Source organism: Pseudomonas sp. NPDC089996 (assembly GCF_044748405.1).
Classification (GTDB): domain Bacteria; phylum Pseudomonadota; class Gammaproteobacteria; order Pseudomonadales; family Pseudomonadaceae; genus Aquipseudomonas.
On record NZ_JBIVGA010000016.1, the window covers coordinates 1 to 113759 of the forward strand.

At 63.8% G+C, this 113759-nt stretch carries 101 protein-coding genes; 50 read left to right on the plus strand and 51 right to left on the minus strand.

All coding sequences use genetic code 11. The features are described 5' to 3' along the window. Positions 1–150: 150 nt before the first annotated feature. Positions 151–2193: a S9 family peptidase gene (locus tag ACIPW4_RS23020; protein ID WP_400661813.1), complete on the minus strand. Its 2043-nt coding sequence runs from the start codon at positions 2191–2193 to the stop codon at positions 151–153. 91 nt (positions 2194–2284) lie between these two features. Between ACIPW4_RS23020 and ACIPW4_RS23025 the strand changes: the two genes are divergently transcribed. Genes ACIPW4_RS23025 through ACIPW4_RS23035 form a run of 3 tightly spaced genes read left to right on the plus strand, consistent with a single transcriptional unit; the run spans position 2285 to position 4101 of the window. Continuing rightward, positions 2285–2782 carry an MFS transporter gene (locus tag ACIPW4_RS23025; RefSeq protein ID WP_400661816.1) on the plus strand — a complete coding sequence of 166 codons (498 nt, stop codon included), beginning with the start codon at positions 2285–2287 and terminating at the stop codon, positions 2780–2782. Between the two features lie 14 nt (positions 2783–2796). Beyond that, complete coding sequence (locus ACIPW4_RS23030; protein ID WP_400661819.1) at positions 2797–3570, plus strand: class II glutamine amidotransferase; 774 nt, start codon at positions 2797–2799, stop codon at positions 3568–3570. Positions 3571–3579: 9 nt separating this feature from the next. Then, positions 3580–4101 (plus strand): DUF2937 family protein, encoded by a 522-nt coding sequence (locus ACIPW4_RS23035; RefSeq protein ID WP_110637070.1) that lies wholly within the window; start codon positions 3580–3582, stop codon positions 4099–4101. A gap of 132 nt (positions 4102–4233) precedes the next feature. Here ACIPW4_RS23035 and ACIPW4_RS23040 read toward each other — a convergent pair whose 3' ends face one another. Continuing rightward, positions 4234–5145, minus strand: coding sequence for a LysR family transcriptional regulator (locus tag ACIPW4_RS23040; RefSeq protein ID WP_400661822.1), 912 nt, complete (start codon positions 5143–5145; stop codon positions 4234–4236). Between the two features lie 129 nt (positions 5146–5274). Between ACIPW4_RS23040 and ACIPW4_RS23045 the strand changes: the two genes are divergently transcribed. From ACIPW4_RS23045 to ACIPW4_RS23060, 4 genes are read left to right on the plus strand one after another with little or no spacing between them, the layout of a single operon-like run. Further along, positions 5275–6561 (plus strand): MFS transporter, encoded by a 1287-nt coding sequence (locus ACIPW4_RS23045; protein WP_400661825.1) that lies wholly within the window; start codon positions 5275–5277, stop codon positions 6559–6561. A 9-nt stretch (positions 6562–6570) separates the two neighbouring features. Next, on the plus strand, positions 6571–7350 hold the full coding sequence (locus ACIPW4_RS23050; protein WP_400661828.1) for a 5-oxoprolinase subunit PxpA: 780 nt from the start codon (positions 6571–6573) through the stop codon (positions 7348–7350). Continuing rightward, positions 7347–8033 (plus strand): 5-oxoprolinase subunit PxpB, encoded by a 687-nt coding sequence (pxpB, locus tag ACIPW4_RS23055; protein ID WP_400661830.1) that lies wholly within the window; start codon positions 7347–7349, stop codon positions 8031–8033. The genes ACIPW4_RS23050 and pxpB overlap by 4 nt, the downstream gene beginning before the upstream one ends. After that, positions 8030–8947, plus strand: a complete 918-nt coding sequence (locus tag ACIPW4_RS23060; protein ID WP_400661832.1) for a biotin-dependent carboxyltransferase family protein — start codon at positions 8030–8032, stop codon at positions 8945–8947. Before pxpB ends, ACIPW4_RS23060 begins: the two co-directional genes overlap by 4 nt. Before the next feature lie 120 nt (positions 8948–9067). Here ACIPW4_RS23060 and ACIPW4_RS23065 read toward each other — a convergent pair whose 3' ends face one another. The 3 genes from ACIPW4_RS23065 to ACIPW4_RS23075 all read right to left on the minus strand — a co-directional run bounded on the left by ACIPW4_RS23065 (position 9068) and on the right by ACIPW4_RS23075 (position 12399). Next, on the minus strand, positions 9068–10246 hold the full coding sequence (locus tag ACIPW4_RS23065) for a VWA domain-containing protein (protein WP_400661834.1): 1179 nt from the start codon (positions 10244–10246) through the stop codon (positions 9068–9070). A gap of 13 nt (positions 10247–10259) precedes the next feature. Then, positions 10260–11105, minus strand: a complete 846-nt coding sequence (locus ACIPW4_RS23070) for an AAA family ATPase (RefSeq protein WP_400661836.1) — start codon at positions 11103–11105, stop codon at positions 10260–10262. Between the two features lie 220 nt (positions 11106–11325). Further along, entirely contained in the window at positions 11326–12399 is a 1074-nt protein-coding gene (locus ACIPW4_RS23075) for a DUF748 domain-containing protein (RefSeq protein ID WP_400661839.1), read from the minus strand. A 135-nt stretch (positions 12400–12534) separates the two neighbouring features. Between ACIPW4_RS23075 and cysK the strand changes: the two genes are divergently transcribed. The 4 genes from cysK to ACIPW4_RS23095 all read left to right on the plus strand — a co-directional run bounded on the left by cysK (position 12535) and on the right by ACIPW4_RS23095 (position 15952). Then, positions 12535–13509 carry a cysteine synthase A gene (gene cysK / locus ACIPW4_RS23080; protein WP_400661842.1) on the plus strand — a complete coding sequence of 325 codons (975 nt, stop codon included), beginning with the start codon at positions 12535–12537 and terminating at the stop codon, positions 13507–13509. Positions 13510–13680: 171 nt separating this feature from the next. Beyond that, complete coding sequence (locus tag ACIPW4_RS23085) at positions 13681–14616, plus strand: aspartyl/asparaginyl beta-hydroxylase domain-containing protein (RefSeq protein WP_400661844.1); 936 nt, start codon at positions 13681–13683, stop codon at positions 14614–14616. Between the two features lie 176 nt (positions 14617–14792). After that, complete coding sequence (locus tag ACIPW4_RS23090; RefSeq protein WP_400661847.1) at positions 14793–14954, plus strand: hypothetical protein; 162 nt, start codon at positions 14793–14795, stop codon at positions 14952–14954. Positions 14955–15070: 116 nt separating this feature from the next. Beyond that, the gene (locus tag ACIPW4_RS23095) at positions 15071–15952 is read left to right on the plus strand and encodes a DMT family transporter (RefSeq protein ID WP_400661849.1); all 882 of its coding nucleotides are present in this window, start codon (positions 15071–15073) and stop codon (positions 15950–15952) included. Between the two features lie 3 nt (positions 15953–15955). Here ACIPW4_RS23095 and ACIPW4_RS23100 read toward each other — a convergent pair whose 3' ends face one another. The 18 genes from ACIPW4_RS23100 to ACIPW4_RS23185 form a co-directional block, all read right to left on the minus strand. Next, complete coding sequence (locus ACIPW4_RS23100) at positions 15956–16414, minus strand: DUF4265 domain-containing protein (RefSeq protein WP_400661852.1); 459 nt, start codon at positions 16412–16414, stop codon at positions 15956–15958. 176 nt (positions 16415–16590) lie between these two features. Continuing rightward, complete coding sequence (locus ACIPW4_RS23105) at positions 16591–17820, minus strand: hypothetical protein (protein WP_400661855.1); 1230 nt, start codon at positions 17818–17820, stop codon at positions 16591–16593. A 231-nt stretch (positions 17821–18051) separates the two neighbouring features. Further along, the gene (locus tag ACIPW4_RS23110) at positions 18052–19011 is read right to left on the minus strand and encodes a PDR/VanB family oxidoreductase (protein ID WP_400661857.1); all 960 of its coding nucleotides are present in this window, start codon (positions 19009–19011) and stop codon (positions 18052–18054) included. 8 nt (positions 19012–19019) lie between these two features. Next, positions 19020–20054 carry a Rieske 2Fe-2S domain-containing protein gene (locus tag ACIPW4_RS23115; RefSeq protein ID WP_400661859.1) on the minus strand — a complete coding sequence of 345 codons (1035 nt, stop codon included), beginning with the start codon at positions 20052–20054 and terminating at the stop codon, positions 19020–19022. Positions 20055–20074: 20 nt separating this feature from the next. Next, a complete protein-coding gene (locus ACIPW4_RS23120) occupies positions 20075–20302 on the minus strand; it encodes a recombinase-like helix-turn-helix domain-containing protein (protein WP_400661862.1) in 228 nt (75 codons plus the stop codon). Between the two features lie 10 nt (positions 20303–20312). After that, positions 20313–21281 carry a VOC family protein gene (locus ACIPW4_RS23125; RefSeq protein WP_400661864.1) on the minus strand — a complete coding sequence of 323 codons (969 nt, stop codon included), beginning with the start codon at positions 21279–21281 and terminating at the stop codon, positions 20313–20315. Then, positions 21278–22768 carry an aldehyde dehydrogenase gene (locus ACIPW4_RS23130; protein WP_400661866.1) on the minus strand — a complete coding sequence of 497 codons (1491 nt, stop codon included), beginning with the start codon at positions 22766–22768 and terminating at the stop codon, positions 21278–21280. Before ACIPW4_RS23130 ends, ACIPW4_RS23125 begins: the two co-directional genes overlap by 4 nt. A 9-nt stretch (positions 22769–22777) precedes the next feature. Continuing rightward, complete coding sequence (locus tag ACIPW4_RS23135; RefSeq protein WP_400661867.1) at positions 22778–23581, minus strand: aspartate dehydrogenase; 804 nt, start codon at positions 23579–23581, stop codon at positions 22778–22780. A 10-nt stretch (positions 23582–23591) separates the two neighbouring features. Beyond that, positions 23592–25277, minus strand: coding sequence for a thiamine pyrophosphate-binding protein (locus tag ACIPW4_RS23140; protein WP_400661870.1), 1686 nt, complete (start codon positions 25275–25277; stop codon positions 23592–23594). Then, on the minus strand, positions 25270–26067 hold the full coding sequence (locus ACIPW4_RS23145) for an SDR family oxidoreductase (protein WP_400661872.1): 798 nt from the start codon (positions 26065–26067) through the stop codon (positions 25270–25272). The genes ACIPW4_RS23140 and ACIPW4_RS23145 overlap by 8 nt, the downstream gene beginning before the upstream one ends. A gap of 2 nt (positions 26068–26069) precedes the next feature. Further along, the gene (locus tag ACIPW4_RS23150; protein ID WP_400661875.1) at positions 26070–26891 is read right to left on the minus strand and encodes an IclR family transcriptional regulator; all 822 of its coding nucleotides are present in this window, start codon (positions 26889–26891) and stop codon (positions 26070–26072) included. After that, positions 26888–27739 (minus strand): alpha/beta fold hydrolase, encoded by an 852-nt coding sequence (locus ACIPW4_RS23155; RefSeq protein WP_400661878.1) that lies wholly within the window; start codon positions 27737–27739, stop codon positions 26888–26890. The genes ACIPW4_RS23150 and ACIPW4_RS23155 overlap by 4 nt, the downstream gene beginning before the upstream one ends. A 4-nt stretch (positions 27740–27743) precedes the next feature. Further along, the gene (locus tag ACIPW4_RS23160; protein ID WP_400661880.1) at positions 27744–28283 is read right to left on the minus strand and encodes a cupin domain-containing protein; all 540 of its coding nucleotides are present in this window, start codon (positions 28281–28283) and stop codon (positions 27744–27746) included. Positions 28284–28298: 15 nt separating this feature from the next. Next, on the minus strand, positions 28299–29060 hold the full coding sequence (locus tag ACIPW4_RS23165) for an SDR family oxidoreductase (RefSeq protein WP_400661882.1): 762 nt from the start codon (positions 29058–29060) through the stop codon (positions 28299–28301). Then, positions 29060–29836, minus strand: a complete 777-nt coding sequence (locus ACIPW4_RS23170; RefSeq protein ID WP_400661884.1) for an ABC transporter permease — start codon at positions 29834–29836, stop codon at positions 29060–29062. The genes ACIPW4_RS23165 and ACIPW4_RS23170 overlap by 1 nt, the downstream gene beginning before the upstream one ends. Positions 29837–29863: 27 nt before the next feature. Beyond that, positions 29864–30856 (minus strand): ABC transporter substrate-binding protein, encoded by a 993-nt coding sequence (locus ACIPW4_RS23175; protein WP_400661887.1) that lies wholly within the window; start codon positions 30854–30856, stop codon positions 29864–29866. Between the two features lie 28 nt (positions 30857–30884). Next, positions 30885–31721, minus strand: a complete 837-nt coding sequence (locus ACIPW4_RS23180) for an ABC transporter ATP-binding protein (protein ID WP_400662049.1) — start codon at positions 31719–31721, stop codon at positions 30885–30887. A 425-nt stretch (positions 31722–32146) separates the two neighbouring features. Then, positions 32147–33022 carry a DMT family transporter gene (locus ACIPW4_RS23185; RefSeq protein WP_400661890.1) on the minus strand — a complete coding sequence of 292 codons (876 nt, stop codon included), beginning with the start codon at positions 33020–33022 and terminating at the stop codon, positions 32147–32149. 226 nt (positions 33023–33248) lie between these two features. On the opposite strand from ACIPW4_RS23185, the gene aceK reads away from it, so the two are divergent. Further along, positions 33249–34958: a bifunctional isocitrate dehydrogenase kinase/phosphatase gene (aceK, locus tag ACIPW4_RS23190; RefSeq protein ID WP_400661892.1), complete on the plus strand. Its 1710-nt coding sequence runs from the start codon at positions 33249–33251 to the stop codon at positions 34956–34958. Positions 34959–34992: 34 nt separating this feature from the next. On the opposite strand, the gene ACIPW4_RS23195 is transcribed toward aceK, so the two are convergent. Then, positions 34993–35853 carry a DUF6279 family lipoprotein gene (locus ACIPW4_RS23195; protein WP_400661895.1) on the minus strand — a complete coding sequence of 287 codons (861 nt, stop codon included), beginning with the start codon at positions 35851–35853 and terminating at the stop codon, positions 34993–34995. Positions 35854–35983: 130 nt separating this feature from the next. On the opposite strand from ACIPW4_RS23195, the gene ACIPW4_RS23200 reads away from it, so the two are divergent. Beyond that, on the plus strand, positions 35984–36820 hold the full coding sequence (locus ACIPW4_RS23200) for a S1 RNA-binding domain-containing protein (protein ID WP_400661897.1): 837 nt from the start codon (positions 35984–35986) through the stop codon (positions 36818–36820). On the opposite strand, the gene ACIPW4_RS23205 is transcribed toward ACIPW4_RS23200, so the two are convergent. Both ACIPW4_RS23205 and ACIPW4_RS23210 read right to left on the minus strand, forming a co-directional pair. Next, positions 36821–37201: a hypothetical protein gene (locus ACIPW4_RS23205; protein WP_400661900.1), complete on the minus strand. Its 381-nt coding sequence runs from the start codon at positions 37199–37201 to the stop codon at positions 36821–36823. 173 nt (positions 37202–37374) lie between these two features. Beyond that, positions 37375–38844, minus strand: a complete 1470-nt coding sequence (locus ACIPW4_RS23210) for a nitrous oxide reductase family maturation protein NosD (RefSeq protein WP_400661902.1) — start codon at positions 38842–38844, stop codon at positions 37375–37377. A 222-nt stretch (positions 38845–39066) separates the two neighbouring features. On the opposite strand from ACIPW4_RS23210, the gene ACIPW4_RS23215 reads away from it, so the two are divergent. The 3 genes from ACIPW4_RS23215 (at position 39067) to def (ending at position 40884) form a co-directional block, all read left to right on the plus strand. After that, on the plus strand, positions 39067–39246 hold the full coding sequence (locus ACIPW4_RS23215) for a CsbD family protein (RefSeq protein WP_346611622.1): 180 nt from the start codon (positions 39067–39069) through the stop codon (positions 39244–39246). A 151-nt stretch (positions 39247–39397) separates the two neighbouring features. Continuing rightward, positions 39398–40351, plus strand: coding sequence for a YihY/virulence factor BrkB family protein (locus ACIPW4_RS23220; protein ID WP_400661905.1), 954 nt, complete (start codon positions 39398–39400; stop codon positions 40349–40351). Further along, positions 40348–40884 (plus strand): peptide deformylase, encoded by a 537-nt coding sequence (gene def, locus ACIPW4_RS23225; protein ID WP_400661908.1) that lies wholly within the window; start codon positions 40348–40350, stop codon positions 40882–40884. Before ACIPW4_RS23220 ends, def begins: the two co-directional genes overlap by 4 nt. Here the strand turns inward: def and ACIPW4_RS23230 are convergent. Further along, a complete protein-coding gene (locus ACIPW4_RS23230) occupies positions 40839–41288 on the minus strand; it encodes a GNAT family N-acetyltransferase (protein ID WP_400661911.1) in 450 nt (149 codons plus the stop codon). The genes def and ACIPW4_RS23230 overlap by 46 nt on opposite strands. Positions 41289–41564: 276 nt before the next feature. On the opposite strand from ACIPW4_RS23230, the gene ACIPW4_RS23235 reads away from it, so the two are divergent. From ACIPW4_RS23235 to ACIPW4_RS23260, 6 genes are all read left to right on the plus strand, one after another. Continuing rightward, positions 41565–41822, plus strand: coding sequence for a DUF2790 domain-containing protein (locus tag ACIPW4_RS23235; protein WP_051099450.1), 258 nt, complete (start codon positions 41565–41567; stop codon positions 41820–41822). 111 nt (positions 41823–41933) lie between these two features. Continuing rightward, on the plus strand, positions 41934–42899 hold the full coding sequence (locus tag ACIPW4_RS23240; RefSeq protein WP_400661914.1) for a threonine dehydratase: 966 nt from the start codon (positions 41934–41936) through the stop codon (positions 42897–42899). Positions 42900–43140: 241 nt separating this feature from the next. Further along, positions 43141–43566 carry a YybH family protein gene (locus ACIPW4_RS23245; RefSeq protein WP_400661917.1) on the plus strand — a complete coding sequence of 142 codons (426 nt, stop codon included), beginning with the start codon at positions 43141–43143 and terminating at the stop codon, positions 43564–43566. Between the two features lie 43 nt (positions 43567–43609). Beyond that, entirely contained in the window at positions 43610–43954 is a 345-nt protein-coding gene (locus ACIPW4_RS23250) for a YciI family protein (RefSeq protein ID WP_400661919.1), read from the plus strand. Between the two features lie 22 nt (positions 43955–43976). Next, positions 43977–44462 carry an SRPBCC family protein gene (locus tag ACIPW4_RS23255; RefSeq protein WP_400661922.1) on the plus strand — a complete coding sequence of 162 codons (486 nt, stop codon included), beginning with the start codon at positions 43977–43979 and terminating at the stop codon, positions 44460–44462. After that, positions 44462–45700 (plus strand): RNA polymerase sigma factor, encoded by a 1239-nt coding sequence (locus ACIPW4_RS23260; protein ID WP_400661925.1) that lies wholly within the window; start codon positions 44462–44464, stop codon positions 45698–45700. Before ACIPW4_RS23255 ends, ACIPW4_RS23260 begins: the two co-directional genes overlap by 1 nt. A 113-nt stretch (positions 45701–45813) precedes the next feature. Here ACIPW4_RS23260 and ACIPW4_RS23265 read toward each other — a convergent pair whose 3' ends face one another. Beyond that, positions 45814–46284, minus strand: coding sequence for a MaoC family dehydratase (locus tag ACIPW4_RS23265; RefSeq protein WP_400661927.1), 471 nt, complete (start codon positions 46282–46284; stop codon positions 45814–45816). A 34-nt stretch (positions 46285–46318) separates the two neighbouring features. Then, positions 46319–47263 (minus strand): lysophospholipase, encoded by a 945-nt coding sequence (locus tag ACIPW4_RS23270; protein WP_400661930.1) that lies wholly within the window; start codon positions 47261–47263, stop codon positions 46319–46321. Between the two features lie 210 nt (positions 47264–47473). Between ACIPW4_RS23270 and fadD2 the strand changes: the two genes are divergently transcribed. Next, positions 47474–49162 (plus strand): long-chain-fatty-acid--CoA ligase FadD2, encoded by a 1689-nt coding sequence (fadD2, locus tag ACIPW4_RS23275; protein WP_400661932.1) that lies wholly within the window; start codon positions 47474–47476, stop codon positions 49160–49162. Positions 49163–49484: 322 nt separating this feature from the next. Next, on the plus strand, positions 49485–51182 hold the full coding sequence (fadD1, locus tag ACIPW4_RS23280; protein WP_400661935.1) for a long-chain-fatty-acid--CoA ligase FadD1: 1698 nt from the start codon (positions 49485–49487) through the stop codon (positions 51180–51182). A gap of 148 nt (positions 51183–51330) precedes the next feature. Here the strand turns inward: fadD1 and ACIPW4_RS23285 are convergent, their stop codons facing one another. Both ACIPW4_RS23285 and ACIPW4_RS23290 read right to left on the minus strand, forming a co-directional pair. After that, the gene (locus ACIPW4_RS23285; protein WP_400661938.1) at positions 51331–52638 is read right to left on the minus strand and encodes an NAD(P)/FAD-dependent oxidoreductase; all 1308 of its coding nucleotides are present in this window, start codon (positions 52636–52638) and stop codon (positions 51331–51333) included. Positions 52639–52668: 30 nt separating this feature from the next. Continuing rightward, the gene (locus ACIPW4_RS23290) at positions 52669–54033 is read right to left on the minus strand and encodes a glutamine synthetase family protein (RefSeq protein WP_400661940.1); all 1365 of its coding nucleotides are present in this window, start codon (positions 54031–54033) and stop codon (positions 52669–52671) included. Positions 54034–54605: 572 nt separating this feature from the next. Here ACIPW4_RS23290 and hrpA point away from each other — a divergent pair. Both hrpA and ACIPW4_RS23300 read left to right on the plus strand, forming a co-directional pair. Continuing rightward, a complete protein-coding gene (gene hrpA, locus ACIPW4_RS23295; RefSeq protein ID WP_400661942.1) occupies positions 54606–58511 on the plus strand; it encodes an ATP-dependent RNA helicase HrpA in 3906 nt (1301 codons plus the stop codon). A gap of 174 nt (positions 58512–58685) precedes the next feature. Continuing rightward, positions 58686–59807, plus strand: a complete 1122-nt coding sequence (locus tag ACIPW4_RS23300) for a beta-ketoacyl-ACP synthase III (RefSeq protein WP_400661945.1) — start codon at positions 58686–58688, stop codon at positions 59805–59807. 203 nt (positions 59808–60010) lie between these two features. Here the strand turns inward: ACIPW4_RS23300 and ACIPW4_RS23305 are convergent, their stop codons facing one another. Further along, on the minus strand, positions 60011–61255 hold the full coding sequence (locus ACIPW4_RS23305; RefSeq protein WP_400661947.1) for a putative porin: 1245 nt from the start codon (positions 61253–61255) through the stop codon (positions 60011–60013). Positions 61256–61516: 261 nt separating this feature from the next. Between ACIPW4_RS23305 and ACIPW4_RS23310 the strand changes: the two genes are divergently transcribed. Then, entirely contained in the window at positions 61517–62644 is a 1128-nt protein-coding gene (locus ACIPW4_RS23310; RefSeq protein ID WP_400661950.1) for a GNAT family N-acetyltransferase, read from the plus strand. 153 nt (positions 62645–62797) lie between these two features. Here the strand turns inward: ACIPW4_RS23310 and ACIPW4_RS23315 are convergent, their stop codons facing one another. The 4 genes from ACIPW4_RS23315 to ACIPW4_RS23330 form a co-directional block, all read right to left on the minus strand. Then, the gene (locus tag ACIPW4_RS23315; protein ID WP_400661953.1) at positions 62798–64630 is read right to left on the minus strand and encodes an ABC transporter ATP-binding protein; all 1833 of its coding nucleotides are present in this window, start codon (positions 64628–64630) and stop codon (positions 62798–62800) included. Positions 64631–64693: 63 nt separating this feature from the next. Then, positions 64694–65251 carry a peptidylprolyl isomerase gene (locus ACIPW4_RS23320; RefSeq protein ID WP_400661956.1) on the minus strand — a complete coding sequence of 186 codons (558 nt, stop codon included), beginning with the start codon at positions 65249–65251 and terminating at the stop codon, positions 64694–64696. Further along, positions 65245–66057, minus strand: a complete 813-nt coding sequence (locus tag ACIPW4_RS23325; protein ID WP_400661958.1) for an alpha/beta fold hydrolase — start codon at positions 66055–66057, stop codon at positions 65245–65247. The genes ACIPW4_RS23320 and ACIPW4_RS23325 overlap by 7 nt, the downstream gene beginning before the upstream one ends. Positions 66058–66070: 13 nt before the next feature. Continuing rightward, a complete protein-coding gene (locus ACIPW4_RS23330; protein ID WP_400661961.1) occupies positions 66071–66994 on the minus strand; it encodes a LysR family transcriptional regulator in 924 nt (307 codons plus the stop codon). A gap of 48 nt (positions 66995–67042) precedes the next feature. Between ACIPW4_RS23330 and ACIPW4_RS23335 the strand changes: the two genes are divergently transcribed. From ACIPW4_RS23335 to ACIPW4_RS23350, 4 genes are all read left to right on the plus strand, one after another. Next, positions 67043–67357 (plus strand): 3-phosphoglycerate kinase, encoded by a 315-nt coding sequence (locus tag ACIPW4_RS23335; protein WP_400661962.1) that lies wholly within the window; start codon positions 67043–67045, stop codon positions 67355–67357. A gap of 109 nt (positions 67358–67466) precedes the next feature. After that, positions 67467–68066 (plus strand): FMN-dependent NADH-azoreductase, encoded by a 600-nt coding sequence (locus tag ACIPW4_RS23340; RefSeq protein WP_400661965.1) that lies wholly within the window; start codon positions 67467–67469, stop codon positions 68064–68066. A gap of 318 nt (positions 68067–68384) precedes the next feature. Continuing rightward, positions 68385–69260, plus strand: coding sequence for a carboxylate/amino acid/amine transporter (locus ACIPW4_RS23345; protein ID WP_400661968.1), 876 nt, complete (start codon positions 68385–68387; stop codon positions 69258–69260). A gap of 1 nt (position 69261) precedes the next feature. Then, positions 69262–70197, plus strand: a complete 936-nt coding sequence (locus tag ACIPW4_RS23350) for an AEC family transporter (protein ID WP_400661970.1) — start codon at positions 69262–69264, stop codon at positions 70195–70197. Positions 70198–70310: 113 nt separating this feature from the next. On the opposite strand, the gene ACIPW4_RS23355 is transcribed toward ACIPW4_RS23350, so the two are convergent. Beyond that, positions 70311–71609 carry a mechanosensitive ion channel family protein gene (locus tag ACIPW4_RS23355; RefSeq protein ID WP_400661973.1) on the minus strand — a complete coding sequence of 433 codons (1299 nt, stop codon included), beginning with the start codon at positions 71607–71609 and terminating at the stop codon, positions 70311–70313. Positions 71610–71715: 106 nt separating this feature from the next. Here ACIPW4_RS23355 and ACIPW4_RS23360 point away from each other — a divergent pair, with 106 nt between their 5' ends. Continuing rightward, a complete protein-coding gene (locus ACIPW4_RS23360; protein WP_400661975.1) occupies positions 71716–73077 on the plus strand; it encodes a DEAD/DEAH box helicase in 1362 nt (453 codons plus the stop codon). Between the two features lie 171 nt (positions 73078–73248). Here ACIPW4_RS23360 and ACIPW4_RS23365 read toward each other — a convergent pair whose 3' ends face one another. After that, a complete protein-coding gene (locus ACIPW4_RS23365) occupies positions 73249–73521 on the minus strand; it encodes a hypothetical protein (protein ID WP_400661977.1) in 273 nt (90 codons plus the stop codon). A 156-nt stretch (positions 73522–73677) separates the two neighbouring features. Here ACIPW4_RS23365 and ACIPW4_RS23370 point away from each other — a divergent pair, with 156 nt between their 5' ends. From ACIPW4_RS23370 to ACIPW4_RS23395, 6 genes are all read left to right on the plus strand, one after another. Then, positions 73678–74442: an SDR family NAD(P)-dependent oxidoreductase gene (locus ACIPW4_RS23370; RefSeq protein WP_400661979.1), complete on the plus strand. Its 765-nt coding sequence runs from the start codon at positions 73678–73680 to the stop codon at positions 74440–74442. Positions 74443–74540: 98 nt separating this feature from the next. After that, a complete protein-coding gene (eutH, locus tag ACIPW4_RS23375; protein ID WP_400661981.1) occupies positions 74541–75773 on the plus strand; it encodes an ethanolamine utilization protein EutH in 1233 nt (410 codons plus the stop codon). Between the two features lie 86 nt (positions 75774–75859). Beyond that, positions 75860–76660 carry a LuxR C-terminal-related transcriptional regulator gene (locus ACIPW4_RS23380; RefSeq protein ID WP_400661984.1) on the plus strand — a complete coding sequence of 267 codons (801 nt, stop codon included), beginning with the start codon at positions 75860–75862 and terminating at the stop codon, positions 76658–76660. Between the two features lie 157 nt (positions 76661–76817). Further along, positions 76818–77072 carry a BrnA antitoxin family protein gene (locus ACIPW4_RS23385; protein ID WP_400661987.1) on the plus strand — a complete coding sequence of 85 codons (255 nt, stop codon included), beginning with the start codon at positions 76818–76820 and terminating at the stop codon, positions 77070–77072. A 77-nt stretch (positions 77073–77149) separates the two neighbouring features. Beyond that, entirely contained in the window at positions 77150–77545 is a 396-nt protein-coding gene (locus ACIPW4_RS23390; protein ID WP_400661990.1) for a transcriptional regulator, read from the plus strand. 106 nt (positions 77546–77651) lie between these two features. Continuing rightward, positions 77652–78578: a DMT family transporter gene (locus tag ACIPW4_RS23395; protein WP_400661993.1), complete on the plus strand. Its 927-nt coding sequence runs from the start codon at positions 77652–77654 to the stop codon at positions 78576–78578. Between the two features lie 18 nt (positions 78579–78596). Here the strand turns inward: ACIPW4_RS23395 and ACIPW4_RS23400 are convergent, their stop codons facing one another. Then, a complete protein-coding gene (locus ACIPW4_RS23400) occupies positions 78597–79766 on the minus strand; it encodes an MFS transporter (RefSeq protein ID WP_400661996.1) in 1170 nt (389 codons plus the stop codon). Positions 79767–79872: 106 nt separating this feature from the next. On the opposite strand from ACIPW4_RS23400, the gene ACIPW4_RS23405 reads away from it, so the two are divergent. Both ACIPW4_RS23405 and ACIPW4_RS23410 read left to right on the plus strand, forming a co-directional pair. Continuing rightward, positions 79873–80766 carry a LysR substrate-binding domain-containing protein gene (locus ACIPW4_RS23405; protein ID WP_400661999.1) on the plus strand — a complete coding sequence of 298 codons (894 nt, stop codon included), beginning with the start codon at positions 79873–79875 and terminating at the stop codon, positions 80764–80766. 124 nt (positions 80767–80890) lie between these two features. Further along, positions 80891–81019 carry a PA1414 family protein gene (locus ACIPW4_RS23410; RefSeq protein WP_256215799.1) on the plus strand — a complete coding sequence of 43 codons (129 nt, stop codon included), beginning with the start codon at positions 80891–80893 and terminating at the stop codon, positions 81017–81019. Positions 81020–81183: 164 nt separating this feature from the next. Here the strand turns inward: ACIPW4_RS23410 and ACIPW4_RS23415 are convergent, their stop codons facing one another. Together ACIPW4_RS23415 and speB are read right to left on the minus strand one after the other, a co-directional pair. After that, on the minus strand, positions 81184–82563 hold the full coding sequence (locus tag ACIPW4_RS23415; RefSeq protein ID WP_400662002.1) for a sodium:solute symporter: 1380 nt from the start codon (positions 82561–82563) through the stop codon (positions 81184–81186). A gap of 131 nt (positions 82564–82694) precedes the next feature. Then, a complete protein-coding gene (gene speB / locus ACIPW4_RS23420; protein ID WP_008090804.1) occupies positions 82695–83645 on the minus strand; it encodes an agmatinase in 951 nt (316 codons plus the stop codon). 225 nt (positions 83646–83870) lie between these two features. On the opposite strand from speB, the gene ACIPW4_RS23425 reads away from it, so the two are divergent. The 3 genes from ACIPW4_RS23425 (at position 83871) to ACIPW4_RS23435 (ending at position 87225) form a co-directional block, all read left to right on the plus strand. Then, positions 83871–84764: a LysR family transcriptional regulator gene (locus ACIPW4_RS23425; protein ID WP_027918723.1), complete on the plus strand. Its 894-nt coding sequence runs from the start codon at positions 83871–83873 to the stop codon at positions 84762–84764. Positions 84765–84897: 133 nt separating this feature from the next. Next, a complete protein-coding gene (locus ACIPW4_RS23430; RefSeq protein WP_400662005.1) occupies positions 84898–86463 on the plus strand; it encodes a methyl-accepting chemotaxis protein in 1566 nt (521 codons plus the stop codon). 162 nt (positions 86464–86625) lie between these two features. Next, positions 86626–87225: a tRNA-uridine aminocarboxypropyltransferase gene (locus ACIPW4_RS23435; RefSeq protein ID WP_400662007.1), complete on the plus strand. Its 600-nt coding sequence runs from the start codon at positions 86626–86628 to the stop codon at positions 87223–87225. A gap of 124 nt (positions 87226–87349) precedes the next feature. Here the strand turns inward: ACIPW4_RS23435 and ACIPW4_RS23440 are convergent, their stop codons facing one another. From ACIPW4_RS23440 to ACIPW4_RS23450, 3 genes are all read right to left on the minus strand, one after another. After that, positions 87350–88702, minus strand: coding sequence for an HlyD family type I secretion periplasmic adaptor subunit (locus ACIPW4_RS23440; RefSeq protein ID WP_400662010.1), 1353 nt, complete (start codon positions 88700–88702; stop codon positions 87350–87352). A gap of 9 nt (positions 88703–88711) precedes the next feature. Continuing rightward, positions 88712–90847: a type I secretion system permease/ATPase gene (locus ACIPW4_RS23445; protein WP_400662051.1), complete on the minus strand. Its 2136-nt coding sequence runs from the start codon at positions 90845–90847 to the stop codon at positions 88712–88714. A gap of 75 nt (positions 90848–90922) precedes the next feature. Further along, a complete protein-coding gene (locus ACIPW4_RS23450) occupies positions 90923–92296 on the minus strand; it encodes a TolC family outer membrane protein (RefSeq protein ID WP_400662013.1) in 1374 nt (457 codons plus the stop codon). Positions 92297–92763: 467 nt separating this feature from the next. Between ACIPW4_RS23450 and ACIPW4_RS23455 the strand changes: the two genes are divergently transcribed. Then, positions 92764–100629 (plus strand): retention module-containing protein, encoded by a 7866-nt coding sequence (locus tag ACIPW4_RS23455; RefSeq protein ID WP_400662015.1) that lies wholly within the window; start codon positions 92764–92766, stop codon positions 100627–100629. A gap of 77 nt (positions 100630–100706) precedes the next feature. Here ACIPW4_RS23455 and ACIPW4_RS23460 read toward each other — a convergent pair whose 3' ends face one another. Both ACIPW4_RS23460 and ACIPW4_RS23465 read right to left on the minus strand, forming a co-directional pair. Beyond that, entirely contained in the window at positions 100707–101072 is a 366-nt protein-coding gene (locus ACIPW4_RS23460; protein ID WP_400662018.1) for a YbaN family protein, read from the minus strand. A 7-nt stretch (positions 101073–101079) separates the two neighbouring features. Beyond that, entirely contained in the window at positions 101080–101667 is a 588-nt protein-coding gene (locus tag ACIPW4_RS23465; protein WP_400662021.1) for a YecA family protein, read from the minus strand. A 246-nt stretch (positions 101668–101913) separates the two neighbouring features. On the opposite strand from ACIPW4_RS23465, the gene recQ reads away from it, so the two are divergent. Together recQ and ACIPW4_RS23475 are read left to right on the plus strand one after the other, a co-directional pair. Next, on the plus strand, positions 101914–104058 hold the full coding sequence (gene recQ / locus ACIPW4_RS23470; protein WP_400662023.1) for a DNA helicase RecQ: 2145 nt from the start codon (positions 101914–101916) through the stop codon (positions 104056–104058). Between the two features lie 138 nt (positions 104059–104196). Beyond that, on the plus strand, positions 104197–104634 hold the full coding sequence (locus ACIPW4_RS23475; RefSeq protein ID WP_400662025.1) for a MarR family transcriptional regulator: 438 nt from the start codon (positions 104197–104199) through the stop codon (positions 104632–104634). Between the two features lie 32 nt (positions 104635–104666). On the opposite strand, the gene ACIPW4_RS23480 is transcribed toward ACIPW4_RS23475, so the two are convergent. Beyond that, positions 104667–106853 (minus strand): patatin-like phospholipase family protein, encoded by a 2187-nt coding sequence (locus ACIPW4_RS23480; RefSeq protein WP_400662027.1) that lies wholly within the window; start codon positions 106851–106853, stop codon positions 104667–104669. Positions 106854–106920: 67 nt separating this feature from the next. Here ACIPW4_RS23480 and ACIPW4_RS23485 point away from each other — a divergent pair, with 67 nt between their 5' ends. Next, on the plus strand, positions 106921–107202 hold the full coding sequence (locus tag ACIPW4_RS23485; RefSeq protein ID WP_400662030.1) for a SelT/SelW/SelH family protein: 282 nt from the start codon (positions 106921–106923) through the stop codon (positions 107200–107202). On the opposite strand, the gene ACIPW4_RS23490 is transcribed toward ACIPW4_RS23485, so the two are convergent. Next, positions 107203–108093, minus strand: a complete 891-nt coding sequence (locus ACIPW4_RS23490; RefSeq protein ID WP_400662032.1) for a DMT family transporter — start codon at positions 108091–108093, stop codon at positions 107203–107205. Between the two features lie 181 nt (positions 108094–108274). Continuing rightward, positions 108275–109039, minus strand: coding sequence for an AraC family transcriptional regulator (locus tag ACIPW4_RS23495; protein WP_400662034.1), 765 nt, complete (start codon positions 109037–109039; stop codon positions 108275–108277). 126 nt (positions 109040–109165) lie between these two features. On the opposite strand from ACIPW4_RS23495, the gene ACIPW4_RS23500 reads away from it, so the two are divergent. Beyond that, positions 109166–109981 carry a UDP-2,3-diacylglucosamine diphosphatase gene (locus ACIPW4_RS23500; RefSeq protein ID WP_400662037.1) on the plus strand — a complete coding sequence of 272 codons (816 nt, stop codon included), beginning with the start codon at positions 109166–109168 and terminating at the stop codon, positions 109979–109981. 18 nt (positions 109982–109999) lie between these two features. On the opposite strand, the gene ACIPW4_RS23505 is transcribed toward ACIPW4_RS23500, so the two are convergent. Further along, positions 110000–110311 (minus strand): Mpo1-like protein, encoded by a 312-nt coding sequence (locus tag ACIPW4_RS23505; RefSeq protein ID WP_400662040.1) that lies wholly within the window; start codon positions 110309–110311, stop codon positions 110000–110002. Between the two features lie 155 nt (positions 110312–110466). On the opposite strand from ACIPW4_RS23505, the gene ACIPW4_RS23510 reads away from it, so the two are divergent. After that, positions 110467–111528 carry an AraC family transcriptional regulator gene (locus tag ACIPW4_RS23510; protein ID WP_400662042.1) on the plus strand — a complete coding sequence of 354 codons (1062 nt, stop codon included), beginning with the start codon at positions 110467–110469 and terminating at the stop codon, positions 111526–111528. On the opposite strand, the gene ACIPW4_RS23515 is transcribed toward ACIPW4_RS23510, so the two are convergent. After that, positions 111485–112939 (minus strand): TrkH family potassium uptake protein, encoded by a 1455-nt coding sequence (locus ACIPW4_RS23515; protein WP_400662044.1) that lies wholly within the window; start codon positions 112937–112939, stop codon positions 111485–111487. The two genes, ACIPW4_RS23510 and ACIPW4_RS23515, sit on opposite strands and share 44 nt — an antisense overlap. 102 nt (positions 112940–113041) lie before the next feature. Between ACIPW4_RS23515 and ACIPW4_RS23520 the strand changes: the two genes are divergently transcribed. Continuing rightward, positions 113042–113599 carry an NAD(P)H nitroreductase gene (locus ACIPW4_RS23520; RefSeq protein ID WP_400662046.1) on the plus strand — a complete coding sequence of 186 codons (558 nt, stop codon included), beginning with the start codon at positions 113042–113044 and terminating at the stop codon, positions 113597–113599. Positions 113600–113759: the final 160 nt, after the last annotated feature.

A 113759-nucleotide genomic window follows, 5' to 3' on the forward strand; every position in this document is an offset into this window, starting at 1 on the left:
TGACCGCATCAAGCTGAGGCTCAATGGCCTGAGCCCTGTCGAGTACAGGACCCAGGCGGCAGCTTAAAACTGTCCAACTTTTGGGGGGCAGTCCATACCTGTGGGAGCGGCCTTGTGTCGCGAAAGGGGCGCAACGCGCCCCCGGTATTCTCAAGCAATACCCAACTCCCCAAACACAAACGCATACTCAAGCGCCACATCGCGCAGCCCCTGGTACCGCCCGCTCATCCCGCCATGCCCGGCCCCCATCTCGGTCTTGAGCAGCAGCAGGTTGTCGTCGGTCTTGCGCGTGCGCAAACGGGCAACCCACTTGGCCGCCTCCCAGTACTGCACACGGCTGTCGTTGTAGCCGGCCACCACCAGCATGGCCGGATAGGCCTGGGCGCTGACGTTCTCGTAAGGCGCGTAGGCCTTGATGCGCGCGTACACCTCGGGCTCCGCGGGGTTACCCCATTCGTCGTACTCGGTGACGGTCAACGGCAGCTCGGGGTCGAGCATGGTATTGAGCACGTCGACGAACGGTACCTCGGCAATGGCACAGCGGAACAGTTCGGGACGCAGGTTGAGCACCGCGCCCATCAACAGACCGCCGGCGCTGCCGCCGCTGATGGCCAGGCGGTCAGCGGCCGTCACGCCTTTGGCGATCAGGTGTTCGGCGCAGGCGACGAAGTCGCTGAAGGTATTGTGCTTGTGTTCCTGCTTGCCAGCACGGTACCAGGCCTCACCCAGCTCGCCGCCGCCGCGCACATGGGCGATGGCAAAAGCCACGCCGCGCTGCAGCAGGCTCAGGCGGGCGTGGGAGAACCACGGGTCGAGGCTTTCACCGTAGGCGCCGTAGCCATACAGGTAGAGCGGCACGGTCTTGCCTTGGTCTTCGCGGCGGCGCACCAGGCTGATCGGCACCTGGGTACCGTCCGGCGCGGTGGCCCACAGGCGTTCGCTGACGTAATCGTCGGCATCGAACTGGCCCAGTACCGGGGTCTGTTTGAGCACTTGCTGGGCGCCCGTGGCCAGCTTCAGCTGGCGTACCTGGGCCGGGCGGTTGAGCGCTTCATAGCGCAGGCGCACACGGCGGCTGGCGAACTCCAGGCTGTCCTGCACGTACAGGCTGTAGGCCGCATCGGGTAATTCGACCCGGTAGGGAGCCAGCCCCTGCGGGCGCACTTCGATAATCGGCAGGCCACCTTCACGCAGGCTCAGGGTCAGCGCCTCGGCATTCAGGCTCAGGCCCTCGAGCATGACGTCGTCGCGGTGTGGCACCAGCACCTGCCACTGATCGCGGCTGGGTACCGGGGTGGCCGGAGCGTGGTAAAGGGCGAAGTTGATGCCGTCCTGGTTGCTGCGCATGAACCAGCGCCACTGACCGTCGAGCTGGCCGTGGTCAGGGAAGTATTCGTGGCCTTCGACCCGTGGCGCCAGGCAGGTGAACGCGGCCTGCGGTGTTTCGGCGTCCAGCACCCAGGCCTCGCTGGTGGTCTTGCTGTTAAGCAGCAGCACCAGCTGGCGCTCGGAGCTACTGCGGTAGCAGTGCAGGAAGAAGCGGCCGTCGGCCTCTTCGAACACCGTACTCGCATCGGCCTCGCCGAGGGCGTGGCGGCGCAAGCGCCAGGGGCGGTGGGTATCGTCCAGCTCGGCGAAGAACAGCGTCTGGCTGTCGTTGGCCCAAGTCATGCTGCCGTCGCAATCGTCGAAGGGCAGGGCGGTCAGATTGCCGCTGGTCAGGTCCTTGACGTACAGGGTGTAGATCTCGTCGCCACTGGTATCGAGGCTGTAGGCCAGCAGGCGGTGGTCGGGGCTGACGTTGAACGTGCCCAGCGACAGGAAGCCGCCGTTGGCCAGGGCGTTGGGGTCGAGCAGCAGCTGTTCCCGGCTTTCGTCGACCGTGTTGGAATCGTCCGCCGGGCGCGGGCAGCGGTAGTGGCGCGGGTATTCGTCGCCAGCGGTGGTGCGGGTGTAGTACAGGTACGGGCCCCAGGGCGAGGGCAGCGACAGGTCGGTTTCGAGGATGCGGCCCTTTATCTCTTCGAACAACTGCTCACGCAGCGCGGCCTGGTCGGCCAGGCAGGCCTCCTGATAGGTGTTTTCCGCGTGCAGGTAATCGAGCACTTCCTGGGTGTCGCGTTGTTGCAGCCAGGCGTAGGGGTCGGCGGCCTGGTCCTGGCGGGCAATGGGGGGGCGGGGCTTGGTTGGCATCGGAGATCTCTTGACCGGGACAGGGAGACGCTGTCTGCGCCCTGAAAAGTGTTTATCATAGGCATCTATTTGCCTGGCTTGCACGAACACCATGATCGAGAACGACTACACCTTCGCCTGGGGCCTCTACGCGGTCGCCGCCCTGGGTTGTCTGCTGGTGGGCTTCAAACTCACCGGCTGGATGTGGCGCTGGCTGCGTGAACCGCTGCGGGTGATCATCGCCGTGCTGCTGCTGACCCCGACCATCGTCGACCCGGTCAAGGACAGCTTCGCCCCGGCCATTGCCATCACCGCCCTGGACCTGGCCTTCAAGGTCGGCAACAACGCCTGGCGGGCGATTTCCGATATCGCCATGTACGGCATGATCGCTTTCGCCCTTTACATCGTCTTCGTGCTGATCCGCTGGCCGCTGGAAAAGCGCGCCCGCGAGCGGCGCGCGCAAGCCGAAGCAGCCGCCCAGCGACGCGTCGCCGAGGACAACGCCGTCATGACCGATGCGCCCATGGCCGCCGAACGGCGTGACCGTTATCGCAACGATCCACCCCCGGCTGCGCCTGCGGGCGGCGGCCGGGTCGAGCCACGCCTATAGGCGGAGACACGACCATGTGCGAACTGCTGGGCATGAGTGCCAACGTCCCCACCGACATCGTCTTCAGCTTCACCGGCCTGATGCAGCGTGGCGGGCGTACCGGCCCGCACCGCGATGGCTGGGGCATCGGCTTCTACGAAGGGCGCGGCCTGCGCCTGTTCCAGGACCCGGCCGCGAGCAGCGAGTCGGAAGTCGCCAACCTGGTGCAGCGCTACCCGATCAAGAGCGAAGTGGTGATCGGCCATATCCGCCAGGCCAACGTCGGCCGTGTGTGCCTGTCCAATACGCACCCGTTCGTCCGCGAAATGTGGGGCCGCAACTGGTGCTTCGCACACAACGGCCAGCTTGGCGAATTCAAGGGCGAAGCGACCTTCTATCGCCCGGTGGGCGACACCGACAGCGAGGCGGCCTTCTGCGACCTGCTCAACCGCATCCGCGCGGCCTTCCCCGAGCCTGTGGAAGTGGAACAGCTGTTGCCAGTGCTGGTCGAAGCCTGTGCCGAGTATCGCAGCAGAGGCGTGTTCAACTGCCTGCTCAGCGACGGCGACTGGCTGTTCTGCTTCTGCTCGACCAAGCTGGTACACATTACCCGGCGTGCGCCGTTTGGTGCCGCTCGTTTAAAGGATGTCGACCTGATCGTCGATTTTCACACCGAAACCACGCCCAACGACGTGGTAACGGTAATCGCCACCGAGGCCTTGACCGAAAACGAGACCTGGCGGCGCTACGAGCCTGGCCAATGGGGCCTGTGGCGCCACGGAGAGTGCGTTTCGCAAGGCCAGAGCTAAGGACGCTGCATGTTCAGAAGTTACCTGCGGTTGCTGCTGTTCACCTTCGGCCTGTTGGCCGGTATTCAGGTGCCTGGGCTGGTCAAGGACTACAGCCAGCGCGCCGAGGCGCATCTGTTCGAATCGCGCCAGGCGCTGGATGGCTTCAAGCAGACGGCCGAGCGTTTTTTCAATGGTGATCTGCAGGCCTTGGTGCGGCATTACCGGACCAGCGATGACCCGGTATTCCTGAGCGATGCCAACAGCATCGAGAGCCTGCTGATTCGCAATCAGCTGCTGGAAGATGAATGGCAGGCGCTGCAAGGGTCGTGGCTGAGCCGCACCTGGCATGTGCTGGTGCAGCCGGAGCCGCAGCTGCGCGAAGAGACGCTCAAGGGCTACAGCTACCAGATTCTGCTGGTGCCGGAGGCGATCGGCTGGGGCGTGGGGGCCGGGTTTGTGCTGGCGTTCGTGGTCGAGAGCCTGTTGCTGGGGATTGGCTGGGTGATCCTTGGCGGGCGGCGTGGGGCGGTGAAAGAGAGCTGGCGCTGAATTCTCTATTTCCTGTACCGGCCCTTTCGCGGGCAAGCCCGCTCCCACAGAGATATCACCACCTTTGATGCCTGTGCAGTACCTGTGTGCGGGCTTGCCCGCGAAGAGGCCGGTACAGGCAATACAAAGCTGTCAGACCAGCACGATTCTCTGCCCACCCACATCCCGCGCATACCGCTCCAGCACCTGCCGGCACACCCCGACCACCTCATCCACCAAGGCCACCCCCGTCTGCCAGGCCACCACCAGCTCCAGGCTCGGCGGCGGCTGCAAGCCTTCCAGCAACACCAGCTCACCGCGGCTCAACTCGGCATCCACCAACGCCGGTGGCAAGGCGCCAATGCCGAAACCATCACGCAATAACCGGGTAATCGCCGCCACCGAGTTCACACAGTTCAGGCGCGGCGTCTCGGCCCCGGCACCCTGCAACAGGCTGAGCACCTCCTGGTGCGGCCGGGAGTTCTTCGAGAAGGTCACAATCCGCTCGCGGCCCAACTCCGCCAGCGAGGCGAAGTCGCGCTGGTACACCGAGCCTGCCGCCACCACCCAGCCCATCGGGTAGCGTGCCAGGTCCTGGCTGCGGATCGATTGTTCGCGCAACAGGTCAGTCTGCAGGATCACGTCCAGAAAGCCCTTCTGCAGCTGCTCGCGCAGGTTCAGCGCAGTGTCGGCGACCAGTTCGATCTCCACCTGCGGGTAGCGCTCGGTCAACTCCGCGACCAACGCGCTCATCCAGGTGTGGATCACCGTGTCCATCACACCGAGGCGAATGCGCCCGACCTTGGCCCGGTCGCTGTCCAGCGACTGTTTCATGGCCTTGGCGGTGTCGAGCATGCGCTCGGCGTACTCCAGCACCTTGCTGCCTTCCGGCGTCAGGCTGACGCCACGGGAGTCGCGCAGCAGCAGCTTCACGCCAAGGTCAGCCTCCAGCGCGGCAATGCGGCTGGACACCGAAGCCTGGGTGGTGAACAGCTTCTCCGCGGTAAGGCGGAAGCTCTTGAGCCGGGCGACCCAGACGAAGGTTTCGAGGAAACGAAGGTTCATGATCAGTTTTTCTTGTTCCAGACCGGCGGTTTTTCTCGTTGGACGCGGGCGGCACGGCCTCTGAACATGACGCCCAGGCCGCGACGCCCGACGTCGCCCATAAAACAATACCAACAAGCCGAGGCAAGCATGAACCCAAGCGGCGTGCAGCAGCAGGTGCAATCCCCTTCTTCGACCGGGCCGTTCGCCTGGTATCGCGACATCGACCAACAGCAACGGCGCACGTTCTGGAGCTGCAAGATCGGCTATGGCCTGGACGGCATGGACACGCAGATGCTCAGCTTCGTCATCCCGACGCTGATCATGCTGTGGGGTATCACCACCGCCGAAGCGGGGCTGATCCACACCAGCACGCTGATTGCTTCGGCCATCGGTGGCTGGATCGCCGGCATCCTCTCCGACCGCATCGGCCGTGTGCGCACCTTGCAGCTGACGGTACTGTGGTTCGCCTTCTTCACCTTCCTCTGCGGTTTCGCCCAGAACTATGAACAACTGCTGATCGCCCGCACCCTCATGGGCTTCGGTTTCGGCGGCGAGTGGACGGCTGGTGCGGTGCTGATCGGCGAGGTCATCCGTGCCCAGGACCGGGGCAAGGCGGTGGGCATGGTGCAGTCGGGCTGGGCCATCGGCTGGGGTTTGACGGCGATCCTGTATGCGTTGCTGTTCACCTGGCTGCCGCCTGAGCAGGCCTGGCGTGCGTTGTTCCTGCTGGGCCTGGTACCGGCGATCTTCGTGATTTTCGTGCGTCGGCTGGTCAAGGACCCGGAGGTGTATCGCCAGGCCAAGGCCGAGGAAAAGGCCGAGGCGCCGTCGCACTTTTACGAGATCTTCGCCCCGGGCATGCTCTGGACCACCGTGCGCGCCTCGTTGCTGACTACCGGCGCGCTGGGCGGCTACTACGCCATCACCTCCTGGCTGCCGACCTTCCTCAAGAACGAGCGCGGCCTGAGCGTGCTGGGCACCGGCGGTTACCTGGCGATGGTCATCGTCGGTTCCTACATCGGTTATGTGGTCAGCGCTTACCTGTCCGACCTGCTGGGCCGCAAGAAGAACTTCATCCTATTTGCCGTGGGGTCGTTCATCATCGTGCTGCTGTACACACAGCTGCCGGTCAGCGACGGCGTGATGCTGTGGCTGGGTTTCCCGCTGGGCTTCTTCGCTTCGGGCATCTTCAGCGGCATGGGCGCGTTTCTGACCGAGTTGTTCCCTACGCGGGTACGTGGCTCGGGGCAGGGCTTCTGCTACAACATCGGCAAGGTCATCGCCGCGATGTTCCCACTGCTGATCGGTCTGCTGGGCGAGAAGATCCCCTTGGGCCTGGGCATCGGCGTGTTCTCTGCGGTGTCCTATGGCGTGGTGATCGTGGCGGCGCTGAGCCTGCCGGAAACACGCGGCAAACACCTTCAGGCGCGGTAAGGTAGGCCTATGAACATCGACACGGGAGCACGCCAGGTGAAACCCCTGCTACTCAATTGCGACATGGGCGAGAGTTACGGCAACTGGCGCATGGGCCTGGACGCCGAGGTGATGCCCTACATCGACTGCGCCAACATCGCCTGCGGTTATCACGCCGGCGACCCAGGCATCATGCGCCGCACCGTGGCCATGGCGCTGGAGCACGGCGTGACCATCGGCGCGCACCCGGCCTATCCGGACCTGGTCGGCTTCGGCCGCCGCTCGATGGCCTGCAGCCCTGAAGAAATCCGCGACCTGCTGCACTACCAGATCGGTGCCCTGGATGGCATCTGCAAGGTGCTCGGCGGCCGCGTGGCCTACGTGAAGCCCCACGGCGCGCTGTACAACGACATGATGGCCGACCCGCTCAAACTGCGTACGGTGCTGGAAGCCGTGGCGGCCTATGACAGTGGCCTGCCGTTGATGCTCATGGCCACTGCCGACAACAGCGCGGCCCAGGCCCTGGGCGATGAAGTCGGCGTGCCGCTGTGGTTCGAAGCTTTCGCCGACCGCGCCTACACCGCTAGCGGTCATCTGGTTTCGCGGCGCCTGCCGGGCGCAGTGCACCACGATCCGGCCTTGGTGGTCGAACAGGCACTGCACCTGGCCCGCGGCGAAGCACTGGTGGCGAATGATGGCAGCGCGTTGAAGCTGGCAGCCAGCACCCTGTGCGTGCATGGCGACAACGACAGCTCGGTAGCGGCCGTGCGGCAGATCCGCCAGGCCCTCGAAGCGCTGGAGGCGCGATGAAGCTGCGTATCGAAATCGTGGCCATCGACAGCCTGATGGTGCGCCTGTTCGACCGTATCGACGAAGCCAACATGCCGTGGATGCTTGCCGCCAGCCGGCGCCTGAGCGCGGCGTTCGGCGTGCACCTGGTGGACCTGGTGCCGTCCTACACCACGCTGATGCTGCAATCCGACCTGCCACCGGGCGAGGCGAGGGCGCTGATCACCCAGGCGCTGGACGGGTTGCAGCCGGACACCGGTAACGGTGGTCGGCGCCATGAAATCCCGGTGTGGTACGACGCCAGCGTCGGCCCGGAACTGCCCGTGCTCGCAGCACGCAGCGGGCTCAGCGAAGCCGAGGTGATCCGCCTGCACAGCGAGCGCGAATACCCGGTATTTGCCCTGGGTTTCGCCCCCGGTTTCGGCTTCATGGGGCTGGTCGACGAGCGCCTGGCCAGCCCCCGCCTGAGCACCCCGCGCAAGCGCGTGGCGGCCGGCAGCGTGGGTATCGCCGAGCGCCAGACGGCGGCATACCCGGCGGTGTCGCCGGGCGGCTGGAACCTGATCGGGCGCACACCGGTGCGGCTGTTCGACCGCGAACGCGAGGGCTGCAGCCTGCTGCAGCCGGGCGACCGAGTGCGCTTCGTGGCGGTATCGCGTGACGAATTCCTGGCCCTGGACGGCGATGTGGAGGCGCAAGGATGAATCAGTTGAAGATCGAGGCCAGTACCGCGCTATGCCAGTTGCAGGACGACGGGCGCTTTGGCGTGCGGCACCTCGGCGTAACCCAGGGCGGGGCGCTGGACTGGGTGGCGATGCACTGGGCCAACTGGCTGCTGGGCAACCCGCTGGGAGTGCCGGTGGTCGAAGTTGCTCTGGGTGGTTTCAGCGTGGTGGCTGAGCAGGACTGCGTGCTGGCGCTGGCCGGTGCCGACCTGGATGCACGGGTGGATGATCAGCCATTGCTGCCGTGGCGCAGCTTCAGGCTGGCCAAAGGGCAGCGCTTGACCCTGAAGCAGCCCAGACAAGGTGTGCGGGCCTACCTGGCAGCTCCGGGCGGGTTCCTTGGTGAGGATGTGTTGGGCAGCTGTGCGACGGTCGTGCGCGAAGAACTGGGGGGTGTCGATGGGCGAGGATCGGCGCTAGGGAAGGGACAGATGTTGTCTTTTGCCGGTGATTCGCCGGCCTTGCGCGAAGTCCCGGCAGCCGAGTGCCCGCGCTATGCGGTCAAGCCCGTGCTCGATCTGGTGATGGGCGCGCAGATCGGCGATTTCAGCGGGATAAGCCTGTTCGAGGCGTTCAACCGTGAATGGACGCTGGACAGCCGGGCCGACCGCATGGGCATCCGCTTGCTGGGGCCAGAGCTGGTTTACCAGGGCACGCCGATGATTTCCGAAGGCATTCCATTGGGGGCTGTGCAGGTGCCACCGGACGGGCAACCGATCGTGTTGCTCAATGATCGGCAGACCATTGGTGGCTACCCGCGGCTGGGGGCGTTGACGCCGTTGGCGTTGGCGCAACTGGCGCAGTGCATGCCGGGGGCGGTGGTGCGGTTCAGGGCTGTGGTGCAGGACGAGGCGTGGCGGGAGCAGCAGGCTTATGGGCGGCGTTGGCTTTGAGATTTTGGGGCTGCTTTGCAGCCCTTTCGCGACACAAGGCCGCTCCTACAGTAGTGCGCGATTTCCTGTAGGAGCGGCCTTGTGTCGCGAAAGGGCCGCAAAGCGGCCCCTGGGCATTAGCTATTTGGACAGGTATCGCATCCCTTCCTCCAACCCTTGCAAGGTCAGAGGATACATCTTGTCCTCGATCAGATCCCGCATCAGATGGGTCGACGCGGTGTAGTCCCAGGCCTGCTTGGGATACGGGTTGATCCAGATGATTTTCCTGAATTTCTCCATGAAGCGCTGTATCCACACATACCCCGCCTCTTCGTTCCAGTGCTCGACGCTGCCCCCCGGCTGGGTGATCTCGTACGGCGCCATGGCCGCATCGCCGACGAAGATCACCTTGTAGTCATCGCCATACTTGTGCAGCAGGTCGAAGGTGGAAAACCGCTCCGAGGTGCGGCGCAGGTTGTTCTTCCACACCGACTCGTACACGCAGTTGTGGAAGTAGTAATACTCAAGGTGCTTGAACTCGGTCTTGCAGGCCGAGAACAGCTCTTCGCAGACCTTGACGTGGGCGTCCATCGAGCCGCCGATGTCGAACAGCAACAGCAGCTTCACCGTATTGCGCCGCTCCGGGCGCATCTGGATGTTCAGCAGCCCTGCGTCACGCGCGGTGTGGTCGATGGTGCCGTCGATGTCCAGCTCTTCGGCGGCGCCTTCGCGGGCGAACTTGCGCAGCCGGCGCAGGGCCAGCTTGATGTTGCGCGTGCCCAGTTCGACCTGGTCGTCGAGGTTCTTGTACTCGCGCTGGTCCCAGACTTTCACGGCCTTGCCCTGGCGCTTGCCCGCCTCGCCGACGCGGATGCCTTCGGGGTTGAAGCCGCCCGAGCCGAACGGGCTGGTGCCGCCGGTGCCGATCCATTTGTTGCCACCGGCGTGGCGTTCCTTCTGCTCTTCGAGGCGCTTCTTGAATGCCTCTAACAGCTTGTCCAGGCCGCCCAGCGACTGGATCTGCGCACGTTCCTCATCGCTCAGTGAGCGCTCGAACTCTTTGCGCAGCCAGTCTTCCGGGATCAGTGCCTCAATGTGCTGATCGAGGTTTTCCAGCCCCTTGAAGTAGGCGCCGAAGGCCCGGTCGAACTTGTCGAAGTGGCGCTCGTCCTTCACCAGGATGGCGCGAGCCAGGTAGTAGAACGCGTCCATGTCGGCGAACACCACGCCTTTTTGCAGGGCGTGGTGCAGGTCGAGCAGTTCGCGTACCGACACCGGCACGTTCGCCGCGCGCATTTCATTGAACAGGTTGAGCAGCATGGCCCGGCTCCTGTCAGCGGTTGCCGCGCCGGCTCATGAAGGCCAGGCGCTCGAGCAGTTGCACGTCCTGCTCGTTCTTGACCAGGGCACCGGCCAGTGGCGGGATGGCCTTGGTCGGGTCACGTTCGCGCAGCACGGCTTCGCCGATGTGGTCTGCCATCAACAGCTTGAGCCAGTCCACCAGCTCGGAGGTGGAGGGCTTTTTCTTCAGGCCCGGCACCTTGCGTACGTCGAAGAACACGTCCAGGGCCTCGCTCACCAGCGACTGGCTGATGTTCGGGTAGTGCACGTCGACGATCTGCTGCAGGGTGCCGCGGTCAGGGAAGGCGATGTAGTGGAAGAAGCAGCGGCGCAAGAAGGCGTCGGGCAGCTCTTTTTCGTTGTTGGAGGTGATGATGATGATCGGGCGCTGTTTCGCCTTGATGGTCTCGTCGATTTCGTAGACGTAGAACTCCATCTTGTCGAGTTCCTGCAGCAGGTCGTTGGGGAACTCGATGTCGGCCTTGTCGATCTCGTCGATCAGCAAGATCACCCGCTCATCGGCCTCGAAGGCCTCCCACAGCTTGCCCTTCTTCAAGTAGTTGCGCACGTCGTGGACCTTGTCCACGCCCAGCTGCGAGTCGCGCAGGCGGCTGACCGCGTCGTACTCGTAGAGACCCTGGTGGGCCTTGGTGGTGGACTTGATATGCCAGGTGATCAGGCGTGCGCCGAACGAGGCGGCGAGTTGCTCGGCGAGCATGGTCTTGCCGGTGCCGGGTTCGCCCTTGACCAGCAGCGGGCGTTCGAGGGTGATGGCCGCGTTGACCGCCAGTTTCAGGTCGTCTGTGGCGACGTAGTCGCGGGTGCCTTCGAACTTCATGGGTCTGTCCTCTGCCTTAAGCCTGTTCGGGCCTCTTCGTGGGCACGCCCGCTCCCACGGGTACTGCACAAACTTCTGGATTTGTGGGGTACCTGTGGGAGCGGGCATGCCCGCGAAAGGCCCAACACCTGTTTTCGATTTGTTACCGACTATAACGCGGGGTTGCGCAGCTGGAAACGCAGACCGGGCATTCAGTCCCTGAATGGCCCGTCACGCCCGCTCAGTCGGATTTGGGCGGCGGCTGCTCGTAGCGCGCGTTGAAGGCCTGGATGAAACCGTTGCGCAGGATCTGCAAGAACGCCTCGAAGGCGCTGATATTCTGCTTGTGTACGCTGCCGCTGAGTTCCACGCGGGTGGCGAACTGGTTCTTCGGCTGGTTCTTCAGCACGGTTTCGGTGGCACCCACCACGGCTTCCCAGATCGAGCGAAAAAAGCCTTTATCCTTCTCTTGCACATCCTGCTGCCAGTCGAACACATCCACATCGCGCAGCAATGGCTTGATGTAGCCATGCAGCCGGCCATCCTCGGCCTGGGCCTCGATCACCACGTCGCCATGCCCGGCATTGAAGTCGAATTTTCCGTAGGCACTGGCAAAATCGTTGAGCTTGCGCAGTTCGATGCCCGTGGCGCGCAAGCGAAACTCGAAGTCGTCGAAATCACTGAACGGGTCGAAGGTCGCGCGGCTTTCGACCTTGGCATCACCTGCGATCAGCGCGGTAGCGTCGAAGCTCGCGTCGCGCCGGCCCTTTTCGTCGCGCACATTGGTCAGGTTGCGGATGTCGGCATCGAGCCGGGTTGCCTTGAGGTCGACCGGTGGCCTGGAATTGAAGTTGCGAAAGGTCAGGGTGCCGTTTTCGATGTGCACTTCGTTGAGGGTGATCGGCAGCAGTTTTTCCAGCTGCTGGCGCCAGTCGGTGCCCTGGCCGGTCTGTGACGCCTGCTTGCTGCCGCCATCGACAAAGTTGAGTTCGGGGCGCAGGAAGGTCACCTTGGCCACCACGGCCTGGTCGTAGATCAGCGAATGCCAGCTCACCGACAGGTCGATCAGCGGCGCATCCAGCAGCGGCACCGGTACCTTGCCGGTGGTCTTGACGATCTTCAGGCCATTGATCTGGTACGCGCCGCGCCACCACGCCAGGTCGACGTCGGCCACCTGGCCGCGGTATTCGCCCATGTCGGCGAGCTTGTCGTTCAGGTAATCGCGCACCAGGTAGGGCAGGGCCAGCTGCAAGGCCACCAGCAGCACGATCAGGCTGGTCAGGGCAATCAGTGGCCAGCGATAGCGGGCTTTCATCGCGGGGCTCTCCGGGGCGGGATGCACGGTTGACCGCAGCCAAAGCCTGGTAGTTCGAACAGGCTTTACTGGCCACCGGGGCGGGCTTACCCTTTAAGTCTTTCCCTGCCGTTTCTCATGTTCAAGGACCCTGCCATGAGCCGTATCTACGCAGACAACGCCCATTCCATCGGCAACACGCCGCTGGTGCAGATCAACCGCATCGCCCCACGCGGGGTGACCATCCTCGCCAAGATCGAGGGGCGCAACCCGGGCTACTCGGTCAAGTGCCGGATCGGCGCGAACATGGTCTGGGACGCCGAGAGCAACGGCAAGCTCAAACCGGGCATGACCATCGTCGAGCCGACCTCGGGCAACACCGGTATCGGCCTGGCCTTCGTCGCTGCTGCCCGTGGCTACAAGCTGATTCTTACCATGCCGGCCTCCATGAGCCTGGAACGGCGCAAGGTGCTCAAGGCGCTGGGCGCAGAGCTGGTGCTGACCGACCCGGCCAAGGGCATGAAAGGCGCCATCGAGAAGGCCAGCGAAATCGTCGCCAGCGACCCTGCCCAGTATTTCCTGCCGGGCCAGTTCGAAAACCCGGCCAACCCGGCGATCCACGAAAAGACCACCGGGCCGGAGATCTGGAACGACACTGACGGCGCGGTGGACGTGCTGGTGGCTGGCGTGGGTACCGGCGGCACCATTACCGGCGTGTCGCGCTATATCAAGCACACCCAGGGCAAATCGATCCTGTCGGTGGCGGTCGAGCCGGTGGCTTCGCCGCTGATCAGCCAGACCCTTGCCGGCGAAGAGCTCAAGCCAAGCCCGCACAAGATCCAGGGCATCGGTGCCGGCTTCGTGCCGAAAAACCTCGACCTGTCGATCGTCGACCAGGTCGAGACCGTGACCGACGAAGAGTCCAAGGCCATGGCCATTCGCCTGATGCAGGAAGAGGGCATCCTGTGCGGTATTTCCTGTGGAGCGGCCATGGCAGCTGCAGTGCGCCTGGCCGAAAAGCCGGAGATGCAGGGTAAGACCATCGTCGTAATCCTGCCCGACTCGGGCGAGCGTTACCTGTCCAGCATGCTGTTCAGCGACCTCTTCAGCGAGCAGGAAAACCAGCAGTAATCAGCCCTGCCGCTGATCCGGCGCAACATTCGGCGGCCTGGTTCATTGCAAAATCTTCATGACACAGATCCCGCCCGGGTTGTTTTTACCTGGGCGGGATGGGTTTATGATGGCCGGATGATTTTCCGGGAGCAGGCAGCGCTGGCCTGCTCTTTTTCCAAGGAGTGTTGCATGACCTTTTCCTTCCTCGCCAAGGCGGGTGTCCTGCTGGTGTTCTTCGGCAGCGTGCTGTACGTGCACCTGCGCGGAAAGGCGCGCCTGCCGGTACTGCGCCAGTTCGTCAACCATTCGGCGCTGTTCGCTCCTTATAACAGCCTGATGTACCTGTTCTCCGGTGTGCCGTCCAAACCTTACCTGGACCGCCAGCGGTTCCCCGAACTCGACGTGCTCAAGGACAACTGGCAGGTGATCCGCGAAGAGGCCATGCGCCTGTTCGACGAGGGCTACATCCGCGCTGCCGAGAAGGACAACGATGCCGGCTTCGGTTCCTTCTTCAAGAAAGGCTGGAAGCGCTTCTACCTGAAGTGGTACGACAAGCCGCTGCCGTCTGCCGAAGCCCTGTGCCCGAAAACCGTCGAGCTGGTCAGCAGCATTCCCAACGTCAAGGGGGCGATGTTCGCCCTGCTGCCAGGTGGCAGCCACCTGAACCCGCACCGTGACCCGTTCGCCGGTTCGCTGCGTTACCACCTGGGCCTGTCGACCCCCAATTCGGACGCCTGCCGCATCTACGTCGATGGCGAGGAATACGCCTGGCGTGACGGCGAGGACGTGATGTTCGACGAAACCTACGTGCACTGGGTGAAGAACGAAACCGACGTGACCCGGGTGATCCTGTTCTGCGACATCGAGCGCCCGCTGAGCAGCCCGCTGATGACCCGCCTCAACCGCAAGGTCAGCGCCTTCCTCGGCCGTGCCACCGCGCCGCAGAATACCGATGACGAGCGTGTTGGCGGGATCAACCAGGCGTATGCCTGGAGTAAGCGCTTCAGCAACAAGATCAGTACCCGCATGAAGCAGTTCAAGCGCGCCAACCCCAAGGCCTATCGCATCCTGCGGCCGGTGCTGGCGGTGGTGGTGGCTTACGTGCTGTACCGCTGGTTGTTCTGATTGCAGGCCCGGCCCTTTCGCGGGGCAAGCCCGCTCCCACAGGTACATCACAAGCCTCAGGACTGTGTGATCACTGTAGGAGCGGGCTTGCCCGCGAAGAGGCCGGAACAGGCTATTGCCCATCTCAAGATTCACCGCTATATTCCGAAACACTTCTCTTCCCTGAAGACCCGATCATGCCAGCCATCCCTTCCACCACCAGCTTTGCCATCGCGCCAGTCGCGGGCATGGTCGTGCGTGGCAGTCAGCAGCCGGCCATGATCAGTCACTACCCACCACCTGTCAGTGGCGTTGTAGGCGGCGTAGCTCCGCCTCCTTGCGTTGTCGTGCTGGACTGATCGGCTTCTGGCCGCATCCCTTCGCACCTGCAACCTACTGAACACGGTCGGCACCTTCCCTCGCTGAAGTTCACGCCCGCCGTCTGGCTTTTTCGCCTCATATCAGGTGGCAATACATGTCTGTCTTCAACAAAGCATCCGTGGCCTCGGCGGCCACTACCAGCCTGTTCGTCCTGCTCTGGAGCAGCGGCGCAATCGTTTCCAAGCTTGGCCTGGCCCATGCCAGCCCCTTCGCCTTCCTGCTGCTGCGCTCGGCGCTCGCCCTGACCGGCCTGCTGTTGATCGGCCCGATGCTCGGCTTGCGCTGGCCGCGCAGCAGGGGTGCGATCCTGCGTGCCCTGGGCACCGGCTGCGTGCTGCTTGGCGCCTACCAGATCTTCTACCTGCTGGCACTCAACACCCATGTCACCCCCGGCGTGATGGCCACGGTGATGGGCGTGCAACCGATCCTCACCGTGGTGCTGATGGAGCGCCAGCGCTCCTGGAGCCGGCTGTTCGGCCTGGGACTTGGGCTTGGTGGGCTGGTGATGGTGGTGTATCAGGGGATCAACCTGGGCGGTGTATCACTGCTCGGCATGCTGTTCGCCCTGTTGGCGCTGGCCAGCATGACCTTTGGTTCGATCCTGCAGAAGCGCATTACCGACAACCCGATGGGCACCCTGCCGTTGCAGTACATCGCCGGCTTCGCCATGTGCGCGGTGTTCGCGCCGCTGCAGCCGCTGCACGTGGAGTGGGCCGGCGGTTTTGTCGGGGCGCTGCTGTGGATGGGGCTGGTGGTGTCGCTGCTGGCCACCTTGCTGCTGTACCGGCTGATCGCCAAGGGTAACCTGGTCAATGTCACCAGCCTGTTCTATCTGGTGCCAGCGGTGACTGCAGTGATGGATTTCCTGATCTTCGGTAACCGCCTGGCGCCGCTGAGCCTGCTGGGCATGGGGCTGATCGTGGTCGGCTTGCTGTTCGTGTTCCGCAAGCCTGCCGCGCGGCTGGCCGAGGCGTAAGGCCTAGCGGAATTCTTCAGGGATGGCGTGGCGCAATACGCCTTCCTCGAAATCGAGGATGCCGGCTTCGCGCTGGGTCAACAAGTAGTAGAGCAGGGTGTCGAGGGCCCGCTCGGGCGGGACTTCGACGGCCAGCATCCGCACTGCCGGTTCGGCCTGGCAGGGGCAGCCGAACTCTTCGATTGCCGCGTGAACCTGTTCGAGTTCATTCGCCACTTTTACCCGAATGCGAAATACCGAAGTACCGCTGCTCTGTTGCAGGGCGCCGAACCACAACTGCTCGCCGTCCTGGGTAGTGCTGATAAGGTCGCCGGGCGCGATGCCGTAGGCATAGAAGGGGGTGCTGTCGACCACATAGCCGTTGGCGGTACGCTGTGCCCAGAGGCCTTCGACCGATGCAGCCGGGTAACCATGGGCGTCCTGCTCAAGGCGCCAGAGCACGATCTTGTAGTCGCAGTGCATGTTCGGAGTCAGCTACAGGAGGGCGGTCTATGTTAATGCCCTTTGACTGGCCTGTCTGTGGATTTTGGGGCTGCTTTGCAGCCCTTTCGCGACACAAGGCCGCTCCTACAGGCGTTCGCGTTTCCCTGTAGGAGCGGCCTTGTGTCGCGAAAGGGGCGCAAAGCGCCCCCGACAATTCAGAAGTAGTAGCCGATATTGATGTTGGTCCGGTAATACCAGTCATTGCTGCCCACCGAGCTGGTACTGGTCCACCCCGTGCCGTTCTCCGCCCCGCCAAACGGGTTGGCATTGCGCGCCCAGGTCAGGTCGACCCAGGCCATCACCGGCATCGCCAGGAACTGCACACCCACGGTGAACATCTGTGAATCATCCCAGTCGCGCTTGTCTTTCATCATGCGGCTGTAATCGCTGTACAGCTTGACCTTCTTCAGTTGCCTCAGCCCTGGCGTGTACACGTCATAGCCGATGTTGAGCGCGGCGATGGTCGCTTTTGACGCGATCAGGTACGCCGGGGTCAGACCGTTGCCGCCCATCAGCACCGTATCGTCGCTGACACCCGACGGGTTGCGCGGGTCGTACTCATAACGGATAGCTTGGCCGGTAACGGTCCAGTTGCCACGGTTGACCAGCGCATGCACGCCCGCTGCCCAATAGTCGCCGTCGTCATGGGTGGTGGCGTTGTACAGCTGGGCAGTGGCCAGCGAGGCGCCGAGCTCGGTCTTCCAGCCATCGCCGGTGAACGTGCGGGCGACCCGGGCGTTGACCTGGTTGCGCTTTTCGTTGTCCTGGCGCGACTGGGTGAAGGCCACGGCGTTGTCATCCAGGTCGCTGAAGCGGCCGACCTCAGGTGAGTAGCGGATACCCGTTGGCAGCATGCGCGGGAAGTAGCCCAGCTGCAGGTCCCAGTCGCTGTCCTTGTAGCTGTACTTCAGGCCCGTACCGGCGCTGACGCCATAACCCATGAAGAACGGGATGTGGTAGCTCCAGCCGAATTGCGGGTACGGCTCCAGGCCGAACGGCTTGAAGGGCGCGCCCAGCTGCAGGTTGGATTGGGGGTTGATGCGGTAGCCGACGAAGCCATGGTCGATGGCGCGCTTGCCGTCGTCCTGGAACCAGTAGCCGATGTCGCTGAACACCTGACGGTGGCTGGCCTGGACGTCCAGGCGGAAGGTGTCGAAGAGGAACCGGCCGTTGTTCTCGGTGGTGTCCCAGTGTTCGTCGCGGTAGTTCACCCGCAGCGCGCCGCCGATGTCCAGGCTGCTCTGGCCGTCGTCGCTGCGCCAGGCGATGTGCGGGAAGGGCTTGCGCGTACTGGGTGGCTGGTCGGGGGCTGCCGGACCGGGTTCGGAGGCCAGGGTGGTGCCGGTGGTGACGAGCAGACCGAGGGTGATCAGGTATCTGTTCATGCTGTGCCCTGCAAGGTTGGGGCAGTTTTCGCGGGCAGCAGCGGGCCCTCACCCCTTTGCAGGGATGTTTCGAGGGATAGCTGGCTGAAAGCAAAAACTGGGGGGTGGTTTTATTGTTCTAGTTTTTGTTGTGCCTGTGCCGGCCCTTTCGCGGGGCAAGCCCGCTCCTACAAGGGGTGCGCGGTCCCTGTAGGAGCGGGCTTGTCCCGCGACGAGGCCGGCACAGGAAGGTCAGAGGTCCAGCACCAGGCGCCGGCTCTTGCAGCCCGACACACAGACCATCATCGAGCCATTGGCCGCACGCTCGGCCTTGGTCAGCACGCCGTCGCGGTGGTCGATATCGCCTTCCAGCACCCGTGTCTCGCACGAGCCGCACACGCCTTCACGGCAGCTGTGGTCGATGTCGCAACCGGCCTCCAGCAGTACGTCCAGCAGATTCAACCCCGGCTCGACATTCAGCGTCTTGCCGCTTTTGCGCAGCTCGACGCTGTAGCTATCCAGGGCATCCTCGGCTGCGGCCACTTCCACGGCAGTGAAGCGCTCGATGTGCGCGTGGGTATAGCCCAGCTGTTCGCAGGTCGCCTCGAACGCATCGAGCATCGGCGTCGGCCCGCAGCAGTAGAAGTGCGTGTCGGCACTGCGGCCTGCCAGGTATTGGGCGAGGTCCGGCAAACTGCCTTTCTCGTCATTGAAGTGGTACACCACCTTCGCCCCCAGTTCCGCCAACGGCTCTAGCAGCGCCGCCTCGCGCCGCGAGCGGGCGCAGTAGATCAGCTCGGCCGGGCGCCCCAGCGCCAGCAACTGGCGGAACATGCAGTAGATCGGCGTGATGCCGATGCCGCCAGCCACCAGCACGCTGTGGCTGGCGCGGGTGTCCAGGGCGAAATTGTTGCGCGGTTGCGAGATGCTCAGCTGCGTGCCCACGCGCAGCTGTTCGTGCACATAGCGCGAGCCGCCACGGCTGCTGCGGTCGCGCAGGATGCCGACCACATAGCGCCCCTGGTCGCTCGGCGAGTTGAGCAGCGAGTAGCTGCGCACCAGGCCGTTGGGCAGGTGCAGGTCGATGTGCGCGCCGGCCTCGAACGGGGCGAATACGGTGTCGCCCCAAGGCCGCAGCTCGACGCTGATGACGCCGTCGGCTTCATGAGGCAGGGTATGCACCAGCGCGCTGACTACGGATGCGTTGGACATCGCTCACCTCACGGCAGTTGTTTGGCTTCGATCAGGGCCAGCTGTTCCTTGGCCTTGCCTTTCAGGTAGCGGCGCAGGCGCACCACGCCCAGATCATGCTGGTACAGGTTTTCGCGTTGGTTGGCGTCCGGTTCCATGAACTCCAGCAGCACCCGGTCCTGCTCCAGCACCGCCCAGTGGCGTGCTTCCAGGCGGTTCTTGTAGAGGAAGCGCCAGGTGTCGCGCTGCCAGCCGGTCAGCGGCCGCGCGCGCCAGTGGAACACCGCCGCCAGCGCGCGACTGCTCGGGGTGTAGCTGCCGATGATGGTGAAGTTGCCGCCCGGGCCGCCGGTTTTCGGGTAGGGGATTTCCAGGCGCAGCCAGTGGCAGCCGTTGTCGAGGAATTCGGTCCAGTCGAAGTTGACCCCGCGCTGGCCTTCCTTCTCGAAGAAGAAACCCTGCTCGGTGTCGCGGGTGACGAACCTGGCGGTGGCCTCGCCCTCGCTCATCGAGTGCGACATCTTGTGCAGGTAGGTGCCGTGCATCGGGTCCATGACATTGTCGAGCACGTAACGGTAGTCGCCTTTCCACTCGGTGTAGCAAAGGAAGCTGCTCCACTCGGGCGAGGTCAGTTGTTCGGGCAGTACCAGTTCGGGCGGCGTGTCCAGGTGCGGGTCGGTGGCATTGAACAGGAAAATCGCCCCGGCTGCCTCGCGGGTATGGAACATCCGTGTCGGGCGGCTGCCTTCGAGCTTGCAGCCTGGGCTGCCGGGCACCTTGGTGACGGTGCCGTCGCAGCGCACTTCGACGCCGTGGTAAGGGCACTGCAGGCGGTCGCCCAGCACCGGGCCCTGGGAAAGCGGTGCACCGCGATGTGGGCAGTGATCTTCGAGGGCGTGGACACTGCCATCGTTGTCGCGCCACAGGGCGATCTTGTAGCCCAGGCGGCGGATCGACAGCGGCCGCTCGCCAAGCAGCTCCGACGGCAATACCGGGAACCAGAGGTCTTTCAAGCCATTGGCCAGGTGTTGTTCAACAGGGTCGACGGTTACGTGCATGTTCATCTTGTTCTGCCTCCAGCGGGTCACTCGCCCAGCCGTGCCATCAGGGTTTTGAAAGCGTGTTCGGTCCACTGGCCGCTTGTCAGCGGGCAGGGCGGGCCGGCCAGATCGAGGTGGGCGAGCAGTTCGCCCAGTTCGCTCACGCCATTGCCGTAGGCGCGTTCGATCGAATCGCCGAGCAGGTCCTCGAATGGCGTGTTGGGGCGCTTGCGCGCCTGATGGGGTTGCAGGTAAACCTCGGTGCTGCTCATGGGGTGGCCCTCAATTATTCTTCGGTTTGTCGGTGAGGAATTTGCCTTGTGGCGCTTCAGCGTGCTGCTGGCGCCGGGTGTTGCCGTCGATGCCCCCGGCGATCGCCCATTCGGCGAACACTGTTGGCCCGGGTTCGAACTCGCGCGGCTGCCAGTCGCCGGTCAGCTGGTCTTCGTCGGCGTAGTACTCGACCAGTGCGCCGGCCGGGTTCTTGAAGTACCAGAAGAACGCCGACGACACGGGGTGCCGGCCTGGGCCGATCTCGGTGGCCCAGCCGCAGCGCGAGATGTGCATGCCGCCGCCGAACACTTCGTGCAGGTCGCGCACGGTGAACGCCACGTGGTTGAGCCCGGCCCGTGGGGCCGGCAGCTGCAGCATGAACAGGTCGTGGTGGCCGCCTTCCTCTGCGGTGCGCAGGAAGGCGCCGCGGTTCGGGTAACGGTCCGACGCCTGGAAGCCGAAGCGCTCGTGGTAGAACGCTTCGCAGGCGTTGACGTCGGTGACGAAGAACACCACATGGCCGACTTCGATCGGCGTGGCGCGCTCGTACACCGGCGCCGGCTTGTTGATGCGGCCCTTGGTCTGCCAGGTGTTGTGGCCGCTGCATTCGAGCTCCAGCGGGCGCTTGCGGGTCACCTGCAGGCGGATCGCCAGGCCGTTGGGGTCGGTGCAGCCGATGCGGCCGTTGCCTTCGACAAAGCCCGGGTCGTTGGCGATGCGCTGGCTGTAGAGGGCAAGGTCGGCCTGGCTCTCCACGCCCCAGACCACTTCGCGCACGGTCGAGCCCGGCTCGATGGCCGGCGGCAGGCCGGGTTTGTCGATGGCGGCCAGGATCACGCGGCAGCCGTTGAGGGTTTCGAAGACGATTTCATCGTCAGCGGCGCTGACCTGGGTCAGGCCCCAGTCGCTGAAGAACCGTGCGCTGGTGGCCAGGTCCTCCACGCCGTAGGTGACTTCGTCGATGCCCAGTACGCTCATTGCCCTGCCTCCACGCCGGCCCAGGCCAGCGGTTGTTGGTTCATGCCCCAGTAGAGGCTCTTTTGTTCCATGTACTGCAGGATGCCCAGGCGACCCTTCTCGCGGCCCAGGCCGCTGTCGCGCCAGCCGCCGAACGGGGTCGAGATGGAGAACTGCTTGTAGGTGTTGATCCATACCGTGCCGGCCTGCAGCTTGCGGCCCAGTGCCCAGGCGCGCTTGTAGTCACGGCTCCAGATGCCAGCGGCGAGGGCGTACAAGCTGTCGTTGGCCTGCTCGATCAGTTCGGCCTCGCTGTCGAAGGGCATGGCCACCAGCACCGGGCCGAAGATTTCTTCCTGGCACACCTGCTGCTGGTTGCCCAGGCCTTCGAGGATGGTCGGCGGGTAGAAGTAGCCCTGGTCGAACAGGCCGCCGCTCGGACGCTGGCCACCCAGGCGCAGGCGTCCGCCCTCGGCCAGGCCGAGGGCGACGTAGCGCTCCACCGACTCACGGTGGGCGGCGCTGATCAGCGGGCCCATCTGCGTTCCCTCGTCGGCCGGGTCGCCCAGGCGAAGTTGCGCGGCGGCAGCGGTCAGGCGGGCCATGAACGGCTCGTACAGGGGGCGGGCGACGAACAACCGGGAGCCGGCGATGCAGGCCTCGCCGGAGGAACTGAAGATGCCGTACAGCACCCCGGCCACGGCGTGGTCGAGGTCGGCGTCGTCAAGCACGATCGTCGGCGACTTGCCGCCCAGCTCCAGCGACACGGGCATCATCTTGTCGGCGGCGATATGGGCGATGTGCTTGCCCGTTTTCGTGCCGCCCGTGAAGGACACGCGTTTGACCAACGGGTGGCGGGTCAGCGCATCGCCGAGCAGCGAGCCCTTGCCCGGCAGCACGCTGACCAGCCCCTTGGGCAGGCCGGCGTCTTCACAGATGCGTGCCAGTTGCAGGGCCAGCAGCGGGGTGATTTCTGCCGGTTTGATCACCACGGCATTGCCGGCGGCCAGAGCTGGGGCGACTTTCTGTGCCTCGCTGGCAATGGGCGAGTTCCAGGGGGTGATCGCCGCGACTACGCCCATCGGCTCATACACGCTCATGCTGACGAAATCGCCGCGCGACGGGGTGATGGTTTCTTCCAGGGTCTCACAGGCAGCAGCGAAGAACTGGAAGGTGCCGGCGGCGCTGGCCACCAGGGCGCGTGTCTCGTTGATCGGCTTGCCGTTGTCCTGGCGTTGCAGCTGCGCCAGCTCCTCGGCGCGTTCGCGGATCAACCCGGCGATGCGGTAGAGAACGGCAGCGCGTTCATGGGGTTTACGCTGCGCCCAGCCGCTGTGCAGGAAGGCCTGGTGCGCGCCTTGTACGGCGGCTTCGACATCGTCCAGGCTGGCGGCGTTGAGCCAGGCCACCGGTTCGCCGGTGGCCGGGTAGCAGGTGGCGTAGCGCGCACCACCGCCCAGGCGCCAGGTGCCGGCGATGCAAAGGGGTAGAGTCTGTTCCGCAGTCATGGCGTTCCCCTAGATGGAAATGGCATGGGCATGGTTGCCCAGGGCGCGGACCACGCTGTACACGGTCAGCGCGGAGGTTTTCGGGTTGGCCTGCAACGGCTTGCCGTGCAGGCGCATTTCAAAGCCGCCGAAGGTGCCGCGGGCCTTGACCTGGTGCACGTTCTCTTCACTGTGCGGGTCGGCGATCAGGGTCACCCAGGTGCGGTCCAGGCCCAGCCCGGCCAGCGACAGGGTGGCGGCGACGTTGGCATTCTTCGGGTACAGCCGGGCGGCTTCGCGGGCGCTGCCCTGGAAGATCACCGTGGCCTCGCCCAGGCTGTCGAGGGCACAGGCCTGCTCGGCCGGCGTGTCCTTCCAGGCCCGCGCCGGCTTGCGCCCGGTGTACTCCACAGTGTCCAGGCCGCCGACCTTGGCCGCCGACAGTGCATCGATGCCGCCAATGGCGCCGGGCAGCAGCTCGATGCGGGTAGTGCCACGCGCCGCCGCCGCTTCCAGGCGCTCGACCAGCCCCGGTTCGGACAAGGCGCCAACCGAGACCACCAGGCACGGGATGCCGCGCTCGAGCGCTGGCAGCACATGTTCTTCGATGGCGCGGTGGCCGGCGCATTCGAGCAGCAGGTCGGGGCGCGCGTCGGCCGGCAGCGCGGTCAGCACTTGCGGTGGCCGGCGCAGGCGTGACAGGCGCTCGACCACCAGCGCTTCGGAGCCGGGCGAGGCGATGACCGCATCAACCTGCAACTGCGGGTCATGCTCCAGCAGTTCCAGCACGGCCACGCCGATGGCGCCGCAGCCGATCATGGTGATATGCAGCATGGGCAAATCCTCAGGCGGCGGTGGCTTTCTGCGAGCGGGTTTCGCTGTTGGGCGGGCCGGCGAACCGGGTGGCGAACGGGCCGACACTGAGCATGTCGACTTCCAGCAGGAACGGGCCGTCGCTGCCCAGGGCGCCTTCGAGCACCGTGCCGAAGTCCTTGAGGTCGCGCACCAGGCCATGGCGCAGGCCCAGCGATTCGGCAAGCTTGGCGTAGTCCGGAGTGTGCAGCTCGACGTAGGCGTGGCGGGCGCCGTAGATGGCGTCCTGGATGTTGCGGATCACCCCGTAGCGCTGGTCGTTCATCAGCAGGATGACCACGTTGGCTTTCTCCTGCACCAAGGTCGCCAGTTCTCCCAGGTTGAGGATGAAGCCACCGTCACCGGCCAGGGCGAACACCTTGCGCCCGGGTGCGGTTTCGGCGGCGGCGATGGCGGCGCCGATGCCCATGGCCAGGCCTTGGCCGATGCCGCCACCAAGCGCATGCACGCCGGCTTGCGGGTGGTAGAGGTTGAGCAGGCGGTTGCCCCAGATGCTGTTGGACAGGGTCACGTCGCGCACCCAGGTGAAGTTGCGCCCGGTCTGCGCTTGCAACTGCTCGACCATCGCCGAGTAGGGTCCGAGGTCGGCCACCAGCTGTTTGCGCGCCTCGGCGCGCACCGCCTTGAGTTCGCCCATGAAGGCCGGGTCGATGTTCAGGCGGCCTTGCAGGCGATCGGCCAGGCCGTCCAGGGCCAGCGCGGCGTCACCGCATATGAACAGGTCGCTGGGGTAGCTGCGGCCTTCGATGGCCGGGTTGGCGTCGATGCGCAGGGTGGTGCGCGGCAGCTTCAGGGCGTACTTGAAGGTTTCGTTGCTGCGCAGCCGCGAGCCGGCCACCACCAGCGCATCGCAGGTCTGCATGAAGCCTTCGACCAGCTTGTTCTGTGAGAAGGCGCCCAGGCAACGCTCGTCGTCTTCGTTGACCACGCCACGGCCCTGGGTCGAGGTGATCACGCCGACGCCCATGTCCAGCAGGCGCTTGACCTGCGCGCCGGCATGCCGGGCGCCGCCGCCCAGCCAGAGCAACGGGCGGGTGGCGCTGGCCAGGCGCTCGGCGACCAGGTCCAGGGCTTCTGCGGCAGGCGCGGCGACCGGGATCGGCAGCGGCGACAGGTCGCCGGGCATCGGAATAAGCGCCGACTGGATGTCGATCGGGATCTCCACGCTGACCGGGCCGGTGGGCGCGGTGAGGGCGGTCTGCACGGCCAGCTTGAGGGTGCTCAGCGCGGTCTCGACGCTGCGCACGCGGAACGCGGCCTTGGACACCGCCTTGAGCATGGTCAGCTGGTCGCGCGCTTCGTGGATGTAGGCCAGTTCCTGGTCCAGATAGGGGGTTTCGATCTGCCCGGTGATGTGCAGCAGCGGGGTGCCAGCGGTGAGCGCCTCGACCATCGCCCCGGCGGCATTGCCGGCGGCGGTGCCGGTGGAGGTCAGGCACACGCCCAGGCCGCCGACGCTGCGGGCGTAGGCATCGGCCATGTTGGTGGCGCCGGCTTCGCCGCGGGCCATGATGAAGCGGATGTTGCCGCGCACGGCGAAGGCGTCGAGGATCGGCATGTTATGGATCGAGATCACGCCGAACGCGGCCTTGACTTCGCACTGCTCGAGGAACGCGGTGATCACGGCACCGACGGTGACGGTGTTTTCGTTACGCATGGCGGGACAAGCCTCCAGAAACATCGATATGACTGCCAGTGGTGTAGGACGACAGTGGCGAAGCGAGGAACAGGATGGCCTGGGCGGCTTCCTTCGGCAGGCCCAGGCGGCCTAGCGGGATCTGCTTGCGGCGGGCCAGATGGGCGGTCCATTGCGCCCAGTCCAGCGCGCGCTCTTCGCGGGCTTCGAAGCGCCGGCGCCACTGCCCGGACTCGACCAGGCCGATGAGAATGCCGTTGACCCGGATGCCTTGTTCGGCGAACTCGAAGGCCATCGAGCGCACCAGGTTCTTCAAGCCGGCGCGGGCTGCCGAGGTGGCGACCATGTGCGGTTCGGGCTGGCTGGCGAGCAGCGAGTTGACGCAGACGATCGATGCGCCGGGCTGGCCTTGCAGTTGGGGGGTGAAGGCGCGCACCGGGTGGATCACCGAGAAGAACTTGAGCTGCAGCTCTTCGGTCCAGGCAGCGTCGCTGGTGTCGGCGAAGGTCGACACCCGGCCTTGCCCGGCGTTGTTAATCAGCACCTGTGCCGGGCCCAGTGCGGCTTGGCTGGCGGCGGCGAAGGCCTGCACGGCATCAGGGTCGAGCACGTCGCATACCTGGGCCAATAGCTGCGCTTCGGGGAAGCGCTGCCGCAGACTGGTTTCGGCGCTGCGCAGGCGGTCGCCGTCACGGCCGCAGAAGGCCACGCGGGCGCCGGCTTCGAGCAGCAGCTCGACACAGGCCAGGCCGATACCGGACGAGCCGCCGGTGACGATCGCGGTGCTGTCATGCAGTTGGTAGAGGTTCATCTTCAGTCCCTCATCAGCGCGGTGACCTGGCCAGCGCCCGGTCGGTAATTGAGCAGCCTGGACAACTCATCGGCGCTGCCGCGCACCTGGCCCAGCAGGCTGTCGAAGTTGATATGGCCGACCTGCGCGGTGGGGATGGTCAGGCCCAGCGCGGCGGCGACCCGGCCACTGGCATCACGCACCGGCGAGGCCAGGGTGGAGATGGTCGATTCGAAGAAGCCCTCGCCATGCACATAGCCGCGCAGGCGGTCGGCCTGGACCAGGTCGAACAGCTCCAGCACGGTCTTCGGCGTGTTCGGCGAGTGTTGTTCGAGATGCTCTTCGGGGTACAGCTCGCGCAGCTCGGCCAGGCTCAGGTCGGCCAGCAGCACGCGCCCCAGCACCGTGGCGTGGGCCGGCAGGCGGGTACCGACGGTGACCGCGCTGGAGAACACCGAAGGCGGCGAGACCTTGGCTACGTAGACGATCGAGCGGCCGTCGCGCACCACCAGGTTGCTCGGGTAGTTGAGGTGGTCGCATAGCCGCGCCAGCACCGGCTGGCCCAATTCGGTCAGTTCCAGCGAGGCCAGGTATTCGAAGCCCAGGCGCAGTACCGACATGCCCAGGCGGTATTCGTTACCGTTGCGGGTGACGAAGCCCATGCTTTCCAGGGTGCTCAGCAGGCGGAAAATGGTCGAGCGCGGCAGCGCCAGGCGGCGGGCCAGCTCGGGGGCGGTCAGGGTGCGGTTCTGCCGGCTGAATTCGCACAGCAGCAACAGACCGCGCTCAAGTCCAGGGACGGTATAGCGGTCCTGGTTGTCCTTCGTGGCATCCGTATCGTTCATTGCACGCTACCTGTGAAAGAGGCGTCCAGTGCCCGGGCCAGCCGCCCGGTCACCGTTTCGGGTTGTTCGATGGCGCAGGCATGGCCGGCGCCGTGGATCAGTTGGAACGGGGCGCTGAAAGCCTGGGCCAGTGCCCGGCAATCGTCGGCCGTGGTGATGCTGTCGGCGCTGCCGCAGTGCACCTGGCAGGGCACGCTTTGTTGGCGATAGCTCAGCAAGTCGTCGCCGCACAGCAGTTCGATGGCCTGGCGGTAGCCCACCGGCAGCAGCCGCGCCATGTTCCACTGCACCCAAGCCAGGGCATTGTCACTGGCGTTGGTGGACACCAGGTTGGCGCTGCGCATCTGGGCAAGGCGCTCGACCCCTAGCATTGCCAGGTCGTGCAGGCGCTTGTCGCGCACCGCCCGACCTTGCTCGGGCCGAGTGCCGTAACCACGTGCCGGGCTCAGCAACACCAGTTCACTGACCCGCTCGGGGTGGCGCTGGGCGAAGGCGGCGGCAGTCATTGCACCGAGCGAATGGCCGACCAGCACGCAGCGCTCGAGCGCCAGGGCGTCAAGCAGGCTGGCCAGGCGTGCGGCGTAATCGCCGGCCCGCGGGCTGGCCATCGGCAGCGGCGTGGAGTGGCCGTAGCCCGGTGCGTCCCAGGCGATCACTCGGGCCCGCTGGCACAGGCCCAGGGCGACCTGCAGCCAGCTCGCTGCGCCCGAGCCGATGCCATGCAGCAGCACGATCGCCTCGCCGCTGCCGGCTTCGCGGACTGCCTGCTGGCCATCGGCCAACTGCAGCAGGCGTTCGCCGAACTGCCGCTGAAGCTGGCTGACGTAGGTGTCGGTGAGCGCTGGCATCGGCTTAACCGCGCTTGATCGAGGCCAGCGGGTGGGCTGGCGGATAAGTGGGGGTGACCGGCTTCTTGGCGCCGAGCATCACGCACATCAGCGCATCTTCGTCGCCGATGTTGATCTCTTCGCGGTACACCCCCGGCGGCACGGAAATCAGGTCGCGGTCGGTAAGGATGGTTTCGAAGCGCTCGCCATCTTTCTCGATCACCACCTTGAGCTTGCCGCGCAGCACGAAGAACACTTCCTCGACGTCGGTGTGCAGGTGCGGCGGGCCTTCATGGCCGGCCGGAATGACCATGGTCGAGAAGGTGAAGTGTTCTGACGGGATGGTGTTCATGTCGCTGCCCACACCCGTGCCACCGGTGCCCACGTAGCGCATCTGTGCGCGGCGGAACTTGGGGTCGTAGTCGGCCTGGAACTTCAGCGCGTCCCAGTCGTAGCGGCGGGTTTCATAACGGGCGATGCGGGTCTTCATCCAGGCGGCCAGGTCGGAGCCTGCCGGTTGTTCCCAGGTTTTCGGCGTTTGTTGTTGCACGGAAAGATCGTTCATGGCGGTCTCCTTTGCTCAGGGCATGACGAACCCGCCGTTGACCGGCAGGGTTTGTCCAGTGATGAAGCGCGACAGATCGGACAGGGCGAACAGCACGGCGCCGCTGACGTCGTCGGGCAGTTGCGGGCGCTGGATGGCCCGTTGGTCGATGTACAGGCGCTGGCGGGCTTCGGGTACGTAGGCCGTGGCCTCGACCTGCACCAACCCGGGGGCGATGGCGTTGAGGGTGATGTTGTCGCCGCCAAGCTCGCGGGCCAGGCTGCGGGTCATGGCGATCAGCGCGCCCTTGCTGGCGACATACGCCAGCAGGTTCGGCGCGCCCCACAGCGGTGTGTCGGAGGCGAGGTTGACGATCGCTCCGCGTCCGCTGTCGCGCAGCGCCGGCAGGGCGGCGCGGGTCATCAGCCAGGTGCCACGCACGTTGACCTGCATCACCTGGTCCCAGGTTTCGATGTCCAGTTCTTCGCAGGTCTTGCCACCGGAGTTGGTGATCGAGGCGTTGTTGACCAGGCCATCGAGGCCGCCCAGGCGCTCGACGGTGCGCTCCATGCAGCGGGTGATCGAGTCCGGGTCGGCCAGGTCCAGGCTGACCCCGCTGACGTCCAGGCCCTGGGCGCTCAGCTCGCAGGCGGCCTGCTGCACGCGGCCGGCGAGGATGTCGGCGATCACCACTCGGGCACCGGCCTGGGCGATGGCCTGGGCGAATGCGTAGCCCAGGCCGCGGGCACCACCGGTGACCAGCACGCGGCGGCCTTCGAGAAGGTTGTAGTAGCTCATCAGGAAGTACTCAGCATGGCTTTGGGGAGATAATGCAGCACGCGTTTTTCGGCCCAGACCACGGCGCCATAGGCCAGCACGCCGATCAGGGTGAGCATGACGATTGCCACGAACACGCCAGCGGTATTGCCCTGGCCTTCGGCGTCCACCAGCAGGAAGCCCAGGCCCTGGTTGCCGCCGACCAATTCGCCGACGGTGACCCCGATCACCGCCAGGGTCGAGGCGATGCGCAGGCCCGAGAACAGCGCGGCCATGGCCGAGGGGAACTCCACCAGGCGGAAGATCTGCCAGCGGCTGGCGTTCATGGTGCGTACCAGGTTGATCATGTCCGGGTCGACGGTGCGGATGGCCGAGAGCACGTTGATCATCACCGGGAAGAACACGATGAGGATGGCGATCAGGATCTTCGGGTAGATGGTGTAGCCCAGCCACATCACGAACAGCGGGGCGAAGGCCACCTTGGGCGCGATCTGCAGGGCCAGGATGTACGGCGAAAGCATGGCTTCGGCCGACGGTGACAGGCCCAGGGCGACACCGATCGACACGCCGAGCAGGGCACCGAGGGCGAAGCCGACGATGATCTCGAAGGCGGTGATCAGGGTGTGTTCGAGCAGGCTGCTGCCATGCCACATCAGCGCGCTTTCTTCGACCACGCGGCTGAGCGGCGGCATGACGAACTCGGGCATGCCGAGCAGGCGCGGGCCCCATTGCCAGAGCAACAGGAACAACAGCAGCAGGGCAAGGCTGCCGAGCACGGAGGTGTTGAGCTTTTTCATCAGGCGCTTACCTTGGTTGCCGGGGCTTCATTTGGCCGCGGTCTGGGTGTCGATGAACTGGTTGCTGTAGAGCTCGTCGAGCGGCGTTTCACGCGGCACGATGCCTTCGCTGACATAGAACTTGCGAACCGCGTCCAGGCGCGCCGGGTCGATGCGCCCGGGCACCGGCTGGCCGGCGTAGACGTATTCCACGTACAGGCGCAGGGTCTTTTCCAGCGAGGCTTCCTTGCCGGCGTAGGCGGGCACTGCGCGGGCGAAGGTGGCGGCCGCGGCCTTGGGGTCGTCGAGGATGTCCTGCAGGCCGCGCAGGGTGGCCTGGACCACACCACGCACCACCTGCGGGTGATGCTTGATGGCATCGTCCGAGGCGAGGATCGCTTGGGCCATGCTCTCGAATACCTGCTCGCGTGGGATCAGCTGATACTTGAGCCCGGCGTCCTCGGCATTGACCACCCAATCCGGTACCCCGGCCATGGCTTCGGCCTTGTTGGCCGAGAACAACTGCCAGACGCCGGATGGCCCCGCGGCCTGGATGTCGACGTCGTCCTTGTTCAGCCCGGCCTTGCGAAGCGAGGCGAGCAGGGCGTAGTAAGTGGTGTCGGAATACGACATCACGGTCAGGGTCTTGCCTTTGAGGTCCTGGATGCCGTGGATGTTGGCGCTGGCGTTGGTGGCGATCATGGTCACCCCGCCACCGCCGAGCACGGCCACCGTGCGCACCGGAATGCCGTTGGGGCGGACGATGATCGGCGTGTCGCCAATGGCGCCGCCGACCAGCGCGTTGCCGGCGCCGATCTGCTTGGCCACGTCGACGCCACCCTTGGCGGCAATGAAGGTCAGATCGAGGTCCTGGGCCTGGTAGTAGCCCTTTTCCTTGGCGATGATCCACGGCGCGAAGGCCGGCAGGCTGGGCGGTGCTGGCAGCAGGTAGGTGACCTTGGTCGGTTCGGCCTGGGCCTGCAGGGCCAGGGCCAGGCCTAGTGCGGCAAGGGCAAGGCGTTTGAAGGGTGAATTGAACATGCTGACTCCCGGGGGTAGTGAACGACGATCAATGCAATTCGTGGTCGGCGCCGACGTGCAACAGGTCCATCAGGCGCCCGGCCAGCGGGCCGATTTCCGGTAGCTTGCGGCGCTCGAGGGGGTTGTCGCGGTGGGGCAGGTCGATCTCGATTTCTTCGATGATCGTGCCGGGGCGGGGGCTCATGACCAGCAGGCGGTCGGACAGGGCGATGGCTTCGACCAGGTCATGGGTGATGAACAGCGCGGTCTTCTTTTCCTCGAACAGCATGCGCGCCAGGTCTTGCTGGAGGATCATCTTGGTCTGCGCGTCGAGGGCCGAGAACGGCTCGTCGAGGAACAGCACCTGCGGGTCGATGGCCAGGGTTCGGGCCAGGGCGGCGCGCTGGCGCATGCCGCCGGACAGCTGGAACGGGTAGTGGTCGGCAAAGCCTTGCAGGTGGCAACGGCCCAGCAGGTCTTCGGCGATGACCTTGCGATCACGGGCCGGCATGCCCTGGATTTCCAGGCCCAGTTCGACGTTGCGGCGGATGCTGCGCCAAGGCATCAGCAGGTCCTTCTGCAGCATGAAGGCGACCTTGGGTACCGGGCCGTCGACCCGCTCGCCGCTGACCAGCACTTCGCCTTCACTGGGGCGGTACAGGCCCGAGCCCATGTTGAGGAGGGTGCTCTTGCCACAGCCGGACGGGCCGATGATCGACACCACCTCGCCACGACGGATCTGGAAGTTCACACCGCGGATGGCGAATGGGGCTTCGCGTTGGCCTTTGGCCGGGAAGGCCTTGCCGACATTGCGGAATTCGATTTCGGTGGGCGCCTGTGCATCGCAAGGGCGAGGCGTACTCCACTGAGGGGCGATTGCGTACATCTCTTTCACAGCCATGGGATCAACTCGCTGGTCTGTTTTATAGGTGATACGCCGTTTAGTGCATGAACAATGCCAGGTGGATTATTTCCTTCTTATTTATAAAAAGACGCTATTTATTAGTTAGTTACAGGTTGATGCCGAATTTTCGATTGTTTTATATATGAAACAAGGTTTTCTATATGGCACGGAAATGCCCATTTACAGCGCAGTGACGTGGGTCGTGCGAGCGAACAGGGCAATTTCGGGTAACGCAGGCGGGGGGTGGTTTCGCAGGTGAAACAAGTACTTGCAGTTAATGCGATCGCTTGTAGGAGCGGCCTTGTGTCGCGAAAGGGCTGCGCAGCGGCCCCAGCTATACCGGCACTGTTGTCGAAATCCTGGGGCCGCTGCGCAGCCCTTTCGCGACACAAGGCCGCTCCTACAGGTCAGTTACGGGCGGGGCGCAGCACCAGCCACAGCGCCAGGCCAATCAGCAGGCCGCCGTACAGATGCGCCATCGACAGCGGCTCGCCCAGCAACCAGGCGCCCCAGAGCACGCCGAACACGGGAATGAGGAAGGTCACGGTACTGGCCATGACCGGGCCGATTTCGGCCAGCAGGCGGAAGTACAGGATGTAGGCGAAGGCCGTGCACAGCAAACCGAGGCCCAGCAGCGACAGCCATACCTGCCAGCCGCCCCAGCTTGCCGGTGGCTGGGTGAGCGCGCTCCAGGCGAACAGCGGGCTCATCAGCAAGGTCGCACCGAGCATGCTGCCCAGGGCCGACAGGCGGCTGTCCAGGCCGCTGATCCAGCGCCGAGCGAGGAAACCGGCAAAGCCGTAGCAGGTGGTGGCCGCCAGGCACGCCAGGGCGCCTTGCACCAGGGCCATGTCCAGCGCCACCGGGCCGGCGCCGCTGAGGATGCCGACGCCGAACAGGCCGAGGAAGATGCCGGCCAGCTTGGGCAAGGTCATGCGCTCGCGGAAGAACAGTGCGCCTATCAGCACCCCCATCAACGGCGTGGTGGCATTGAAAATGGCCGAGTAACCGGCAGGCAGCACCTGCGCTGCCACCGAATAGAAGGTGGCCGGGATACCTGAGTTGATCATGCCCAGTACCAGGCAGGCGCCGAGTTTGCCGTCGAAGTTCCAGCGCACCCGGGTGGCGGCGAGGATGGCGATCAGGCCCAGGCAGGCAATGGAGACGCGGAAGAACGCGGTGGGGATGGTGCCCAGCTCCGGGGCGATGATGCGCATGAACAGGAAGCTCGCCCCCCAGACAGCGGCAAGGGTCAGCAGGCGGGCAAGGGCGATGGGGCTCACAACGGTCTCCGGGGACAGGGCAGGGCGCGAGTGTACGTCACTGAACTGGGTGATTCTTGTGCTTTCTTGCGCTGTAAACCTACACCGGCCTCTTCGCGGGCACGCCCGCTCCCACAGGTATTGAGCCAGGCTCGAAGCTTGCGCAGAACCTGTGGGAGCGGGCGTGCCCGCGAAGAGGCCAGTGCAGGCTAATCTGTTTAATTCCACCAGCCCCGAGGTGTTGCGCATGACCCAGCATTGGCCCGCCGGCGAGATCGCGCGGATGATCCTCGATGGCTTCGACGACTACCGCGAGCACTTTCGCCGCATCACCCTCGGCGCCCGCGAGCGCTTCGAACAGGCGCGCTGGCAGGACATCCAGCGGGCATCGGCAGTGCGCATCAACCTTTATGAACAGAAAGTCGGCGAGGTCAACGCCTGGCTGCGCGATGGTTTCGACGAAGAGGTGCTGCTGGAGGTGGAGCAGTGGCCGCTGGTGAAAAGCGCCTACATCCGCCTGATCGACCCGCGGCTGGACGACGAACTGGCGGAGACCTGGTACAACTCGCTGTTCTGTAGCCTGTTCAGCCATGACCAGATCAGCGACGGCTGCATGTTCATCCACACCACCCGGCCCTCCATTCGCAGCCACGAACGTGCCGCGCAGACCCGTACCTACACGCCCGAAGGCAGCCTCAAGGGGCTGTTGCGGGCCATTCTCGCTGACTATGCCTTTGCCTATGGCGACCTCGAAGGCGATGTGACACGCCTTGAAGATCAATTGAAGGAATGCCTGCCGGACTGGGTGTGCAAGGACCCGGCCCTGGCCGTGGAGCTGTTCGTGCCGGTGCTGTACCGCAACAAGGGGGCCTACCTGGTTGGCCGCCTGTACAACGCCGACGAGCAGTGGCCGCTGGTGATCGCGCTGCTGCACCGCGAAGGCCATGGCATAGAGGCCGATGCGCTGATCACCGACGAGGCCGAGGTGTCGATCATCTTCTCGTTCACCCGTTCCTACTTCATGGCCGATGTGCCAGTGCCGGCGGAATTCGTCAATTTCCTCAAGCGCATCCTGCCGGGCAAGCACATTGCCGAGCTGTACACCTCGATCGGCTTCTACAAGCAGGGCAAGTCGGAGTTCTACCGCGCCCTGATCAACCACCTGGCCAGCAGCGACGACCGCTTCGTCATGGCCCCCGGGGTGCGCGGCATGGTCATGAGCGTGTTCACCCTGCCGGGTTTCAACACCGTGTTCAAGATCATCAAGGACCGCTTCTCACCGTCCAAGACCGTCGACCGGGCCACGGTGATCGACAAGTACCGGTTGGTGAAAAGCGTCGACCGGGTGGGGCGCATGGCCGATACCCAGGAATTCGCCGACTTCCGCTTCCCGCGTGGCAAGTTCGACCCGGAGTGCCTGGCCGAGTTGCTGGAGGTGGCGCCGTCGACCGTGGCGCTTGAAGGTGACACAGTGCTGGTGCGCCACTGCTGGACCGAGCGGCGCATGACCCCGCTCAACCTGTACCTGGAGCACGCCAGCGAAGGGCAGGTGCTCGAAGCGCTGGAGGACTATGGGTTGGCCATCAAGCAGCTGGCGGCGGCGAACATCTTCCCGGGTGACATGTTGCTGAAGAACTTCGGCGTGACCCGGCATGGGCGGGTGGTGTTCTACGACTATGACGAGATCAGCTTCCTCACCGAGGTGAACTTCAGGCACATCCCGCCGCCGCGCTACCCGGAGGATGAGATGTCAGGCGAGCCGTGGTACTCGATTGGGCCGCACGACGTGTTTCCCGAGGAGTTCCCGCCGTTCCTGTTTGCCGATATCGGCCAGCGCCGGTTGTTCAGCCGCTTGCATGGGGAGTTGTATGACGCGGACTACTGGAAGGGGCTGCAGGCGGCGATCAGGGAAGGCAAGGTGATCGATGTGTTCCCGTATCGGCGCAAGGGCCGTTGATCCTGGGTTTACAGGCCGGGCCTGCTGTCAATATTCAGCTTTTCAGGCACTTCATCTCGCTGAAGTCGGTGCGGACTTTAGCCAGCCGCTCCTGCAGAAACTGCCGCTGCGCCGGGCTGCTCAAGTGCACCAGGTCCACAAGCAAGCTGCGCGCCTGCTGCTCGGTATTCTCGAACGCCGCGCGATATTCCGGCGTCCACAGGCTTTCCTTGCGTTGCAGCAGGGTCGCCAGGCGCGGCCCGAAGCTGGCGTCATTGCGTTGGTTCATGGCCAGCATCAGCTGCTGTTGCCAGTGCTGGCGGTTGGCGATCCACTCGCGGTTCTGATCACCCAGCGCCCGGGACCAGGCCTGCACACGCTGGCGTTGGGCGGCATCGAGTTCACCGAACCAGTTGTTCAGGCGTTTTTCCATGCGCTCGGTGCGGCGGGCAATCTGCTTGTCCAGTGGGGTGTCGACGTATTTTTTCTGCCGTTCACTGATGTCGTCACGAAACGCATCGCGCATCTCGGCGACCTGTTGGTCATTCATCCCGCGCAGCAATTCGGTGGCCGACGGGGTGATTTCCTTGGCCACACGGCCGATCGCCTGGCGCGCTTCCACCGTGCGCTGTTGCAGTGCCTGGTCGGTCACCTGGTCCTCGGCGACCATGTCGCGCACCCGGTCGAGCCAGTCGAGGTAGCCTGGCAGCTGGGTCTTGCAGTGCCAGGCCAGGTGCTGCTTGAGCCGTTCGTCGAGCAATGCTTTCTGCTCACCGTTCATCGCCAGGTAATCGCCCAGCGACCAAGGCACCAGGCGGTCGAGGTTGCGGTACGCCAGGTCGATGCGGCTACAGGCCGCCAGTGCCACGGCGCAGGTGATGGCGATGAGCAGGGCTTTGGACAGGCGTACAGGCATGTGCGGGTCCTTGCTGTGGCTGGCCATTCGGTAGACGCAAGGGCAGCGGGGCGGTTCCGCCGAATCACCGATCGGGCAGCGCAGTGGCTTCAGGTGTAGAATAGCCGCCTTGTCTTGAGGAACATCGGAAATGGCTCTGCTTGGGCGTTACAACAGTTTGCAAATCGTGAAACACGTGGAATTCGGCCTGTACCTGGACGGCGGGTCCGACGGTGAGATCCTGCTGCCAGGGCGTTACATCCCGAAGAACGCCGAAACCGAGGTCGACGACTGGCTGAACGTGTTCCTCTATCTGGACAGCGATGACAAGCTCATTGCCACCACCGAGAAGCCCAAGGTGCAGGTCGGCGAGTTCGCCAGCCTCAAGGTCAAGGACATCAACGGCGCCGGCATCTTCCTGGATTGGGGGCTGCCCAAGGACTTGCTGATGCCGTATTCCGAAGAAACCCGGCAACTGAAGATCGGCGATTACTGCGTGGTGCATGCCTACCTCGACAAACGCACCCGCCGCATCACCGCCACTTCACGCCTGGACCGCTACCTGGACGTTACCCCGGCTCAGTACCAGGTTGGCCAGCCGGTCCAGTTGCTGGTGGCCGGCGAGACGCCGATGGGCTTCAAGGCCATCATCAACAACCGCCACTGGGGCCTGATTCACAAGAACGAGGTGTTCAAGTTCCTGCGTTCGGGCATGCACGTGGATGGCTTCATCAAGGAAGTGCGCCATGACGGCAAGATCGCCCTGAGCCTGCAGCCGGTCGGCCAGACGCTGGGCGATGACCTACAGGCGAACATCATGACGCGCCTGGAAGCCGAAGGCGGGGTGTTGGCGGTGAGCGACAAGAGCGCCCCGGAAGTGATCAGCCAGATGTTCAACGTCAGCAAGGGCAACTTCAAGAAGGCCATTGGCGGGTTGTTCAAGCAAGGCCGCATCGTCATCCATGACGATCGCATCGAAAAGGCCTGATCAGGCCTGCAGGAAGGTCCGGAAGTCCAGTTGCTCGCCACCCGGGCGGGTGTCGCGCAGCAGCGAGTCGCGGTCGGCGCTCAGGGCCAGGCTGATGGTCGAGCGGCGCTTGCCGGGGTTGCGTACTTCCATTTGTTCCTGGTGAGCACGCAGGAAGTTGACCGGCACCTTCAGGTGCTGCAGCTCGTCGCTTTCCGGGCTGTGGAGCAGCAGGTTGACCCAGTCGGGCTGCCCTTTGCGCAGCAGTGCCACCGGCACCTCGAACCACCACAGGTTGCGCTTGCGGTCGAGAATGGCGAACAGGGTGTTGGCGCTGGTCAGCACCGGGTTGGCCAGGGCCTGGTTGCGGCGGGCGATGGCGGCGGGTTTGTCGAGTTTCATGCAGGTTCCTGCGGGTTGACGCTTGATTAGGGCTGCATTGTGAGGGGTGGCACCCGGCGCGGCAAGGTTTGACGGCCCTTTCGCGGGTAAACCCGCTCCACAGGGATTGTGCAATATCTGAAGACAGCACAGTCCCTGTGGGAGCGGGCTTGCCCGCGAAGAGGCCAGAAGCCTCAACGGCTAAACGGCCTGCTCAACTCGGAGGTAGCCCCATCCGCAGTGGTCACCGTCGCCGTAAAGCTCTTCAACTCGCCGACGTTCTCCAGCACCTGGGCAAACCGCGCCTGCCCCTTGTCATCGCTGTTCACCAGCACATCCCCCAGATATTGCTCCGCCTCGGCCCCATCCGTCTGAGCATTGCCAAACACCTCGATGCGCAACAGGCTCGCTGCCGGCCCCTGCACTTCGCCCCGCAGCACATTGCCGTCCAGCGCGATCAGCTGTGGCGGCTGCTGGTTGTGGTTGGGCAGCGGCTGGCACGGTTTGGGCTCGCCCTGGGCATCGCAGATGATCGCCTGGTCCTGCTTCGGCAAATCCCCGCCAACCCCGCGCGAGCCCACGTACAGCGCATGCGCCTGGGCCGGCACGCCAAAGACGATGGCACCGGTTCGCTGGTCGGGCACGCATGAGCCACCGGCTTCACAACGGCGGATATCCTGGCTGTTGCCCCAGATGCGGTTGCCGCTCAGGCGCGTGCTGGTGACATCCGGCTCTGGGCGCAGGGCCACGCCGATGCGGTTGCCGTGGATCAGGTTGCCGTCGAGGATGTTGCCTTCGCCGGTGACACTGACGCCGATCGAGTTGCCGCTGAACGTGTTGGCGCCAAGGTAGTTGCGCTTGCCCCAGTTGATCTGCAGGCCGTCTGAGTAGTTCTCGAAACGGTTGCGCACCACGGTGTTGTCGTTGCCCAGCAGGATCTCGATGCCCTGGGACGGCTCGGGGTTGGCTGCGGTGGAACGGAACAGGTTATCGGCCACCAGGTTGAAGGCCGCGCCGCGAGTCAGCTCGAGGCCATCACCGTTGTCGATCAGCTGGTTGCGCAGCACCTTGTTGTTGATCGTGGTAGTGGCCGTGGGATTGCCGTCACCGTCGTCGCCCGTGAGCATGATGCCGGCGCCGCCTTTGTTGGCGACGATGCGGTTGTCTTCGATGACGTTGCCACTGGCGCGGTTGACCAGGATGCCGATGCAGAAGTTGCGCACCTCCAGGCCACTCAGGTGCACGCCCTGGGTATCACGCAGCACCAGCCCCGGGTGGGTGGTGGTGCGTACGTTGGTGCCGAACTGGCCGGGCAGGGCGCCGGGGCAGGTGCGCACGCCCTGGTCCTTGATGTAGCCCGAGCCGTCGATGGCAATGTACTGGCCGTCACGGGCCCACGGCAGGCCGGTGATTTGCACCGGGCCCTTGATTTCCGGCAGCGCCCGGGTCGGGCGAATCACGTAGGGCGGCTTGCCTACCGCAGCGATGTCGATTTGGTAGTGGCCGGGGTTCTGGTTGCTGGTTTCGATGGCCCAGCGCAGGGTGCCGGGTTGGCCGTCGTCGGCATATCGCTCGACTTTCAGGGTTTCGCTGGCCGGTGCGGCGGCCAGGGTAGGCATGGGCAGCAGCGGCAAAAAAGCCGCAAGCAGGGGCATCAGAAGCATTGGGAAATATCCGGAAACTGTTGTTTTTATACGCAGGTTGGCAGCGATTCTAGGGCAGCCGTCGGGCCTTGAGCAGTCAGGTTGGCCCTATTCGGTGCGGTATTCGCCCGCAGATTCACCGTTCGGCTTGGACCAGCCAAATTGATTGAAACTCTTGTAGAAGCTGCCCAGTCCACAGACTGTCGACACGGTTCACGTGTCTCCATTTGCAGGAGATTTGCCATGAGCGGCACCAAAGACAAAGCGAAAGGCCTGGCCAATGAAGCGGTCGGTAACATCAAGCAGGGTGTTGGCAAGGTGACCGACAACGACAAACTGCGCGCCGAGGGTAAAGCCCAGGAGCTGAAGGGCGAAGCGCAGCAGGTCAAAGGCGATGTCAAAGATGCGGTGAAGAAGCCTTGATCTGATGTGCACTGCACCGGTCTCATCGTTCAACGTATGGAGGAGGCCGGTGCAGGTTTTTCTTCTGGCTTGGCCGGGAGCAGTACATCACCGGCGTGGTCTATTAGACTTGACCGTTGTACTCAAGAATCAAGCGGCGAAAGGAGACGCTATGATTTTCCCCGCTCTGCAGGGCCTGCCTTTGCATCGCGTGCTGATACGCACCGTGAAAGAGTTCGTCGACGACGAGATGTCGACCTATGCATCTGCGCTGGCTTACCAGATGCTCTTTTCGCTATTCCCCTTCCTGCTGTTCCTTATTGCCCTGATCGGTTTCCTGCATCTTCCGGATTTTTTTTCCTGGCTGCGCTTGCAGTCGGAGCTTGTGCTGCCGCCACAGGCGCTTGACCTGGTGAACCCGGTCATCGACCAGTTGCAGCAGTCCAAGGGTGGGCTGTTATCGGTCGGTATCGTGATTGCGCTGTGGACTGCTTCGGCCGGTGTGCGCCTGATGATGAGCGCCATGAATGCGGCCTATGACGTGCCTGAAGGGCGACCAGTCTGGAAGCGCATACCGCTTTCGATCATCTACACCATCGGTATTGCAGGCATGCTGCTGGTGTCGGCGGCATTGATGGTGCTGGGGCCCCAGGTGATGGAGTGGATCGCGGCGCAGGTCGGCATGCAGGAGATGATCGTGGTGGTCTGGACCATCCTGCGTTGGCCCGCGATCATCATCCTGATGATGGTCGCGGTGGCACTGATGTACTACGTGATGCCTGACGTGAAGCAGAAGTTTCGCTTCATCACCCCAGGTTCGGTGCTGGCGGTAGTAGTATGGATCATTGCCTCCCTGGGCTTTGCCTACTACGTCAAGACCTTTGCCGACTACAACGCCATGTACGGCAGCATCGGTGCGATCATCGTGCTGTTGCTGTACTTCTACATTTCTGCCGCCGTGCTGTTGCTGGGCGCTGAAATGAATGCGGTGATCGAGCATATGTCGAGCGAGGGGAAAAACCCGGGCGAGAAGGATTTCGAGGGCGCCAGCCCCAAGGAAACCATCACCGTGCTCGGCCATGAACACCCGGTCGAGCCACAACCGACCGAGCCGAACCCGCGATGATCCGTGACATTCTCAAGATGGGCGACGAGCGCCTGCTGCGCATCGCCCCACCGGTGCCTGAACTCCTGATCGGCAGCAGCGAACTGCAGCAGCTGATCGACGACATGTTCGAAACCATGCACCACGTTGGTGGTGTGGGTCTGGCTGCGCCGCAGGTCGGTATCGACTTGCAGTTGGTGATTTTCGGTTTCGAGCGCAGCGAGCGTTACCCGGACGCCGAGCCGGTGCCACAGACCATCTTGCTCAACCCGGTAATCACACCGCTGACCACGGAGGTCGAGGACGGTTGGGAGGGCTGCCTGTCGGTGCCCGGCCTGCGCGGGGTGGTGCCGCGCTTCAGGCGCATCAGCTACGAAGGTATCGACCCGCTGGGTAATCCGATCAACCGCTTTGCCGATGGTTTCCATGCGCGGGTGGTGCAACACGAGTGCGACCACCTGATCGGCCGCTTGTACCCCTCGCGTATCCAGGACTTTGCCAGGTTCGGCTATACCGATGTGCTGTTTCCCGGGCTGGAAGACAACGACGACTGAGCGCGGACCATGGCCAGCAGGCTTTTGCTGCGCTGGTAACGTTGCAGGCGCGAGGCCAGGGCTTCGGGCAGTTCGGCAGTGATGTGAAAACCGAGGCGTTGGTAGTAGGCCGTGAGATCGGGATGGCAGAACAGCCAGGTCGGGCCGCTGTGCCCGGCCAGCGCTGCCTCGACCAACTGCGCGGCCACGCCACGCTTGCGTTGCTGCGGGGCAACGAACAAGCCAGTGAGCCAGTGGCCGTCGGCGACGGGATTGAGAGAAAGGCCGGCAACGATCCCGTTTTCGCGCGCCACCCATGATTCACCCTCATTGACCGCGCGCATGCGTGAACCCTGGTGCTTGTAGAAGAGTTCGAGCAATCGACGCTCGGGGCCGATAAGTCGGGCGCAGTGCAGGGTGGGCATGGGGATTCCTGGAGCGGTTGGCTCTAGCCCGGGGATTCCAGGCCGTCGAGGCGTTTCGCTTTGTCGCAGATTGTTGCAAATCCTGCAAGGGTGAATGTCCGACTTCAGGGTTCAACTATTCCCGGCCAGGAGTAGAATTTTACCTATTCCCCCTGGCAGTAGACGAAGCGGGATCGGTACTTCGTGTCATCTTCGCAGTTGATGACAACTTCTCCGCGCCATTGACGGCATCAGAAGTCAATCGATCAGCTGGATTGCTTTAAAGGCCAAACCCACATGAAACCATTACTGATTCTTGCACTGGTCGGTATGTCCTCGTTCGCCCTCGCCGATGAGGCCAAGCCGGTCTCCAGCGAGCCTGTGGTACAGCAGTACGACTATTCCATGAACCTCGACATCAAACGGGTGATCAACCTGTCGACCATCCCCAATGTCTGTGAAGTGGTGCCTGCGACCATGACCTATGAAGACCATCAAGGCCAGGTGCATACCATTCAGTACCGGGCGATGGGCGAGGGTTGCCAACAAGGTTGATGCAGGGCTGGCCCTGTCACCGCTCAGCCGGCGGCAGGGCCATGCCGATTTTACCAAACCTACCCAAGGCGATTAGGATCGGTGCCTCACGTACCGATAAGGATGATCGCCATGTTCGACCTCGCCGCCCTGCGCGAAGCCGCCGATTTCGTTCACCAGCACGTTCCTCCGACACCACAGCGCGCCTGGCCCCTGCTGGCCGAACGGGCGGGCTGCAAGCTTTGGGTCAAGCACGAAAACCACGCCCCCACCGGCGCCTTCAAGGTGCGCGGGGGGTTGGTGTATGTGCGTTCGCTGCTGGCCGCCGGCAAGCCCCCACGGGGCCTGGTCACCGCCACCCGTGGCAACCACGGCCAGAGCATGGCGCTGGCTGCCAGCCAGGCTGGTGTGCCGCTGGTGATCGTGGTGCCCGAGGGCAACTCGAAAGAGAAGAACGCTGCCATGCGCGCCCTTGGCGCCAAGTTGGTCGAGTACGGTGTCGACTTCGACGTGGCCCGCGAAGAGGCGGCCCGCCTGGCGGACGAGCTGGGCTATGACATGGTGCCGTCGTTCCACCCCGAGCTGGTACGCGGGGTGGCCACCTATGCCCTGGAGCTGTTCGAAGCCGTGGCTGACCTGGATTGCGTGTACGTGCCGATCGGCATGGGTTCGGGCATCTGCGGGCTGATCCAGGCGCGCAACCTGCTGGGGCTGAAGACCGAGATCGTCGGCGTGGTGTCCAGTGCCGCCGATGCCTACGCGCAGAGTTTCGAGCTGGGGCGCATCGTCACCACCGCCACCGCCGATACCTTTGCCGATGGCATGGCCTGCCGCGTGCCGCACCCGGATGCTTTCGCCCTGGTTCGCGAGCATGCTGCACGCATCGTGCGGGTCACCGACAGCGAAGTGGCAGAAGCCATGCGGATCTACCACGAAACCACCCATAACACTGCCGAGGGCGCCGGTGCTGCGGCGCTGGCGGCGTTACTGCAGGAGCGCGGGCGCCAGGCCGGCAAGCGAGTGGCAGTGGTGCTGAGCGGGGCCAACGTAGATCGCGAGCGTTATGCGCAGGTGCTGGCGGGTACTGAAAAATCCTGAATGATTATCGGCAGGTTGGTGTTGCGGTGATAGGTGCATGCCTTGAGATGTGTAGCGCCGGTGAGATCGAGCGCCGCCCGCGCGGCGCTCGATCTCATAGACGCTGCATAACCTAAGACATGCACCTCTAAAGCAAAATTCTCCTGTGGCCTGTCGATTTCTCCGTCTACCGTTCGACCAAGAGCTGAGGGTACGGACATACCTGTGCCCAAACGCTCATGAACGATCGGAGGATCACCCGATGAACACTGCAGCAGAAAAAGAAATCCAACAGCTTATCGAGCACTGGATGCAGGCCGTGCGCGACCGCGACATCCCCGCCATCGTAGCGCCCTACGCCGATGACATCGTCGCCTTCGATGCCATACAGGCGCTGCAATTCAAGGGCAAGGCCGCCTATCAGGCGCACTGGGAAATGTGCATGAACATGTGCACCGGGCCCATGGTCTTCGAGCTCGCCCAGCTGACCGTGCATGCCGAAGGCGACCTGGCCCTGGCTCACTGGTTGAACCGCTGCGGCCCCGGGGATGACGAGAGCCAGTGCGGCTTCATGCGGGCCACCGTCGGTTACCGCAAGTCCGGCGGCCAGTGGCAGGTGATCCACGAACACTGGTCAGCACCGTTCGACATGGAAACCCAGAAAGCACTGTTCGATCTCAAGCCTTGATCGGCTATCGCCAAATGCACGTTGCCAACGCCTGGAGACGACCATGAAATACCTGTGCCTGGTCTATTGTGACGAAGGGCTGCTGCACTGCCTGCCCGACAGCCCGGAAGATGCCGAGTGCATGGCCTACGCCGAATCGCTGCAGGGCTCCGGGCGCATCATCGCGGCCGAGGCGCTGAAAACCGTGCAGACCGCCACCACCGTGCGCATGCGCGCAGGGCGAATGAGCATCACCGATGGCCCATTCGCCGAAACCAAGGAGCAGCTCGCGGGCTTCTACCTGGTCGATGCCCGTGACCTCAACGAGGCGCTGAACATCGCCAAGGGCATTCCGGCGGCGCGGGTCGGCAGTGTCGAGGTGCGGCCGGTGCGCGAACTGCAACCCTGAACAGCAACGGAGAACAACAAGAATGATCCTTGCCCAACCCGCACCTGCTCAGCACGAACTGTCCATCAGCCGCTTGATCGATGCCCCGCCTGCCAAGGTGTTCCGCGCCTGGACCGAGCCCGAATGGCTGATGCAGTGGTGGGGGCCGCATGGCATGACCACCCCGGAATGTGAAATGCAACTGTGGGTAGGGGGCCTGTTCCGTACAGTCATGCGTGCCCCGGATGGTTCCGAGTACCCGACCCAGGGCGTCTTCCTGGAAATTGCCGCACCGCGTCGGCTGGTGTTCACCGATGCCTTCGGGCCGGGTTGGGTGCCGTCGGACAAGGCTTTCATGACTGCTGTGATCAGCTTTGACGAAGAGCACGGCAAGACCCGTTACACCGCCCGTGCCTGGCACTGGAATGCAGCCGACAGCCGCGCCCATGAAGAAATGGGCTTCCATCAGGGCTGGGGAGAAAGCCTGGACCGCCTGGTAGAAGTGGTGACCCAGCGGATGCCCGACTGATGGCGGACCTGTTGCAGGTGCGCGCCGAAGTCGAAGTGGTGTACCGGCGTGATTCGCGGCGCATCCTGGCGACGCTGATCCGCCTGCTGGGGGATTTCGACCTGGCCGAGGAGGCCCTGCATGATGCCTTCTTCATTGCCGTCGAGCGCTGGCAGCGCGATGGCATCCCCGACAACCCGCGAGCCTGGCTGGTCTCGACCGGGCGCTTCAAAGCCATTGACGCCTTGCGCCGGCGCGCCCGTTTCGACCGCTCCCAGGCCGACCTGATCATGCTGATCGAAGGCCAGGGGCAGGACCCCAGTGAAGAGGAGCTGCTGGCCGATGACCGCCTGCGGCTGATTTTCACCTGCTGCCACCCGGCCCTGGCCGCCGACGCCCAGGTGCCACTGACCCTGCGCGAGGTCTGCGACCTGACCACCGAGCAGATTGCCCGGGCCTTCCTGCAGAGCCCCGCGACCATCGCCCAGCGCATCGTCCGCGCCAAGGCCAAGATTCGTGATGCCGGCATTCCTTACCAGGTCCCGGAGCTGCACGAGCTGCCAGAGCGCCTGGAGAGTGTGTTGCGGGTGATCTACCTGGTGTTCAACGAAGGTTACTCGGCGTCTTCGGGCGAGGCGTTGCTGCAACAGGAACTGAGCGATGAGGCGATCCGCCTTGGGCGCCTGCTGGTTCAGTTGCTGCCGGACGCTGAAGCGGTGGGTTTGCTGGCGCTGATGCTGTTGCAGGCCTCGCGGCAGCGTGCGCGCAGCGATGCGCAGGGCAATCTGATTTTGCTCGAACAGCAAGACCGCAGCCTGTGGGACCAGGAGCAGATTGCCGAAGGGTGCGAACTGGTGCGTTTGGCCTTGCGTAGCCGGGCGTTCGGCGCCTACACCGTGCAGGCAGCGATCGCGGCTGTGCATGCCGAGGCGGTGACGGCTGAAGAAACCGACTGGGCCGAGATTGTCGGGCTCTACGATGTGTTGCAACGGCACTGGCCGTCAGCGGTGGTGGCGCTCAACCGGGCGGTGGCGCTGGCCAAGCGTGACGGGGCGCAGGCGGGATTGGTGGCGGTGGAGGCGATTCTGGCGGCAGGGGAGCTGCGCGACTACCACCTGGCCCATGCGGCGCGAGCGGAGATGCACCAGCAGTTGGGGAATATCAATGAGGCGCGGGCGGCCTGGCGGAAGGCGCTGGAATTGACCCGTCAGGAGCCGGAACGGCGGCATATCGAGCGGCGTCTGCGCGAACTGATGTGATAGCTTTTCCGGCCCATTCACGGGCACGCCCGCTCCCACAGGGTTCAGTGCAGGCCAGGCAGGTAGTGCACCCTGTGGGAGCGGGCGTGCCCGCGAAGATCCAGGCCCTGTTATCAGCTGGCGACGAAGTTCGGCGGCGATACCAGTTCGACGGTCTGCTGCTTGCGCGGCGCCAGGATTTCGGCCACACCCTCGACCACCAACTCATCGTGCTGGTTGTACACATTGGTGGCGATACGCACCTTGAACTTCGGCAGCTTCTCGAGGATTTCCAGGCGCACGGTCAAGGTGTCGCCAATCTTCACCGGCTTCTGGAAGCTCATCTGCTGGCCCAGATAGATGGTGCCAGGGCCAGGCAGGGTGCAGGCCACTGCCGCGCTGATCAGCGCACCGCTGAACATGCCGTGGGCGATGCGTTCCTTGAACATGCTCTTGGCGGCGAATTCGGCGTCCAGGTGCACCGGGTTGTGGTCACCGGACATGGCGGCGAACAGCTGGATGTCACGTTCTTCGACGGATTTCTCGTATGTGGCCTTCTGGCCGACTTCTAGGGCTTCGTAAGGCGTGTTGCTGACCTGGGTCATCGGAGGTTCCTAAAGGGGCGGGCGAGGGCGTCAATCATTCACTGCGGGCAGGGCGGCCAAGGGCCAGCGCTTGCTCGAGCCAGGCGATGATATCAGCGGTGACCTCGTCGCGATTGAGTTCGTTGAGTACTTCGTGCCGCGCCTCAGGATAGACGCGAAGCTGTACATGTCTATTGCCGGTCGCGCGCAGGGCGTCGGCCAGATGGGTGAGACGCTTGCCGGCGCTCACCGGATCACATTCACCGCCAATGACCAGCAGGGGCAGGTTCGGGTCGATCTGCGCGAGGTTGCGCGGCTGGCTGATTTGCGCCAGGCCCTGCAGCAGGTCGAGCCACAGCTGGTTGCTGCAGCGAAAGCCGCACAGTGGATCGTCGACGTACTTGTCCACTTCCGCCGGGTCACGGCTGAGCCAGTCGAACGCCGTGCGGTTGGGCTTGAAGGCTTTGTTGAACGAGCCGAATGACAGCCACTCGATCACCGCGCTCTTGCCCAGTGGCCCCTGGCGCCAGGCCTCCAGGCGCGCAATTAGGCGTGCCGCCCGATACAGCGCAGCGGGCTGGAAATTGGAGCCACTGAGAATCGCCCCCTGCAGGCTGGCACTGTGGTGCATGAGGTAGGCCTGGGCGATGTAGCTGCCCATGCTGTGGCCGAGCAGAAACAGCGGTGTACAGGGGAATTGCTGGCCGATGTGCTGGGCCAGCAGGCCCAGGTCGTCGACCACGGCATTCCAGCCCTGCTGCCGGGCGAACAGGCCGAGGTGGCCCTGTTCGGCGGTGCGCCCATGGCCGCGCAGGTCCGGCGCGAGCAGGGCATAGCCGGCATCGCCGAGGGCCTGGCCCAGGCGCTGGTAGCGCCCGGCATGCTCGGCCATGCCATGCGCCAGCAGCACCACGGCCTTGACCGGTGTGGCCGGCAGCCATTGGTGCACGTACAGCCGACAATGCTCGCTGGCCGGCAGCCAGAAGGCGTCATGGGGCATGGCGAATCCTTTGCGCGAAGGTGACCCGCACAGTGTATGCACAACCGGCTGAATTGCAGGAAGGCCACAAATAAGATTCACAATGTTAATGGCGGCACTTGGCGTATATGCCACCTCGGGCTTACCTGCTAACGTCGGTTTAACGCCTTTTTGCCATCAGGCAAACGGGACAAGGAATCCGTGCGGGCTCAGGCAGAGGAACAACAATAAATGCAAGCCGACTTCTGGAATGACAAACGCCCCGCGGGCGTGCCTTCCACCATCGACATCCACACCTACGCTTCGGTCATCGAGGTGTTCGAGCGCTCCTGCAAGCGCTTCGCCGAGCGCCCGGCGTTCAGCAACCTTGGCGTGACCCTGAGCTACGCCGAGCTCGAGCGCCATTCGGCAGCGTTCGCCGCCTGGCTGCAGCAGCACACCGACCTCAAGCCGGGTGACCGCATCGCGGTGCAGATGCCCAACGTCCTGCAGTACCCCATTGCCGTGTTCGGTGCCCTGCGCGCCGGGTTGATCGTGGTCAACACCAACCCGTTGTACACCGAGCGCGAAATGCGTCACCAGTTCAAGGATGCCGGCGCCCGCGCCCTGGTGTACTTGAACATGTTCGGCAAGCGCGTGCAGGAGGTGCTGCCCGATACCGGTATCGAGTACCTGATCGAGGCGAAGATGGGCGACCTGCTGCCCGCGGCCAAGGGCTGGCTGGTCAACACCGTGGTCGACAAGCTAAAGAAAATGGTCCCGGCCTATCATCTGCCCCAGGCCATCCCGTTCAAGCAGGTAGTGCGCGAAGGCCGCAGCCTGACGCACAAGCCGGTACCGCTCAGCCTCGACGACATCGCCGTGCTGCAGTACACCGGCGGCACTACAGGCCTGGCCAAGGGCGCCATGCTCACCCACGGCAACCTGGTGGCCAACATGCTGCAGGTGCTGGCGTGTTTTTCCCAGCACGGCCCGGATGGCCAGCGGCTGATCAAGGAAGGCCAGGAGGTGATGATCGCGCCACTGCCGCTGTACCACATCTATGCCTTCACCGCGAACTGCATGTGCATGATGGTCACCGGCAACCACAACGTGCTGATCACCAACCCGCGCGACATTGCAGGCTTCATCAAGGAATTGGGCAAGTGGCGTTTCTCGGCGCTGCTGGGGCTGAACACCTTGTTCGTCGCACTGATGGACCACCCGGGTTTCCGTCAGCTGGACTTTTCGGCACTGAAAGTCACCAACTCCGGCGGCACGGCGCTGGTCAAGGCCACTGCCGAGCGTTGGGAGCAACTCACGGGCTGTCGCATCGTCGAGGGCTATGGCCTGACCGAAACCTCGCCGGTGGCCAGCACCAACCCCTACGGTCAGCTGGCGCGCTTGGGTACCGTGGGTATTCCGGTGGCGGGCACGGCATTCAAGGTCATCGACGATGACGGCAACGAACAGCCACTGGGTGAGCGCGGCGAGTTGTGCATCAAGGGCCCGCAAGTGATGAAAGGCTACTGGCAGCAGCCGGAGGCCACGGCCCAGGCACTGGATGCCGAGGGCTGGTTCAAGACGGGCGATATCGCGGTGATCGACCCGGACGGGTTCACGCGCATTGTCGACCGCAAGAAGGACATGATCATCGTCTCCGGTTTCAATGTGTACCCCAACGAAATCGAAGACGTGGTGATGGGCCATCCGCAGGTCGCCAGCTGTGCGGCCATTGGCGTGCCCGACGAGCGCTCCGGGGAGGCGGTGAAGCTGTTTGTGGTGGCGCGCGAGGGTGGGCTGAACGTCGATGAGCTGAAGGCCTATTGCAAGGCCAACTTCACCGGCTACAAGGTGCCCAAGCACATCGTGGTACGTGAATCGTTGCCGATGACGCCAGTGGGCAAGATCTTGCGGCGCGAGTTGCGCGATATAGCCTGACACCGCGCGTGCTTCTTCGCGGGCAAGGCCGCTCCCACAGCGGGAGCGGCCTTGCCCGCGAATGCTTCAAGCGGCTCTGGAAGGCAAGTTACAGCCTGATTTGCGACATTTTGGTCAATTACTCTAAAAATGACTTGTATCGTTCATTGAGTCATTTTTGTGACTTGAGAGCCGGTCTTGGCCCCTAGGCGACCCCAATCAAAGCTGTTACTCTCGGCCCGCTTTCAGATGATACGGTTTGCAACGAACCGCCATCTCATATCAATAATAAACGCATAGACGCGTGAATCGAACTTCGCTGTTGCTGAAGGAGTGGGCTTCCATGATCGAAAATTTTTGGAAGGATAAATACCCAGCCGGGATTACGGCGGAAATCAATCCTGACGAATTCCCCAATATCCAGGCGGTACTCAAGCAATCCTGCCAACGCTTTGCCAATAAACCGGCCTTTAGCAACCTGGGCAAGACCATCACCTACGGCGAGCTCTATGCACTGTCAGGCGCTTTCGCGGCCTGGCTGCAGCAGCACACCGACCTCAAGCCAGGTGATCGCATCGCCGTCCAGCTGCCCAATGTCCTTCAGTACCCGGTAGCCGTATTCGGTGCCATGCGCGCTGGCCTGATCGTGGTCAACACCAACCCGCTGTATACCGTGCGGGAGATGGAGCACCAGTTCAACGACTCGGGCGCCAAGGCCCTGGTGTGCCTGGCCAACATGGCGCACCTGGCCGAGAAGGTGGTGCCCAAGACCCAGGTCAGGCACGTCATCGTCACCGAAGTGGCCGACCTGCTGCCGCCGCTCAAGCGCCTGCTGATCAACAGCGTCATCAAGTACGTGAAGAAGATGGTGCCGGCCTACAACCTGCCGCGCGCCGTACGCTTCAACGATACCCTGGCGCTGGGCAAGGGCCAGCCGGTCACCGAGGCCAACCCGCAAGCCAACGACGTGGCCGTGCTGCAGTACACCGGCGGTACCACCGGCGTGGCCAAGGGCGCGATGCTGACCCACCGCAACCTGGTGGCCAACATGTTGCAGTGCCGGGCCTTGATGGGTGCCAACCTGCAGGAAGGCTGCGAGATCCTCATCACTCCGCTGCCGCTGTATCACATCTATGCCTTTACCTTCCATTGCATGGCGATGATGCTGATCGGCAACCACAACGTGCTGATCAGCAACCCGCGCGACCTCCCGGCAATGGTCAAGGAACTGGGCAAGTGGAAGTTCAGTGGTTTTGTCGGCCTCAACACGCTGTTCGTCGCGCTGTGCAACAACGAGGCCTTCCGCGCCCTGGACTTCTCGGCGCTGAAGATCACCCTGTCCGGTGGCATGGCCCTGCAGCTGAGTGTGGCCGAGCGCTGGAAGAGCGTCACCGGCTGCGCCATCTGCGAAGGCTACGGCATGACCGAAACCAGCCCGGTGGCGGCGGTGAACCCGGCCCAGGCCAACCAGGTGGGGACCATCGGCATCCCGGTGCCATCGACCCTGTGCAAGGTCATCGACGACGCCGGCAACGAACTGCCGCTGGGCGAAACGGGCGAGTTGTGCGTCAAGGGCCCGCAGGTCATGAAAGGCTACTGGCAGCGTGAAGACGCCACCACCGAGATCCTCGACAGCGAGGGCTGGCTGAAGACCGGCGATATCGCCTTGATCCAGCCGGATGGCTATATGCGCATCGTCGACCGCAAGAAGGACATGATCCTGGTCTCGGGCTTCAACGTGTATCCCAACGAGCTGGAAGACGTGCTTGCCGCCTTGCCGGGCGTGCTGCAGTGTGCAGCCATTGGTGTGCCGGACGAGAAGTCGGGTGAAGTGATCAAGGTGTTTATCGTGGTCAAGCCTGGCATGACCGTGACCAAGGAGCAGGTGATGGAGCATATGCGCGCCAACGTCACCGGCTACAAGGTGCCGCGTTACATCGAGTTCCGCGATGCGCTGCCCACCACCAACGTCGGCAAGATCCTGCGCCGTGAACTGCGTGATGAAGAGCTGAAGAAACAGGGTTTGAAGAAGATCGCCTGATCGAAGCTTGCGCTGTCTTTGTAGGAGCGGCCTTGTGTCGCGAAAGGGCCGCAGAGCGGCCCCAGCAATTTCAGCATCACTGCTGAGAACCTGGGGCCGCTTTGCGGCCCTTTCGCGACACGAGGCCGCTCCCACAGAGGCCGCGCAATCAGCGCAGTTTCTCAAGCATCTGGTAGTACCACATCCCCGCTGCCAGCAGCGGGTTGCCCAGCAAATCCCCCATCGGCACCCGCACGTGCTTGCACTGCGCGAAGGTGTCGAACTTCTCCAGCGTTCCGGTCAGTGCCTCGGCCATGATCTCGCCCATGATGTGGCTGGTGGCGATCCCGTGCCCGGAATAACCCTGGCAGTACCACACGTTGTCCGACAGCTTGCCCAGTTGCGGAATGCGGTTGACCACGATGCCCATCGCGCAGCTCCACTGGAACTCGATCGGCACGCCTTTCAGCGCCGGGAAGGTACGCTCGATGCAGGGACGCAGCTCGCCTTCGATATCACGTGAATCCTTGCCCGAATAATTGGCACCGCCGCCGAACAGCAAGCGCTTGTCAGCCGTCAGGCGGTAGTAGTCGAGCACGAAGCGACAGTCGTACACCGCCAGGTCATGCGGGTTGATCTGCTCCGCCAGTTCGCCCAGAGGCGCCGTGGTGACGATACCGCCCATGGCCGGGAAGATCTTGCCCTTGAGCTGGCGCTTTTCCAGCTTGTGATAGACGTCGCCGGCAAGCATCACCTGGCGCGCTTCGACCCGGCCGTGGGCGGTTACCACCGCCGGGCGTGGGCCGTGGACGATGTCCAGCACCTCGGAGTTTTCGAAGATCAGCGCGCCCAGGCCATGAGCGGCGCGGGCTTCGCCCAGGCACAGGTTGAGTGGGTGCAGGTGCAGGTTGCGCAGATTTTTCAGTGCGCCCTGATACAGCGGGCTCTGCAGGTGTTCGGCGACGCCGTTACGGTCGAGCAGCTGCACCTGGTCGCCCATGCCGCGGCGTTCGGCCTCGGCCTGGAAGCTGCGCAGCTCCGCCATGTGCGAAGGTTTCATCGCCGCATGCAGATGGCCGCGCTTGAGGTCGCAGTCGATGCCGTAGCGCGCGACCCGCTGCTCGATGACCTGGTGCCCACGCCAGCGCAGGTGCCAGATGAAATCATCGACCTCGGCACCCAAATGCTTGCGCATCTGTGTGCGCATGGCCTCGTCGCCAGACAGGCTGCCGGTGACCTGCCCGCCGTTACGCCCGCTGGCACCCCAGCCGATACGGTTGGTCTCGACGATCGCCACCTTCAGGCCACGTTCGGCCAGCTCCACCGCAGTGGCCACGCCCGTGAAACCACCGCCGATGATGGCCACGTCGACCTGCACCGTGCCCTTGAGCTGCGGGTATTCGGTGTGGTCGTTCAGCGAGGCGCTGTAATAGGAAGGCGCGCGTTGGGCCGGGCCATTGTTCAATACTGCGTTCATGGGTGTTCCTTGTTCTGAATGGGGTGTGGCTCAGGCCTGGTGCAGGTACCAACGCCAGTCCTGTTCGCTGACTTCGGCCATGAACTGGCGGTACTCGGCACGCTTGACCTTCAGGTAGACGTTGAGGAACGCATCGCCCAATGCTTCGCGCGCCCAGTGCGAGCGCTCCAGCTCATCGAGTGCGGTCAGCCAGTCGGTGGGCAGGTGCTCGGTGGCCTGGGCATAGCCGTTGCCTTCGACCGGCGCACCCGGGTCCAGCTGCTCGCGGATGCCACGATGGCTGGCGGCCAGAATGGCGGCGGCAGCCAGGTACGGGTTGGCATCGGCGCCGCAGATGCGGTGCTCGACATGCCGGCTGTTGGCCGGGCCGCCGGGCACGCGCAGGCTGACGGTGCGGTTGTCGACACCCCAGGTCGGCGCCAGCGGGGCATAGCTGTTGGCCTGGAAGCGGCGGAACGAGTTGGCGTTGGGGCAGAACAGCAGCAGCGAGTCACGCAGGTGGCGGAGCATGCCGGCAACCGCCTGGCGCAGCAGCGGCGTGCCGGCTTTGTCTTCGCTGGCGAACAGGTTATTGCCGGCACTGTCGGCCAGGCTCAGGTGCATGTGCATGCCGGTGCCGGCCAGTTGCGCGAACGGCTTGGCCATGAAGCAGGCCTGCATGCCATGGGCATGGGCCACGCCCTTGACCAGGCGTTTGTAGCGCACGGCCTGGTCCATTGCCTCCAGCGCATCACCATGTTCCAGGGTGATTTCCACCTGACCGGGGGCATATTCGGAGATCGCGGTGCGCGCGGGGATGCCCTGGGCCTTGCAGGCGGCGTAGAGGTCGGCGAGGAACGGCTCGATCTGCTCCAGCTCGCGCAGGCCATAGACCTGGGTGCTGCGTGGGCGCCCACCATCGTTGTCCAGCGCCGGCTGCGGGCGGCCCTGGGCGTCGCGTTTCTGGTCGAGCAGGTAGAACTCCAGCTCGCAGGCCATCACCGGGTGGTAACCGTCAGCCTTGAGCGCTTCGATGGTGCGCAGCAGTACATGGCGGGGGTCGGCGACGCTGGCCGGCAGGCCTTCGCTGGGGTGCATGCTGACCTGTACCGCCGCAGTCGGCACCCGGCGCCAGGGCAGGCGCACCAGGCTACCTTCCAGTGGGTAGGCGCGGCAGTCGATGTCACCGACATCCCAGACCAGGCCGGAGTTTTCCACGTCGTCGCCATTGAGAGTCAGGCCGAGGATGGTGCTCGGTAGCGGGCGACCGCTCTGGAAAACCGCCAGCAGCTCATCGCGGTGCAACAGCTTGCCGCGGGGGACACCGTTGGCGTCGAGGATGAACAGTTCGAACAATTCGATATCGGGGTTTTCTGCCAGAAAACGGCTGGCGTGCTCTACAGGTGCAAAGTGCATGATGGATTCGCTCACGGGCGCACGGGACCGGCGCGCAGGCACGGTCCACTTGAGTCAGACGGCCGGGCCGCGGCCGAGTGGGGTCACAAAGGCGTGAGCGAGGAATCCGGTGGGCGTGCGTGGCGGCAGTGCCACAGGGCCCAGAAGGCGAGGATGACATGGACCAGCGGATTTTCACCGGCGCGGGACCGGGCCTTCGGTAGCGAAGGGCGGGACGACGGCGGGGCGATGGTCTGGACGGGAGTCATGCCTTTGATACTCACATGCGGCGTAATGTTGATTAAAGCAGTGAATGGCAACGTTCACTTTGCCTGCCACTAAACATTCCGCTGTTGCGCGATCACCTGTAGGAGCGGCCTTGTGTCGCGAAAGGGTCGCAAAGCGACCCCTAGGTATCAAAGGCACAGCAGACATTGCCGGGGCTGCTTCGCAGCCCTTTCGCGACACAAGGCCGCTCCTACAAAGCCTGCGCCAGCCTGGACAGCAAAGAAGGACCAAATCTGCGACAATCCCCCAACTTTCCGAATGCCGATCATGAAAAAGCAGGCCCACCTGCATCACTAAAAAGCCCCATGACTGACCAAGCCATCGACAAATTGCTGCACAACCTCGACCACGCCATGATCGCCGAGCGCCACCGCCTGCGTCGGCAACTGCATGAGCTGCGCAAGCGCCCAGACGAGGCGAAGCTTTCGCAGTGGGTGGAAAAGGTCCAGGCATCCTGCGCCCAGGTCACCGCACGCCAGAACAGCGTGCCACAGATCCGCTACGACGACAGCTTGCCGATCGCCGCCAAGCGCGACGAGATCAAGAAAGCCCTGGCCGAGAACCAGGTGCTGGTGATCGCCGGCGAAACCGGTTCGGGCAAGACCACCCAGCTGCCGAAGATCTGCCTGGAGCTGGGCCGCGGCAGCCATGGGCTGATCGCCCATACCCAGCCACGGCGGATCGCCGCGCGCAGTGTCGCCGCCCGGGTTGCCGAAGAGCTGGGCACGCCGCTGGGCGGCCTGGTCGGCTACCAGGTACGTTTCGAAGACCAGAGCGATGCCAACACCCTGGTCAAGCTGATGACCGACGGCATCCTGCTGGCCGAAACCCAGCACGACCGTTTTCTCGAACGCTACGACACGATCATCGTCGACGAAGCCCACGAGCGCAGCCTCAACATCGACTTCCTGCTCGGCTACCTCAAGACCCTGCTGCACCGCCGCCCGGATCTGAAGCTGATCATCACCTCGGCGACCATCGACCTGGAGCGCTTCTCGAAACACTTCGACGATGCGCCGATTATCGAGGTGTCCGGCCGTACCTTCCCGGTGGACACCTGGTACCGACCACTGACCAGCGAACAGGACGAGGAGGGTAACCAGGTCGAGGACGACCTCACCGTCGACCAGGCGATACTGGCCACCCTCGACGAGATCGCCCAGCATGAGCGCAGCGTGGGCAAAGGCCCCGGCGATGTGCTGGTGTTTCTCCCCGGTGAACGGGAGATCCGCGATGCCGCAGAAATCCTGCGCAAGGCGCAGTTGCGCCATACCGAGATCCTGCCGCTCTATGCGCGCCTGTCGCCGGCCGAGCAGCAGCGCATTTTCCAGTCGCACACCGGGCGCCGCGTGGTGCTGGCCACCAACGTTGCGGAAACCTCGCTGACCGTGCCTGGCATTCGTTATGTGATCGACACCGGCACCGCACGCATCAGCCGCTACAGCTACCGCGCCAAGGTCCAGCGCCTGCCGATCGAAGCCGTTTCACAGGCCAGTGCCAACCAGCGCAAGGGCCGTTGCGGCCGGGTCGAGCCGGGTATCTGCATTCGGCTGTACAGCGAAGAAGACTTCAACGCCCGCCCGGCCTTCACCGACCCCGAGATCCTGCGCACCAACCTGGCGGCGGTGATCCTGCAGATGCTGCACCTGCGCCTGGGTGCGATCGACGCCTTCCCGTTCATCGAACCGCCGGATGGCAAGGCCATCAGTGATGGCTTCAACTTGCTGCAGGAGCTGTCGGCGGTCAACCGCGAGAACCAGCTGACGCCGATCGGCCGCCAGCTGGCTCGCCTGCCGATCGACCCGCGGCTGGGCCGCATGCTGCTTGAAGGTGCCCGCCAGGGCAGCCTGCAGGAAGTGCTGATCGTCACCAGTGCGCTGTCGGTTCAAGACCCGCGCGAGCGCCCACCGGAGCGCCAGCAGGCCGCCGATCAGGCCCATGCGCAGTGGAAGGACGCCGATACCGACTTCGCCGCGCTGGTCAACCTGTGGCGAGGTTTCGAAGAGCAGCGCCAGGCGCTGACCGCCAACCCGCTGCGCAACTGGTGCCGCAAGAACTTCCTGAACTACCTTCGCCTGCGCGAGTGGCGTGATGCCCATCGCCAGTTGTCGCTGATCTGCCGTGAGCTGCAGTTGGCAGTCAACAAGGAGCCGTCCGACTACCAGAAGGTGCACAAGGCGATCCTCAGCGGCCTGCTCAGCCAGATCGGCCAAAAGACCGAAGAAGGCGATTACCAGGGGGCCCGCCAGCGGCGATTCTGGGTGCATCCGTCTTCGGGCATCGGCCGCAAGCGCCCGCAGTGGGTGATGGCCGCGGAGCTGGTGGAAACCACCAAGCTGTATGCGCGCATGGTCGCCAAGATCGAGCCTGACTGGATCGAACCGCTGGCGACCCACCTGATCAAGAAAAATCATTTCGAACCGCATTGGGAGAAGAAGCGCGGTCAGGTGGTGGCCTACGAGCAGATCACCCTGTACGGCCTGATCCTGGTGGGCCGCCGGCCGGTGCACTTTGGCCCGATCGATCCGGTCACCTCGCGTGAACTCTTCATTCGTGAGGGCCTGGTCGGCGGAGAAATCCAGTCGCGAGCCAAGTGCCTGGCGGCGAACAAGCGCCTGCTCGAAGAACTCGACGAGCTGGAGGCCAAGGCCCGTCGGCGCGACATTCTTGCCGACGAAGAAACCTTGTACGCCTTTTACGAAGCACGCTTGCCGGCGGAAATCCATCAGACCGCGACCTTCGATGCCTGGTACCGCATGACCAGCCAGAAGGACCCGAACCTGCTGATCATGCGCGAAGAAGACGTGCTGGCCCGTGAGGCCAGCGAAGTCACTGCAGCGCAGTACCCGGACAGCCTGCAAGTCGGTGAACTGCGCCTGCCGCTGACCTACCACTTCGAGCCCGGCCACCCGCGTGACGGCGTGACCGTGCGGGTGCCGGCGCCGCTGTTGCCGAGCCTACCCGGCGAGCGCCTGGAATGGCTGGTGCCGGGCCTGCTGGAGGCCAAGTGCATAGCGCTGGTGCGCAACCTGCCCAAGGCGCTGCGCAAGAATTTCGTGCCGGTGCCGGACTTCGTCAAGGCCTCGCTGGCGCGCATGACCTTCGGCCAGGGTGCGCTGCCCCAGGCGCTGGGCCAGGAGTTGTTGCGCATGACTGGCGCACGGGTCTCCGACGATGCGTGGGCCGAATCGGTCAACCTGGTCGAAGGCCACCTGCGCATGAACATCGAAGTGGTCGATGGCCAAGGCAAGTTCCTTGGCGAAGGCCGCGACCTGGCTGAGCTGACCGCCCGTTTTGCTGCCGCCAGCCAGGCTGCGCTGGCCGTGCCACGCACCGAGAAGAGCGAGCAGCCGGTGCAGGCCAAGGCTTTCAGCGAGGTCAAGCAGACTGCCCAACAGAAGATCGCCGGCCTGTCGATGACCGTTTACCCGGCACTGGTGGAAGAAAACGGCACCGTGCGCGAGGGCCGCTTCTCGACCCATGCCGAAGCCGAGTTCCAGCACCGTCGCGCCCTGCAACGCTTGTTGCTGCAGCAATTGGCGGAGCCTGCCAAGTTTTTGCGCGGCAAGCTGCCGGGGCTGACCGAGCTGGGTTTGCTGTACCGCGAACTGGGCCGTGTCGAGGCGTTGGTCGAGGACATTCTGCTGGCAAGCCTGGACAGCTGCATTCTGGAGGGTGAAGCGACGTTGCCACGTGACGGAGCGGCCCTGGCCGGGCTGGCCGAGCGCAAGCGCGGCAGCTGGGCCGAGCATGCCGAACGCCTGGCCCGCCAGACGCTGGAGGTGCTGAAGCTGTGGCACGGCCTGCAGAAGCGCTTCAAGGGCAAGATCGACCTGAGCCAGGCGGTGGCGCTGAACGATATCAAGCAGCAACTGGCCAACCTGGTTTATCCGGGCTTTGTGCGCGAGACTCCAGCGGTTTGGTTCAAGGAATTGCCGCGCTACCTCAAGGGTGTGGAGCTGCGCCTGGAGAAGCTGGGCTCGCAGGTGCAGAAGGACCGGGTCTGGAGTGGTGAACTGGGCAACCTGTGGGCGCAGTACAAGGCCCGGGCCGACAAGCATGCCCAGGAAGGCAAGCGCGATGAGCAGCTGACCTTGTACCGCTGGTTGCTGGAAGAGTATCGGGTGTCGCTGTTTGCCCAGCAGCTGGGTACAAAAGTGCCGATTTCAGACAAGCGATTGAGCAAGCAGTGGAGCCAGGTGGAAGGCTAACTGCGTTGATTTGTGGCACACTTCGGGGAATCTGGGGCCGCCTTGCGGCCCTTCGCGGGCACGCCCGCTCCCACAGTTTCAGCGTACGCCTTTTAATTGGTACCAAGGTGCCATTAAGTTGCCATATTTCTAGCCAGCGCCCCGTGGCGATGGCCTTTGAGCAGAGGATCGATCGTGCATAACGTCGTGATCAGCGGCACCGGCCTGTATACCCCGGCCCAGAGCATTTCCAACGAAGAACTGGTGGCCTCCTTCAATGCCTGGTCACAGCAGTTCAACCAGGACAACGCCGCCGCCATCGAGCGGGGTGAAATCGAAGCAGCCCCTATGTCCGACGCCGCCTTCATCGAAAAGGCCTCGGGTATCAAGAGCCGTTTCGTCATGGACAAGGCCGGCATTCTTGACCCGCAGCGCATGAAGCCGCGCCTGCCGGAGCGTTCCAACGACGAGCAGTCGATCCTCTGCGAAATGGGCGTGGCCGCTGCGCGCCAGGCGCTGGAACGCGCAGGCCGTACCCCGGCGGATGTCGACGGGGTGATCGTCGCCTGCTCCAACCTGCAGCGCCCTTACCCGGCCATCGCCATCGAAGTGCAACAGGCACTGGGCATCGACGGCTTCGCCTTCGACATGAACGTGGCCTGCTCGTCGGCCACCTTCGGCATCCAGACCGCAGCCAACAGCGTGCAGCTGGGCCAGGCCCGGGCCGTGCTGGTGGTCAGCCCGGAGATCTGTACCGGGCACCTGAACTTCCGTGATCGCGACAGCCACTTCATCTTCGGCGACGCGGCCACTGCAGTGCTGGTCGAGCGGGCCGATCTGGCCACCTCGGCACACCAGTTCGACATCCTGGGCACCAAGCTGAAGACTGCGTTCTCCAACAACATCCGCAACAACTTCGGCTTCCTCAACCGCGCGGCGGAAGAGGGCATCGACGCCCGCGACAAACTGTTCGTTCAGGAAGGGCGCAAGGTGTTCAAGGAAGTTTGCCCGATGGTCGCCGAGCTGATCGGTGAGCACCTGGGCGAGATCGACCTGAATCGTTCGGACGTCAAGCGCTTCTGGCTGCACCAGGCCAACCTGAGCATGAACCACCTGATCGTCAAGAAGCTGATGGGGCGTGAGGTGAGCGAGGATGAGGCACCGGTGATTCTTGACCGTTATGCCAACACCAGTTCGGCGGGGTCGGTGATTGCCTTCCACCTGTATCAGGATGATCTGGCGAAAGGCTCGCTGGGGGTGCTGAGCTCGTTTGGTGCAGGCTATTCGATTGGCAGTGTGATTCTGCGCAAGCGCTGATCTCTGGATTGTCGGGGCCGCTTTGCGGCCCTTTCGCGACACAAGGCCGCTCCTACAAGAGATCGCGGTCTCTTGTAGGAGCGGCCTTGTGTCGCGAAAGGGCTGCAAAGCAGCCCCAGCTTTCTAGCAGGCAAAAAAAAGGCGGGAAATGCCGGATGGGGTCGGCATTTCCCGCCTCAGCGTGAAGCAGAGGAGTGTGCAGTTTAGAACTTGGCTTCCAGGTCCACTTGCAGGGTGTCCACGTCAGCATTGCTGTTCGGCAGCTGGGACAAGTCGGTCTTGGCCATCAGGTAGGCAGCACCCAGCGAGAAGTTCTTGTCGATTTCGTAACCCACCTTGAACTTGTGGCCGCGGGAACCGGTGAACCCGTTGCCGAAGTCAGAGTCGGTGAACAGGCTGACCACGGCATTACGCTGAACATCGCGGTAGTTGTAGTCCAGGCTCCAGGCGCCGACCTTGGTCTTCAGACCCGCCAGCCAGGCCTGGTCTTCGCCATCGGTGCTTTCGGTGTTCTTCACGTACTGGCCGTAGGCGGACAGCGGGATCGCGAAGCCGGTGAAGTCCAGTTGGCCAAAGCCTTCCACCAGGTTGAATTCGTTGGTGGTGTTGCCGAACGACTGCAGAATGGCGGCTTCCTTGTCGTTGTCGTAGCCGTAGATGCTGGCACCCACGGTGAGCTTCAGCACGTCAGCCGGGGCGAACTTGGCGCCCAACTGGCCGTGGTAGACCTGGGCGTCGTGCTTGTATTGCACGCCGTCGCCGTCGACGTTGTCCTTGAGGGTGTACTGACCGGCGCTGGCGAACACCTCGGCGCCGCCCAGGTCGGCCTTGTAGGTGGCGGCCACGCCTTCCGGGTTGATGTCGCTGTCCCAGATAATGTCACCCATGCTCACCCACGGCTGCGGCATCTTGCCACCGATCAGGTGCAGGTTCGGGACTGCGGTCGGGTGCCAGTCGAGGTAGGCCAGGTCGACCCACAGCGATTTCTTGTCGAAGTAGTTGTCGAAGCTCTGGTTGGTGGAGCGGCGGTCGGCGCTGCTGCCGGTGGCAATACGCACACCTGCGTCGACTTGCGGGTTGATCTCGCTGTAGAAGCCGACGCGGGCACGCACACGCTGACGGTCCTGGTTGCCACTGCTGCTGTTCGGGTCGTCAACGTTGACGTCTTCGTAACGCAGGCGCACATCACCCTTGATCTGGGTCTTGGCGGCCCATGCCACTTTTTGTTCGAAGGAGCTCATCCGGTCGGATTGAGCTTTCTGAGCGGCCTTTTCCTTGGTTTCCTGAGCCAGGTCGCCCTGCAGTTCGTTGTACTGCGCCTGGTTGATCGAGCCATTGGCGCGGAGCATCTCGAGCAGCTTGGCGTCGACGGCAGCACTGGCCGGAGTACTCAGAGCCAGCATCATGCCGGTGAGGCTCACTCCGGTAAGTGTAGAAACAAGACGCATAAGGTTCTCCCTACTAAAAAGATTTGGGGAGGCTCAGCGCCCACCCCCATGTTGGCATGTCTTCGGAAAGGGCCTGAATAGACAGGTTCTGGGGTTCCGGAAAACAGGCGCAAGTATTGCGGGGGCGAATTACAGAATAATGTCTAATTAGTGGCACTGCTGTTAAGTAATTGAGAATGAACGGCTATCTGCGCCGATCGTCATTTGAGTGCCGGGCCTGTGTTCGCCGATACTGTCGGCCTTGATCAGCGAGTCGAAAACGTGACCAGTCTCTACAGCCTTGCCCATCTGCGTGACCTGCCAGCGGCGACCTGGGATGCCTTGGTTCCCCCTGGCCAACCGTTCCTGCGCCACGCTTTTCTCAGTGCCATGGAAGACAGCGGCAGCGTCGCGCCCAACACGGGCTGGGCCGCCGAGCACCTGGTGCTGGAGCGCGACGGGCAGGTGCGTGCGCTGCTACCGGCGTATCGCAAATGGCATTCGTATGGCGAGTACGTGTTCGACCACGGCTGGGCCGACGCCTGCGAACGCGCCGGCATCGCCTATTACCCCAAGCTGCTGGGGGCGGTGCCGTTCAGCCCGGTCAGCGGGCCGCGCCTGCTGGCGGCCGACCCGGCCGATGCATTGCTGGTGCTGCAGGCATTGCCGGAATACTTGGGCAAGGGCGGGTTGTCCGGGGCGCACATCAATTTCACCGACCCTCAGCTGGATGCGCAAATGGCCGGCCTGCCGGGCTGGATGGAGCGCCTGGGCTGCCAGTTCCATTGGCGCAATCACGGCTACCGCGACTTCCAGGATTTCCTCGACAGCCTCAGCTCACGCAAACGCAAACAGATGCGCAAGGAACGTGAGCAGGTGGCGGGGCAGGGCATCGAGTTTCGCTGGTATCGCGGGGATGAGCTGGATGAGGCTCAATGGGATTTCGTCTTTATCTGTTATGCCAACACCTATGCGGTGCGCAGACGTTCGCCGTATCTGACCCGGGAGTTTTTCAGCCTGCTGGCCGAGCGCATGCCTGAAGCGGTGCGGGTGGTGATGGCGCGTCAGGGCGGGCGTGATGTAGCCATGGCCTTGAGCCTGGTCGGGGGCGACAGTCTGTTTGGTCGTTACTGGGGCTGCCTGGACGAATTCGACCGGCTGCATTTCGAGACCTGCTTCTACCAGGGCATGGACTTTGCGATTGCCGAAGGGCTGCAGCGCTTCGATGCCGGAGCGCAGGGCGAGCACAAGCTGATTCGCGGGTTCGAGCCGGTGCTGACGCGCTCGTGGCATTACCTGATGCATCCGGGGTTGCGGCGGGCGGTGGAGGATTTTCTGGTTCAGGAGCGCGAAGGCGTGAGGGGCTATGCCGAGGAGGCCAAGGGGATGCTGCCCTACCGCAGGGATTGAAGCCCTGCGCATTCCTTGTAGGAGCGGCCTTGTGTCGCGAAAGGGCCGCAACGCGGCCCCGGCATTTTCAGCGACGAAGCTGAAAACTGGGGCTGCTTCACAGCCCTTTCGCGACACAAGGCCGCTCCTACAGGGATTGCGCGGCCGCGAGGTTCAGTCGACCCCGACAAACCCCCCGGTCTGGTGATGCCACAAGCGGGCATACAGCCCCCGCTGCTCGAGCAGTTCACTGTGGCTGCCACACTCGACAATCCGCCCTTTGTCCAGCACCACCAGGCGGTCCATGCGGGCGATGGTGGACAGGCGGTGGGCGATGGCGATCACCGTCTTGCCCTGCATCAGCGTCTCCAGGCTTTCCTGAATGGCCGCCTCCACTTCCGAGTCCAGCGCCGATGTCGCTTCGTCCATGATCAGGATCGGCGCATTCTTCAGCAGCACCCGGGCAATGGCGATGCGCTGGCGCTGGCCACCCGACAGTTTCACACCCCGCTCGCCGACATGGGCATCGAAACCGGTGCGGCCCTGGGCGTCCGACAACTGCGCGATGAACTCGTCGGCCCGCGCCCGGCGCACCGCCTCGTGCAGCGCCGTTTCACTGGCGCCCGGGCGGCCATACAGCAGGTTGTCGCGGATCGAGCGGTGCAGCAGCGAGGTGTCCTGGGTAATCATGCCGATCTGTGCGCGCAGGCTGGCCTGGCTGACTTCGGCGATGTCCTGGCCGTCGATCAGGATGCGCCCGCCCTGCACGTCGTACAGGCGCAGCAGCAGGTTGACCAGGGTGGACTTGCCGGCGCCGGATGGGCCGATCAGGCCGATCTTCTCGCCCGGGCGGATGTCCAGGTTGAGCCCTTCGATGACGTTGGCGGCCTTGCCGTAGTGGAAGTCCACATCAATGAAACGCACCGCGCCGCGGCTGACCTTCAATGGCGGCGCACCGGGCTGGTCGGTGACGGTGACCGGCTGGGCGATGGTCTGCAGGCCATCCTGGACCATGCCGATGTTCTCGAAGATGCCGTTGACCACCCACATGATCCAGCCCGACATGTTGACGATGCGGATCACCAGGCCGGTGGCCAGGGCAATGGCGCCGACAGTGATCAGCGACTGACTCCACAGCCACAGTGCAAGGCCGGTGGTGGTGACCACCAACAGGCCGTTGAGGGTGGTGATGACCACGTCCATGCTGGTGACCACGCGCGACGCCAGCTGGGTTTTCTCGGTTTGCTCACGGATCGCTTCGCGGGCGTACTGCTGTTCGTAGTCGGTGTGGGCGAACAGCTTGAGGGTGGCGATGTTGGTGTAGCCATCGACGATCCGCCCCATCAGCTTGGAGCGGGCGTCGGAGGACACCACCGAACGCTCCTTCACCCGCGGCACAAAGTAGTACAGCGCGGCGATGTAACCGACGATCCACACCAGCAGCGGCAGCATCAGGCGCCAGTCGGCCTCGGCGAACAGCACCAGGGAGGTGATGGCGTAGATGAGCACATGCCACAGTGCGTCCACCGCCTGCACGGCGGAATCGCGCAGCGAGTTGCCGGTCTGCATGATGCGCTGGGCGATGCGCCCGGCAAAGTCGCTCTGGAAGAAATTCAGGCTCTGCTTGAGCACATAGGTGTGGTTCTGCCAGCGGATCAGGCTGGTCATGCCGGGGTTGATGGTCTGGTGCACCAGCAGGTCGTGCAGGGCGAAGAACACCGGCCGCAGCAGCAGGATCACCACCAGCATCCAGATGAGTTCGCCGCTGTGTTCGCTGAAGAAGTTGGCGTTGGGCGTGCCCTGAGCCAGGTCGATGATGCGGCTGAGGTAGCTGAACATCGCCACCTCGATCAGCGAGGCGAACAGGCCCACTATCAGCAGGGCGAGAAAGCTCGGCCAGACCTGGCGCAGGTAGTACAGGTAGAACGGCCAGACCTGGCCGGGCGGCGACTCGCTGGGCGCGTCGCGGAAGATATCGATCAGTTGCTCGAAACGGCGATACAGCATGGGTGACAACACTCCTGTTCAACCCGACCCTCAGGCGGTTTCACGTCCTTGTGAAGCCTGCGGTCAGTCGATGCGTTTGGCGGACTTGATGTACACCGGATCGGCCGGCACATCGCGCATGCCCTTCTTCATGGTGGTGGGCGAGTTGACGATCTGGTCGACCACTTCCATGCCCTTGGTGACCTTGCCGAATACCGCGTAGCCACGGTCGCGGCCCGGGTTGAGGAAATCGTTGTCGGCGACGTTGATGAAGAACTGGCTGGTGGCCGAGTTCGGGTCGGAGGTGCGTGCCATCGACAGGGTGCCGCGGGTGTTCTGCAAGCCGTTGCCGGCTTCGTTCTTGATCGGATCCTTGGTTGTCTTTTGCACCATCTGGTCGGTGAAACCACCGCCCTGGACCATGAAGCCCGGGATCACGCGGTGGAAGATGGTGTTGTTGTAGAAGCCGCTGTCGACGTACTGCAGGAAGTTCTTGGTGCTGACCGGCGCTTTCTCGGCGTTGAGCTCGATTTCGACCTGGCCGAAGCTGGTGTCCAGCAGAACGTGCGGGGTCTTGTCGGAAGCCATGACGCTGGTGGCGAAGGCGACCGAGCAGGCGGTGAGCAGGAGTTTTTTCAGCATGGGCTCAATGATCCTTGAGAGGTGGAAGCGGCTGCGAGGAACTGCAGCAGGGTCTGGTTGAAGACCTCGGGTTGATCGAGGGGCGTAGCGTGCCGGGAATCCTCGATGACCACCAGCCTGGCGTGGGGCATCAGGGCGACGTAGCGCTCCTTCAGTTGTATCGGGGTGTAATCGTGGTCAGCGGCAATCACCAGCGTGGGACAGCGGATCTGGCCGATGCGTTCCTGCACGCCCCAGTCGACGATGGCGTCGAAACTCTTGAGGTAGGCGCGTTTGTCGTTGCGTGCCCAGCGTTCAGCCATTTTCTTGCGCAAATCGGCTTGTCCGAGCTTGGGGAACAGCCTGGCGGCCAGGCCCTGGCCGACCGTCTCGACGCTGAGGATGCGCGCCAGGCCCCAGCGCTTGAGCCACCACAGCCAGTCGCTGCGGGTGCGGCGCTTGACCTCGGGGGCGCTGTTGACGATGCACAGGCTGCGCAGCCATTGCGGGTGATCGACGGCGAACTGGAAGCCCACCATGCCGCCCATGGACAGGCCGACGAAGTGCACCGGGCCGGTCTGCAGGTGCTCGAGCAGGGAGAGCAGGTCTTCACTGAAGGTGGCGATCTGGTAACCGTCGCGTGGCTTGTCGGAACGGCCGTGGCCACGGATGTCCATCAGGATCACCCGGTAATGGCGGCTCAGTTCGGGTATCTGCAGCTCCCAGTCCTGGCTGCTGGAGCCCAGCCCATGCAGCAGCACCAGGGGTTCGCCCTGGCCATATTCCTGATAATGCAACGAGCATCCTTCATGTTCGAAATAGGCCATGGGCGCGGTCCTCTCAGGCTTGTGGGGGGGCTGCGAAGGGCACGTCCAATGGCGCGGTGTCGAAATTGCGCAGCAGGTCGATGAGAATCTGCGTGGCCGGGCCCAGGGTCTTCTCTTTGCTCGAATAAAGGTAGAACAGTGGGTGGCGACTGCCACCCTGATCGAGCGGCAGCGGCTTGAGCACACCGTCGTGCAACTCGCGCTCGATCATGTGCCGGGGCAGCCAGGCAAAGCCCAGGCCGCTGCCGACGAAGGTGGTGGCGGTGCCCAGGCTGCCGACCGTCCAGCGCTGCTCGGCGCCGAGCCAGCCGACATCGCGTGGCTGGGCGCGGCCGGAGTCGCGGATCACCACCTGCAACTGGCTCTCCAGGTCCTGGAAGGTGAGCGTTCGGCCCAGGCGGTGCAGGCTGTGCTCGGGGTGGGCGACGGCGACGAACTCCACCGAGCTCAGTTCGGTGCCCAGGTAACCGCCAATGCTGTAGCTGCTGATGGCAAGGTCGGCGATGCCTTCGTGCATCACTTCCTCGACGCCGGACAGCACCTCTTCACGCAGGCGCACTCGGCAACCGCGGCTCTGCGGCATGAACGCGGCCAAAGCACGGACCAGGCGGGCGCTGGGGTAGGCCGCATCGACCACCAGGCGGACCTCGGCTTCCCAGCCTTGCTCCATGTGGTGCGCCAAGTCTTCCAGCTGGCTGGCCTGCTTGACCAGGTGCCGCGAGCGGCGCAGCAGGACATTGCCGGCCTCGGTCAGCACGGCCTTGCGGCCATCGATGCGCAGCAGCGGCACACCCAGCTGCTCTTGCATGCGCGCCACCGTGTAGCTGACCGAAGACTGCGAACGGTGCAGGGCTTCGGCTGCCTGGGCAAACCCGCCATGGTCGACCACTGCCTGCAGGGTCCGCCATTGATCCAGGGTCACGCGCGGCGCTTTCATGTTTGGCTCCTGTTGTCCTAAGCTGCGCTCTTTCAAGGAGAGCGCCCCATGAAGAAATGTTGTGCGGCAATACTGATGTGCCTGCCCCTTGGGGCCATGGCTTACCCCATCGATGTGGAGAAGGACCTGACGGGGGTGAAGCTGGACTACACGACCTATGACACTGCCTACGACATCGGCTCCATGACCCTGAACAACTATGGGCAAGTGCCGGCGGCCTGCAAGGTGACCTTCCGCAACGGGCCCGAGGCGCCACGGGTGCGGCGGGTCAATGTGCCGGCCGGCAAGAGCGTCGATGTGACGGCCAAATTCAATCGGCAGATCATCAAGCTGCGCATCGCGCTGGACTGCAAAGCGCAATAAAACGGATAAATCGATAGATTGAACCCACTTTTTACGCTTTTTTATCGATAGGTCAAGCCTTAATCTCACCTCCATCGAATCGCAACCCTTTTTGCCGATGGAGGCACCCATGTCCCGCGTACTGATCATCGAAAGCAGCGCCCGCCAGCAGGATTCCGTTTCCCGTCAACTGACCCGTGATTTCATTCAGCAGTGGCAGGCAGCGCACCCGGCCGACGCGATCACCGTACGTGACCTGGCCGTGAACCCGGTGCCACACCTGGATGGCAACCTGCTCGGTGGCTGGATGAAGCCAGAAGAACAGCGCAGCGCCGCCGAACTGGAAGCACTGGCCCGTTCCAACGCGCTGACCGATGAAGTGCTGGCTGCCGACGTGCTGGTGATGGCTGCGCCGATGTACAACTTCACCATCCCCAGCACCCTCAAGGCCTGGCTGGACCACGTGCTGCGCGCCGGCATCACCTTCAAGTACACCCCGACCGGGCCGCAAGGCCTGCTCACCGGAAAGCGCGCCATCGTCCTGACCGCCCGCGGCGGCATCCATGCCGGCGCCACCAGTGACCACCAGGAACCGTACCTGCGCCAGGTGATGGCCTTCATCGGTATCCACGATGTCGACTTCATCCATGCCGAAGGCCTGAACATGAGCGGCGAGTTCCACGAGAAGGGCCTGAACCAGGCCAAGGCCAAGCTGGCTGCGGTGGCCTGAGGATCAAGAATTCCCATCCCTGACACCTGTGTGTTGCTCCTTTGGGTGTACCTGCCCGGCCTGATGACCGGGCTTTTTTATGCCTGCACTACGTGCGGTCTGCACTGTGTAGGAGCGGCCTTGTGTCGCGAAAGGGCCGCAAAGCGGCCCCGGCAATATGTGCGGCGAAGCTGAAATCCCGGGGGCGCTTCGCACCCCTTTCGCGACACAAGGCCGCTCCTACAAAGACCGAATATCCAGCCACCCCCACATTCCTCATGGTTGAACACAACGGCCGCAACCCGCTAAGGTCGCGCCCTTGATTCACGAGAGGCAACCATGGGCTACCTGATAATCGTCGCGCTGATCCAGGCGTTTTCCTTCAGCCTGATCGGCGAGTACCTGGCCGGGCACGTCGACAGCTATTTCGCCGTGCTCGCGCGCGTGCTGCTGGCGGGCCTTGTGTTCCTGCCGCTGACCCGTTGGCGCCAGGTCGAGCCGCGCTTCCTGCGCTCGATGCTGCTGATCGGCGCGCTGCAATACGGCATCACCTACGTCTGCCTGTATTTGAGCTTCCGCGTGCTGACCGTGCCGGAAGTGCTGCTGTTCACCATCCTCACGCCATTGCACGTCACCTTGATCGAAGACGCCCTGAACCGGCGCTTCAACCCCTGGGCGCTGCTCGCGGCCCTGGTGGCTGTGGCCGGGGCGGGGGTGATCCGCTTCGACAGCATCAGCGGCGACTTCTTCATCGGCTTCCTGCTGCTGCAGCTGGCCAACTTCACTTACGCCGCCGGCCAGGTGCTGTACCGCCACCTGGTCGCCCGCAACCCCAGCGACCTGCCGCACTACAAGCGGTTCGGCTACTTCTACCTGGGCGCGCTGATCGTGGTGCTGCCGGCCTTCCTGCTGTTCGGCAATGCCCAGCACCTGCCGAGCACCGACGTGCAGTGGCTGGTGTTGCTGTTCCTCGGCCTGTGCCCGACGGCCCTGGGCCTTTACTGGTGGAACAAGGGCGCCTGCCTGGTCTCGGGCGCGACGCTGGCGGTGATGAACAACTTGCACGTGCCGGTGGGGCTGCTGCTGAACCTGCTGATCTGGAACCGTGACGAGCCGCTTGGCCGGTTGTTGCTCGGCGGCGCGATCATTCTCGCCTCGGTGTGGCTGAGTCGGTTGGGCAATCGCGCCCAGGCGCCCATGACCGGCAAGGCCTGACATGCATACGATCTTCGTCATCGTTGCGCCGATCTTCGCCTTGATACTGGTCGGCTTCCTATGCCGCAAGACCAACAAGCTGGGCGACAAGGCGGCCGCCGAGATCAACAAGATGGTGGTCTGGCTGTGCCTGCCGGCGCTGTTGTTCAAGGTCACCGCCACGGCGACCTGGAGCGAGATCTGGCACCCAGGGTTCATCGTCGCTTTTGGTGCCGGAGCGCTGGCGATGTTCGTCGTGACCCTGGCCTGGCGCCTGTTCAGCGGCCATGGCCTGGTGGCGGCGAGTATCGACGGGCTCAGCGCCGGTTATGCCAATACCGGCTACATCGGCATCCCGCTGTGTCTGTTGCTATTTGGCCAGCCGGGCCTGCAGCCAGCGTTGATTTCGTCGTTGATCGTGGTCTGCCTGGTGTTCGCGATCTCCCTGACGCTGATCGAGATCGGCCTGCAGGAGGAGCGGCAGATCGGCCGCGCGATCCTGCAGGTGAGCAAGGCGCTGGCGAAGAACCCGTTGGTGATTTCGCCGCTGGCAGGCGCCGCCTGGGCAGTGAGTGGCTTGGGGCTGGCGGAGCCGGTGATGCATTTTCTCGACATGCTGGCGCTGGCGACCACGCCGTGTGCGTTGATCTCGCTGGGGGCGTTCCTGGCCGAGAAACGCACCGGTTCGCAGGCCAGCCCGTGGCCGCTGGTGGGCCTGAAGCTGGTAGGTCAGCCGGCGCTGACCTGGGTGCTGGCGTTCAAGGTGTTCAGCCTGCCGAGCATGTGGGCGGCTTCGGCAGTGTTGCTGGCGGCGCTGCCGACCGGCACCGGGCCGTTCATGCTGGCGGAGTACTACAACCGCGAGGCGGGGCTGATTTCGCGGACGATCCTGTTGTCGACCGTGGCCTCATTGGTGACCCTGACCGGATTGTTGTACCTCCTGGGTTATGCGGGGTGATCTGGGGCCGCTTTGCGGCCCTTCGCGACACAAGGCCGCCCCTACAGAAGATTGCGGTCTCTTGTAGGAGCGGCCTTGTGTCGCGAAAGGGTTGCCAAGCAGCCCCGGCAATCTCAAGCCTCACTCACCTCTTCCAACCGTCGCGGCAACGGCTCCACAGCCCGCCCAGCCAACCCCACCCGCATGTCATTACCACTGGGCTGCTGATACAAACTCAACCCAAACTCCGGCAACACAGCCAGCAGATAGTCGAAGATATCCCCCTGAATCCGCTCGTACTCCGCCCACACCGTGGTGGTGGTAAAGCAGTAGATCTCCAGCGGCACACCCTCGGCCGTGGTCTGCATCTGCCGCACCATGCAGGTCATGTTCGGGTGCACGTTCGGGTGGTTGCGCAGGTAAGCCAGGGCAAACGCGCGGAATGTCCCGATATTGGTCAGCTTGCGGCGGTTGGCCGACAGTTCGGGCACCGGCCCCAGTGCCTCGTTCCAGGCCATCAGTTCCTGGCGCTTGCCGGCCAGGTAGTCGCCCAGCAGGCTTACCTGGCTCAGGCGCTGTTCTTCGTCAGAGGTCAGAAAGCGCACACCGGCGGCGTCGATGAACAGGCTGCGCTTGATCCGTCGCCCGCCCGACTGCTGCATGCCGCGGTAGTTGCGGAACGACTCGCTCATCAGGCGCCATGTGGGGATCGAGACGATAGTCTTGTCGAAGTTCTGCACCTTAACGGTGTGCAGGGTGATATCCACCACATCACCATCGGCACCGACCTGCGGCATTTCGATCCAGTCGCCCACATGCAGCATGTCGTTGCTGGTCAGCTGCACGCTGGCGACGAACGACAGCAGGGTGTCCTTGTACACCAACAGCAGCACCGCCGACATCGCACCCAGGCCCGACAGCAGCAACAGCGGCGAGCGGTCGATCAGGGTGGCGACGATGACGATCGAGGCGAAGATCCACAGCATCATCTTGGCCAACTGCACGTAGCCCTTGATCGAGCGGGTGCGGGCGTGCTCGGTACGGGCGTAGATGTCCAGCAGGGCATCGAGCAGGCACGACAGGGCCATGGTCATGAACAGCAGGGTGAAGGCCAGGGCCACGTTGCCGAGGAAATGCTGGGCGGTGTCGGACAGCTCCGGCACCAGTTTCAGGCCGAACTGGATCACCAGCGACGGAATGGTCTGGGCCAGGCGGTGGAAGACCTTGTTGTGGCGCAGGTCGTCGAGCCAGGTCAGTGCCGACTGCCGGGCCAGCAGGCGGGCGCCGTGCAGCACCAGAAAGCGCGCTACACGGCCGAGTACCAGAGAAATGATCAGCAGCACGGCCAGGCCGATAGCGGCGTGCAGCACTGGATGTTGGTCGAGGGTGCCCCACAGGTCGAGGCTGTCACGCCAGATGCGTTGAATGTCCATAAGCTTGTAAACCGGTCTATTGCAGCGAAACGAAGCGCCATTAGAGCGCGGAAGCCGACAAAGTTGCCAAAAGAAATTCGGCTACGGCGGCAGAAAACGTTACCCTATGCAACTGAATTTCCCGCACTTGCCTGAGGTTACCTCCGTGTTCTCCCAATTCGCCCTGCACGAACGCCTGCTTAAAGCCGTGGCCGAGCTTAAATTTGTCGAGCCAACCCCGGTGCAGGCCGCGGCCATCCCCTTGGCCCTGCAAGGGCGCGACCTGCGTGTGACAGCGCAGACCGGCAGCGGCAAGACCGCGGCTTTCGTCCTGCCGCTGCTCAACCGCCTGGTTGATCTGAAAGGCGGACGGGTAGAGATCCGCTCGCTGATCCTGCTGCCGACGCGCGAGCTGGCCCAGCAGACCCTCAAGCAAGTGCAGCTGTTCTCGCAGTTCACCTACATCAAGGCCGGCTTGGTCACCGGCGGTGAAGACTTCAAGGAACAGGCCGCCATGTTGCGCAAGGTGCCGGACGTGCTGATCGGCACCCCGGGCCGCCTGCTCGAGCAGCTCAATGCCGGCAACCTCGACCTGTCCCACGTGCAGGTGCTGATCCTCGACGAAGCCGACCGCATGCTCGACATGGGCTTCGCCGAAGACATGGAGCGCCTGTGCAAGGAGTGCGAAAACCGCGAGCAGACCCTGCTGTTCTCCGCCACCACCGGCGGTGCGGCCCTGCGCGACATCATCGGCAAGGTGCTGAAAGACCCTGAGCATCTGATGCTCAACAGCGTCTCGCAGCTGGCCGAAGGTACCCGCCAGCAGATCATCACCGCCGACCACGACCAGCACAAAGAGGCGATCGTGCAGTGGCTGCTGGCCAACGAGACCTTCGACAAGGCGATCATCTTCACCAACACCCGCGCCTTGGCCGACCGCATCTACGGCCACCTGGTGGCCAAGGACGTGAAAGCCTTCGTACTGCACGGCGAGAAGGACCAGAAGGACCGCAAGCTGGCCATCGAACGCTTCAAGCAGGGCAGCTCCAAGGTGCTGGTGGCCACCGACGTGGCGGCCCGCGGCCTGGACATCGACGGCCTGGACCTGGTGATCAACTTCGACATGCCACGCAGCGGTGACGAGTATGTGCACCGTGTGGGCCGTACCGGCCGTGCCGGCGGCGAAGGGCTGGCGATCTCGCTGATTACTCACAATGACTGGAACCTGATGTCCAGCATCGAACGCTACCTCAAGCAGCAGTTCGAGCGCCGGGTAATCAAGGAAGTCAAAGGTACCTACAGCGGGCCGAAGAAGGTCAAGGCCTCGGGCAAGGCGGTGGGTGCCAAGAAGAAGAAGGTCGACAAGAAGACGGGTGAGAAGAAGGCCGCTGCCAAGCGCAAGCCGACCGCCAAGCCACGGCCGAATGCGCCACTGGCCAGCTCTGATGGCCTGGCGCCGCTGAAGAAGCGCAAGCCTGCTGCTGAGTAAGGCACTCCTCCTCAGGCCCACGCGCTCTGTGTGGGAGCGGCCTTGCGTCGCGAAAGGGCCGCAGAGCGGCCCCAGAGTTGTTGATTTTTCGCATCCACCGGGGGGCTGCCCTGCAGCCCTTTCGCGACGCAAGGCCGCTCCCACAATGACCGCGTGTGAAGGTAGAGCGATTTAATCAGCCTTTTTCTCCGCCTCCTTCAGCTCCTTGATCCGCTTGTCGATCAGCTGACACTTGTCGGGCAAATCCTTGCTCGCCGTCCCCAGCTCCATCCCCTGGAGCTCGTCATTGATCTCCTTGGCCTTCTGCGGGTTCTGCTCGGTCAGCTGGGTGACCAGCCCGGCCAGCTCCTCACGTTTCTGTGTCGCTTCTTCTGGTGTGCAGGCCCAGGCGGGCAGGGCAAAGCACAGGGCGGTGGCACAGGCGATGCGCAGCAGCGGTTTCATCCTTTCTACCTCCGGCGGTGATGATGCCCGGTGGAGGCCCGCGCCCGGCAGTTGGTTCAGCGGCTGCGACCGGCGGCTATACCCCTGGGTATATTTACCGCGCACCCCCTCGGCTCTAGTTTGAACCCACAAACACAACAACCGAGGTACACACCCATGGATCGATTGAAAGGCAAGGTGGCACTGATTACCGGCGGCGCAGGCGGTTGTGGCCTGGCCGCATCGGAGCTGTTCGCCGCCGAGGGTGCCAAGGTGGTGATCCTCGACTTGCCGAGCAGCCAGGGCGAAGCAGTGGCGGCGCGCATCAATGCAGAAGGCGGGCAGGCACTGTTCGTTGCCGCCGATGTGTCGCAGGCCGATCAAGTGCACCGCGCCGTGGCCCAGGGCCAGGCGCATTTCGGCCCGATCACCGTGCTGATGAACCACGCCGGGATCATCGCCGCCGGAGCGTTCCTGGAAACCAGCGAAGCCGACTGGGACCGGCTGATGAGTGTCAACGTCAAGAGCATGTTCCTGGTCACCAAAGCCGTGTTGCCGGGCATGCTCGACGCCGGTGGCGGCAGCGTGATCTGCACCTCTTCGATTTCCGCCGTGGTCGGCACGCCGATGGAGGTGCTGTATTGCACCACCAAGGGTGCCTGCCACATGTTCGCCCGCGCCCTGGCCGTGGAATACCGAGACCAGAACATCCGCAGCAACGCCATATGCCCGGGCTTCATCGGCACCGCCCATGGTCGGCGCGAGCTCGACCTGCTGCGCGGTTATGGGGTGGATGCGTCCGACGAGGCGATCAAGACCATGCAGGGGCGCCTGTGCGACCCGAGCGAGGTGGCCAACGCCGCGCTGTTCCTGGCCAGTGACGAGTCGAGCTTCGTCAGCGGCTCGCACCTGTTCGTCGACAACGCCTACACCGCGATGTGATGCCTGGCCGGCAGCTCCCTGCCGGCCTTGAACAACAACGATATGCAGCACCCTTCAATTCTGCCCCCAAGCCAATTCCAACAAGACAGAGGCAGCAGATGGAAAACATAGGCACTTACGTCATCTACGTGATCATGGTGTGCGCCGTGATCGGCGCGATCGCATCGATCGTCAACGCGGAATCCGAGCTGGCCAAGGAGTTCACCGCCGGCCTGCACAGCATCGGCCCGATCTTCATCCCGGTGGCCGGGATCATGGCCGCCATCCCGTTCATCTCCAGCTTCATCAGCCAGGTCATCGGCCCGCTGTTCCTGGCCATGGGCGCTGATGCCGGTATCGCCGGGCCGATCTTCATCGCCTCGGACCTGGGCGGTTACCAGCTGGCCCAGGCGCTGTCGCAAAGCCCTGAGGGCTGGATCCTTGGCCTGATCACCGGCTTCCAGTGCGGTTCGACGGTGATCTTCGTCATCCCGGTGGGCCTGGCCATGCTCAACAAGGCCGACCACAAGTACATGGCCCTGGGCATCATGGCCGGCCTATTGAGCATCCCGATCAGCATCGTGTTCATCGCCATGGGCATGCAGGCCATGGGCCTGGGTGTGCGCCCGGACATTGCCACGGCAGGCGCCGCGACCCAGGCGCTGCACTTCACCTTGCCGACCCTGCTGCGCAACCTGTCGCCACTGATCCTGTTCTGCGTGGCGCTGGCGGCGGCCCTGCGCTACTTCCCCAACCTGATGGTCAGCCTGTTCCTCAAGCTGGGGCAGCTGATGTATGCGGCAGTGACCCTGGTGCTGGTGGCCTCGATCGTCGAGTACTTCACCGGAGCGTTCACCTCGCTGTTCGGTGGCTGGGGCTTTGCGCCGATCATCGCCGACAAGGCCGACCAGTTCCGGGCGTTGGAGATCGCCGGCTACGTGGGCATCATGCTCTGCGGTGCGTTCCCGATGGTCTATCTGATCAAGCGCTTCCTGTCGCGGCCTATCGAGAAGGTGGCCTCGAAACTGGGCCTGTCGCCCGTGGGCGCCGCCGGCATCCTCGCTGCCTCGGCCAATATCCTGGCGATGTTCCGCCTGGTGGCCGACATGCCGCCCAAGGACAAGGTGCTGGTGATCGCCTTCGCCGTGTGCGCGGCCTTTACCTTCGGTGACCACCTGGCCTACTCGGCCAACTTCCAGCCGACGCTGATCGGGCCGCTGATCATCGGCAAGCTCGCCGGTGGCCTGTTAGGCATGGGTCTGGCCTACTGGCTGGCGGTGCCAAAGGCGCTGGAACTGGGCCGTCAGGAAGAAGAGAACGAACTGCTGCCTGCCAGTCCAGCGTTGCACTGACAGGGCTTGCCATCGTTCAATGCCGCTCGGGCTTTTACAGCCGGGCGGCATTCGCGTTTTCTTTCCACACCGCACAGGCCACCGCCATGAACAGCGACAACGCCGACCGCCTGGGCGCGGTCATCCGCAGCATCGGCAGCGACACCCTGGGCCCGGCACTCGACGCCGCGCTCAAGGGCGTGGTCGATTTCGACATGAGCTGCGCCTACCTGTTCCGCTTCAACCAGCCGGCGCTGCTGATCCATGATGGTTACAACCAGCGCGTGGCCGAACGCACGCTCAAGGCCTACTTGCGCGGCGGCTACCTGCTCGACCCGTTCTATGTCGCCTGCACCAACAACCACCCGTCGGGCTTGTGGCGCATGAGCGAACTGGCCCCGGACAGCTTCTTCGCCTCGGGCTTTTCCATCTCCCACGACATCCACCCCTGTGTCTCGTCGCACCACGGCAGCCTGATCGAGGAAATCGGCTTCATCGTCCCGGTGCGGCCACGCACCGCGCTGGTGTATTCGTTGATGCGTGGCCTGGACAAGGGCGCGTTCGAGGCGGAGGAAGCGCAGCGGCTGGCGGCACTGACGCCAGTGATCGACGCCATTTACAGCCAGCATCTGCGCCTGGCCCACGCCGATGACCTGGCCGACCCCCAGGAGTCGGACAGCCAGCTGGAGGATGCCTTCGTCGATATCCTCCAAGGCCAACTGACCGAAACCCAGCGGTATGTGGCCAAGCTGATTTTGCAGGGGCACAGCAGTCAGTCGATTTCCCGCGAGCTGGGGATCTCCGAGGGGACGGTGAAGGTGCACCGGCACAACATCTGGCAGCGGCTGGGGATTGCCGGGAATGCGGAGCTGTTTCGGTTGTTTATCAATTATCTGGTCAAGCAGTAGCTGAGCCCGAATGGTTGGCTAGGTAGGCTGCTTCCGCAGGATGCTGTAGTCCTTTTCCCAAAGTCTCCTGGCGCTATTGAAGGGGTATACGGAGCGACAGGATAACGTCATTCGCATTATCTCAGCACGAAGAGTCACCAATGGGAGGCCAAACTTTATGACCAAAGCATCGAAAACTGGTTGGAGCCGATTGGCTCAAATGGACGATAAAGACATCGATACCTCGGACATTCCTGAACTTGGCGAAGATTTCTTCCGTGAGGCCGAGTTGCGGGTTCCAGCGAAGCAGACAGTGACCATTCGCCTGGATTCCGATGTCCTTGCGTGGTTCAAGGAGCAGGGTTCGGGATATCAGACGCGGATCAATCAGCTGCTGCGTCAGTACATGCAGGCGCACCAACGCCAACGCTGAGATTTTTCGGAACGCTCGCATCACCTGTCAGGTCCCAACCTGTGTACCCCCTTCGTCCACAGCAGGAGGCCATCTCCATGAGCAGCACCTACGACTGGGACCTGATCGAGCGTTTGCTGCACGAGGTGCAGAACGGCGCCGGTCACAGCTTCACTCCACGCCCCTATGCCGAGCAGCACGCTGCGGCGCTGGCCGCCGAGGGCCAGCCGCTGGGTGACATTGACCACCTGAAAACCCGCGCCTGCGAGTATGAAAAGCTGCTGTTCGAGCGCGGCTTCATCGAGAGCCGAGCGCCGGAGGATGGCGGCAACGGTGAGAATTTCGTGCTCACCGAGCGCGGTTCCCGCTTGCTCAGCCTGATCGACAGCAGCATTCCGGGCTTCGAGCACCCACGCCAGGTGCTGGATGAGCAGGAGGATGCACTAGACGAAGCCACCTTCGAGCAGGTGTCGGCCAAGGCACAGATCGCTTGAGGTCGTTTTGAGGCTGGCAAGGGCAGGCCAGGAAACCCGATAATCGGTACTCCTTGTCCACTGCCGAGCCCTTGCCGATGCCCTCGATCACCCTAAAGGCCCACTCATGAGCGTGGCCCGCAAGAACCCCGACGCCTTTGCCTTCCAGGTGATGCTGGGCCTGTGCCTGATCTGGGGCTGCCAGCAGGTGCTGATCAAGACCGCTGCGGTGGATATAGCGCCGGTGATGCAGGCAGCCCTGCGCAACTGCATTGCTGCTGTGCTGGTAGGGTTGATGATCTGCTGGCGTGGCGGTTGGGAACAGGTGGGCAACACCTGGCGGGCCGGCCTGCTGGCTGGCGGCTTGTTCGGGCTGGAGTTCCTGTTCATCGCCGAGGGCCTGAAGCTGACCTCGGCGGCTCACATGTCGGTGTTCCTCTACACGGCACCGGTGTTCACGGCACTTGGCTTGCACTTCATGCTTCCAAGCGAACGGCTGCGGTTGCTGCAATGGCTGGGCATCCTGCTGGCGTTTGCCGGGATTGCGATGGCATTCGCTGGGGGCATGTCATTTGCCGAGATGGATGGGCACATGCTGCTGGGCGATGCCTTCGGCGTGCTCGCCGGGCTGGCCTGGGGCGCGACCACGGTGGTGGTGCGCGGCTCGCGCCTTTCGGAGGCTCCAGCAACCTTGACCTTGTTCTACCAGTTGGCGGTGGGTTTTGCCGGATTGCTGTTGATCGCCTTGGTCAGCGGGCAGATCGGTGATGTGACATTGACGCCGCTGGCGCTGGGCAGTGTGCTGTTCCAGGGGATCGTCGTGTCGTTCATCAGTTACCTGACCTGGTTCTGGTTGCTGCGCAAGTATCTGGCCTCCAACCTGGCGGTGTTTTCGTTCATCACGCCTCTATTCGGGGTGACCTTCGGCGTGGTGTTGCTGGGTGAGCCGTTGAGTCTGAACTTTGTGCTCGGCGCGGTCATGGTGCTGCTGGGCGTGATCCTGGTCAGTGCCGAGCCTTGGGTGAAGCAGCAATTGCGCAAGTACGTAGGCTGATCTGTTGTCCTCCAAGGTTCAGGCTGTCCGGGTTGCCGCCTGGCAACCCTGAACGCTCCGGCCCCCGGTCAGGACCAGTACACCCGCCACTCCCAACCCAGCCGCTGCCAATATCAACGCCGGCTGCAGACTCCCGCCGTAATGGTTGCTCAGCGCCGCCAGCAACGGCCCACTCAACTGCCCCAGGGCAAAGCACGCGGTCAGCAGCCCGGCGTTACGCTGCGTGGCATGCGGCGCCAGTTCCCGCGAGCGCTGCATCACCAACTGCATGCAAGCGAGGAACGGCCCGCCGCACAGCACCACGCCCAGTGCCAGGCCAACACCACCGCCCATCAGGCAGGCCAGTACCCCCAGGCCCTGCAACCACAGGGTGACCGTCAGCCAGGCCGAAGTCCTGCCTGCCCGGCGCAGGATCACCAGCACCACGCCGAGCGCTGCTGCCAGGCCGAACGCTGGCCAGAACAGGTCAGCCATCCAGTTGCCGCGGAACTGCTGGCTGGCCATCTGCGACAGGAAGGTCGCCGGCAGGATGTAGCCCACGCCGTACAGGGCATAGACCAGACCCAGGCGGCCGATGCCGACGCTGCGGGTGGCACCCGGCTGCAAGGCGGGCGCGACGACGGCAGGTTGCAGGGCGCGAGGCAGCCAGGGGCGCACGGCCAGTAGCATGACCAGGGCGGCAACGGCATAGATCAGCCACAGAGCCGCCGAACCCAGCCCCAACAGGTGCGCAACCAGTGCCAGCAAACCCGTCAGCGCAATACCGAATCCGGGCCCGGCAAACACAATCGCACCGAGGCGCTGACGGTTGTGGGCATTGGCCACTTGCTGGCTCAGGCTGGTGATCATCACCAGCACCCAGGCACTGGCCACGCCAGTTCCGAAGCGCAGCAGCAAATGGCTCCAGAAGCCGTTTGCAGCCCAGGAGGCCAAAGTCAACAACACGCATAACCACAGGCCACCGTGCAGGCGCAGTTTCACCTGGCTCGGCCGCCGGGCGTACATGGCGTCCACCGCGCCGATGAAGTAACCCAGGTAGTTGGCTGCCGCAACCAGCCCGGCGGCGGTCAGGTCGAACTGGCCTTCAGAGATCAGTTGCGGCAGTTGCGGGGTCAGGGCGAAGCGCCCGATGCCCATGGCCATCATCAGCGCCACGGCACTGGCCAGCAGTTGTACGAACGGCGACATGGGTATTCTCCTGCGCGAATCAATGCGATGGATGGCAGGTTAGGGTGTGTTGACTTTCATTAAAATTGAATAATGATGATCAAGTTGTTCTGTTTTGGAGAATAATGTGGAATTCAGCCAGCTGCGCATCTTCCAGGCCGTGGCAGAGGAAGGTTCGGTAACCCGCGCCGCCGAGCGCCTGCACCGGGTGCCGTCGAACCTGTCGACGCGCCTGCGCCAGCTCGAGGAGCAACTGGGGGTGGAACTGTTCCTGCGGGAACGCCAGCGCCTTCAGCTGTCGCCCGCCGGCAAGGTATTGCTGGATTACGCCAACCGCCTGTCGGCGCTGCGCGATGAAGCCGTGGCGGCAGTGCAGGGCGGCCAGCCGGCGGGTGATTTCGTGCTGGGTACCATGTACAGCACCGCCGCCATCCACTTGCCAGCGCTGCTGGCGCGCTACCACCAGCAGTACCCGACAGTGAACCTGCAGGTCCAGGCGGCACCGAGCGGCGACCTGCTTGAAGGCCTGCTCAGCCATCGCCTGGATGCGGCGCTGGTGGACGGCCCGCCGAGCCTGGCCGGGCTGGATGGCGTGCCACTGTGTGATGAAGTGCTGGTGATGATCACCAGCCCCGAGCACCCGGCGGTGCGCAGCGCCAGGGACGTGGCGGGCAAGGCGGTGTTCACCTTCCGCCAGGGCTGTTCCTACAGAATGCGTCTGGAAGCCTGGTACGCCCATGACCACACGCCGATGGGGCGGGTGATGGAAATCGAGTCGTACCAGAGCATGCTGGCCTGCGTGATCGCCGGGGCGGGGGTGGCCTTGATGGCGCAATCGATGCTGGACAGCCTGCCCGGGCGCGATCGGGTTCACGCTCATCGCCTGCAGCCGCCCTTCGATCACGCAGAGACCTGGTTGATGTGGCGCCAGGGCATGTGCGGGGCGAATTTGCAGGCCTGGATCGACTTGCAACAAGGCGAAACGATTAGCCAGTCGTCGGAATGCGCCGTTTCCGCTTGATCCGCGTCAAACTAGCCCATATCTGTAGGAACAAGAGCATGCGTAAGATAGGACATCGGGCTATGATCTGTATGAAACATCGCAGGATTGAATTGCCGTGAGGCTGACCCGTCAAGGGGGCACTATGAAAAACCAAATGTTCAACTGGCTCCACGACCTGGCCGTCGCTTTGGGGCTGATTCCACCACCCTTGCAGCCGGTGCCGATCCCGACTGATGAAGAGCAGCGCAAGCGCCAGCCGCGCCGTCGCTGAAATGCAAAAGGCCGCAGCATCGTTCAGATGCCGCGGCCTTGTTGTTTCCGCTGCAGTTGCATTGACTGCACCGGCCTCTTCGCGGGTATTACACAGACCTTGAAGGCGGTGGAGTACCTGTGGGAGCGGGTTCACCCGCGAAGAGGCCAGTACAGGCTGGAAAATCAGGCCATTTTCACTTCACCCACCGGCTTGCGCGACAGCACGCTCACCAGCACGAAGCTCACCAGGCCGACCGCCAGGCTGTAGTAGATCGGCGTGTTGGCATCCAGCCCGTCCTTGAACATGAAGAACAGTGCGGTGGCAAAGCCCAGCGACATGCTGGCAATGGCGCCTGCGGTGGTCGCACGCTTCCAGAAGATCGCACCGATCAGCGGGATCAGCATGCCGCCGACCAGCAGGTTGTAAGCCAGGGTCAGGGCGTTGATCACATCGTTCACCGCCAGGGCGATACCCAGCACCACCAGGCCGGTGAGCAGGGTGAACAGGCGGCTGACGCCCAGGCTCGACGCCTTGCCGCCACGCAGTTTGGGCAGCAGGTCTTCGGTCAGGGTGGTCGAGGCTGCCAGCAGGCCGGCACTGGCAGTCGACATCATGGCTGCCAATGCCGCCGCCATCAGCAGGCCACGGATGCCTTCGGGCAACTGGCCTTTGATCATCTCGGCAAAGGCATTGTTCGGATTGGCCAGGTCCGGCATCAATACATGCGCGGACATGCCGATCAGGGCGCACGCCAGGCCGTACAGCACGCAGTACACACCGGCGGTGGTGCCGGCGCGCTGGCAGACCTTCTCGTCACGGGCGGTGAACACCCGCTGCCAGATGTCCTGGCCGATCAGGATGCCGAAGAAGTAGATCAGGAAGTAGGTGATGATGGTGTCCCAGCCGATGGTGGTCCAGCTGAAGCTGGCCGCCGGCAGCTTGGCCACCAGGGTGTCCCAGCCACCGGCCTTGTACAGGCAAACCGGCAGCAGAATGAACATCAGGCCAACGGTCTTGATCACGAACTGGACGATGTCGGTGAGGGTCAGCGACCACATGCCGCCGATGGTCGAATACACCACCACCACACCACCGCCGAGCAGCAGCGACGCCCAGAACGGCAGGTCGAGCAGCACTTGCAGCACGGTGGCCATGGCCAGGGTCGAAGTCACGCCGATCATCAGTGCATAGGCCAGCATGATGGCTGCGCTGGCCTGGCGGGCCATGGGGTTGTAACGGCGCTCCAGCACCTGGGTGACGGTGTAGATCTTCAGGCGCAGCAGCGGTTTGGCGAGGAACAGGTTGAGGGCGATGATGCCCAGGCCCAGGGCTGCGCACAGCCAGAAACCGGAGATGCCGTGGACGTAGCCCAGGCGTACGGTGCCGACGGTGGAGGCGCCGCCGAGCACGGTGGTGGCCATGGTACCCATGTACAGGGTCGGGCCGAGGTTGCGCCCGGCCACCAGGTAGTCTTCCTGGGTTTTCGCGCGCCGCATGCCATACCAGCCCAGCCCGAGCATGCCGGCGGTATAGATCATTACAACAATGATGTCCAAGGCCATTGGGGGTCTCCCGATTATCTTTATTATGGCGAGATCGACCGCGCAGGCGTTTCACGGCGCCCGGCGGTCTTGTCTTGTGTTGGCGGGCCTCAGTGGCCCTCCCTCATGGCTCCTGCCGGGGTAAAACGATGTCAGCGACGCACGACGCCCGGCAGCACGCAGAGCATCTCGAACAGCAGGTTGGCGCCGAGCAGCGAGGTGTTGCCGGTGGTGTCGTAAGGCGGGGAGACTTCGACCAGGTCACAGCCGATCAGGTCCAGGCCGTGGCAGCCGCGAATGATCTCCATCGCCTGGATGGTGGTCAAGCCGCCAATTTCCGGAGTACCGGTGCCTGGGGCCCAGGCCGGGTCGATGCCGTCGATGTCGAACGACAGGTATACCGGGCCGCCGCCGACCTTTTCACGCACTTCGGCCATCAGCGGTTCCAGCGACTTGTGCCAGCACTCTTCGGCCTGCACCACACGGAAGCCCTGGCGGCGGCTCCAGTTGAAGTCGTCGGCGGTATAGCCTTGGGCGCGCAGGCCGATCTGCACTACGCGGTCACAATCGAGCAGGCCTTCTTCCACGGCCCGGCGGAAGGTGGTGCCGTGGGCGATCTTCTCGCCGAACATGTGGTCGTTGACGTCGGCGTGGGCATCGATGTGCACCAGGCCGATCTTGCCGTGCTTCTTGTGCAGGGCACGCAGGATCGGCAAGGTGATGGTGTGGTCGCCACCCAGGGTCATCGGGATGACATTGTGCTCGACGATCTCGTCGTAGGCTTCTTCGATGATGCGCACGGCGTCGAGCAGGTTGAAGGTGTTGATCGCCACGTCACCGATGTCGGCCACCGACAGCGAGTCGAACGGGGCGGCACCGGTGGCCATGTTGTAGGGGCGGATCATCACCGATTCGGCGCGGATCTGCCGCGGGCCGAAACGGGTGCCGGAGCGCAGCGAGGTGCCGATGTCCAGCGGCACGCCGATGAACGCGGCGTCCAGGCCTTGGGCACTTTGCAGGTGGGGGAGACGGAGCATGGTGGCGATGCCGCCGAAACGCGGCATTTCGTTGCCGCCCAGTGGTTGATGGAGAACTTTGTCCACGGTGGGCCTCATCAGTCGGTCGATTGTTTTGTTTGTTCGAACCTGTGCCGCCGCACGCCTTTGAAATCTGGATATGCCGGCGGGCAGGGTCATTTCGGCCAAGTCTGCTCAAGGTAGTGCGCTGGAAAAATCGCTACCGGCAAATACTTACTTCAGGATTTTCTGAACTAAAGCCTGCAGGAGCGGTTAGACTGCGCGCCAACACCCCAGCGGAACCGTTGCACCATGGCCTCGACCTTGCCCGACCTGAAACTGCTGCGCATCTTCGTCAGCGTGGTGCGCCACCAGGGCTTCGCCAACGCCCAGCGTGAGCTCAACCTGTCGACTTCGGCCATCAGCACCTACATGAGCCAGCTCGAAGGCGCCTTGGGTATCGTCTTGTGCCACCGCGGCCGTGGTGGTTTCAGCCTGACCAGCAAGGGCGAGCTGTTCCACCAGGAGACGCTGCGCCTGCTGGCCGAGCTGGATGGGTTCGAACAGTACGCAGCGGCGCTCAAAGGCGAGCTGCGCGGCACTCTCAACCTCGGCGTGATCGACTCCACCGTAGGCGATCGCGCGCTGCCCCTGGCCGAAGTGATCGGCGCCTACAGCCAGGAACACCCCGCCGTGCACCTGCACCTGTCGGTATCCAGCCCTTACGAACTGCAGCTGGGCGTGCAGGACAATCGCCTGGACCTGGCCATCGGCGCGTTCTCCTCGCGCATGAGTGGCCTGCTTTATCAGCCGCTGTACCGCGAGCAGCACTGGTTGTATTGCAGCAGCCGGCACCCGCTGTTCGCCGAAAGGCGCATACCAGAGCAGGTGGTGACCCAGCAGCGGATGGTCGGGCGCGGTTACTGGAGCCAGGCCGAGCTGGCCCGGCATGGCTTCAAGCACAGCGCGGCGACGGTCGAGAGCATGGAAGCACAGCTGATCCTGATCCTTTCCGGCGCCTACATCGGCTACTTGCCCGAACACTATGCCCAGGCGTGGGCCGACAAGGGGGACTTGCGGGTGCTATCGCCAGCTACTTTCGGCTATCAGGCGCCATTTTCGCTGATCATCCGCAGGGGGCGGAGCCGTGAGCCCCTCATACAAACATTCCGGGACCTGCTCAAGAGCCAGTTGTATGTCGGTTAGTGGGTTTTAAATTGTCTGACAATCCGACGGGTCGCTCTAAATTAATCACCAACCTGGCCGCTAACTCTTCCACGCTCTGCTAGATATTTAGTTGCGCTGCTCCCCTTATCCCATCTTCGAAGGACCGTTCAAGATGCGCATGAACTTGCCCGTCACTGAGCATGAAAGAACCTTTTCCGGTGATCAGCGCCTCATTTCCACCACGGATCTCAACAGCCGTATCACCTACTGCAACGACGCCTTCGTGGCGATCAGCGGGTTCACCTACGACGAGCTGGTCGGCCAGCCGCACAACCTGGTGCGTCACCCTGACATGCCACCGGCGGTGTTCGGGCACATGTGGGAAACGCTCAAGCAAGGTAAACCCTGGATGGGTGTGGTCAAGAACCGCGCCAAGAACGGTGATTATTACTGGGTCAGCGCCTACGTCACGGCGATCTACGAGAATGGCCGAATCAGCGGTTACGAGTCGGTGCGTTCGGTACCGACCCGCGAGCAGATTCGCCGCGCTGAAGCGCTTTACGCACGGCTGCGGGACGGCAAGTCACCGGTGCCCTGGGCCGCACGCCTGGGTCAAGGACTGGGCCATGGTTGGCCATTGATCGGTGCCGGTGTGCTGTCGGCTGCCGGTTACCTCTGGTTGCCACCTTACGCGGCGTTGGGCCTGTTGATGGCCAGCTTGCTCGTGGCCTGGTTCTTGATCGAACAACGGCAGGACCGGGGGATCCGGCGTACCCTCGACGAACACCCCAAGGCGTTCACCAGCCCACTGGTAGCCCTGACCTACAGTGACAACCCTGGCCTGCAGGGGCAGCTCGACCTGGCCATCATCAGCGAAGAGGCGCGGCTGCAAACCGCGCTCACCCGCCTGGTGGATGCCGGCGTCGGGGTGAAGTCGCGCGCTGCGCAATCGGCCGACCTGTCCGATGCCCAGGCGCAGATGCTCGATCGGCAACGCAGCGAGACCGACCAGTCGGCCACGGCCATCGCGCAGATGGCGGCGACTATCCAGGAGGTGACGCACAATGTGCAGAGCACCGCCCACGCTGCCGGTGATGCCGACCAGCTGGCCCAGCACGGCAGCGAGCTGGCTCAGCAGAGCCTGAAGGCCATGGGCAGCATGAGCGAGGCGGTCAGCGATATCGGCCAGGCGGTCAACGCCCTGGCCGAACAGACCCAGTCGATCGGCAGCGTGGTGGATGTGATCACCTCGATTGCCGAGCAGACCAACCTGCTGGCGCTCAACGCGGCGATCGAGGCGGCCCGGGCGGGCGAGCAGGGCAGGGGCTTTGCCGTAGTCGCCGACGAGGTGCGTTCGCTGGCCCAGCGCACGCGCTCTTCCACTGACGAGATCCACCAGATCATCGCTTCACTGCGTGCCGGAGCCGAGCGGGCGGTGAGCAGCGCCAGCCGAGGTGAGCAGATTTCGCGGGACAGTGTGCAGAGTGTCGAGGCGGTGCAGGCGGCGCTGGCCGGGATTGCCCAGGCGGTCAGCCGCATTACCGGCATGAGCCAGCAGATGGCCACGGCATCGGAACAACAGAGTTTTGTGGCCGAGGACATCAACCAGCAGATCGTGAGGATTGCCCAGCTGTGCGACCAGAGCGCAGGGCAGGCCAAGCAGGGGGCCGAGATCAGCCAGGACCTGGAGCGCATGGCCGAGTACCTGCATAGCCTGGCAGAGCGGTTCAACCGCTGAGCCCCAAGGGGCTGCTTTGCAGCCCATCGCCGGCAAGCGCGGCTCCCACCAGAAAAGGTCTGTGCAGGCCACCCTGTGGGAGCCGCGCTTGCCGGCGATGGCCCGCAAAGCGGGCCCAAAATTCCGGCCTGTGGCAAAATCCGTCTACCAACGGAGACCCCCATGCCCAGACCCCGCTGCGAACGCTGCCAGCGCCCGCTCGACCATTGCCTCTGCCCACTGATTCCCAGCCTCGACAGCCGCACCCGCGTGGTCCTGCTGCAGCACCCCAGTGAAACCACCCACGCCCTGAATACTGCTCGCCTGGCCGCATTGGGCCTGGTCAATGCCGAGCTGCGAGTGGGCGAAGTGTTCACTGATCTTGCCGAGTTGCTGGCAACCCCAGGCTATCGGCCCGTGCTGCTGTTCCCAGGCGAGCAGGCGCAAGCGCTGACAGCTTACGGCGAGACGGACGACAGGCCGTTCATGTTGATCGTGCCTGACGGCACCTGGCGCAAGGCGCGCAAGCTGCTGTACTTGAATCCGTTGCTGGAGGCGCTGCCCAGGGTGACGCTGGCACAGGTGGCGCCATCACGCTACCGTCTGCGCAAGGCGCCGGAGCCGGGGGCGTTGTCGACCATCGAGGCGGTGGTGCAGGCGTTGAACGTGCTGGAGCGACCCGACAGTTTTGATGAGTTGCTCCGGCCGTTCGAGGCGTTGATCGAGGGGCAGATCAGGGCCATGGGCGCTGATGTGTTCGAGCGGAACCATGGTGAGGGCTGAGAGAGGCCTGCCATGGCATTTTCAGCGCCTGTGAGATCGAGCGCCGCCCGCGCGGCGCTCGATCTCACAGGCGCCGAATGCGTAGTGGCGGACACCGGCCTGCGCCAACTCAATCACCAGCCAATCACCTCTCCCGCAACGCCTCAGTCCGTGCCTTGAGCACCGGCTTGAGCAAATAATCCAGCACACTCTTCTGCCCGGTAATGATATCCACCGTGGCCACCATCCCCGGAATGATCAGCAACGGCTTGTTGTCCCCGCCCAGGTGGTTCTTCTCGGTCCGCACCTGAATCAGGTAAAACGCATTGCCCTTGTCATCGGTGACGGTGTCGGCGCTGATCAGCTCCAGCTTGGCCTTGAGCCCGCCGTAGATGGTGTAGTCATAGGCACTGAACTTGACCATCGCCGGTTGCCCTGGGTGCAGGAAGGCCACGTCCTGCGGGCGCACCTTGGCCTCGATCAGCAGGTTGTCCTCGATTGGCACGATCTCCACCAGGTCGCTGCCCGGCTGCACCACGCCGCCGATGGTGTTGACCTTGAGCAACTTGATGATGCCGCGCACCGGTGACACCACCGTGGTGCGGTTGACCCGGTCGTCGATGGCGATGCTGGTGGCGGTGATCTTGGAGAGTTCGGTGCGCTTGTCGTTGAGCTCCTTGGCAGCGTCCGAGCGGAACCCGGCGTCGGACTCTTCGATCTTGCTCTTGATCTCGGCGATCGCCGCCTCGGCACGGGGGATGGCCAGGCTGGTGGCGTTGAGCTGGCCGCGGGCTTCCACGGTGCGTTGCTTGAGGCGCAGGATCTCCACCGGGGAAATGGCGCCTTTGCTCACCAGCGGCGCCGACATGTCCGTCTCCTGCTGCAGCAGTGCCACGGCCGAGCGGTACTGCTCGACCTTGGAACGGAACTCGGCCAGTTCCTGGTTCTTCTGCCGCAACTGTTCGTTGAGCGTCTGTTTTTCGCTGGCCAGGCGCCGCTGGCGCGAGCTGTAGAGGGCTAGCTCGTCTTCGGCGACCTGAGGCGCCTTGGCGCGCACTTCGTCCGAAAGCACGAACGGGCGGCCTTCGGCTTCGGCCGACAGGCGCTCGACCTGGGCGGTCAGGGCATAGCGGTCGGCTTCGCTTTCACCTTTGTTGGACTTGAACCGGGTGTCGTCCAGGCGCAGCAGGGTGGCGCCTTTCTCGACCATCTGGCCTTCGCGCACGAAGATCTCGGTGACGATACCGCCTTCCAGGTTCTGCACCACCTGCACCTTGCTCGACGGGATGGCCTTGCCCTCACCGACGGTCACTTCGTCGAGCACCGCCAGGCTGGCCCAGGCCAGCGCCACCAGCAGCAGCGCTGCGGCCAGCCACACGGTCAGGCGCGACAGGCGCGGCGAGTCCTGCAGGGTGGCACCGGCCAGTTCCGGCATGTAGTCGCGTTCGGCCCGTTTGTCGGTGCCCTGGCTGCTGCGGATGTTTTGCGTGAGAGGCATGTTGAACTCCTACAGGGCCGAGCCGATACGGCCCTTGCGCAGGGCATCGACGACCGCATCCTTCGGCCCGTCGGCGACGATCTTGCCGTTGTCCAGCACCACCAGGCGGTCTACCAGGCTGAGCATCGAGGTGCGGTGGGTGACCAGCAGCACGGTCTTGCCCGGCACCCATCCCAGCAGGCGCTGGCGCAGTTGCTCTTCGCTGCTGTTGTCCATGTGGCTGGTGGGTTCGTCGAGGATCAGGATCGGTGGCTCCAGCAGCAGGGCACGGGCCAGCAGCACGGCCTGGCGCTGGCCGCCGGAGAGCAGCTGGCCACGCTCGCCCACCGGGCGGTCGAAGCCGTTCGGATGTTGCCGGGCTAGCTCGCTGACACCGGTCAGCTCGGCCACCTCGAGCATGCGCGCATCGCTGATGTGGCGCGCGCCCAGGGTCAGGTTGTCGCGCAGGCTGCCGGCCAGCAGTGGCAGGTCGTGGGCGACGTAGCCGATCTGGCTGCGCAGGTCGGTGATGTCCAGTTGACGCAGGTCGAGGTTGTCCAGCAGCACCTGGCCTTCGTCCGGGTGATGGAAACCCATCAGCAGGCGGCCCAGGGTGCTCTTGCCCGAGCCGCTGCGGCCAATGATGCCGATGCGCTCCCCGGGGGCGATGGCCAGTTGCACATCCTGCAGGGCAGGGCTCACCTGCCCGGGGTAACGGAAACTGACGTGGCTCAGCGCCAGGCCGCCCTTGAGCGTGGTGTGCTCCAGCGCCTGCTGGTCGGGCTGGCGCTCCTGCGGCAGGGCCATCAGCGCGTCGGTACTGCGCATGGTCAGCTGTGCTTGCTGGTAGCGGGTGATCAGCCCGGCGATCTGGCCGAGCGGGGCGAGCACGCGGCTGCCGAGCATGTAGCTGGCGACCAGCGCACCGACGCTGAGGTTGCCGGCAATGATGCTGTACACCCCGGCAACGATGGTGGCCATGCCACAGAACTGCTGGATGAACAGCGTGCCGTTGCTGGCCAGCGACGACAGGTTGCGGGCGTGGGCGTCGAGGCGGGCCATGGCGGCGTTGGTGTGTTCCCACTGGTACTGACGCTCGCTTTCGGCGCCACAGGCCTTGAGGGTTTCCAGGCCGCCCAGGGTTTCGATCAGCAGAGCCTGGCGCACGGCACCCAGGCTCAGGCTTTTCTGCACGGTGTCGCGCAGGCGGGCCTGGATGATCAGCGCAAAGCCCACCGCCAGCGGGAAGGCGATCAACGGGATGAGCACCAGCCAGCCACCGAGCAGGCCAATCACCAGCAGCATCAGGGCGACGAAGGGCAGGTCGATGATGCTGGTCAGGGTGACCGCAGTGAGAAACTCGCGCAGGCCCTGGAAGTCATGGATGCTCTGGGCGAAACCACCGATGGTAGCGGGCTTGGCCTTCATGGCCATGCCGGTGATGCGTTCGAACAGGGTGGCGGAGAGGATCAGGTCGGTCTTCTTGCCGGCCTGGTCCAGCAGGTGGGCGCGGACCATGCGCAGCACCAGTTCGAAGGCGGTGCCGATGAACAGGCCGGCGACCAGCACCCACAAGGTCGACAGTGCCTGGTTGGGCACCACACGGTCGTAGGTCTGCATGACGAACAGTGGCACCATCAGGCCCAGCAGGTTGATCAGCAGGCTGGCCAGCAGGGCGTCGCCATACAGCCAGCGGGAATGGCGCAGGGTGTCGCGGAACCAGGCGTTGACCCGCGGCAATAGCGGTGAGCGCACGTCCTCCAGGGTATGCCGCGGGCGAGCGAACAGGGCGTGGCCGCTGTAGGCCTGCTGCAGCGCTTCACGCTCGACCCATTGCTCGCCACCTTCGGCTTCGCAAGGCAGTATCAGCGCCCGGCCGTCATCGCCCCAGCGTTGCAACACGGCGCTGCGGCCATTGTCGAGCAACAGCAGAACGGGCAGGTTGAGCGCCGAAATATCATCCAGGCCCCGTTCCAGCACCCGCGCTTGCAGGCCCGCACGTGCTGCGGCCCGGGGTAGCAGTTCGACGCCCAGGCGCTGCTGGGCCAAAGGCAGGCCGCTGCACAGGCTGGCACGGCTGGCCGGGCGGCCGTGCAGCCGACACAGAATCAGCAAGCCATCGAGCAGTGGGTCATCGACATCCGGACGCGGTTGCGCGCTTTGCATACTGGTCACGATGGCCTACTCCCGCCAGAGTGGATGGGCTTGCTGTGCGGCGATCCGTGCCAGTGCGTGTGACGCTTAGCGCATCTCGGGCAACCTGGCCTCGGTCCTGACCTCGTTGTTGGCGATCGCCTCCGGTGGTAGCGAAATGCGTTGCTTGCTCAGCAGTTCCCCCATGGTGGCCAGCACCCGGTACATCGAAAACTCTTCGGTGTAGCGCACTTCGGTGTAGCGGCGGTTGGCGTTGTACAGTTCGTTCTCGCTGTCGAGCACGTCGAGCAGGGTGCGCTGGCCAAGGCCGAACTGGTCCTGGTAGGCCGCGCGTACGCGCTGGGTGGTTTCGGCGTACTCACGCGCGGTCGGGGTCTGCTTGCGGGCGTTGTTCATGGCGTTCCAGGACAGGCTGAGGTTTTCGGTCAGCTCGCGCAGGGCATTGTTGCGGATGTCCAGGGCCTGGTTGATCTTGTGCGCGTCGGATTGCAGCCGGGCTTTGTCACTGCCGCCACGGAACAGGTTGTAGTTGAGTTCGACGCCAGCCTGCCAGTCGTTGTTGCTATGGCCCTTTTCGCCGCCGATGTTGTTGTTGGCGCCGGTGGCCAGCACTGCGTCCAGTCGCGGGTAGAACGGTGACTTGGCCACTTCGTACTGCTGTTCGGCAGCGTTGACGTCGGCCTGGGCCGACTTGAGGTAAGGGTTGTTCTGACGCATGCCTTCACGGGCCTCGTCGAGCGTGGTGGGTACTTCGACCTTGATCGATTGTGGCCCTTCAAGCTCGTCAGGCACGCGTCCGACCACGCTGTAAAAGTTGGCTTCGGCATCGGCGAGGTCGACTTCGGCGGTGTCCAGGTTGTTTTCTGCCAGGGCGCGACGGGCGCGGGACTGGTCGAGGTCGGCGGTGCTACCCACGCCGCGCTCGCTGCGCAGGCCGATCTGGTCATTGACGCGCAAGTGTGCCTGCAGGTTGTTCTTGGCCAGGTCCACCAACTCTCGACGCTTGAGCACCTCCAGATACACCTCGACGGCGCGCAACGCGACATCCTGGGCAATGGCCTGGGTGTAATAGGCGCGAGAAGTCGCCACCGCTTCGGTACGGCCCACTTCATTGGCGGTGTTGAAGCCGTCGAAGATCATCTGCCGCAACCGCAGTTCGGACTGTGTGTAATTGAGCGTTTCCTTTCTGTGGTCGCTCGTACCGTCCGGGTTGAGACCGCGGGTGTTCAGGTTGTCCGAGCGCTGGCGCCCATAACCCGCCACCAGATCCACTGTCGGGTAGTAGCCACCACGGGCGAATTTGACATCCTCATCGGCCGAAAGCTTGCTGTTGCGGTTGGAACTGATCTGTGGGTGGTAATCCACGGCACTCTGCACGGCTTCGTTGAGGGACATGGCCTCAACGTTCATGCATGCCATGGCTACCAGCATTGCACTGGCGAGGGGGGTTAAAACGCGCATGGGGTTACTTCTCCCTGGTCACAAAATAAGTCCTGCTATTCGCCAAAAAAATGGCGAAATTTATAATTCAAACCGTTTCATGTTTGTAACAAGAGCTAAGAACATTTAACGCGCGAGCTAAGAATTTTTTTTCATAACACCTATGCGAAAAAAAACTTATGCGGTCTAACGAAAGCAAGACATTGTTTCATTCAAGTGATTTGGCGAGCCGCTGCATTGCACGGCCTACAAGCACTGCAGCGAGTTCCAGATTTTTTACAGCTAAGGACACGGGACGGTTAGGTGATTGGAGTATTTGGCGACAAAAAATTGGCATGCATTGATGGCCAAATTACATTATTACTATCGCCAAAGTAGTGCCTGAGAGAACGATTCTCACCATTGAGATCATTCGGACTCCATGCCCACACCTGCCTGCGCAATGTCATTGGCTGAGGTAGCCGATCAGTAAGGGGAGGCATGCGCTCATGGCTAAGTTAGTCGGTGTGGTCAGCAAGGTAGTGGGTCAAGTATTCGCCGTCGCCGGCGACGGTACTCGGCGTCCCTTGGTAGAAGGCGACCGCCTGTTCGCTGGCGAGCAGCTGGAAACGGGCGTTGCGGGGGCCGTGGCGGTGCACCTGCAGAACGGTGCCGAGCTGACCCTGGGCCGCGACAGCAGCCTGCAGATGACGGCGGACCTGCTCGCCAACCGGGCGCCCCATGTGGAGGGCCACGACGCTGCGCCGAGCGACGCGCAACTGACGGATGTGGAGCGTATCCAGCAGGCAATTGCCGCTGGCGACGACCCGACCCAGAGCGCCGAGGCAACCGCCGCCGGGCCAGGCAACGGGAATGCTTCTGGCGCGCTGGGGGGTGGCCATAGTTTCGTCCTGCTGAGTGAAGTGGGGGCGCGTGTCGATCCCGTGGTGGGCTTCCCGACGGCGGGCTTCAATGGCATTCCCGAACTCGCCATGCGCGAAGTGGGCGGCCTTGACCCCAGCAATGGCAGCTCACTCAACGGTCGTCCAGTGGGAGGCGACGATGGCCCTGCTGAGCCTTCCATCCCGCCGGTAGTCGAGAATCACTCCGTCACCTTGTCAGGGCTGGATATCGCCCCCGCCGAGCTGGGCCTGAACGAGGCGAACCTGGAGTTGGGCTCTGCCAGCGACGCGGCGGCCTTGACCCAGCACGGCAGCTTCACCGTGGTGGCGCAGGATGGCCTGTTCAACCTTAGCGTCGGTGGCATCGACGTGGTGACCGGTGGCCTGGTGACCGGCGTTGGCCAGTCGATCACCACCGGGCTGGGCAACACCTTGACCATCACCGGCTATAACCCGACCACCGGGGTGGTGAGCTACAGCTACACGCTGACGGGTAACGAAAGCCATCCCGACGGTGCCGGTGCCAATAGCATCAGCGAACATTTCGATGTGGTCGCCACGGACGCCGATGGCAGTACTGCCACTGGCAGCCTGGATGTGAACATCGTCGATGACGTGCCCAAAGCGGTGGATGACAGCAACGCCGAGACAGCAACCGAACAGCATGTCGAGCTGACCGGGAACGTGCTGACCAACGATGCTCAAGGTGCCGACCGCGTGGCGGGCGGCCCGGTAATCGCCGGTACGTTCACCGGCACCTACGGTACGCTGGTCCTGGCTGCAGACGGCTCCTACACCTATACGCTCAACCCCAACGCCCCGGACTTCAAGAACCTGGGCGGTGGCGGCGATGGCGTGGAGAACTTCTCTTACACGATCAAGGACGCTGACGGCGACACCAGCACGGCAACTCTGACGCTGAACATCAGCAACCTCAACGACCCTGTCACCCTCGATGGCCTGGACGTGCAGAACGGTGGGTTGACCGTTTACGAGAAGAACCTGAGTGACGGCACCTCGCCAGACGCGAACGCACTGACCCAGCAAGGTAGCTTCAAGGTCACCGCGGCGGATGGCCTGCAAAGCCTTACCGTGGGCGGTATAGCGGTCGTCACTGGCGGCGTGGCCGCCGGCTTCCCGCAATCGGTGACCACAGCGCAAGGCAACACCCTGACTATCACCGGCTACAACCCGGCCACTGGCGTGGTGAGCTACAGCTACACGCTGACCGACAACGAAAGCCATCCCGACGGTGCCGGCACCAACAGCATCAGCGAGCATTTCGACGTGGTCGCCAAGGATGTCGACGGAAGCACTGCCACTGGCAGCCTGGACGTGAACATCGTCGACGATGTGCCCAAAGCAGTGGATGACAGCAACGCTGTCACGGCGACCGAACAACACACAGAGTTGACCGGCAATGTGCTGACCAACGACGTGCAAGGCGCCGACCGCGTGACGGGCGGTCCGGTCATCGCCGGTACGTTCACCGGCTCCTACGGCACGCTGGTCCTCGCCGCCGACGGCTCCTACACCTACACGCTCAACCCCAACGCCCCGGACTTCAAGAGCCTGGGCGGTGGCGGTGATGGCGTGGAAAATTTCACCTACACGATCAAGGACGCCGACGGCGACACCAGCACGGCGACCCTGACCCTGAACATCAGCAACCTCAACGATCCGGTCACCCTCGACGGCCTGGACGTGCAGAACGGTGAGTTGACCGTTTACGAGAAGAACCTCAGCGACGGCACTTCGCCGGACGCGAACGCACTGACCCAGCAAGGCACCTTCAAGGTCACGGCGGCGGACGGCCTGCAAAGCCTGACCGTTGGTGGCATCGCCGTGGTCACGGGCGGCGTGGCCGCTGGCTTCCCGCAATCGGTGACCACACCGCAAGGCAACACCTTGACCATCACCGGCTACAACCCGGCCACTGGCGTGGTGAGCTACAGCTATACGCTGACCGATAACGAAAGCCATCCCGACGGTGCGGGCACCAACAGCATCAACGAGCACTTCGACGTGGTCGCCAAGGACGTCGACGGCAGCACCGCCACTGGCAGCCTGGACGTGAACATCGTCGACGATGTACCGCAGGCGGTGTCGGATACCACCAGCGTCGTGGAGGGCGGCACAGCCACGGGCAATGTTCTCTGGAACGACAAACTGGGCGCAGACCAGGCAGGCACCAGCAATGTCGTGGTCGGTGCACGCGCCGGCTCCGACACTTCGACGTCCGCCATCGGCAATCTCAACACCGAGATCGCCGGCCAGTACGGCACCTTGACCATCGATGCGGCGGGTAACGCGGTCTATCACGCCAACCCGAATGCGGTGCTGCCGCCAGGCGCCAGCGATGTCTTCGTCTACACCATTCGTGACACCGACGGCGACGAGAGCACCACGACCATCACGATCAATGTGCAGGACTGCTCGCTCGTCGCAGGGCCCGTTGGCGGGGTGACCGTCCATGAAAGCGCGCTGGATGTTCACCAGGACGGCAACGACCTGGCTGCAGGCACCGTCACCGGCAGCGACCCGGACTCGACGCGTGAAACTGCATCCGGCAGCCTGGCAGGCACGGCCAGCGGCGGTGTCGGTGCATTGACCTACAGCCTGGTGGGCGATGCCACAGGCCAGTACGGCCAGCTTCACCTGAACGCCGACGGTACCTACACCTATACCCTGACTTCACCTGCCAACTCGCCGACCCATGCCAATGACGGCCCCAACACCGTCACTGAATCCTTCACCTACCAGGTAAAGGATTCGCTCGGCAACTCGACCACCAGCACCCTCGTCATCACCATCGTCGACGACGTGCCGCAAGCCCACAGCGACTACACCAGCGTGTACAAGGGCGACGAGGTGCGCGGCAACGTGTTGTACAACGATGTGGTCGGGGCTGATGTTCGCAATGACGGCAACTATGTGGTCGGCGTGCGTGCCGGCAGCGACACCAGCACTTCAGCCATCGGCCAGCTGAACACCCAGGTGAATGGCCAGTACGGCTACCTGACCATCGACGAGAAGGGCAACGCGGTCTATCACTCCAACCCGGACGTGGCGTCGCCGCGCGATGCCGTCGACACCTTCGTCTACACCATCCGCGATGCCGATGGCGACGAAAGCACCACGACAATCACCATCAACGTGCACAACTCGCTGATGGCCTGCGCCGACCGCGATGTCACGGTGTACGAAAATGCCCTGGACTTGAACAAGGACGGCAACGACCTGGCAGCCGGCAGCGTTACCGGCAGTGACCCGAGTTCAACGCGTGAAACCGCCACCGGCACCCTGGTCGGCTCTGCCAGCGGCGGTGTCGGTGCGTTGACCTTCAGCCTGGTGGGCGATGCCGCAGGCCAGTACGGCCAGCTTCACCTGAACGCCGACGGCACCTACACCTACACCCTGACTTCACCTGCCAATTCGCCGATCCACGCCAATGACGGCCCCAACACCGTCACTGAAACCTTCACCTACCAAGTGAAGGATTCGCTCGGCAACTCGACCACCAGCACGATTGTCATCACCATCGTCGACGACGTACCGCAAGCCCACAGCGACTACACCAGCGTGTACAAGGGCGACGAGGTGCGCGGCAATGTGATGTACAACGATGTGGTCGGTGCCGACGTGCGCAGCGATGGCAATTACGTGGTCGGCGTGCGTGCCGGCAGCGATACCAGTACCTCGGCCATCGGCCAGCTGAACACTCAGGTGAATGGCCAGTACGGCTACCTGACCATTGATGACAAGGGCAATGCGGTCTATCACTCCAACCCGGACGTGGCGTCACCGCGCGATGCCGTCGACACCTTCGTCTACACCATCCGCGATGCCGATGGCGACGAAAGCACCACGACGATCACCATCAACGTGCATGACCCGCGCATCGAAGTGTGCATGGACGGCGAGGCCACGGTGTTCGAGAAAGCCCTGGACCTGAGCAAGGATGGCAGCGATCTGGCCGCAGGCACGGTCACCGGCAGCGACCCGACATCGCCGCTGGAAACCGCCTCTGGCAGCCTGGTCGGTTTGACCAGTGGCGGCATAGGCGCCTTGTCCTACAGCCTGGTCAGCAATGCAGTCGGCCAGTATGGGCAGATTCATCTCAACGCCGACGGCAGCTACACCTATACCCTGACGTCGCCAGCCAACTCACCGACCCATGCCAACGATGGCGCCAACACCGTCACTGAATCCTTCACCTATCAGGTTCAGGACGCCTACGGCCATTCGGCCACCAGCACCATCGTCATCAGCATTGTCGACGACGTGCCCCAGGCTCATTGCGATTTTGTCAGCGTGTACAAGGGCGACGAGGTGCGCGGCAATGTGATGTACAACGATGTGGTGGGGGCCGACGTTCGCGGTGACGGCAACTACGTGGTCGGTGTGCGTGCCGGCAGTGACACATCCACCTCGGCCATCGGCCAGCTGAACAGCCAGGTGAATGGGCAGTACGGCTACCTGACCATCGACGAGAAGGGCAATGCGGTCTACCACTCAAACCCTGACGTGGAGTCGCCGCGGGATGCCGTCGACCGTTTCGTCTACACCATTCGTGATGCCGATGGTGACGAAAGCACCACGACCCTGACCATCAACGTGCACGACGCAAGGCTCATCGCCTGCGAAGACCGCGATGTCACGGTGTTCGAGAAAGCCCTGGACCTGCACAAGGATGGCAACGACCTGGCAGCAGGCAGCGGCATCGGCAGTGATCCGGGCTCGACCGGCGAAACGGCATCCGGCTCGCTGGTGGGCTCGGTGTCCGGTGGTGTGGGGGCACTGACCTACAGCCTGGTGGGCAATGCTGTCGGCCAGTATGGGCAAATCAGCCTCCAGCCTGACGGCAGCTATACCTACACGCTGACCTCGCCCGCCAATACCCCGGGTGCCGATTCGGCAGTCGAATATTTCACTTACAAGGCCACCGATTCCCTGGGCCACAGTGTTACCAGCAACATTGCCATCACCATCGTCGATGACGAGCCCAACGCAGTCTGCGCCGTGCGCAGCATCACCCCGGGCCAGGTAGACTCCAACATCCTGCTGGTGATCGATGTGTCCAGCAGCATGGCGTCGGCATCCGGCATCCCGGGCCTGACTCGCCTGGAAGCAGCCAAGCAGGCCATCGCTGCACTGCTCGACAAGTACGACGGCATGGGCGACATCAAGGTGCAGATCGTCACCTTCGGCACGGGCGCGCAGATCCAGTCGGCCGAATGGGTCAGCATCGACGCAGCCAAGTCGATCGTCAACGGCTTGCACGCTGGCGGCACCACCCACTACGACAGCGCTGTCACCACAGCCCAGGCGGCTTTTGCCCAGAATGGCAAGCTCGATGGCGCGCAGAATGTCAGCTACTTCTTCTCCGATGGTGAGCCCAGCTCCGGGCATGCCATTACCGCCGCCCGCGAAGCCACCTGGGAAACCTTCCTCGACAGCAATGGCATCAAGTCATACGCCATTGGCCTGGGCAAGGATATCAACGCGGGCAACCTGAACCCGTTGGCCTACGACGGCAGCAGCCATACCGACACCAACTCGGTGATCGTTACCGACCTCAACCAGCTCCATGGTGTGCTGTCGGGCACCGTGCAGGGTTCGCCGATTACCGGCAGCCTGCTCAGCGATGGCACCTTTGGTGCCGATGGTGGCTTCATCAAGGCACTGCTGGTGGACGGCACTACCTACACCTACGACCCGAAAGCCAACGCCGGGCAGGGTGGATACCTGGCCAGCGGTGGCGCAGACAACGCCAGCTTCGATACCACGGGCAATACGCTCACCATCAAGACCAGCCTGGGTGGCAGCCTGCTGGTGAACATGGACAGCGGCGAGTTCACCTACGCGCCGCCCAAGGGCGCTGACTACATGCAGTCCGAACGCTTCGGCTTCATGGTCAGTGACAACGACGGCGATACCAGCAGCGCCGACTTGCTGGTGCTGATCAATGGCAATCATGCGCCAGTGGCAGGCGCGGACCATGTGATTACCAATATCACCGGTGCCAGTATCACCGTGGCGTCCGAAGCGCTGCTGGCCAACGACAGTGATGCCGACAACGACCGCCTGAGCGCGGCGCCCATCACTTTCAACACGGACTTTGCCGACAAGGGTGCAGGGTTCACCGTTGGCACAACCGTGAAGAACATCACCTTCGATGGCCATGGCAACTCGCTCGACAACCAGCTCAAAGCGCTGGACCGTAGCGCTTTCACCACCAGTGCCGGCAGCATGACCGCGGCGCTGGTGGTGCTGGGCTACCTCGGCTCGCTCTCCAGCAGCAATGCCAACGCCGAAGACGTGATCAACGTCAGCTTGCGCAAAGGCGAGACCCTGCAGCTGGACCACGACCGTCCCGACGGCAACCTGAGCCTGGAGTGGAAGGACGCCACCGGCAGCTACCACTCCATTGCCGATGGCGGCAGCTTCACCGCCAGCCACGACGGGGTGTACAGCATCCATGTCGTCAACGAGATCAACCCGCTGGGCAACAGCAAGGCCGCCGAGAATTACAAGCTGAGCCTGGTGGTCGACTACAGCAACGCCGTCAACGAGGTGCATGAAGGCAGTTACACGGTCAACGATGGCCATGGCGGCAGCGCCACCGGCGCGGTGGATATCACCTACCAGGCCGGGTCGACGCTCGACGGCACGGCCGGGGACGATGTGCTGATCGCAAGCAATGCCGACACTATTCTCAAGGGTGGGGATGGCCATGATGTGCTGATCGGCGGCGCGGGCAATGACCACCTGTACGGCGGCAACGGCGATGACCTGCTGATTGGCGGGCCTGGCAATGACCTGCTCGATGGCGGAGCAGGCAACGACACGGCCAGCTACGCCTCGGCCGCTGGGGCGGTGACGGTCGACCTGAGCCTGAGTGGCGCGCAGAACACCGGGGGCGCTGGCGTCGACACACTGAACAGCATCGAGAACCTGATCGGCTCCGACTACAACGACACGCTGATCGGCAATGCGGGTGACAACCTGCTCAGTGGTGGCCTGGGTGACGATGTGCTCAAGGGCGGTGACGGCAACGACATCCTCATCGGTGGGCCGGGCAATGACACCATGACCGGCGGCAACGGCAACGACACCTTCGTCTGGCAGAAGGGCGACACCGGGCATGACACGGTGACCGACTTCACCCCGGGCAGTGATCGACTGGACCTTTCGCAACTGCTTCAAGGCGAGAATGCCACCGCGGCTTCGCTGGATGACTACCTGCACTTCAAGGTCAGCGGCACGGGCAACAGTGTGGTTTCGACCATCGAGGTGAGTAGCGTGGCGGGGGCCGCGCCGACCCAGACCATCGACCTGGCAGGGGTCGACCTGGCACAGCACTACGGCGTGACGGCAGGGGCGGGCGGGGTGATTTCGGCGGGGCATGATACGGCGACCATCATCACCGGGATGATCAATGATCATTCGTTGAAGGTGGATACGGTCTGACAGGCAGGCCCTTGCCTCCTGTACCGGCCTCTTCGCGGGCGTGCCCGCGAAGAGGCCGGTACAGGAGATAGCAGGGCTCAACTTGGTCGGCGGAGGGTCTTCTGCTTGAGGATGTACGCGGTCACCAGCACCGCACTGGTCAGCATGAAGGCCCTGGCCCAGAACAAGGGCACCAGGTAGCAGGACAGCCCGATGCTCGCCCACATCAGCCCGATGGCGTAGACCTTGCCCTTGAGCGGAATGCCCTCGCCACTCAGGTAGTCACGTATCCACGGCCCGAGTTTAGGGTGGTTGACCAGCCAGTCATGAAAGCGCGGTGAGCTGCGGGCGAAGCAGGCCGCCGCCAGCAGCAGGAACGGGGTGGTGGGCAACACCGGCAGGAAGATACCCAGCACCCCCAGCGCAACACTGAGCCAGCCGATGGCCAGCAGCAGGTAGCGCATGGCCGACTCAGTGGTGGCGTGGCTTGAGCAGCGCCGGCTTCTCGTCTGGAGCGTGCAGCAGCAGGAACAGTGCGCTCAGCGCTTCGGGGATCTGCACGATCATGTCGTCCTGCAGGTTGGCGTTGCTGGCGATGTCGGCGAACTCCGGCTGTTCGTCGAACAGGCCGGAACCGACCATGATCGGCAGCAGCATCTCGCTGACTTCTTCCTCGGCGTTCTCGAACCAGGCCTCTTCACGCAGGAACACACCCTCCATGAAGCCGATGCACCAACCGCGCAGGTCGGAATCGTCCGGCTCGTCGGTCAGGTCCAGGTCGCATGGCAGGTCGAATTCTTCGTCGCTGGCCAGTTGGCGGGCGATGTGGCCTTTGAGAGCCACCAGCGTCGCTTCGACCTCGGTGCGCTGGGCATCGCTGGCGTAATGGGGCTCTTCGGCGAACAGCGCGTCGATCCATTCACGCTCGGGGACGTCCTCGGAGCAGATCGACAGCGCGGTCAGGTAGCCGTGTGCGGCGACGTAGTCCAGCGCTTCTTCGTGCAGCTCGTCGGCGTCGAGGAAGGCTTGCAGGCGGGTCAGTTGCTCGGCGAAGGACATTACAGGGCTACCTTGGGGGAATAAACGATAGTGAATTCTAGCACCTTGCGGCGGCAGCGGGGCAAAGGGAACGTCTGTCACCGGGCATCCTGTGCGGGCCGTCACTACGGTATACTCCGCCGTTTTTCATCCAGGGGCGGGTTTTCCCGGCCACCTGGCAAAAGCCGCTTACGCTTTTGGCGTGTGCGGGGCGGGTTTTTCGTCCAGCCTGTGTCCAGGATGGTACGGCGATTTGTGGAGTTGCACATGCTCGAACAGGCTCAGCGCGTTCTCAAGGATATCTTCGGTTACGACAGTTTCCGTGGGCGCCAGGCAGCGATCATCGAATGCGTGGCCAATGGCGGCGATGCCCTGGTGCTGATGCCTACCGGTGGCGGCAAGTCGCTGTGCTTCCAGGTGCCTGGCTTGCTGCGCCCAGGCCTGACGGTGGTGGTGTCGCCGCTGATTGCGCTGATGGACGACCAGGTCGCCACCCTCGACGAACTCGGCGTCGCCGCCGCAGCGCTGAACTCCACGCTGAGCGCGGAGCAGCAGCGTGACCTGGCCGGGCGCCTGCGCCGCGGCGAGGTGAAGATGCTCTACCTGGCGCCTGAGCGCCTGGTGCAGCCGCGCATGCTGGACTTCCTGCGCGATCTCGATATCTCGCTGTTCGCCATCGACGAAGCCCACTGTGTATCGCAATGGGGCCATGACTTCCGTCCGGAGTACCTGCAACTGGGGCAGCTGGCCGAGCTGTTCCCGCATGTGCCGCGCATCGCCCTGACCGCCACTGCCGACATGCGTACCCGCGAGGAGATCGTCCAGCGCCTGCACCTGCAGGGCGCCGAACGCTTCCTGTCGAGTTTCGACCGGCCAAACATCTTTTACCGCATCGTGCCCAAGGAGGCGCCACGCAAGCAGTTGATGGCCTTCCTCGGCGAGCGCCGTGGCAACGCCGGCATCGTCTACTGCCTGTCGCGCAAGAAGGTCGACGAAACCGCTGCGTTTCTGTGCGAGCAGGGGTTCCCGGCATTGCCGTACCACGCGGGCCTTGCCGCCGAGACCCGTGCCGCCAACCAGCACCGCTTCCTCAATGAAGAGGGGCTGATCATGGTCGCTACCATTGCCTTCGGCATGGGCATCGACAAGCCCAACGTGCGCTTCGTTGCCCACCTCGACCTGCCCAAGTCGCTCGAAGCCTATTACCAGGAAACCGGCCGCGCCGGCCGTGACGGCCTGCCGTCGGATGCCTGGATGGCCTACGGCCTGCAGGACATGGTGATGCTCAAGCAGATGCTGCAGAACTCGGAGGGTGACGAGCGCCACAAACGCATCGAGCAGCACAAGCTCGACGCCATGCTGGCCCTGTGTGAAGAAACTCGCTGCCGGCGTCAGTCGCTGCTGGCGTACTTCGACGAAACCCTCGAACAGCCCTGCGGCCATTGCGACAACTGCGTCGACCAGATCCAGACCTGGGATGCCACCGAGCCTGCCCGCCAGGCGCTGTCGGCCGTGTTCCGCACCGGCCAGCGCTACGGCGTTGGGCACCTGGTCGATGTGCTGCTGGGCAAGGACACCGAGAAGGCCCGCAACTTTGGCCACGAGAAGCTCTCGGTATTTGGCGTCGGCAAGGGCCTGGCCGAGGCTGAATGGCGTTCGCTGTTCCGTCAGCTGGTAGCACGCGGGCTGGTCGACATCGACCTGGAAGGCTACGGTGGCCTGCGCCTGTCCGATAGCTGCCGGCCGCTGTTGCGCGGCGAGGTGAACCTGCAGCTGCGCCGCGATCTCAAGCCGCAGACCGTCGCCAAGGCGTCCTCCAGTGGCGGCAGCCCGGCCAGCCAGCTGGTGCGCGCCGAGGAGCGCGAACTGTGGGAGGCGCTGCGCACCCTGCGGCGCAAGTTGGCCGAAGAGCACAGCGTGCCGCCCTATGTCATCTTCCCCGACTCCACCCTGCTGGAGATGCTCCGCAGCCAGCCGACCAGCCTCAGCGACATGGCCCAGGTCAGTGGCGTGGGGGCGCGCAAGCTGGAGCGCTATGGCCAGGCATTCCTCGAAGTGCTCAACGGCGCCGGCGGCACCGAGGAGGCGCCGAAGGTGGTGCTCGACCTGCGCCACGAACTGGTCAGCCTGGCCCGCGCCGGCATGACGCCGGCACAGATCGCCGGGCAGCTCGACTGCAGCGAGAAGAACGTCTACAGCTTGCTGGCCGAGGCCCTTGGCCGCCGGGAACTGAGCCTGGAGCAGGCGTTGGACGTGCCGGAAGACCTGATGATGGAAGTGCAGGATGCCTTCCTCGACGGCGAGGGCGAACTGCCGCCGGTCTCGGCGATCGCCCCTTTGTTCGGCGCACGGGTACCCGAGGGCGTGCTGTACTGCGTGCGTGCGGCACTGGCGGCGGAGTTCGAGCTCTGATAGGCGGCATTTCAGTCAACTGCTGATGTTTGTCATCCTTTTTGACGATTATCGGACGTTTCCAAAGCGGGCAGCCTTGCCTGATGCTCTGGAGCATGGTTAGCTGACTAATAATTAGTTCTAGTCCAAGAGTTGCTTATGCCCCTGACCGACAACCAACACCGCTTCGGCATGCAGCTGGCGCAGATGTCCCGTGGCTGGCGTGCCGAGCTGGATCGCCGCCTGGCCGGGCTCAACCTGTCCCAGGCGCGCTGGCTGGTGTTGTTGCACCTGGCACGCTTCGAAGAAGCGCCCACCCAGCGTGAGCTGGCGCAAAGCGTGGGGGTAGAAGGCCCGACCCTGGCGCGGCTGCTCGACAGCCTGGAAAGCCAGGGCCTGGTGCGCCGCCAGGCGGTACTGGAAGACCGGCGGGCAAAGAAGATCGCGCTGTGCCCACCGGCCAAGCCGCTGATCGAGCAGATCGAAACCATTGCCAACGCCCTGCGCCTGGAGCTGTTCACGGGCGTGGATGAGGCGGACCTGGAAGTGTGCATGCGGGTGCATGCCAAGATTCTCGCCAACCTCGAAAAAACCTGAATGCTCAGGGGCCGCAAAGCGGCCCCGGCAATTCAGAAGGCGTGCCCCAGGTTCAGATACACCGCCTGCTCATGGGCACTGTTGCCCCCATAACTCAGGTTCAACGGCCCCAACGGCGTCTCCAGCCCCAGGAAGATGCTCGCCGCATTGATATAGCCACTGTCGAACTCATTGTCGTTGTTCCACGCCCGCCCGCGCTCCAGCGAACCGCCGATATACAGCGGGAAGTCCAGCGGCAGATAGGCCCGTGGTGTGAGGCGCCGGTAATAAACCATCCGCAGCAGGCTGACGTTCTGCCCCGACACCGAGTCCTGACGGAAGCCCGACAGCTCCCTGGCGCCCCCCAATACGAAACTCGAAGTCACCACCTCGGTCGCGTCCAGCGTGCGCCCATAGCGCCCACCCAGCACGAAGGTGTGCGCCCCGACGCTGAACGCCTTGTCCAGGTTCAGCAACCACTGTCGGTAGTCCTCGTCCGAATCCAGTGACTGGTCGTACTTGCGGAAAGTCAGACCGATGTCCTCGCCACGGTGAGGGAAGTACACATTATCGAGGGTGTCGAACGAGTACTTCAGCTCGTAGAAGCCTTCGTTGAAGCTGACCGAGGGCAAGTCCTGATCGCCAATGCGCACTTCTGCCTCACCCCAGGCCTTGCCCACGCCAAGGCGCACTTCGCCGGACGTGCCGATCTGGCGGCCGACATTGAGGCCAAAGCCATAGCGCTCCAGTCGGTACTCGGCGATCGGGTCGTTGTCCAGGGTTGCCTCGATGTTCTGCGAGCCGATGTCCAGATAGGGCGCGACGAAGTAGCGCGAACCCACGTCCAGCGGCTGGTAGAACTCACTGTACAGCTCCTGCTGGTCACCGATCTGGGCACGGGTCAGCCATTCAGCACCGAGTTGGTTGATGCCGTTCATGCGGTAGCTGGCGCCGAGGTTGAAGGCGCTGTCACCGCGCAGGTCGTCCGACAGGTTCAGGCCCAGACGCAGGTAGTCGGTACCGCCGCGCTTGCCGCGGGCATTGATCACCAGGGTGTTGTCATCGCCCTTGTGCACCACCCGGTACTGCACCCGATCGAAGTAGTCCAGGCCATAGAGAGTCCCCATGTCGGTCTGCAGGCGGTCGAGCGCCAGTGGTTCGCCAATGGGCTGGCGGATGTAATAGCGGATCACGTCGTCGCTGACCTTGGAGTCGTTCTCTATCCTGATCGCGGTGATCACCGGCGTGCGCTGACCCGGCGAGCGGGCCACGGCCAGGCTGGCGTCGCGCTCTGGTTGGCGCAACGCAGTCAGGCGCGTGTCCAGCAGGCGTGCAGCGCGATAGCCGGCGTCGATCATGTCCTGGGCACGGCCGAAGTCGGTGACGCCAAAGGCGGCCAGTTGGGGCTGGATCAGGATGTCATCGCGGTGCAGGCTGGCCAGTTGCTCCTCGGAATTGCGCCGGGTCATCAGGGTTATCGACTGATTGAGCACGTCGACCACCGTGGCCAGCTGCTTGCGGTCGCGCAGCGGGGTGCCGATATCGACGACGATGGCCAGGTCGACGCCCATTTCCCGGGCAACGTCGAGCGGGATGTTGTCGGTCATCCCGCCGTCCACCAGCAAGCGGCCGTCCAGTTCGACCGGGGCGAACACGGCCGGGATCGACATGCTCGCGCGAATCACCTGCGGCAGGTGGCCACGGCTGAACACCACCTTTTCGCCGCTGGCGATGTCGGTAGCCACGGCGCGGAAGGGGATTGGCAGCTTGTCGAAGTCGCGGGTGTCGGCGGTGTGGGCCAGTTTGCTTTCCAGCAGCAGTGCCAGGTTCTGGCCCTGGATCACGCCCAGTGGCAGGCCGAGGCTGCCGTCGTCGCGAAAACTCAATTTCTGTTTGACCAGGAAGTCGCGGTCATCTTGCTTGCGCCGGAATGGCACATCCTTGCGGGGCGGGGCATCGGACAGCGCCTGCTGCCAGTCCAGTGTGGTGGCGAGCTTTTCCAGTTCTTCGACGCTGTAGCCGGAGGCGTACAGCCCACCCACGACTGCGCCCATGCTGGTGCCGGCGATGGCGTCGATGTGCACGCCCTGTTCTTCCAGGGCCTTGAGCACGCCGATATGGGCCAGGCCACGGGCCGCACCGCCAGACAGCACCAGGCCGACCTTGGGGCGGGCAGGCTCGGCGGCGAATGCGGTGAGGGCAGTGAGCGTCAGCAGAAGGCAGAACAGCAGGCGGTGCATCGTGAGTCTCAAACCGGAGGCTAAAGACCGCTAGTATAAGCGGCCCCTCACCTGGAGATGCCTCAGCATGGCCGACAACAAGCCGGAAATCGTCATCACTTATTGCACGCAGTGCCAATGGCTGCTGCGTTCGGCCTGGCTGGCCCAGGAGCTGCTCAGCACCTTCACCGACGACCTCGGCCGGGTGGCACTGGAGCCGGGCACTGGCGGGATTTTCCGCATCACCTGCAACGGCGTGCAGATCTGGGAGCGCAAGGCCGACGGGGGCTTCCCCGAGGCCAAGGTGCTCAAGCAGCGGGTTCGCGACCAGATCGACCCGCAACGCGACCTCGGCCACAACGATCGCTGATCAGACGCCCTCGGCCACGGCCTTGTGCCGTGGCGGTTGCTCGGCGGCCATGCGGCTGGACAGCACGATGGCGAAGATGATCAGCACGCCACCGAGCAGCATGCGCAGGGTCGGCGTTTCGGCAAACACCGCCCAGGCCACGGCGATGCCGTAGACCGGTTCCATGGCAAATACCACGGCGGCGGTGCGCGCCTTGATGACCCCCAGGCTGGCCACGAACAGGCTGTGGGCGACGCCGGTGCAGAACACCCCGAGCAGAGCGATCCACAGCCAGTCCATGCTGGCGACCTGGCTCAGGCCCGGGCCGGCGAAAGGCAACAGGCACACGCCGACCACCAGGTTCTGCCACAGCGCCGCCTGTACGGCCGGCAAGCGCCCGGAGCCGGCACGGTTGGTCAGCGACAGCAGCGAGAACAACAAGCCAGAGAGCAAGGCCCAGAGCAGGCCGGCGGTGGCCTGGCTGGCCAGGTCGAATGCCGGGGTGACCAGGATCAGTCCGATGCTGACCAGCACCACCAGCACGCCTTCGTTGCGGCGGATGCGCTCGCGGAACAGCAGGCCTTCGAGGATCACCGTGAACGCCGGGAAGCTGGCGAAGCCCAATGTGGCGATGGCCACGCCGCCGACCTTCACGGCGATGAAGAAACTGACCCAATGGCCGGCCAGCAGCACGCCGCCGAGCAGCAGGCGACGCATGTCCTGGCCACTCAGGCGTCGCCAGCCGGGCCCGGTCAGGCTGGCGAACAGCGCCAGGGCCAGCACGGCAAAAGCGGCGCGGCCGAAGACGATGATTGCCGGGCTGGCGCTGGCGGCCAGTTTGCCGAAGACGCCGGTCAGGCCGAAGAACAACGCGCCGATGTGCAGGGCGCCGAGGGCAGTGCGGTGGTTCATTGCAAGTCCTTTGATTCTTTACTGGCTTTGCTGGCCTCTTCGCGGGTAAACCCGCTCCCACAAGTACTGCACTGGTTTCAGAATCTGCAAGATCCCGGTGGGAGCGGGCTTGCCCCGCGAAAGGGCCGGCACAGGCAAAGTGTAAAGCCAAAGGCCGGCACGTTCTGTCGCCATCCTGCTGTCAGTTGTCGCCAGGCGCTCGCCGCATGGTCAGCGGCGAGCAACCAAACGCGCGCAGCATTGCCGCCGAAAACGCACTCTGCGAGCTGTACCCCACCCGCGCGGCTATTTCCCCCATTGGCAACGAAGTCTGCATCACCAGCCGCCGCGCCTTGAGCAGGCGTCGCTGGCGAATGTAGTCCATCGGTGTCATGCCGCATTCTGCGGTAAAGCGCGCATGCAGTCGGGTAGCCGACAAGCCGGCGATGCGCGCCAGGTCGGCCACCTGCAAGGGGTACGCTGCCTGCTGTTCGATATGCACATCGAATGCGGCATAGGGCAGGCGCTGGCTGGGCGCGACCATCGCCGAGGCGCTGGGGTTGAGGCTGGCCAGCAGCAGCACCGCGCCTTGCCGGGCGATCAGCGGGTCGTCCATGGGGCTCGTCGCCAGCCAGTCCACCAGTTGCTGCTGGCGATCGTCCAGCTCCCGTGCGCCAGGCTGGTCGAGCAGGCGCCGGCTGGCATCGGCATGCACGCCCAGTTGCTCGTGCAACCAGTGCTCGCCGGGCACATCCAGCACCAGGCAATCGCTGCCGATGTCGCTGCCGCAGGTGTGATGGGCACCCGCGGGTACCACCATCAACCCTTGGCGGGCGACCCTGGCACCGTGGCCTTGCACCTCGAAATCCAGCCGGCCGTGCAGGCCGAACACCAATTGCGGGTATTCGTGACTGTGGGCGATCAGCTCATCGCGGTAGTGGCGCAAGGAAAGTATCGGGCCGGCCATGGGGCATCCTCGTGGGGCTGCTCGCCATTGTGCCGCATTCCCGGCAGACCATCACTCGTCACATGCCTGCCACCAACCTGTCACCTGGCCCTGCCAGTCTCCAGCAAACAGCGCCGGAGCCTGCCCATGAGCCATGCCGAACTCTCTCGCCCGTCACGCAAGCAGCGCGTGCGCACGTTGTGGATATCCGACGTGCACCTGGGGACGCGTGACTGCCAGGCCGAACACCTGTCACGGTTCCTCAAGGGCTACCAGGCCGACCGTATCTACCTGGTCGGCGATATCATCGATGGCTGGAAGCTGCGCAGCGGCATCTATTGGCCGCAAGCCCACACCAATGTCATCCGCCGCCTGCTGACCATGAGCAAGCGTGGCACCGAGGTGATCTACGTCACCGGCAACCATGACGAATTCCTGCGCCGTTACTCGAAGCTGATGCTGGGCAACATCCAGCTGGTGGACGAGGCCGAGCATCTGACCGCCGATGGCCGTCGGCTGTTGGTGATCCATGGCGACCAGTTCGACGTGATCACCCGCTACCACCGCTGGCTGGCCTTCCTCGGCGACCGTGCCTACGAGTTCACCCTGGTGCTCAACCGCTGGCTCAACCATTGGCGTGCGCGCTACGGGTATGGCTACTGGTCGCTGTCGGCGTACCTCAAGCACAAGGTCAAGGGGGCAGTGAACTTCATCAGCGACTTCGAGGATGCAATTGCCCACGAATGCACCCGTCGCGGCTTTCACGGGGTGGTCTGCGGGCATATCCACCATGCCGAGATTCGCCAGGTGGGAGAGGTGGAGTACCTCAACTGCGGCGATTGGGTGGAATCGTGCACGGCACTGATCGAGCACTGGGATGGCAGCATCGAGTTGTATCGGCTGGCCGATGCCCAGGTGCGTCTGGCCGAGGAGGAGGCTGCTGCGTTGCGCGAGCCGGCATGAGCCGGCTGCATCCGCAGGTTACATACTGATCCTGCCGAGCAGGATGTCGCGGAACATGGCGAAGTCGCCGACCAGGCTGTACCACGGGTGGTTGAAGGTCGCCGGTCGGTTCTTCTCGAAGAAGAAATGCCCGACCCAGGCAAAGCCGTAGCCACAGAACGGCACCGCCAGCAGCAGCCACCACATGCCGCTGCCGATGGTGTAGGCGAGCAGGGCTATCACCAGGCTGGTGCCGACGAAGTGCAAACGTCGGCAGGTGGGGTTGCTGTGTTCCCCAAGGTAATACGGATAGAACTCGGCGAAACTGCGAAACTGCGCGGTGGTTGTCATGGGCAGTACTCCGGGATTATCACTTTTGGACAGGATACACGGCGTGGAGCCTGAATCGAGTCTAGAGTCATTGGCGGGGCCGGCCAGTGACAATAGGCGCCAAATGAGTATCCTTGGGGTTCACCGCATGATGCGGTCAGCATAAGAAGCCTGCCATGAGTGAAAGAACCACGTCAGCCAGCTGGGCATCAGGGATTGTCAAGGCGCTGGAGCTGGAAGGGCTCGACTGCCCGGCCATGTTCAAGCAGCTGGGACTGGATTTCGCGGCACTCGACGACCCGGATGCACGCTTTCCGCAGGATGCCATGACCCGCCTGTGGCAGCTGGCGGTCGAGCTCTCGGGCAACGAAGCCATCGGCCTGAACATGGCCCGGGTGGTGCGCCCGGCTTCGTTCCATGTGGTCGGCTACGCGTTGATGTCCAGCCGCACCCTGGCCGAAGGGTTCGAGCGGCTGGTGCGCTACCAGCGCATCATTGCTGAAAGCTCCGACCTGAGCTTCACCCTCGGCCCTGAAGGCTATTCGCTGATCCTGACCGTGCATGGCGATCACCTGCCACCCACCCGGCACAGCGCCGAAGCGTCGCTGGCCTGCGCCCTGGCCTTGTGCAAATGGCTCAGTGGCCGGCCGGTACAGCCACGGCGGGTGCTGGTGCAAGGGCCGCAGCCGAACGATATCGAGCCCTACAAGGTGGCTTTCCATTCCCCGCTGGTGTTCGGCGCGCCGCATGATGCACTGGTGTTCGAGCGGGCCGACATGGAAGCGCCATTGCCCACTGCCAACGAAGCCATGGCCATCCTGCATGACCGCTTTGCCGGTGAATACCTGGCGCGCTTCTCGGAAAGCCGCGTGACTCACCGGGTGCGCCAGGTGCTGTGCCGCATCCTGCCGCAAGGCGAACCCAAGCGCGATACCCTGGCTCGGGCCCTGCACCTGTCCCAGCGCACCTTGCAGCGCCGTTTGCAGGAAGAGGGCACCAGCTTCCAGGCCTTGCTCGATGACACCCGTCGCGAACTCGCCGAGCAGTACCTGGCCCAGCCGGGCATGACCCTGCTGGAAACCGCCTACCTGCTGGGCTTTGCCGACCCGAGCAACTTCTACCGGGCGTTCCGCCGCTGGTTCGATGTGACCCCCAGCGAGTACCGCGCCCGGCTGAGCGCGGAGCCTGCCGAGGTCAGTGGCGCCAGAACGCCGGCATGCACAACACCAGCACCGTGATGATCTCCAGGCGGCCGAGCAGCATGCCGGTGGCGAGGATCCACTTGGCGGCATCCGGCAGCGTCGAGTAGTTGCCTGACGGCCCGACCACTTCGCCCAGCCCCGGGCCGACGCCCGACACCGTACCGGCGGCGCCGGTCAGCGCAGTCATCCAGTCCACGCCCAGCAGCGACAGCAGCAGGGCCATCACGCAGATGGTGATGGCGAAGAAGAACGAGAAGGTCAGGATCGAACGCACGATCTCTTCGTCCAGGCGATGGCCGTTGTACTTCTGCTTGATCACCGCGCGCGGGTGGATCAGCTGGTTGAGGCTGGCCTTGAGCAGGATGTAGGCCACCTGGAAGCGGAAGATCTTGATACCGCCGGCCGTGGAGCCGGAGCAGCCACCCACGAAGCCCAGGTAGAAGAACAGCATCAGCGAGAAGTTGCCCCACAGGCTGTAGTCGCCCAGTGCGAAGCCCGTGGTGGTGACCACCGAGGTGACGTTCAGCGCCACGTGGCGCAAGGCATCGAGCCAATGCAGGTTGGTGGTGTACCAGTACCAGGTGCCAAGCACGAGCCAGGTGACCACCAGCATGCCCAGCAGGCCCTGCACCTGCTGGTCGCGGATCAACGCCTTGCGGTTGCCGCGCAAGGTTGCCACGTACAGGGTGAAGGGCAGGCTGCCGAGGATCATCACCACCACCGCGACCCAGTGCACGGCGGGGATGTCCCACTTGGCCAGGGACTGGTCGGAGGTCGAGAAACCGCCGGTCGAGATCGCCGACATGGCGTGGTTGATGGCATCGAACGGGCTCATGCCGGCCCACCAGAAGGCCAGGGCGCCAAGGATCGAGAAGCCGACATATACGCCGACGATCGACTTGGCGACCATGTGCGAGCGCGGCATGACCTTCTCCGAGCGGTCCGACGACTCGGTCTGGAACAGGCGCATGCCACCGATGCGCAGCAGCGGCAGGATCGCCACCGCCATGGCGATGAAGCCGATGCCGCCGAGCCAGTGCAGCATCGAGCGCCACATCAGGATGCCCGGTGACATGCTGTCGAGCCCGCTGAGTACCGTGGCACCGGTGGCGGTGATGCCGGACATGCTCTCGAAAAATGCGTCCGTATAGCTGATGTGCTGGGTCAGCAAAAAGGGCAGTGCGGCGAAGATGCACACGACCACCCAGCTGCTGACAGTCAGCAGGTACATGTCGCGAGGCCGCAGGTGCACATGCTCGGGGCGGCCCTGGACGACCAGTGCCAGGCCGGCGATGAAGGTGATCAGGCTCGACCAGAGAAACGAAGGCATGTCGCCGGTGCGTTCGAAGATCATCAGGGTCGCCATGGGTACGGCCATGCCCACGGCCAGGGTAATCAGGAAGATGCCGATGATGAAACCAATGATCCTTAAGGTCGGCAACGCCATGTGATCTGCTCTGACTCGAAACGGAAGGGCGCCATTCTACCTATGGGTCTGCTGATGTAAACGCTAGAATGGCCGCACATTTACCTGCCAGGAGGGTAGCCGATGGAGGCTCTCGACGCATTGCTCAACCGTGTTTCCGTGCCACGCCTGACCGACCCTGCGCCCAATGAGGCCCAGCGCGAGGCATTGTTCCAGGCCGCCTTGCGCGCACCGGACCACGGCCAGTTGCGGCCGTGGCGCTTCCTGACCATCGAGGGTCAGGGCCGCGACAAGCTCGGTGAGTTGTTCGCCGAAGCGCTGCAGCACAAGGGCGACGCCAGCCAGGCTGCGCTGGACAAGGCACGGGCAATGCCGCTGCGGGCGCCGTTGCTGATCGTGGTGATCGCCAAACTGCAGGACCACTTCAAGGTGCCCAAGTCCGAGCAGCGCCTGGCGGCGGGGTGCGCGGCTCATGGCATCCTGATTGCGGCGCATGCCCAAGGGATCGGTGCGGTGTGGCGTACTGGCGACATGGCTTTCGATGCCCATGTGCACAAGGGCTTGGGCATGGCCGAGAATGAAGAGCTGATCGGCTATCTGTATGTCGGTACGCCGGTGGCCGAGCCGCGTACGGCGCCGATTCTGGAGACTGCCGAGTACGTCAGCGTCTGGGGCGAGTAACGCGCTGGATTCTTCGCGGGCAAGCCCGCTCCCACAGGAAAGCACCATATTCAAGGGCAGTGTTGACCTGTGGGAGATTCTATGGCAGGAGGCAATTTCTTTGAGGAGCCAGCCTCCCAGCGTTTTCCGTTGCCTTCAGGCGTGAAGCATCGCACTTGAA

Coding starts and splice junctions, on each gene's coding strand:
- ACIPW4_RS23460 (WP_400662018.1), bottom strand. CDS start 101,072: ATGCGCTACCTGCTGCTGGCCATCGGCTGGCTCAGTGTTGCGCTGGGG.
- ACIPW4_RS23105 (WP_400661855.1), bottom strand. CDS start 17,820: ATGAACAGATACCTGATCACCCTCGGTCTGCTCGTCACCACCGGCACC.
- ACIPW4_RS23455 (WP_400662015.1), top strand. CDS start 92,764: ATGGCTAAGTTAGTCGGTGTGGTCAGCAAGGTAGTGGGTCAAGTATTC.
- ACIPW4_RS23510 (WP_400662042.1), top strand. CDS start 110,467: ATGAGTGAAAGAACCACGTCAGCCAGCTGGGCATCAGGGATTGTCAAG.
- ACIPW4_RS23150 (WP_400661875.1), bottom strand. CDS start 26,891: ATGAACGATACGGATGCCACGAAGGACAACCAGGACCGCTATACCGTC.
- ACIPW4_RS23165 (WP_400661882.1), bottom strand. CDS start 29,060: ATGAGCTACTACAACCTTCTCGAAGGCCGCCGCGTGCTGGTCACCGGT.
- ACIPW4_RS23255 (WP_400661922.1), top strand. CDS start 43,977: ATGATCCTTGCCCAACCCGCACCTGCTCAGCACGAACTGTCCATCAGC.
- ACIPW4_RS23490 (WP_400662032.1), bottom strand. CDS start 108,093: ATGAACCACCGCACTGCCCTCGGCGCCCTGCACATCGGCGCGTTGTTC.
- ACIPW4_RS23285 (WP_400661938.1), bottom strand. CDS start 52,638: ATGAACGCAGTATTGAACAATGGCCCGGCCCAACGCGCGCCTTCCTAT.
- fadD1 (WP_400661935.1), top strand. CDS start 49,485: ATGATCGAAAATTTTTGGAAGGATAAATACCCAGCCGGGATTACGGCG.
- ACIPW4_RS23415 (WP_400662002.1), bottom strand. CDS start 82,563: ATGGCCTTGGACATCATTGTTGTAATGATCTATACCGCCGGCATGCTC.
- ACIPW4_RS23070 (WP_400661836.1), bottom strand. CDS start 11,105: ATGAAGTTCGAAGGCACCCGCGACTACGTCGCCACAGACGACCTGAAA.
- ACIPW4_RS23160 (WP_400661880.1), bottom strand. CDS start 28,283: ATGAACGATCTTTCCGTGCAACAACAAACGCCGAAAACCTGGGAACAA.
- ACIPW4_RS23065 (WP_400661834.1), bottom strand. CDS start 10,246: ATGCTGCTCAACCTGTTCAATGAAATGCGCGCGGCGAACGTGCCGGTG.
- ACIPW4_RS23515 (WP_400662044.1), bottom strand. CDS start 112,939: ATGGCGTTGCCGACCTTAAGGATCATTGGTTTCATCATCGGCATCTTC.
- ACIPW4_RS23100 (WP_400661852.1), bottom strand. CDS start 16,414: ATGCACTGCGACTACAAGATCGTGCTCTGGCGCCTTGAGCAGGACGCC.
- ACIPW4_RS23045 (WP_400661825.1), top strand. CDS start 5,275: ATGAACCCAAGCGGCGTGCAGCAGCAGGTGCAATCCCCTTCTTCGACC.
- ACIPW4_RS23260 (WP_400661925.1), top strand. CDS start 44,462: ATGGCGGACCTGTTGCAGGTGCGCGCCGAAGTCGAAGTGGTGTACCGG.
- ACIPW4_RS23265 (WP_400661927.1), bottom strand. CDS start 46,284: ATGACCCAGGTCAGCAACACGCCTTACGAAGCCCTAGAAGTCGGCCAG.
- ACIPW4_RS23480 (WP_400662027.1), bottom strand. CDS start 106,853: ATGCACCGCCTGCTGTTCTGCCTTCTGCTGACGCTCACTGCCCTCACC.
- ACIPW4_RS23245 (WP_400661917.1), top strand. CDS start 43,141: ATGAACACTGCAGCAGAAAAAGAAATCCAACAGCTTATCGAGCACTGG.
- ACIPW4_RS23435 (WP_400662007.1), top strand. CDS start 86,626: ATGCCCAGACCCCGCTGCGAACGCTGCCAGCGCCCGCTCGACCATTGC.
- ACIPW4_RS23385 (WP_400661987.1), top strand. CDS start 76,818: ATGACCAAAGCATCGAAAACTGGTTGGAGCCGATTGGCTCAAATGGAC.
- ACIPW4_RS23210 (WP_400661902.1), bottom strand. CDS start 38,844: ATGCTTCTGATGCCCCTGCTTGCGGCTTTTTTGCCGCTGCTGCCCATG.
- ACIPW4_RS23205 (WP_400661900.1), bottom strand. CDS start 37,201: ATGAAACTCGACAAACCCGCCGCCATCGCCCGCCGCAACCAGGCCCTG.
- ACIPW4_RS23135 (WP_400661867.1), bottom strand. CDS start 23,581: ATGCTGCATATCACCATGATCGGCTGCGGCGCCATCGGCGTGGCCGTG.
- ACIPW4_RS23395 (WP_400661993.1), top strand. CDS start 77,652: ATGAGCGTGGCCCGCAAGAACCCCGACGCCTTTGCCTTCCAGGTGATG.
- ACIPW4_RS23235 (WP_051099450.1), top strand. CDS start 41,565: ATGAAACCATTACTGATTCTTGCACTGGTCGGTATGTCCTCGTTCGCC.
- ACIPW4_RS23410 (WP_256215799.1), top strand. CDS start 80,891: ATGAAAAACCAAATGTTCAACTGGCTCCACGACCTGGCCGTCGCTTTG.
- ACIPW4_RS23330 (WP_400661961.1), bottom strand. CDS start 66,994: ATGAAAGCGCCGCGCGTGACCCTGGATCAATGGCGGACCCTGCAGGCA.
- ACIPW4_RS23320 (WP_400661956.1), bottom strand. CDS start 65,251: ATGCTGAAAAAACTCCTGCTCACCGCCTGCTCGGTCGCCTTCGCCACC.
- ACIPW4_RS23040 (WP_400661822.1), bottom strand. CDS start 5,145: ATGAACCTTCGTTTCCTCGAAACCTTCGTCTGGGTCGCCCGGCTCAAG.
- ACIPW4_RS23175 (WP_400661887.1), bottom strand. CDS start 30,856: ATGTTCAATTCACCCTTCAAACGCCTTGCCCTTGCCGCACTAGGCCTG.
- ACIPW4_RS23305 (WP_400661947.1), bottom strand. CDS start 61,255: ATGCGTCTTGTTTCTACACTTACCGGAGTGAGCCTCACCGGCATGATG.
- ACIPW4_RS23145 (WP_400661872.1), bottom strand. CDS start 26,067: ATGAACCTCTACCAACTGCATGACAGCACCGCGATCGTCACCGGCGGC.
- ACIPW4_RS23315 (WP_400661953.1), bottom strand. CDS start 64,630: ATGCTGTATCGCCGTTTCGAGCAACTGATCGATATCTTCCGCGACGCG.
- def (WP_400661908.1), top strand. CDS start 40,348: ATGATCCGTGACATTCTCAAGATGGGCGACGAGCGCCTGCTGCGCATC.
- ACIPW4_RS23380 (WP_400661984.1), top strand. CDS start 75,860: ATGAACAGCGACAACGCCGACCGCCTGGGCGCGGTCATCCGCAGCATC.
- ACIPW4_RS23390 (WP_400661990.1), top strand. CDS start 77,150: ATGAGCAGCACCTACGACTGGGACCTGATCGAGCGTTTGCTGCACGAG.
- ACIPW4_RS23110 (WP_400661857.1), bottom strand. CDS start 19,011: ATGTCCAACGCATCCGTAGTCAGCGCGCTGGTGCATACCCTGCCTCAT.
- ACIPW4_RS23250 (WP_400661919.1), top strand. CDS start 43,610: ATGAAATACCTGTGCCTGGTCTATTGTGACGAAGGGCTGCTGCACTGC.
- ACIPW4_RS23230 (WP_400661911.1), bottom strand. CDS start 41,288: ATGCCCACCCTGCACTGCGCCCGACTTATCGGCCCCGAGCGTCGATTG.
- ACIPW4_RS23400 (WP_400661996.1), bottom strand. CDS start 79,766: ATGTCGCCGTTCGTACAACTGCTGGCCAGTGCCGTGGCGCTGATGATG.
- ACIPW4_RS23025 (WP_400661816.1), top strand. CDS start 2,285: ATGATCGAGAACGACTACACCTTCGCCTGGGGCCTCTACGCGGTCGCC.
- ACIPW4_RS23505 (WP_400662040.1), bottom strand. CDS start 110,311: ATGACAACCACCGCGCAGTTTCGCAGTTTCGCCGAGTTCTATCCGTAT.
- ACIPW4_RS23130 (WP_400661866.1), bottom strand. CDS start 22,768: ATGACTGCGGAACAGACTCTACCCCTTTGCATCGCCGGCACCTGGCGC.
- ACIPW4_RS23350 (WP_400661970.1), top strand. CDS start 69,262: ATGCATACGATCTTCGTCATCGTTGCGCCGATCTTCGCCTTGATACTG.
- aceK (WP_400661892.1), top strand. CDS start 33,249: ATGACCCAGCATTGGCCCGCCGGCGAGATCGCGCGGATGATCCTCGAT.
- ACIPW4_RS23115 (WP_400661859.1), bottom strand. CDS start 20,054: ATGAACATGCACGTAACCGTCGACCCTGTTGAACAACACCTGGCCAAT.
- ACIPW4_RS23475 (WP_400662025.1), top strand. CDS start 104,197: ATGCCCCTGACCGACAACCAACACCGCTTCGGCATGCAGCTGGCGCAG.
- ACIPW4_RS23050 (WP_400661828.1), top strand. CDS start 6,571: ATGAACATCGACACGGGAGCACGCCAGGTGAAACCCCTGCTACTCAAT.
- ACIPW4_RS23370 (WP_400661979.1), top strand. CDS start 73,678: ATGGATCGATTGAAAGGCAAGGTGGCACTGATTACCGGCGGCGCAGGC.
- ACIPW4_RS23220 (WP_400661905.1), top strand. CDS start 39,398: ATGATTTTCCCCGCTCTGCAGGGCCTGCCTTTGCATCGCGTGCTGATA.
- ACIPW4_RS23085 (WP_400661844.1), top strand. CDS start 13,681: ATGACCTTTTCCTTCCTCGCCAAGGCGGGTGTCCTGCTGGTGTTCTTC.
- ACIPW4_RS23060 (WP_400661832.1), top strand. CDS start 8,030: ATGAATCAGTTGAAGATCGAGGCCAGTACCGCGCTATGCCAGTTGCAG.
- ACIPW4_RS23155 (WP_400661878.1), bottom strand. CDS start 27,739: ATGCCAGCGCTCACCGACACCTACGTCAGCCAGCTTCAGCGGCAGTTC.
- ACIPW4_RS23360 (WP_400661975.1), top strand. CDS start 71,716: ATGCAACTGAATTTCCCGCACTTGCCTGAGGTTACCTCCGTGTTCTCC.
- ACIPW4_RS23425 (WP_027918723.1), top strand. CDS start 83,871: ATGGCCTCGACCTTGCCCGACCTGAAACTGCTGCGCATCTTCGTCAGC.
- ACIPW4_RS23500 (WP_400662037.1), top strand. CDS start 109,166: ATGAGCCATGCCGAACTCTCTCGCCCGTCACGCAAGCAGCGCGTGCGC.
- ACIPW4_RS23090 (WP_400661847.1), top strand. CDS start 14,793: ATGCCAGCCATCCCTTCCACCACCAGCTTTGCCATCGCGCCAGTCGCG.
- ACIPW4_RS23120 (WP_400661862.1), bottom strand. CDS start 20,302: ATGAGCAGCACCGAGGTTTACCTGCAACCCCATCAGGCGCGCAAGCGC.
- ACIPW4_RS23440 (WP_400662010.1), bottom strand. CDS start 88,702: ATGCCTCTCACGCAAAACATCCGCAGCAGCCAGGGCACCGACAAACGG.
- ACIPW4_RS23430 (WP_400662005.1), top strand. CDS start 84,898: ATGCGCATGAACTTGCCCGTCACTGAGCATGAAAGAACCTTTTCCGGT.
- ACIPW4_RS23520 (WP_400662046.1), top strand. CDS start 113,042: ATGGAGGCTCTCGACGCATTGCTCAACCGTGTTTCCGTGCCACGCCTG.
- ACIPW4_RS23020 (WP_400661813.1), bottom strand. CDS start 2,193: ATGCCAACCAAGCCCCGCCCCCCCATTGCCCGCCAGGACCAGGCCGCC.
- ACIPW4_RS23035 (WP_110637070.1), top strand. CDS start 3,580: ATGTTCAGAAGTTACCTGCGGTTGCTGCTGTTCACCTTCGGCCTGTTG.
- recQ (WP_400662023.1), top strand. CDS start 101,914: ATGCTCGAACAGGCTCAGCGCGTTCTCAAGGATATCTTCGGTTACGAC.
- ACIPW4_RS23465 (WP_400662021.1), bottom strand. CDS start 101,667: ATGTCCTTCGCCGAGCAACTGACCCGCCTGCAAGCCTTCCTCGACGCC.
- ACIPW4_RS23355 (WP_400661973.1), bottom strand. CDS start 71,609: ATGGACATTCAACGCATCTGGCGTGACAGCCTCGACCTGTGGGGCACC.
- ACIPW4_RS23290 (WP_400661940.1), bottom strand. CDS start 54,033: ATGCACTTTGCACCTGTAGAGCACGCCAGCCGTTTTCTGGCAGAAAAC.
- ACIPW4_RS23335 (WP_400661962.1), top strand. CDS start 67,043: ATGAAGAAATGTTGTGCGGCAATACTGATGTGCCTGCCCCTTGGGGCC.
- ACIPW4_RS23365 (WP_400661977.1), bottom strand. CDS start 73,521: ATGAAACCGCTGCTGCGCATCGCCTGTGCCACCGCCCTGTGCTTTGCC.
- ACIPW4_RS23325 (WP_400661958.1), bottom strand. CDS start 66,057: ATGGCCTATTTCGAACATGAAGGATGCTCGTTGCATTATCAGGAATAT.
- ACIPW4_RS23485 (WP_400662030.1), top strand. CDS start 106,921: ATGGCCGACAACAAGCCGGAAATCGTCATCACTTATTGCACGCAGTGC.
- ACIPW4_RS23095 (WP_400661849.1), top strand. CDS start 15,071: ATGTCTGTCTTCAACAAAGCATCCGTGGCCTCGGCGGCCACTACCAGC.
- ACIPW4_RS23340 (WP_400661965.1), top strand. CDS start 67,467: ATGTCCCGCGTACTGATCATCGAAAGCAGCGCCCGCCAGCAGGATTCC.
- ACIPW4_RS23240 (WP_400661914.1), top strand. CDS start 41,934: ATGTTCGACCTCGCCGCCCTGCGCGAAGCCGCCGATTTCGTTCACCAG.
- ACIPW4_RS23270 (WP_400661930.1), bottom strand. CDS start 47,263: ATGCCCCATGACGCCTTCTGGCTGCCGGCCAGCGAGCATTGTCGGCTG.
- ACIPW4_RS23195 (WP_400661895.1), bottom strand. CDS start 35,853: ATGCCTGTACGCCTGTCCAAAGCCCTGCTCATCGCCATCACCTGCGCC.
- ACIPW4_RS23125 (WP_400661864.1), bottom strand. CDS start 21,281: ATGAGCGTACTGGGCATCGACGAAGTCACCTACGGCGTGGAGGACCTG.
- eutH (WP_400661981.1), top strand. CDS start 74,541: ATGGAAAACATAGGCACTTACGTCATCTACGTGATCATGGTGTGCGCC.
- ACIPW4_RS23445 (WP_400662051.1), bottom strand. CDS start 90,847: ATGCAAAGCGCGCAACCGCGTCCGGATGTCGATGACCCACTGCTCGAT.
- fadD2 (WP_400661932.1), top strand. CDS start 47,474: ATGCAAGCCGACTTCTGGAATGACAAACGCCCCGCGGGCGTGCCTTCC.
- ACIPW4_RS23030 (WP_400661819.1), top strand. CDS start 2,797: ATGTGCGAACTGCTGGGCATGAGTGCCAACGTCCCCACCGACATCGTC.
- cysK (WP_400661842.1), top strand. CDS start 12,535: ATGAGCCGTATCTACGCAGACAACGCCCATTCCATCGGCAACACGCCG.
- ACIPW4_RS23495 (WP_400662034.1), bottom strand. CDS start 109,039: ATGGCCGGCCCGATACTTTCCTTGCGCCACTACCGCGATGAGCTGATC.
- ACIPW4_RS23075 (WP_400661839.1), bottom strand. CDS start 12,399: ATGAAAGCCCGCTATCGCTGGCCACTGATTGCCCTGACCAGCCTGATC.
- ACIPW4_RS23140 (WP_400661870.1), bottom strand. CDS start 25,277: ATGCGTAACGAAAACACCGTCACCGTCGGTGCCGTGATCACCGCGTTC.
- ACIPW4_RS23170 (WP_400661884.1), bottom strand. CDS start 29,836: ATGAAAAAGCTCAACACCTCCGTGCTCGGCAGCCTTGCCCTGCTGCTG.
- ACIPW4_RS23180 (WP_400662049.1), bottom strand. CDS start 31,721: ATGTACGCAATCGCCCCTCAGTGGAGTACGCCTCGCCCTTGCGATGCA.
- ACIPW4_RS23345 (WP_400661968.1), top strand. CDS start 68,385: ATGGGCTACCTGATAATCGTCGCGCTGATCCAGGCGTTTTCCTTCAGC.
- hrpA (WP_400661942.1), top strand. CDS start 54,606: ATGACTGACCAAGCCATCGACAAATTGCTGCACAACCTCGACCACGCC.
- ACIPW4_RS23200 (WP_400661897.1), top strand. CDS start 35,984: ATGGCTCTGCTTGGGCGTTACAACAGTTTGCAAATCGTGAAACACGTG.
- pxpB (WP_400661830.1), top strand. CDS start 7,347: ATGAAGCTGCGTATCGAAATCGTGGCCATCGACAGCCTGATGGTGCGC.
- ACIPW4_RS23450 (WP_400662013.1), bottom strand. CDS start 92,296: ATGCGCGTTTTAACCCCCCTCGCCAGTGCAATGCTGGTAGCCATGGCA.
- ACIPW4_RS23215 (WP_346611622.1), top strand. CDS start 39,067: ATGAGCGGCACCAAAGACAAAGCGAAAGGCCTGGCCAATGAAGCGGTC.